This is a genomic window from Klebsiella sp. CN_Kp113 (assembly GCF_040064585.1).
Lineage (GTDB): Bacteria > Pseudomonadota > Gammaproteobacteria > Enterobacterales > Enterobacteriaceae > Klebsiella > Klebsiella michiganensis.
This window is the reverse complement of sequence record NZ_JBEAID010000008.1, coordinates 57,672-173,014: the sequence shown is the minus strand read 5'-3', so window position 1 is coordinate 173,014 and position 115,343 is coordinate 57,672. Positions and strand designations below refer to the sequence as shown.

The following is a 115,343-nucleotide window of genomic DNA, read 5'->3' as shown; positions in this document are numbered from 1 at the left end:
GCGTTTGCTCCCTCTCGCTGTATGAGAGGGCTGGGGAGAAGAGGCTCCCGGGCGCACTATCTTTAGACGCTGAACGAGGAGCCGCAGCCGCAGGTGCTTTTCGCATTCGGGTTGGTCACGATAAAACGCGAGCCTTCCAGACCTTCGGTATAATCGACGGCGCCGCCGACCAGATACTGCAGGCTCATTGGGTCAACCACCAGGCCGACGCCCTGCTTCTCGATAGTCATATCGCCTTCGTTAACCTGATCGTCGAAGGTAAAGCCGTACTGGAAACCGCTGCAGCCACCACCGGTGATGTACACGCGCAGTTTCAGGTTCGGATTGTCTTCATCCGCAATCAGGTCTTTTACTTTAATCGCCGCGGCTTCGGTAAACTCCAGCGGCAACGCTACGTCATCACTCATTTTATGCTCCCATTGATACTTCTGACCGGTTAAAGAATAACCCGACCTTTTGAGCCATTATCCAATACCCGAGTAAATCGTTCAAGTATTCTCCCCGCCGACCGGCTGCGCCTTTGCTTCCTGTTCCGCCTTTTGTTTTGCCAGGGTGCGCTGCAGAATAGTCGAGTATAAAGGCTTACCGCCGAGGAATTGTGCCAATAGTGTTGCGCCGAGACAGGTAATAATCATTGGCAAAATGAGCTGATAGTTATCGGTCATCTCCAGCACCAGCACGATGCCGGTCAACGGCGCGCGAACCGAGGCGGCGAGCAGCGCCCCCATCCCGGCGATGGCAAAGGTGCCGGCATCCAGATGATAGGCCGGAAACAGCGGCGTCGCCGCCATGCCAAACGCCGTGCCCAGCAGCGTCCCCAGCGCCAGCATCGGCGCAAAGATACCGCCGGGCGCGCCGGAAGAGAAGCAAAGCAGCGTGGTAATCACCCGCGCGATAAAAATAAACAGCAGCAGGCCGACGGAAAAATTGCCCGCCGCGGCGATGGGAATCAGGTTAAACCCGCCGCCGGACGCCGCCGGCTGAATCAGACCCAGCACGCCGCAGCTTCCGCCGATCAGGCCGCCAATCAGCACCCATTTTTTAATGTTGCCGCCGTGGAGCCGCTGGAACATATCCTGGGTGCGCAGAACCAGCGTATTAAACAGCGGGCCAACACAGCCAAAAATCATCCCGAGGATCAAATACAGCCACAGGGTGTTGACCGGCGCATTGCTGAGCTTACCGACCTCGATAACCGCTTTATCGCCGTTGAAGATACGGAAAACGATGGTGGCCATAATGACGCCGGTAAACACGGCTTTAATGGAGATCAGGTTGTAGCGAAACTGCGGGCGCATCTCTTCAATAATAAACAGAATCCCGGCCAGCGGCGCGTTAAAGGCGGCGGAGAGCCCCGCCGCGGCGCCGGTCGCCAGCAGCGTATGGCGCGCTTCCGGACTGCGCATGCGAAAAACGTCCACCACCATGCGCCCAAGATTGCCCCCAAGCTGCACCATCGGCCCTTCGCGCCCCAGCACCATGCCCGCACCCAGCGTCCCCATGCCGCCGATAAACTTCACCGGCAGTACGCGCCACCAGCGAACGGGACGCAGCTCCTCCAGCGCGCCTTCAATTTCCGGGATCCCGGATCCGCCCGCTTCCGGCGCAAAACGACGGACGAGAAAATAGCCCACCATCGCCAGCAAAGCGGAGAGGATAAAGGCCAGCGGCCAGACCAGAAACCAGTGGTCCGCCACCTCTACCAGCGCGCCTATGCGCAGGTTCTGCACCCAGTTGACGCTTTTTTCAAACGCGACGCCGATCAGCCCCGCCAGCGTGCCGACAACGGCCGCCATTAATAACACCGCCAGCGGCGTTTTATCACGCTGAATCAACCGACGCACGGCATCGCTGCGGCGAACGCGTACGAACTGATGTGCTGAAGAAGAGGGGTTTTCTGCTTTCATGCCATTATCAATAATAAGTAATACAAATAGAAAGAAGGTCATTCTAGCCAACCGGACAGGCTCCGTCGTCAAAAAAATGCGCCGTGACCCCATTGTTTCAATTGGGCAAAACTTTCATAACCTTCCTGGAATAACTTAGAATAGTCGACAAAACATTTTTCACGAACCAGGACCCTGGCAATGAGCAAATCTGAAAATCTGTATAACGCTGCGCGTGAACTTATTCCCGGCGGCGTGAACTCTCCGGTACGTGCGTTCACCGGCGTCGGCGGTACGCCGCTGTTTATCGAGCGCGCCGACGGCGCTTACCTTTACGACGTTGATGGTAAAGCGTATATCGATTATGTCGGCTCCTGGGGCCCAATGGTGCTGGGTCATAACCATCCGGCCATCCGCAACGCGGTCATTGAAGCCGCCGAACGCGGCCTGAGCTTTGGCGCGCCGACGGAGATGGAAGTTAAAATGGCGGCGCTGGTCACCGAGCTGGTCCCGACCATGGATATGGTCCGCATGGTGAACTCCGGTACCGAAGCCACCATGAGCGCCATTCGCCTGGCCCGCGGCTTTACCGGCCGCGACAAAATTATCAAGTTCGAAGGCTGCTACCACGGCCACGCCGACTGCCTGCTGGTAAAAGCCGGCTCAGGCGCGCTGACGCTCGGCCAGCCGAACTCGCCGGGCGTGCCGGCGGATTTCGCCAAACACACCCTGACCTGCACCTATAACGATCTGTCCTCGGTTCGCGCCGCGTTCGAACAGTATCCGCAGGATATCGCCTGCATCATCGTTGAGCCGGTAGCCGGTAATATGAACTGCATCCCGCCGCAGCCGGAATTTCTGCCGGGCCTGCGCGCGCTGTGCGACGAGTTCGGCGCGCTGCTGATTATTGATGAAGTCATGACCGGCTTCCGCGTGGCACTGGCCGGCGCGCAGGATTACTACGGCGTTGTGCCGGATCTGACCTGCCTTGGCAAAATCATCGGCGGCGGTATGCCGGTTGGCGCATTCGGCGGTCGTCGTGAGGTGATGGATGCCCTGGCGCCGACCGGCCCGGTTTACCAGGCAGGCACCCTCTCCGGCAACCCCATCGCGATGGCGGCAGGTTTCGCTTGCCTGAGCGAAGTGGCGCAGCCCGGCGTGCACGAGACGCTAACCGAGCTCACTAACCAGCTGGCCCAGGGCCTGCTGGACGCCGCGCGCGATGCCGGTATTCCGCTGGTGGTGAATAACGTCGGCGGCATGTTCGGCATTTTCTTTACCGATGCGCCAACCGTGACCTGCTACCAGGACGTGGTCAAATGCGATGTCGAGCGGTTTAAACGCTTCTTCCACCTGATGCTGGAAGAGGGCGTCTACCTGGCGCCGTCGGCGTTTGAAGCGGGCTTTATGTCCATCGCCCATAGCGAAGAAGATATCGACAACACCGTCGCCGCCGCGCGTAACGCCTTCGCGAAGCTGTAACCTCAACGCCGGGGCCCCCCTGCCCCGGCAATACGCATCTTGTTTAAAAGCATCATTTTGCGTCGGCCCACGCATAACAAGATGCAAACGCGATCGCCTCGAAAGATTGTCATCATCCCGCCTCGTAGAACCCAAAATCGTCGGCAGACAATGGGCAGGCAAAAGCAGATTCTCAGCGGAAACTCAGCCGCAAGGATTGCTCAGAATGACAACACAATCGTCCCCTACACCGCATGACGCCATTTTTAAACAGCTACTGGCCCATATCGATATGCAGCACCGGCGTATTGCGATCCTGGAGCTCCTGCAAAAGCATATTCGCCAGCGGGATCTCATGTTGCTGCTCGAGCAATTGGGGATTCTGCTTAACGCGGGATACACTACCGCCGAGCAGCTAAAAGTGTTATTTAGCTATATGGGGCAGCGCGGTCGTGACGGAAAACGAATTAGAGCAGTTGCAGAATTCCGCAGTTAGTCCCAACTGAATCCGGGCAAAAAAGGGGATAACATCGCGACGCCCGCCGGGCATCGCGATGGTGAAACGCTACCGGCTCTGCTTTCTCAACAGATAGATAAAGTACGGCGCGCCGATAAACGTCGACAGCAATCCTGCCGGGATTTGGTACGGGAACATCAGCATCCGGCCGCACCAGTCGGCAAACACCAGCAGCACTCCGCCAATCAGGCCGGAGATCGCCATATGCGGCATCGTACGCCGGAATCCCATCATACGCGCAATATGCGGCGCCATTAACCCCACGAAGCTGAGCGGGCCAATCGTTAGGGTTGCGGCCGCGGTCAGACATGCCGCCAGCAGCAGCAGCCCGATACGTGACGGCGTCAGCGCCATCCCGACCGCCCTCGCCGCCTCGCCGCCCAGCGGCAGAATCGTCAACCAGCGTCGGCAAAGCGGCGTCAGCGCCAGCAGAATAAGCATCACCGCGCCGCTGCGCATCACGAGCTCCGGCGTGGCGCTGTAGGTTGAGCCGGAAATCCACGTCAGGATCTGCGCCATTCGCGGATCGCCGCTGGCCTGCAGCATCATCAGCAGCATGGTAAACGCCGTGCTCAGCGCCATCCCCGCCAGCAGCATGCGATGCGGCGAGAACCCGCCGCGTCCGGCGGCAATCAGAATGACCAGCAGCGTCGCCGCCGCGCCGAGGCTACCGGCGGGCAGCAGCCAGCCAAAGGCATTTCCCGGCACGAAGAACAGCATCACCACCACGCCAAACGCCGCGCCCGAGCTGATCCCGAGCACTTCCGGACTGGCCATCGGATTACCGGTTAAGCGCTGGATAATGCAGCCCGCCACCGCCAGCATCACGCCAGCGAACAGCGCCGCCAGAATGCGCGGCCAGCGCCAGGGCATTAGCTCATCCAGTAGCGTACCGCTGGCCCAGTGCCAGCCCTGCGCGTCGCGGCCGAAAGCCAGCGCCGCGACGATGGCCAGCAGCAGAATCGCCAGCCCGCCCAGCGCGAACCACAGCACATGTTGCCGTTCAGCCAGCACGCTATCGCCACCGTTCATCACCGGCGCGCTAATGCTGCGCAGGCGCGGCAGCAGCCATAGCAGCAGCGGCGCGCCAATCAGCGCGGTCACCGAACCGGTGGAGATCTCCATCCACACCCGGGCCAGCCAGAGGATAACCTGATCGGAGAGCCACAGCAGCAGCGCGCCAATCAGGGCCGCCAGCAGCAGGCGCGAGAGGAGGCGACGCGCGCCCAGCATCTTCGCCAACAGCGGCGCGAACAGGCCGATAAAGCCAATAATCCCCACCGCATTCACCAACAGGGCGCTAATGATAATCGCCAGGGTCAACGCCCCCAGCCGCGCCAGCGAGAGCGCCAGTCCGAGGTTGCGCGCCACGCCGTCGTCCAGCCCCATCAGGGTCAGCGGACGCAGCAGCAGTAGCGTTAAAATCGCTCCGCCCAGCAGCTGCGGCCACAGCCGCTGCACCACGCTCCAGTCGGTCTGCGTCAGGGTACCTGTACTCCACAGGAACATACTTTGCAGCCGATCGTGATGGAAAATAGCCATTAGTTGATTAAGCGCGCCGCAGTACAGGCTCACCACCAGCCCTGCCAGAATCAACGTCACCGGCGAGAGGCGTTTGCCCCACGACACGCCAAACACCAGCGCGCCGACAATGCACGCCCCGGCCAGCGCGGCGAACTGCGATGCCAGCACGCCAGGGATCGCCCACAGCGTGGTGACCGTCATGCCCAACTGCGCCCCGGTCGCCACGCCGAGCGTCGTCGGCTCCGCCAGCGGGTTACGTAGTACCTGCTGGAACAGCACGCCCACCAGCCCCAGCCCGGCGCCGACCAGCAGCGATATCGCCAGCCTCGGCAGCAGGCTGTAGTGGAACAGCATCTGAGCGATATTATCGATATTCGGCTGCCAAAGCGCCTGCCCCCATTCGCTTCGCGGCAGCGCCACGTTGAGGTTGAACAGCGTCAGCGCGGCAGCGACGAGAAGGAGCGTCAACAGAAGTGATGTCGCCAAAGGCGAAATTCGCGATCTCACGCCGGGCCTCCCTGAGCGTCGGCCAGCACGCGGGCAAAATGCATCGCCGATAGCGTCGCGCCATAGAACCACACCGCCGGGACGCGCTGAAAACGCCCTGCGCGAACAAACGGCATCGCTCGCCACAGCGGCGTCGCCATAAGCTGCGCCATCTCCCGCGCATTGCCGTGGTCGAAGCAGATAACGTCGGCGTCTCTGTAGGCCGCCAGCCGGTCAATACCGACGGTGACGCTGCCCCAGAAGGTGGTTTCGCCCTGCCAGGCATTTTTGATGGCAAAGCGGTCGAGCACCTCCTGGAACAGGCAGTTTTGCGCAAAAACCAGCACGTGACGGCTATCAAGCAGAGTAATCATCAGCAGCGGACGATCGCCGCGGCGGGCAAAGCGCGGTCGCAGGCTCTCCATCAGCGCGTCAAATTCCGCCAGATGGCGCTTCGCTTCCCGCTGCCTGCCGATCAGATCAGCCATTTCGCCAAGCGACTGCTGAGCCATCATCAGCGGGCGCTTGCCGTCGCTGAAGGTGAATCCTCGTCCGGGCGCAATACGCGCCAGCTTTTCCGCCGACGGGCCGTATCCCGCCGACCAGACCAGAAACGACGGCTTCATCTGCGTCAGCAGCTCCAGATTGGGCTCGGTACGCAGCCCGACGTCAATCACCGAATCAGGCAGCGCCGGTTCATTGACCCACAGCCGGTAGTTAGGGATATCGGCAACGCCGTAGGGCGTAACGCCCAGCGCCAGCAGCAGCTCTACCGGCAGCCATTCGAGCGCGACAATACGCTGCGGATCCACTTCCGCCGCCCGCGCGCCGCGCATCTGCCACAGCAGCGGAGACAGCGCCATTGCGGTCAGCAGGCGCCGCCGCGTGATAAATGTGAGGTTTTCCATCAATAGACAAAACTTACCGGCGCTGCGCCAGCCGGATGCGGCAGGATCCCCATCGGGATGCCGTAAATTTGTTCCAGGGTTTCGCTGCGCATCAGCTCCGCGGGCGTTCCCTGAGCGATCATCTCACCGCCGCGCAGCGCAACCAGATAGTCGCAGTAGCGCGCCGCCATATTGATATCATGCAGTACGGCGATCACCGTCAGCCCGCGCTGCTGGCTGAGGCGATGGACCAGCGCCAGCACATCCACCTGGTGGGCGATATCCAGCGCCGAGGTCGGTTCATCGAGCAGCAGGCAGCGGCTATCCTGAGCCACCAGCATGGCAATCCAAGCGCGCTGGCGTTCACCGCCGGAGAGGCTGTCCACCAGCCGGTGGGCCAGCGGTTTTAGCCCGACCAGCGCAATCGCCTCTTCCACTTTCTCCCGATCCGCCGCGCCAAAACGCCCCAGCGCTCCGTGCCACGGGTAGCGGCCGATCGCCACCAGCTCACGCACCGTCATGCCTTCCGCCGGTGGCAGCTGCTGCGGCAGATAAGCCACTTTGCGGGCAAAGGCTTTACTGCCCCAGCTGTCGAGCGGCTGACCGTCGAGCAAAACCTCCCCGTCCGAGGGCGCCTGATGGCGGCCAAGCATTTTCAGCAGCGTCGATTTGCCGGAGCCGTTATGGCCAATCAGGCCCGTGACTTTTCCCGCCGGGAAGGTTAACGACAGAGGATGCAGCAGCGTTCTGCCGGGCACGCGGAAGGTCACGCGGTCCAGTGAAAACGTCGTATCGGAGTGCGGAGTGATTTCCTGCATAACGGAACCTGGTCAGAGGCGCGGCGAACCGCGCCCGTTAAGTGGTTAGAAACGGAAAGTCGCGGTCGCCACAACCTGGCGCTCAGCGCCCCAGTAGCATGCGTACTCGCTATAGCAGCTGGAAACGTATTCGCGATCGAACAGGTTGTTGACGTTGACCCCGATCGACGAACCCGGCAGACCAAAGCGCGCTAAATCATATTTCACGGTGGCATCCATTAACGCGTAGCCCGCGACGTTGAAGGCGTCATCTTTTTTCCCCGTCGAAGTATCGTTTTTGTAATAGCTTACCGTTGAACCGACATAGCGCGCCCCGGCACCCACCGTCAGGCCGCTCAGAGCGGTTTCGTGGAAGGTGTAGTCGGCCCACAGCGACGCCATGTTGCGCGGCACTTCCGCCGGACGCTTGCCGTTAAAGGTGGTGTCATGCTGGTATTGGGCGTCGGTATAGGTATAGGAAGCCGTCACGTTGACGTTGGCGTTAACCGCCGCCTTCGCCTCCAGCTCAATCCCGCGAGAGCGGATTTCGCCCGTCTGGATGCTGAACGAGGCGTTGTTCGGATCCGCCGTCAGGTTTTTATCTTTGGTCAGCTGATATACCGCGGCGGTCAGCACGACCGGCATATCCTTCGGTACGTACTTCACCCCGGCTTCATACTGTTCGCCGTGGGAAGCATCGAAGGGTTTACCATCCCGCGACGATCCGGAAACCGGCTCAAAAGACTGGCTGTAGCTGAAGTATGGCGAGATACCATTATCAAACAGATAGTTAACACCGCCGCGCCAGGTGAACTGCTGATCGTGATTTTTGGCGAGGGTATTCGCAGGGCGCGTCAGGGTTGAAGCCATCGCATAGTCGTAGCGGCCCCCCAGCGTCATCACCCACTTATCCCACGCCATCTGATCCTGAGCATAGAGACCGGTCTGCTCCATACGGTTCAGCACTGAATAGGGGAAGTTAACGCTAACGTTTGCATTGCCGTACTGCGGATTCTGCATGTCAAGCGCGGAAGCCGTCCCGTAATCGGCGGTCACATCATTGCGCATGCGCGAATAATCCACGCCGGTTAACAGAGTGTGCCCTACCGCGCCGGTAGCGAAATCAGACTGCAGCTGAGTATCAACGGTAAACGTATTAAGGTTCTCATCGGAGCGAACATACGCACGGTTGATTTTGCCTGTCGGCGTATATCCGTTGCCGTAGACCGAACGATAGAGGGTATGGACGTTGGCATAACGCAGGTTCTGACGTACGGTGAAAGTATCATCAAACTGATGCGAGAAGCTGTAGCCCACCATCTGCTGACGGCGGGACATCTTATTATCCGCCTCGCCTTCGTTAAAGTCCGTCGGCAGCTTATGCGCCTTACCGTTGGCGTCGTAATACGGCACCACCGTCCCTTCACGCGGCAGCCAGCCGTAATATCCGGCATACGGATCGCTCTGGAAATTACTCAGGAAAGTGAAGTCCGTTTTGTCATCCGGACGCCAGCTAAAGGAGGGGGCGACCGCGTAACGGGTAGACTTCGCCATTTGCTGCTGGGCGTCCTGGCTGCGGCCCAAACCGGTCAGACGATATGACCACACGCCGTCATCATCAATGGCGTCGCTGAAATCAAATCCCGTCTGCCACAGATTATCGGTGCCCATTTTAAACTGGATTTCTTTCAGCGGCTCAGTGGTCGGACGCTTGCTGACCATGCTGACGATACCGCCAGGGTTGCTGTTGCCGTACAGCACCGACGTTGGCCCGCGCATCACCTCAACACGTTCGAGGAAATAAGGGTCCATCGATACTTCGGAATAGTTATTACCCTGCAGCTTCATCCCATCCAGATACTGGTTGGTATTCACCGTTGTCGACGTGGTGAAACCACGAATCGTCACCACATCATAGGTGGTTGAGCTGCCGCGAGTCGAGAATACGCCCGGCGTATAGGCCAGCGCTTCTTTCACCGTCGTCGGCTGCTTCATCTCCATTTCCTGACGGGTCACCACGGAAATAGACTGCGGCGTTTTTTCGATGGGGGTATCGGTTTTTGTTGCGGTAGCCGAATGTTTCGCCGCGATGGTCGCTGCCGGTCCCCAGGCGCTCTCCTGCGGGGCCGGAGCGGCGGTGACGGTAATGGTTTCTTCTTTCGGTTCAACTGCCGCCTGTGCATAAACAGACATGCCGCTAACCGCCGTGGCTACTACAACTGCGATTTTACGCAGCGAGTGATTTGGCTGAGCAGTTTTAAGACGCGCCATGGGTATATCTCTAATAGAAGTGAATGATAACGTAAACGAGAATTATTATTATAACGGGTGACATAATAGGCGAAACGCGCGCGGCAAGGCAAGAAATATGCCCCCTGTGAGCGATCAAAGGATGAATAAATAACCAGACGGTAAGTGTGGGGTTAAACGGCTGTTAATTAAATGACAGAGATAAAAAGGCCCCCTACTACCGGGGTAGTAGAGGGCCTATATTTCCGCCTCCATTCCACCGACAAAGCGCCGGTTTACAGGATGCAACGGCGGGTTAATTGCTGCCGAACATATCCTTAATCCAGCCCGCTACGCCATCGCTCTTCTCCTGCTTCGGCGGTTGCTGCTGCTGATTTTGCTGCTGCGGCTGCTGCCCGGACTGATTGAACGGGTTATTCGCCTGCTGCTGCTCAAGCTGCTGCTGTTGGATCTGTTCGCCCTGGCGGCACAGCGCGTCCGGCGTGGTCGTCCATACCGGCAGCGAGCGCATGCCGCCGCTGCAGACAAAGTTACCGCTGCCATCGACGCCCATATCCACCACGTCTTCAGGCGGAGTCAGCACCAGCGGCGTCGGCGTCTGGTTAGCCAGGTAGCGCTGATAAATTGACATCGCGCCGCTGGCGCCGTACAGCTTGGTCGGCTGGTTATTATCGCGACCCACCCAGGTAATGGTCACCTGACCGCCGTCAATACCGGCAAACCAGGTATCAACGTTGTTGTTGGTGGTCCCGGTTTTACCCGCCAGATGCAGGCCCGGATACTTCGCGCCCAGTTGGCGACCGGTACCGCGCTGCACCACCTGCTGCATGGTCCATAGCGTCATATACGCCGCCTGCGCCGGCACCGCGCGTTCCGCCTGCGGATAGCTCTGATAGAGCACGGTACCATCTTCAGCGATAACGGAACGCAGCGCGGACAGCGGTGCGCGGTTACCCCCGCTGGCAATGGTCTGGAACGCCTGCGCCACTTCAATCGGCGTCAGGTTCAGCGCCCCCAGCAGCATAGACGGCACGGCGTTCAGCTGATTCTTCGGCGCGCCCAGCTTAGTCCAGGTATCGACCACCGCCGGCAGACCCAGCGCCATCCCAAGGTTCACCGTCGGCACGTTCATTGAACGCGTCAGCGCGTCAACCAGCATCACTTTACCGCTATCGCTGTAGCGACGATCGTCGTTCTGCGGCGACCACGTCTGGCCGTTAGACAGGCGAATCGAGATAGGCGCATCGGCAATCCAGGTATTGAGACGATATTGGTTCGGCTGGCTTAGCGCGGTCAGATAGGTCGCCGGTTTTGCCAGTGAACCAATTGAACGGCGCGCCTGCATCGCGCGGTTATAGCCGGCAAACTGCGGCTCCGCGCCGCCGACCATCGCCCGCACCTCGCCGGTGAAGCGGTCGACCACCACCATCGCGGTTTCCAGATCCGGCAGCTTACGCTGTTTCTTCAGCGCCGGAATACCTTCCGTCGCCGCTTTTTCCGCCGCGTCCTGCGCGACCGAGTCGAAGGTGGTAAAGATCTTCACGCCGGAGAGATCTTTCACTTTGTCGCCCAGCTTCGCCTGCAGCTCCTGGCGTACCATCTGCATAAACGCCGGCTGCGGAGAGATCACCCCGCCGCGCGGCTGTACGCCCAGCGGACGCGCACTCAGCATGTCATACAGTTCCTGATCGATAACCTGCTGCTGCTGCAGCAGACGCAGCACGAGGTTGCGTCGCTCCAGCGCCAGCTTCGGGTTACGCCACGGGTTGTAGACCGACGCGCCTTTTACCATCCCCACCAGCAGCGCCTGCTGATCGAGGCTCAGCTCTTCCACCGGACGACCAAAGTAATAGAGGCTCGCCAGCGGGAAGCCGCGGATCTCGTTATCGCCACTCTGACCGAGGTACACCTCGTTCATATACAGCTCAAGGATACGATCCTTGCTGTAGCGGGCATCGACGATCAGCGCCATATAGGCTTCATTAATCTTGCGCCAGTACGAACGTTCGCTGGAGAGGAACAGGTTCTTCACCAGCTGCTGGGTCAGCGTACTCGCCCCCTGCACCGTACGCCCGGCGGTCAGGTTCGCCAGCACCGCACGGCCAATCGAGTAGAGGCTGATGCCGTCGTGTTCGTAGAAATGACGATCTTCCGTCGCCAGCAGGGTATCGACCAGCAGATCCGGGAAGCCGTTGCGCTTAACAAACAGACGCTGTTCGCCGTTGGCCGATTGCAGCATAGTGATCAGGCGCGGATCGAGACGGAAGAAACCGAACTGGCGGTTGTTATCCATATTCTCGATAGTGTCCAGACGATCGCCATTAAAGGTCAGACGCGCGCGCACCTGCCCTTCTTTACTGTCCGGGAAATCGAACGGACGGCGGATCATCTCGATACTGTTGGCCTGTACCGTGTATTCGCCCGGGCGCGTCATCGCGCTCACCTGGCGATACTGCGTGGCGTTGAGCAGGCGCACCATTTCGTTTTTGCTGATCTGCATATCCGGCTCAAGGTTGACCATCCGGCCATAAACCGCCGCGGGCAGATCCCAGACTTTACCGTCGATGCGGCTGCGGATTTTCTGATCGAGGTAGACGCCATAGGCGGCAATCAACACCGCGCAGACGACCCCAATCTTAATCAGCAGCCATAGCCAGGCGCGTTTACGACGAGGGGGTTTACCGCCTTTGCCTTTTCCTTTCCGCGGCATCGGTTTTTCATCCTCATAGTCATCATCATCGTAATCGTCGTCGTAGTCCTCTTCCCGGACCCGACGGCGAGTTACCTTTTGTTTTGCCGGGCGCGAGGGTCTCCCCTTACGTCCGATCGGCTCGCGGTCATCTCCCGCCATGCTTTTTCTCCGCAACTTACAGGCGTAAAGGCCTGATTCTCAATGTTTCCCCGAATGGGGGAAAGAAGAAATCTCTCAAATTGACGCCCGAATATTTTGGCCTTCAGGCGACCATTTATGTACTGCGCGACGCGTTATCATGTCGCTCGTATGATTTTCACTTTAAAAATTCACCATACAAATCATCTTGTTACACGTTTCATCATCAGAATAGTTCGGGACACGGAACGAATTGTCCAGGCGATACAGGATAGCACTAAACCGCGACATTCTTAACCAGCATTTTACATCCTCATCGAATAACGAAAGGGAAATTATTATGTTTTTTAACAACATAAAAATGTGCGCCCGTATCGATCCGCAGGCCGCCCAAAGAAACCGGAACGGCGCCGGCGGGAAAGAATATTTCCGCCGTAAAAGAAAAATCATGCAGGTGAAAGAAAAAGAAATTTAAAAGACGACAATGATAAAAAAGCGAGCCGCTTAACATTGATAATTTGGCAGATTTTCTGATGACTGCGGACAAATATTTGTTAAACTGTCAGCCAATTAATTTTTCCGATTAATATATTATGCGCAACTTTATTCTATTCCCGCTTATGGCGGTCGCCCTGCTCTCAGGCTGTCAGCAAAATCGTTCGACAACCCTCAGTCCTGCCGTGAGCGGCCAGGCCCAGCTTGAGCAGCTTGCCTCCGTCGCCGCCGGGGCGCGCTATCTGAAGAATAAATGCAACCGCAGCGATCTGCCCGCCGATGAAGCGATTAATCGTGCGGCAATAAACGTGGGTAAAAAACGCGGATGGGCAAATATTGACTATAATCTGCTAAGCCAGCGCAGCGCGCAGCTATATCAACAGCTCCAGCAGGACAGTACCCCGGAAGCCACAAAATGCAGCCAGTTTAATCGCCAGCTGGCGCCATTTATTGATAGCCTGCGCGGCAATAAATAGCGCTTATTTTTATTCCGCTCGCACTATTTTATTCAGCCTGCGGACTCTCCTCAACCGCCCCGCCCGGCCAGTCATCCAGCGCCGCGAGGGTAAATGTTTTACCGTTGAAGCTAAATACGGTGAGATCCTGCTGAATCTGCTCAATAACCAGGTTCGGCAGCGGCGAGTCGCCCTCCTTCCAGGACTGTCCGTTTAATACAATGCTGCGTTTCTCCGCCAGCGAGGCGTAGACGTGCGCGCTATAGCGCAGAGGCGGCAGAGTATCTTCATCGATCGCTATTTCTGGTTCAGCCTTCATTTCTGGCTCGGCTTTAACCGCCGTCACGGCAGTTTTGACCGCCGGTTGATTCAGCGGCACTAACGCCGCATGCGCTACTGGCTGGCTCATCGGCTGCGGCTCGGGCTTATTCCGCCACTGCTCGCCGCCGAACCAGCCGAGCGCAATCAGCAGCGCGGCGTACAGCGGTACGGTCACATAGGGGATCTGCACCATTTTTCCAACTACCGTCGGGGGCGCGGACTGCGGGTACGGCTCTTGCTGACGAACAAGCACGGGCTTCTCCTTAATCAAGACACGCCATCCCGGCCCGTGGTTATGACGCCGCGGGCCGGGAGGTTCAGGTCTTACTTGCTGCTGACCGGCAGCCCGGCGCCCTGGGCATCGCCCTGCGGCATTTCCAGCACCGCCACCGACCATGCCGGCAGCGTGACCGTGCCATCAGCGGCAATCTGCACGCCGTTTGCCAGCGAATTTTCACCCGCCGCCTGCTGGATCGCGCTTAGCTGCAGCGTTTCACCGGCAAACTCATTTAGCGTACGGCTTTCCGGCGCGGCGTTAATCGCCACCACCAGGCCGTCAAGACGGCTATCCAGGCTGGCGCCCGCTTTCACTCCGTCATCCACGGTCATAACCAGCAGACCGGCCTGCTGGTCTGAACCGGTATTACGGAAATCAACGCGCTTCATCACCGCGCTGCCGTCGCCTAAGGTGAACAGCGGGGAGGATTTACGCAGCTCGGTCAGCTCCTGGTAGAACGCGGTCATCTGCTTCAGCTCCGCTTCGCCCGGAGTGGCAACCATCTCTTTGACGCGAGTAATCACGTCATAGTTGCTGCCGTCATCGCTGATGCGCGGCATCCCAACGTTGTAGTTGTTATCCTGCAGGGAATAATCCACGCGGTTGAACCAGTCGCCGGAGTCGTAGGAGTCGCGGGTAAAGGATTTCGAGCGCAGCAGTTCAGAACCCTGCTGGTCGAAAGCGATCCCCTGCCCGAGCATCACCGTCGCCAGCGAAACGGCCTGCATGCGAACGCGGGTCGCCAGGTCGGCTTCCTGGGACGCTTTATAGCTGATCATGTCCCACAGCGTCTGGTTGTCGTGCTTCGAAACATAGTTGACGACCTCCGTCGGGTCTGCGGCATAGCCGCCAGGCGCGCCGTTATAGTCAATTTCGCTGCCTTTCTTCACCGCGCCGTCTTTGTCGATCATCACAAAGTCAGCGAGGTTACCGGCCATGCCCAGACGGGTCAGATCGGCCAGATGACGCACCTGGTCATCGCTCAGGCTGGCGAGTTCGTTTGGCAACACGCCCGCGCCGCTGCCGACGCCCTGGTTCTGACGCAGAGCATCGCCGGAATCGAACGGGCCGCCGCCGCGCACGGAGTTGCGCAGGCGATCGGAGAACGTGCCGATGCCGGTACCTTTCAGGTTGATCTGCGAGGCGATTTCAAAACGGTCGCTCTGGTTAGAGTCCCAGCCTTCGCCGAAGAAGTAGATATCCGGGTTCAGGGCCTTAATGCGCTCCCACGCCGACAGAATTTGCGCTTTCGGGTGATAGCCCATCAGATCGAAGCGGAAGCCATCGATTTTATAGTCCGTGGTCCACACCGCCAGCGAGTCGGCGATCAGCTTGGCGAACATCCGATGCTCCGGCGCAGAGTCGGAACAGCAGGTGGCGGATTCAACGCTGCCGGTAATTTCATTCAGACGCTGATAGTACCATGGTACTATCTTATCCAGCACCGACGTGCGGTCGGTCGGGCCCGCGGCGTTGGTGTGGTTGTATACCACGTCCATAATGACGTTCATCCCCAGATCCTGCTTGATCGCCTGAATCATGGTGCGGAACTCTTTGATGCGCGTCGTGCCTTCCGGATCGGTCGCGTAGGAGCCTTCCGGAACCGTGTAGTGGAACGGATCGTAGCCCCAGTTGTAGGAGTCGGTCTGCGCCACCAGCGTATTCAGCGCCTGCACCTGCGGATTATCCTGGCTATCGCTCTGCTTAAGCTGATTCAGCACCTCTTCCACGGCGGAGCCGCTGTCGCAGTATCCGGCGAACTCGCTGCTTTTCACCGCGCTGTTCACTTCGCACAGGCGGCTGAACGGCTGCTGAATATCGGCGACTTTGTCGCTGAACTCGTTCACCGTCGCCAGATCGAAGACCGGCAGCAGTTCAACGTGCGTGACGCCTGAAGCGGAGAGCCTCTTCAGATGCTGCACCATATTGCTGTCGCCGGCGGTCAACGCAAGATATTTACCGCGCAGTTCGGCAGGAACGGTCTGGTCCCAGGCGGAGAGATCGCGAATATGCGATTCATGAATCGTCATCTTCGCTAAATCCGCTTTTGTCTTCTGGGCATGCGGCATCGTCAGGCTATCCCAGCCGTCAGGCTTCAGGGCGCTGTCGTTGAGATCGACCACCTGGCTGTACTCCGAGTTGGTCGACAGGCTATGCGCATACGGGTCGGTGACTTCGTACTGTTCAACCTTGCGCGACTGCGGGTGATAAACCGTCATCGCATAGCGGTAGAACGCGCCTTTCAGATCGCTACCGCCCTGCCACGACCATGCGCCGGAAGCGCTGTCGCGGGTCATCGGATGGCTGCCAATCACTTTTTTGTCCGCGCTGTAGACCACCACATCCACCTGCTGAGCGGTCGGCGCCCAGACGCGGAAGGTGACGCCGCCGTCGGCCAGCTGCGCGCCGTAGCTCAGGGCTTCCGCCGCTTCGGCATAGGTATCATCCAGCACGCCCGCCGTCTGTACCTGGGTGGCGGAAATCAGGATCCCGTCCTCTGCGGCGGCAATGGCGACCGTTTCTCCCTGCAGCAGCTCGTCAACGTTGGCGTTGTCCGGCAGCTTAAAGGCCGCATAGCTGGAAAGGTGCGGGAAGCGCATGCTGACCTGCTGGCTGACGGTAGTCGGCGTCAGTTTCAGATAGCGGTCGGTAAATTTGCCTTCGCCGTCGGCCGCCACTTTACTGCTGTGGCTGTAGTAGAGGCGCACGAGGGGCTTATCCTGCCCCCCCGGCCACAGCAGCGTATTTTTATCGACCCAGTGGGCTTCGGCCAGCGCGACGCCAAAAGCGGCGCGGAAGGCGTCGGCGCGGGAGTCATAGACCGCGCTGTTGCCGGCGATCACCGATACCGTACGATCGGTAAAGTCGCCAAACGACACCCGCAGGTCGCTATCGATCAGCTTATCGGTGCCGTCGCGAACGATAACGTTAATACAGCCGCTCTCTTTGTTGAGCGGGATCACCCAGTACGGGCCATATTTATCGCTGCCGCTCGGCGTGGTGCTGACGTCATTCCAGTCCGCTACCGGCGCGCTCAGCGCGTCGCAGGTTTCGTTGTTCCATAAGTAGAGGTTTTTACTGCTGTAGTCCGCAGCGCTACTGCTGGTGATGCCGGCGATATCCACCAGGTGAATGACCGCCTGCTTTTCTGTCGCCGTGGCCGCTTCGCCGGGTACGGCAACGTCAGGTAAACGTACAACCACATCCTGATTACCAGGAGTGTCGGGATTTCCAGAGGAAGAAGAAGAGGATCCGTTATCGCAGCCGCTAAGTAAAACCAGCGATCCCAGAACCAGGGCATTACGGGTATATCTGAGCATTCGATAGTCCCTATACATGCTGATTAAATTATATGAAGTGTTATATACGCGAAACTATTCCTGGCGCACTTAAGCACCATAAAAAAATAACGAGCATATCTTTAAAGCGCCGATAATTAGATATTCTTGCTCTCTCCGGTTCAATCATCCATTCGCTCATTACGTGGGGGCGTAGGCGGCCGGAGGAGAAAAAATAAAAAGGGAATGACGACCGCAATAGCCAAACTCTTTATGATTCGCAGCGACCTACGCAGATTCCCGCAATAAGCACGCTCACAATAAAAAAAGCCCCACCAATATCGGTAGGGCGGTACCTTTTGCTGAGGGAAATAGAATGAGCAAAGGAATAAAAATGCATAATTCCGTGATGAGATTAACAATATCAAATAAAAAAATAATTAATTACGCGCCTCATATTGTGACATCCATCATATTATTTTTTATCTGCCAGCAGCTCGCCCAATTAACCTGGAAAATAATTCTCCCGGTAAACTTTACGGATAACGCATTGAGCCCTGCCGATATGACGGCGCCCGCAACCCCCTCCCCGGAAACGGCGCTGCCGCGCTTTACGCTGTTTGGCCTTGCGGAGAAAACCTCCGCCTCCGCGCACGGCGGCAACCTCGACCAGGCGCCCGTATCGGCGCTCAAACTGCGCGTTACCGGCCTGCTCGCCAGCACCGATCCCTCTCGCGCCATTGCCATCATGATGAAAGGGAATCAACAGGTTAGCCTCGGGATTGGCGATAGCACGCCGGGCGGAGAGGCGAAAATCGTCGCTATTTTCCCCGACCGCCTGATTGTTAATTACCGCGGCAGAAATGAGGCTATCCCGCTGTTTAACGACCCGCCTGCCGCCGGCAAAAATAGCGCCGCGCCGCCAGCCCGCCAATTGGCGCAGGAGCTCCGCGCGCAGCCGCAAAATATTCTTCATTACCTCAATATTTCGCCGGTCATGGTTAACGACAAGCTCAGCGGATATCGTCTGAATTCGGGCAAAGACCCGGCGCTATTTCGCCAGGCGGGTCTCAAGGAAAACGATCTGGCGATAGCCCTGAACGGCCTGGATCTTCGCGATAAAGAACAGTCCCGCCAGGCATTAGCCCAGCTACCGGAATTAACTGAAATAACTCTTACCGTTGAACGCGACGGCCAGAAACAAGATATTTATCTAGCCCTGAGGGATGAATAATTGATCATCGCCAACGTCATTCGCCCATTTTCCCTGATGCTGCTGGTATTCGCCGCGCTGTTATTCAAACCGGCCGCGGCGGAAGAGTTTTCCGCCAGCTTTAAGGGCACCGATATTCAGGAATTTATCAATACGGTGAGTAAAAACCTGAATAAAACGGTCATTATCGATCCCAGCGTACGCGGCACCATTACCGTGCGCAGCTACGATATGCTCAACGAAGAGCAATATTATCAATTCTTCCTCAGCGTCCTCGATGTCTATGGCTTCGCGGTGATTAATATGAATAACGGCGTCCTGAAAGTCGTGCGTTCGAAGGATGCGAAAACCGCCGCGGTACCGGTGGCGAGCGATGCCGCGCCGGGCATTGGCGATGAGGTCGTCACCCGCGTCGTGCCCCTGACCAACGTCGCGGCCCGCGATCTGGCGCCGCTGCTGCGCCAGCTTAACGATAACGCCGGCGCGGGCAGCGTGGTGCACTATGAACCCTCCAACGTCCTGCTGATGACCGGCCGCGCGGCGGTCATCAAGCGCCTGCTAACCATCGTCGAACGCGTCGATAACGCCGGAGACCGCAGCGTGGTGACCGTTCCCCTCGCCTGGGCCTCCGCCGCCGATGTGGTCAAGCTGGTGACCGAACTCAACAAAGACACCAGCAAATCGGCGCTGCCCGGCTCAATGGTCGCCAACGTGGTGGCCGATGAACGCACCAACGCGGTGCTGGTCAGCGGCGAGCCGAACTCCCGCCAGCGGATCATCGCGATGATTAAGCAGCTCGACCGCCAGCAGGCGACCCAGGGCAATACCAAAGTGATCTACCTGAAATACGCCAAAGCCTCCGACCTGGTGGAAGTGCTGACCGGCATCAGCAGCACGATGCAGAGCGAAAAGCAGGCCGCGAAGCCGGTGGCGGCGCTGGATAAAAATATCATTATCAAAGCGCACGGTCAGACCAACGCCCTGATTGTCACCGCCGCCCCGGACGTAATGAACGATCTGGAGCGGGTGATCGCCCAGCTGGATATCCGCCGCCCGCAGGTGCTGGTCGAAGCGATTATCGCCGAAGTGCAGGACGCTGACGGTCTGAACCTCGGCATCCAGTGGGCCAATAAAAATGCCGGGATGACCCAGTTCACCAACAGCGGTCTGCCGATATCCACGGCCATCGCCGGGGCCAACCAGTACAACAAAGACGGCACCGTCAGCAGCTCGCTGGCGAGCGCCTTAAGCTCCTTCAACGGCATTGCCGCCGGCTTCTACCAGGGCAACTGGGCGATGCTGTTAACCGCCCTTTCCAGCAGCACCAAGAACGATATTCTCGCGACGCCGAGTATCGTCACCCTCGACAACATGGAAGCCACCTTTAACGTCGGCCAGGAGGTCCCGGTGCTGACCGGCTCGCAAACCACCTCCGGCGATAACATCTTCAATACCGTCGAGCGCAAAACCGTCGGCATCAAGCTAAAAGTGAAGCCGCAGATCAACGAAGGCGATTCGGTTCTGCTGGAGATCGAACAGGAGGTCTCCAGCGTGGCGGACGCCGCCTCCAGCACCAGCTCGGATCTCGGCGCGACCTTCAATACCCGTACGGTCAATAACGCCGTGCTGGTCGGCAGCGGCGAAACGGTGGTCGTCGGCGGACTGCTGGATAAAAGCGTCTCCGACACCGCCGACAAAGTCCCTCTGCTCGGCGATATCCCGGTGATTGGCGCGCTGTTCCGCTCCACCAGCAAAAAGGTCTCCAAGCGCAACCTGATGCTGTTTATCCGCCCGACGGTGATCCGCGACCGCGACGAGTACCGTCAGGCTTCATCCGGGCAGTACACCGCGTTTAACGACGCCCAGAGCAAACAGCGCGGCAAAGAGAACAACGACGCGATGCTGAGTAACGATCTGCTGGAGATCTACCCGCGCCAGGATACCGCCGCGTTCCGCCAGGTCAGCGCCGCCATCGACGCCTTCAATCTGGGAGGCAATCTATGACCCCCGCCGCTGAACGACGCCCGCTGCTCCCCTTCGGCTACGCCCGCGCGCACAACGTGATGCTCCTGAGCAACGGCGAAAGCTGCGAGGTTTTCTGCCTCGCCGCCACCGCGCCGCAGGCGCTGCTGGAAGCCCGCAGGGTGGCCGGGATGCCGTTCAGCCTCGAGCGACTGGAAGCGGAGGCGTTCGAAAAGCTGCTGGTGCTGAGCTATCAGCGCGACTCCGCCGAGGCCCGGCGCATGATGGCGGATATCGGCAACGAGCTGGATCTGTACACCCTTGCCGAAGAGCTGCCGGACACCGACGACCTGCTGGATAGCGAAGACGACGCGCCGATTATCCGCCTGATTAACGCCATGCTCACCGAGGCTATCAAAGAGAAAGCGTCGGATATTCATATCGAAACCTATGAACGCCACCTGCAAATTCGCTTTCGCGTCGACGGCGTACTGCGCGAAATTCTGCGCCCCCAGCGCCGCCTCGCTGCGCTGCTGATCTCGCGCATTAAGGTGATGGCGAGCCTTGATATCACCGAAAAGCGCATTCCTCAGGACGGTCGCATGGCGCTGCGCATTGGCGGACGCGCCGTCGACGTGCGCGTCTCCACCCTGCCGTCGAGCTACGGCGAACGCGTTGTGCTGCGTCTGCTCGATAAAAACAGCGTCAATCTCGACCTGCTGACCCTCGGCATGTCGCCCGCGCTGCTTCAGCAGGTGGATGGACTGATCGCCCGCCCGCACGGCATCGTGCTGGTGACCGGGCCGACCGGTTCGGGAAAAAGCACCACCCTCTACGCCGCGCTGAGCCGCCTCGATGCCCGCGAGCGCAACATCATGACCATTGAAGATCCTATCGAATATGAGCTGGAGGGCATCGGTCAGACCCAGGTTAACGCGAAAGTCGATATGACCTTTGCCCGCGGGCTGCGCGCCATTTTGCGCCAGGACCCTGACGTGGTGCTGGTGGGCGAAATTCGCGACGGCGAAACGGCGCAGATCGCCGTTCAGGCTTCGCTAACCGGTCATCTGGTGCTCTCAACGCTGCACACCAACAGCGCGCTGGGCGCCATCTCGCGCCTGCAGGATATGGGCGTGGAGCCTTTTCTGCTCTCCACCTCGCTGCTGGCGGTGATGTCGCAGCGGCTGGTGCGCCGGCTCTGCCCGCACTGTCGCCAGCAGGAACCGGCGAATGCCGACACCGCCCGCCAGATGGAGATCGCTCCCGGCACGGCGCTCTGGCAGCCCCGGGGCTGCGCCGAGTGCGGCTTTACCGGCTATCGCGGACGTACCGGCATTCACGAACTGCTGCTGGTGGACGATCGCGTGCGTATGGCAATCCACCGCGGCGAAAACGAGGTGACGCTGATCCAGCAGCTGGGGGCGGACTATATCACCCTGCGCCACGCCGGACGGGACAAGGCGCTGGCGGGGATCACCAGCTGGCAAGAGGTGCTGCGGGTTAGCGAACAGCAGATCGCGGAGGCCTCCTGACATGGCGCTTTTTCGCTATCAGGCTGTTGATGAAAACGGTAAAACCCGGCGCGGCGTCCAGCAGGCGGACTCCGCCCGCCACGCTCGCCAGCTGCTGAGGGAAAAGGGCTGGCTGGCGCTGGACATCGCCCCGGCAGCCGGCAGCGGCGGGCAACTGCGCTTTATTCGCCGCACCAACGCCCGCGATCTCGCCCTCGTTACCCGCCAGTTGGCGACGCTGGTCGCCGCCGCCATCCCGCTGGAAAAAGCGCTCGACGCGGTGGCCCAGCAGTGTGAAAAAAACCAGCTGAAAACCCTGATTGCCGGCGTGCGCGGCAAAGTGCTGGAAGGCCATTCGCTGGCGGAAGCGATGCGCGGCTACCCGGGCTGCTTCGACGCGCTCTACTGCGCGATGGTCGCCGCCGGAGAAGCCTCCGGCCACCTCGACGGCGTGCTGAACCGGCTGGCGGACTATACCGAACAGCGCCAGCAGCTGCGCGCCCGGCTGCTGCAGGCGATGATTTACCCCATCGTGCTGACCCTGGTGGCGGTCAGCGTGATCGTCATTCTGCTATCGACGGTGGTGCCGAAGGTTGTCGAGCAGTTTATCCACCTTAAGCAGGCGCTGCCGTTTTCCACCCGCCTGCTGATGGCGATGAGCGATGTGCTGCGCGCCGCCGGTCCGTGGCTGCTGCTGGCCGCCATGCTCGTCGCTCTGCTGCTGCGCTACCTGCTGCGGCAGCCGGCAAAGCGGCTGGCCTGGCACAGGCTGCTGCTGCGCCTGCCGCTGATTGGCCGGGTCGCGCGCAGCGTTAACAGCGCCCGCTACGCCCGCACCCTGAGCATTCTCAACGCCAGCGCCGTTCCGCTGCTGCTGGCGATGCGCATCAGCGCGGAAGTATTAAGCAACGCCTGGGCGAAGCGCCAGCTGGAAGCCGCCAGCGACGCGGTTCGCGAAGGCGTCAGCCTGCATCGCGCGCTCGAAATGACCAAGCTGTTCCCGCCGATGATGCGCTACATGGTCGCCAGCGGCGAACAGAGCGGCGAGCTCAACGGCATGCTGGAGCGCGCGGCGGATAACCAGGACCGGGATTTGAGCGCGCAAATTCAGCTGGCCCTCAGCCTGTTTGAACCTTTGCTAATAGTGGCGATGGCCGGCATGGTGCTGTTTATCGTCCTCGCCATCCTGCAACCGATACTGCAGCTCAATACCCTGATGAGTATGTAATTGTTCTAATGGAGAAAAATATGCAACGACAGCGCGGATTCACCTTACTGGAAATCATGGTGGTGATTGTTATCCTCGGCGTGCTCGCCAGCCTCGTGGTGCCCAACCTGATGGGCAACAAGGAAAAGGCCGACCGGCAAAAAGTGGTCAGCGATCTTGTGGCGCTCGAGGGGGCGCTGGACATGTACAAACTGGATAACAGCCGCTATCCCACCACCGAGCAGGGGCTGCAGGCGCTGGTCAGCGCGCCATCGGCCGAGCCGCACGCGCGCAACTATCCTGAAGGCGGCTATATTCGCCGTCTGCCGCAGGATCCCTGGGGCAGCGATTACCAGCTGCTGAGCCCCGGCCAGCACGGACAGGTGGATATTTTCAGCCTCGGGCCGGACGGCGTACCGGAGAGCAATGACGATATCGGTAACTGGACAATCGGGAAGAAATAGTGCGACAGCGCGGCTTTACGTTGCTGGAGATGATGCTCATTTTGCTGCTGATCGGCGTCAGCGCGGGCATGGTGATGCTGGCCTTCCCCGCCTCGCGCGACGATAGCGCGGCGCAGGCGCTGGCGCGCTTTGAGGCGCAGCTGCGCTTTGTCCAGCAACGAGGGCTGCAAACCGGCCAGTTTTTTGGCGCCTCGGTGCATCCCGATCGCTGGCAGTTTCTGGTCTTACAGCCCCGCGAAAGCAACGACCCGCCCCCGGCCGGCGACGACTGGAACGGCTATCGCTGGCTCCCCCTGCGCGCCGGACGCGTCGCCACCTCGGGCAGCATCGCCGGGAACACGCTGCATCTCACTTTTCCGCAGGGCGAGGCCTGGACGCCGGGCGACAATCCCGATGTGCTGATCTTTCCCGGCGGTGAGATGACGCCGTTCCGGCTGACCGTCGGCGAGGGACCGGGTATCGCGTTTAATGCGCGCGGCGAAAGCCTGCCCGAACCGCAGGAGGCGCCATGAAAAAGCAGGCCGGTATGACGCTGATTGAAGTGATGGTCGCCCTGGCGGTCTTCGCCCTCGCCGGGCTGGCGGTGATGCAGGCCACGCTCCAGCAAACCCGCCAGCTGGGTCGTATGGAGGAGAAAACCCTGGCCGGCTGGCTGGCGGATAATCAGCTGGTGCAGCTCCGGCTGGAAAATCGCTGGCCCGCGCTGAGCTGGTCGGAAACCACGGTGCAGGCGGCGGGCGTCAGCTGGCACATTCGCTGGCAGGGGGTGGAGACCGACCTGCCGCAGCTGCGGGCGCTGGACGTTGAAGTCCGCCGCGCCAAAAGCGATAAAATGCCCGTCTCTTCGCTGCGCACCTACGTGACGCCGCCATGATCCAGCGCGCTCGCGGATTTACCCTCGTCGAAATGCTGCTGGCGCTGGCTATCCTCGCCGCGCTCAGCGTCGCTGCGGTCACGGTGCTGCAAAACGTGATGCGCGCCGATACGCTCACCCGCGATAAGGGCGGGCGCATGCAGGCGTTACAGCTAACGTTCAGCCAGATAGCGGCGGACTTTAGCCAAATCATTCCCCGCCGCAGCCGCGACAGCGCGAGCCTCTTTTTTGCCGGACGTTTTCAGCTCGGCAGCGACGACTGGGCGATCGCCTTTAACCGCAACGGCTGGCCCAATCCTTTGGGGATCCTGCCGCGTTCGGAAATTCAGAACGTCAGCTACCGCCTGCGCGGGGATCGGCTGGAGCGTCTGAGCTACGACCAGCAGGACCCGCTGCCCGGTAGTCTGCCCACGGTGACCGTTATGCAGCGCAACGTGCAGGCGTTTCGCCTGCGCTTTTACGCCAGCGGCCGCTGGCAGGATGAATGGCAGCAGACGCAGACGCTGCCGCAGGGGCTGGAAGTCACCCTGACGCTGGAGCAGTCCGGCGAGATCCGCCGGCTGTTTCTGCTTACGCCAGGAGGCAGCCAATGAATACCCGCCAGCGCGGCGTCGCCCTGCTTATGGTGCTGCTGATCCTCGCTCTGATGATGGTGCTGGCGAGCGCCATGACCGAACGCAGCGCGCGGATGTATCAGCAAACCGCCACTACCCTCGATAACCTGCAGGCTAAATGGTACGCGCTGGGGGCGGAAACCCTGGCGGCGGCGCTGCTGCAACGCGACGCGCTCGACTCGCCGAACCAGACCCATCTGGCGCAGAACTGGGCCCAGCGGGGGCGCCGCTTTGCGGTCAATGATGGCGAGATCTACGCCACGATTACCGACGCTCAGGCCTGCTTCAACCTCAACGCCATTAACCAGCTCAGCGGCGACGAAAGCGTTGAAATCCCTTATCCCGCGCAGGTTTTTACCCGACTGCTGGAAAACCTCGGCAGCGAGCCGCTGCGCGCCTTACATCTGACCGCCGCCCTGCGCGACTGGGTGGATAGCGATCGCCAGGCGCTGCTGAACGGCGCGGAAGACGAAGTCTATATGGCGCAATCCCCCGGCTATCTGACCGGCAATCAGCCGCTGCAGGACGTCAGCGAGCTGCGTCTGCTGGCCGGGATGGACGCCGCGCTCTATCAGCGTCTGCTGCCCTACGTTTGCGCCCTGGCGGACGAGACGCTGCAGGTGAACGTCAATACCCTGCAGCCCGCTCAGGCCGCGCTGCTGGCGGCGCTCTTCCCCGCTGAACTCACCCTCGTCGAAGCCCGGCAACTGCTGCAGGCCCGCGCGGCCACCGGCTGGAGCAGCGTCGCCGCCTTCCTGTCGCAGCCGCTATTACAAAAAACCGATACCGCCGCCGCGCGTCCGTGGCTGGCGGTGCACAGCGAGCGCTTTATCGCCACCTTCAGCGTGGTGATGGGCAGCGCCCGCTATCAGCAACGCAGTCTCCTGCAAAAGCAGGGGCGAACCTTCAGCGTCGTCCAGCGGCGCTACGGAATCTATTGGGTAGCCGATGAATAACCACCATACTTTTTCCGCCGCCGTGCTGATTATTCGCCTCAATCCCGATGCCGCGACGGCGATATGGCGGCTAGCCGCGCCGGGCGACGCGGCGCAGACTGGCGAGTGGCATCCTGACGCTGGCGACCCGACGCTCAGCCTGCTGGCGCAGCGTCATCCGGCCTGGGTGCTGGTGCCCGCCAGCGACTGCGCGTTTCATCGCGTTACCCTGCCCGCCGGCGCGCGCCGAAATGCGCAGCAGGCGCTGGCGTTTTTACTCGAAGAACAGCTGGCAACGGAGATCGAAGAGAGCCATTTTGCCCTGATCCACCGGGATAAAAGCGACTGTGCCGTGGCGGTGGTCGGGCGGGAGAAGATGCGCGCATGGCAGGCCTGGTGCGAGGGGCTCGGACTGAACGTGCTGGCCCTGACGCCGGATGCCCTTGCCCTGCCGCAGAACCCGACCGGCTGGAGCGCCGTACGCTGCGGCGAACAGTGGCTGTTTCGCTGCGAGACGTGCAGCGGTATGGCGGTGGAAACCCCATGGCTCGGCGAACTGCTGGCCCACTGGCCCCATATCGCGCCCATCGCCTGCTACTCGCCGCCGCCGGATATCGCCGTGCCGTGGCAGCCTCGCCCGGCGCAGGATTTGCTGGCGCTGGCGGCGAGCAACCCGCAGGCGCGCAAAATCTGCTTACGCCAGGGCAATTTTGCCGCGAAACGCCGGCCGCCGACGCCTCGACGCTGGCGGCCGGCGATTGTCGCAACCCTGGCGCTACTGCTGCTGTGGAGCGGAAATCGCCTCCACGACCATCTCGCCCTGGCTCGTCAGGCCGACGCCGCCGTGCAGGCCAGCCGTGATTTTTACCGCCAGTGGTTCAAAGCGGAAAAAAATCTCGTCAATCCACGCCTGCAAATGCAGCAGCATCTGCGCCGTCTGGAAAGCGTGAGCGCCCGGCCGGCGCTCATCTCACGGCTCGGCGCCCTACAGCAAATCATCGCCGAAACGCCGGGCATTCGCCTGCGAACCCTGAGCTATGATGCCGGGCGCAACGCGCTGCAGCTGGAGATATCCGCCGTTTCATCGCAGGCCCTGGCGCAGTTCAGCCAGCGGGCGCGGGCGGGGTTTCGCGTGCAGACCGGCGAGATGAAGCCGCGCGCCGACGGTATTGAAGGGCGTCTGACGCTGGAGGGGAACGATGGATAACCTGCTTGCCTTATGGCAACAGCGTACGCGCCGCGAACGGCATCTGCTGCTGGGGATGGGCGTCATGCTGCTTATTGGCCTGATTTATTACGCCCTCTGGCAGCCCTGGCAAAATCGCGAGGCGCAGTGGCGGCAAACGCTGGCCAGGGAGCAGTCCAGCCTGCGGTGGATGCGCCAGCAGACCCCGCTTCTCCAGCAGCTTAACCAGCGGAAACCTTCTGCCGCGCCGGAAGAACCCTCGACGGTGATTATGCGCGAAGCCGGCCGCCACGGTATCGCTATCGTTCGCCTGCAGCCGCAGGGCTCCCGCCTGAGCCTTACCGTGCAGCCCGCCGATTTCCAGGCGCTGATGGCATGGCTGGACGCGCTGGGGCAGGCGGGGATGACCACCGCCACCCTGGCGGTGACCGCCGTGGCGCAGCAGCCCGGTTGGGTGACGATTAATACGCTGGTGCTGGAGCGCAGCGATGAAAAATAAACTCACTATCGCCCTGCTGCTGGCGGCGGTCTATCTCTTCTGGCTGCTGTTTAGCGCGCCGGCGCGGCTGCTTACTCTGGCGCTACCGGACGGCGCGCGGCTCGGCGAAACCACGGGCACCCTGTGGCAAGGAGAAGCCCGTCAGGCCAGCTGGCGCGGTTTTGACATCGCCCATTTACGCTGGGAGTTTGGCTTTTCGTCGTGGCTTCCCGGCTGGCATATCGCGTTTAACGACCCCTCCGGCCTGCGCGGCCAGGCCTGGCTGCACGGTCTGAACGACGTTGTGGTGCGCGAGGGACGACTCGCGGCGCCGGCCCGGACGATCGGCCAGCGGTTAGCATCCGGCATACCGCTGGAGGCTCGCGGTCAGGTTGTGCTGACGCTGCCCGAGGCCCGCTTTAACGCCGGCGGTTGCCGACAGATGACCGCCGGCACCGTGCAGTGGCGGGACGCGGCGCTCAGCTCCCCCGCCGGGTCGCTCGAACTGGCCCAGGTCAACGGCAAACTAAGCTGTACCCCGGCGGGCGCGCTGGCTGTCGCCCTGACCCAGGACTCCCGTCAGCTTAGTCTCGCAGGACAGGGCGTTCTGACGCCCAACGGGCGCTATACGTTTAACGGTACGCTGCAGACCCGCCAGACGGCTCCGGCGCTGCTGACGCTGCTGCTCGCGCAAAACGGCCGCAAAGATGAGCAGGGGCGCACGCCGTGGCAGTGGCAGGGGCAGTGGCGCTCCGGGGAGAAAAAATAGAGATGGAAAATATCGCGCTGTTACCCGAGTTCGCCGCGCAATTCCCGTTAATCTGGGGCGGCTTTTTATTCCTGTCCGGACTGGCGTTCGGCAGCTTTTTTAACGTCGTTATCCATCGTTTACCGCTGATGATGGAACGCGCAGAGGGGGTGAATCTCTGCCTCCCCGCGTCGTTCTGCCCGCAGTGCCGTCAGCCTATCGCCTGGCGGGACAATATCCCGCTGCTGAGCTTTTTATGGCTCAGGGGGCGCGCGCGCTGCTGCGGGCAGCCGATCTCGCGTCGCTATCCCCTGATGGAGCTGACGACCGGCGCGCTGTTTGTACTCGCGGGGTACCTGATGGCTCCGGGCATGCCGCTGCTGGGCGGGCTAACTTTCGTGTCCGTACTGCTGATCCTCGCCGCCATCGACGCGCAAACGCAGCTGCTGCCTGACAGGCTGACGCTGCCGCTGCTGTGGGCCGGTCTGCTGTTCAATCTTTCCGATACCTTCGCGCCGCTGGCGGAGGCGGTCATTGGCGCGATGGCCGGGTATTTGTCGCTGTGGTCGGTGTACTGGGTGTTCCGTCTGCTGACCGGTAAAGAGGCGCTGGGCTACGGCGATTTCAAGCTGCTGGCGGCGCTCGGCGCGTGGCTCGGCTGGCAGCCGCTGCCGCAGACGCTGCTGCTGGCTTCCGCCAGCGGTCTGGTCTGGACGCTGCTGCAGCGCCTGGTAACCCGTCGTTCGCTCGAACAACCTCTGGCCTTCGGCCCCTGGCTGGCGCTGGCGGGCGGCGGCATCTTTTTGTGGAGCCAGGTATACCCCCCCCTGCTCGCGCTGCGCTTAGCAGGGCTACGGGCGGTGCTGGTCCGGTAGCCCGGGTAAGGCGTTTATGCCGCAACCCGGGAACTCTCCGGCTACGAATACTTTTTGGTGCGCCGGGTCGGGGCGGTATTGGCCGGATCGTCGGGCCAGACGTGCTTGGGATAGCGCCCTTTCATCTCTTTTTGCACCTCGCGGTAGCTCCCCTGCCAGAAGGCGCCTAAATCGCGGGTGATCTGCAGCGGGCGCTGCGCCGGTGAAAGCAGCTCCAGCACCAGCGGCACGCGCCCCTGGGCGATAGTCGGAGTGGTCGCTTCGCCAAACATCTCCTGCATCCGCACCGCCAGCGCCGGCGGGTTTTCATCGTGATAACGAATGGCGATGCGGCTACCGGTCGGCACCGTATAGTGCGTGGGCAGCTCGCTGTCCAGCTTCTGGCGCAGCGGCCACGGCAGCCAGTTTTGCAGCGCCTGACGCACGTCCAGCGCCTTCAGGGCGCGCAGCGAATGGACGCCCGCCATCTGCGGCAGCAGCCACTGTTCAAGCGAGGCCAGCAGCGACGCCTCGTCAACGGCCGGCCACGCCTCCTCCGGCAGCCACCGCGCCGCACAGTGTAGCCGCAGACGCAGCTGCTCCGCCTCCGGCGTCCAGCTGAGCACGCTCAGTCCCTTCTCGCGGATCCCGTTGAGCATCGCCTGGTGCAGCTCCTCCTCCGACGGCTTCGCCAGCGGCTGGGTCTTAATCACCAGGCGTCCGATACAGGTGCGCCGCCAGGCCTTCAGCGTTCCTAACGCCTCATCCCACTCGACGATATCGGAACGCCGGGCCAGGGCCGGACACTGCTCAATCAACGCGTGAATATCGACCGGCAGCGCCAGCAGGATCCGCGCGTCCGGCGATGCGCTTCCCTGCAGCAGCAGCGGCGCAATCAACCATTCGTGGCGGCCCAGCGCATCGTCGGCGTCGAGCATCGCCCCCATCCCGTTAGCCAGCTGGTAGCGCCCCTCCTGGCCGCGACGATGGGCGATACGGTCGGCAAAAGCGGAGGCCAGCAGCGCCGCGATGCTGTCGGCGTCGGGCTGACCGCCGCGAACCGCCAGCCTTTTCATCAGCTGCTGCGCCCGCTGCTGCCAGTTACCCTGCTGACGGGCAAACGCCGCGCTAAGATCGCTATTGCCGCCGCGCGGCGGCTCTTCAAGGATCGCCGCCAGTTTAGCCGCCGTGGCGGCGCTATCGGCATCCTCCGCCGCGGTCAGCATCGCCGCCAGGCGCGGATCGTTGCCCAACGCCGCCATTTTGCGCCCGTGCGCCGACAGCCGCTCGCCTTCCAGCGCAGAAAGGTCGGTGAGCAGACGCCGGGCCGCCGCCAGGTTGGTCGCAGGCGGCAGATCCAGCCAGCTGAGCTGGGCCGGGTCCTGGCATCCCCACTGCAGCAGCTCCAGCAGCAGCGACGACAGATCGCTTTGCAGAATTTCCGGGTCGCCCTGCGCCGCCGCGCGCTCGGCCTGCTCTTTAGCCAGCAGATGCAGGCAGATCCCCGGTTCCAGACGCCCGGCGCGTCCGGCGCGCTGGGTCATTGAGGCCTGGCTGATGCGCTGCGTCACCAGGCGAGTGAGCCCGGTGCGGGCGTCAAAGCGGGCGACGCGCTCCTGGGCGCTATCCACCACCAGCCGAATCCCCTCGATGGTCAGACTGGTCTCGGCGATATTGGTCGCCAGCACCACTTTGCGCATCCCGGCGGGCGCGGGCAGTATCGCCTTACGCTGCTCGCTCAGCGGCAGCGCGCCGTACAGGGGGCAAAGGATCACATCGCTCGCCACCCGCTCCGCCAGCCGCTCCTGAACGCGCTGAATCTCTCCCACCCCGGGCAGAAACAGCAGCATTGAGCCATTTTCGCTGCGCAGCAGCTCCGCGGCGGCCACCGCCACCGCCTCGTCAAAGCGCTGATGGGCCGGCAGCGGCAGAAAACGCCGCTCAACCGGAAACGCGCGCCCTTCGGAAACGATAACCGGCGCCTCCGGCAGCAGCCGCTGCAGGCGTTCATTGTCCAGCGTCGCCGACATAATCAGCAGTTTGAGATCGTCGCGCAGTCCCTGCTGAACGTCGAGCAGCAGCGCCAGCGCCAGATCCGCCTGCAGGCTGCGTTCGTGGAATTCATCGAGGATCGCCAGCCCCACGCCGCTCAGCTCCGGATCGCGCTGGATCATCCGCGTTAAAATACCTTCGGTCACCACTTCGAGGCGCGTGTTCGGCCCGACGCAGGTCTCCGCGCGCATGCGATAGCCCACGGTCTCGCCGGGCTTCTCTCCCAGCAGTTCCGCCAGCCGCTGCGCCACGTTACGCGCGGCCAGCCGCCGCGGCTCCAGCAGGATTATGCGTCCGTTGATGTTACCTTCGGCGAGGATTTGCAGCGGCAGCCAGGTGGATTTCCCGGCGCCGGTTGGCGCATTAAGCAGAACCTGCGGCGCATGCTGCAGGGCAGAGAGAAGTTCAGGGAGGACGGCGGCAACCGGCAATGAGGACACGAAACGCTCCGGAGGTTAACATTTGCGGGCAAGCATTGTAGCATCCCGGTAATTCATTACCGAGTCTCTATCATGTCCGAGCCGAAAAGGCTGTTTTTCGCCATTGAACTTCCCGGGGACGTTCAGCAGCAGATCGTGCACTGGCGCGCCGCCAGCTTTCCCGGCGATGCGGGTCGACCGGTGGCGGCGGCTAACCTCCATCTGACGCTGGCGTTTCTTGGCGAGGTGAGCGCGGACAAGCAGCGGGCGCTGTCAGCGATGGCCGGACGGATCCGCCAGCCGGGCTTTACCCTGACGCTTGACGATGCCGGGCAGTGGCTGCGTTCGCGGGTAGTGTGGCTGGGCACCCGTCAGCCGCCGCGCGGGGTGCTGCAATTAGCGAATATGCTGCGCGCCCAGGCCGCCCGCAGCGGCTGCTATCAGAGCCCGCAGCCGTTTCATCCGCATATCACCCTGCTGCGCGACGCGCGCCACGCGGTGCCGATTCCGCCGCCCGGATTTAGCTGGGCGTTTGCGGTCAACGAATTTGTGCTCTACGAATCCAGCTTTAGCCGCGGGCGCACCCGCTATCAGGCGCTGGAACGTTATCCCTTCGACAAGGAAAGCTGATGCTGTTCACTCCTCCCCTGCAGTCCGCCACCCTGGTTAAACGTTACAAACGGTTTCTCGCCGACGTGGTCACCCCCGACGGCCGCGAGCTGACCCTGCACTGCCCCAACACCGGCGCCATGACCGGCTGCGCCGCGCCGGGCGATACCGTCTGGTATTCCACCTCAGATAATCCTAAGCGTAAATATGCCCACACGTGGGAATTAACTGAAACCGTAGAGGGCGCGACAATTTGTGTTAATACTCTACGTGCTAACACGTTGGCAAAAGAGGCGATTCTGGCAGGAAATATTCCCGAGCTTTTGGGCTATAACACGCTGAAAAGCGAAGTGAAGTATGGTGATGAAAGCAGCCGCATTGATATTCTGTTACAAGCAGATGACCAACAAAACTGCTATATTGAAGTGAAATCGGTTACGTTGGCGGAAAAGGAATACGGTTACTTCCCCGATGCGGTTACCGCACGCGGTCAGAAGCACCTGCGGGAGCTAATGAGCGTGGCGGCAGCGGGCGATCGGGCGGTGATTTTGTTCGCCGTGCTGCACTCGGCGATAGACCGTTTCTCACCCGCGCATCATATTGATGCCAGATACGCACAGCTATTGATTGAGGCGCAAAACAAGGGGGTGGAAATTCTCGCCTACAAGGCGGAACTTTCTACCGAGATGATGACTCTGAATAAGCCGATTACCGTGGTGTTAACCCCCGGTAAATAAACGGCTAAATAGTATTCGGGTCGCGAGCGCAAATACGCTTTTCCTCACAGGGTTGTCAAGTGTAACGTTTAGATAATTGCTATCCGGAAAAGCATCTGCTATTTATAGCGGCCTGATTTTTCCCCCAACACGGGGATCGATAGTGCGTGTTAAGGAGAAGCAACATGCAAGAAGGGCAAAACCGTAAAACATCGTCCCTGAGTATTCTCTCCATCGCTGGGGTGGAGCCGTACCAAGTGAAGCCGGGCGAAGAGTATATGAACGAAGCCCAGCTGGCGCACTTCAAGCGCATTCTTGAAGCGTGGCGTAATCAACTTAGGGATGAAGTGGATCGCACCGTAACGCATATGCAGGATGAAGCTGCTAACTTCCCGGATCCGGTAGACCGTGCCGCTCAGGAAGAAGAGTTCAGCCTGGAGCTGCGTAACCGCGACCGCGAACGTAAACTGATCAAAAAGATCGAGAAAACGCTGAAAAAAGTCGAAGACGAAGATTTCGGCTTCTGTGAATCCTGTGGCGTTGAGATTGGTATCCGTCGTCTGGAAGCGCGACCGACCGCCGACCTGTGCATTGATTGCAAAACGCTGGCGGAAATTCGCGAAAAACAGATGGCAGGCTAATCACTTCGCTGACGCATCTCTGGCGGGAGCTTTCTCCCGCCCTGATGCTTTAGTCATACGATGACAGATTCCCACTACATCGGGCGCTTTGCCCCCTCACCTTCCGGCGAACTCCACTTCGGCTCATTGATTGCCGCGCTTGGCAGCTATCTGCAGGCTCGGGCACAGAACGGTATCTGGCGTGTGCGCATTGAAGATATCGATCCGCCGCGTGAAGTCCCCGGCGCCGCCGAGACTATTCTTCGTCAGTTAGAGCACTTCGGCCTGCACTGGGACGGAGAGGTACTCTGGCAGTCAAAACGCCACGAAGCCTATCGTGAGCGCCTGGCCTGGCTACGCGAGCAGGGCCTCTGCTACTACTGCACCTGCACCCGCGCGCGTATCCACGCTATTGGCGGCCTTTACGACGGCCACTGCCGGGATTTACGCCTCGGCGCGGAAAACGCCGCTCTGCGCCTGCGGCAAACGCGTCCGGTCCTTGAATTTTATGACCAGTTGCGCGGTACGATCGTCGCCGACGAGCCTCTGGCGCGTGAAGATTTTATTATCCACCGTCGCGATGGGCTGTTCGCCTATAATCTGGCGGTGGTGGTGGACGATCATTTTCAGGGCGTCAGCGAAATCGTCCGCGGCGCCGATCTTATCGAGCCGACGGTGCGGCAAATTTCGCTCTATCAGCATTTTGGCTGGCAGGCGCCGGACTATATCCATTTGCCGCTGGCCCTCAACGCGCAGGGCAATAAACTGTCGAAGCAAAACCACGCTCCGGCGTTATCTACAGGCGATCCGCGCCCGGAAATTGTGCGGGCGCTAACGTTTCTTAATCAGGATGTCATTCAGGAATGGCAGACGCTGAGCATTGAGGATTTACTCAAGTACGCGGTAGCGAACTGGCGGCCGGAGCAAATCCAGCATTCTCAAATGCGTTCTGCTGAGCTATGATTAGCCGCTATTTTTTTGTCCTGAAGTCCGTCTGACACTACGAGGTGTACCATTTTTACCCGAGTCGCTAATTTTTGCCGTAAGGTGCTAAGCCGTGAAGAGCGCGAGGCAGAAGCCGCCGTCGAACAACTACATATGACGGTTATCCCGCGCGAGCAGCATGCAATTTCCCGCAAAGATATCAGTGAAAATGCCCTCAAGGTCATGTACAGACTCAATAAGGCGGGCTACGAATCGTGGCTGGTCGGCGGCGGCGTACGCGATCTGCTGCTGGGCAAAAAACCCAAAGATTTTGACGTCACCACCAACGCCACGCCGGAGCAGGTGCGTAAGCTGTTCCGCAACTGCCGTCTGGTCGGCCGTCGCTTCCGCCTGGCGCACGTGATGTTCGGGCCGGAAATTATCGAAGTCGCGACCTTCCGCGGCCACCATGAAGGCCACACCACCGATCGCGTCACCTCCCAGCGCGGCCAGAACGGCATGCTGCTGCGCGACAACATCTTCGGTTCGATTGAAGAAGACGCCCAGCGTCGCGACTTTACCATCAACAGCCTCTATTACAGCGTGGCGGATTTCACCGTCCGCGACTACGTCGGCGGCATGAAAGATCTGCAGGATGGCGTCATCCGGCTGATCGGCGATCCGGAAACCCGCTATCGCGAAGATCCGGTGCGCATGCTGCGCGCGGTGCGTTTTGCGGCGAAGCTCGGCATGAGCATCAGCGAAGAGACCGCCGAGCCGATCCCACGCCTGGCGACGCTGCTGCACGATGTGCCGCCGGCGCGCCTGTTTGAAGAGGTGTTAAAACTGCTGCAGGCCGGCGACGGCTATCAAACCTATATTCTGCTGCGCGAATATAATCTGTTCCAGCCGCTGTTCCCGACCATTACCCGCTACTTCACCGAGCGCGGCGATAGTCCGATGGAGCGCATCATCAGCCAGGTGCTGAAGAATACCGATAATCGTATTCGCAACGATATGCGCGTTAACCCGGCGTTCCTGTTCGCGGTAATGTTCTGGTATCCGCTGCTGGAAACGGCGCAGAAAATCGCCCAGGAAAGCGGGCTGGCCTACTACGACGCCTTCGCGCTGGCGATGAACGACGTGCTGGACGAAGCCTGCCGCACGCTGGCGATCCCGAAACGCATCACTACTCTGGTGCGCGATATCTGGCAGCTTCAGCTGCGGATGTCCCGCCGTCAGGGCAAACGCGCGTGGAAGCTGATGGAGCATCCCAAATTCCGCGCCGCCTACGATCTGCTGGAGCTGCGCGCCGGCGCCGAAAACAGCAGCGAACTGCAGCGTCTGACCAAATGGTGGGGCGAGTTCCAGGTCGCCGCGCCGCCGGATCAGAAAGATATGCTGGATGATTTAGGCGACGATCCGGCTCCGCGCCGCCGCCATCGTCGTCCGCGTAAACGCGCGCCGCGCCGCGAAGGCAGCGCATGACGCTCGCTTATATCGCTATCGGCAGTAATCTGGCCTCGCCGCTGGAGCAGGTTAACGCTGCCGTTAACGCGCTGGCGGAGATTCCTGACAGCCGGGTGATAAGCGTTTCCTCTTTCTACCGTACGCCGCCGCTGGGGCCGCAGGATCAGCCTGACTACCTCAACGCCGCCGTGGCGCTGGAGACGTCTCTCGCCCCAGAGGCGCTGCTCGACCACACTCAGCGCATTGAGCTGCAGCAGGGCCGCACGCGTAAAGCTGAACGCTGGGGACCGCGCACGCTGGACCTCGACATCATGCTGTTCGGCAATGAGGTGATTAACACCCCGCGGCTGACCGTGCCGCACTACGATATGCAAAACCGCGGCTTTATGCTGTGGCCGCTGTTTGAAATTGCGCCTGAGCTATGTTTCCCCGACGGTTTGGCATTGCGCGACGTGCTGGCCAATCTCGGCGCGGAAAAACCCGCGAGCTGGTAATACCCCTTCATTTTTTAGCAATTACGGCGATCGTGGTAATCGGTTGCCTAAAACCATTGCCCCCCTGAATGCGGCTGCTAGAATGCCGGTTAAAATGACTTTCATCATCAGGAAACGTTATGAAACCGACCACTATCGCCCTGCTGCAGAAATGCAAACAGGAGAAGAAACGCTTCGCCACTATCACCGCCTATGACTACAGCTTTGCAAAGCTGTTTGCCGATGAGGGTATCAACGTGATGCTGGTCGGCGATTCGCTGGGCATGACGGTGCAGGGCCACGACTCCACCCTGCCGGTGACCGTAGAAGACATTGCCTATCACACGCGCGCGGTGCGCCGCGGAGCGCCCAACTGTCTGCTGCTCGCCGATCTGCCGTTTATGGCTTACGCCACGCCGGAACAGACCTTCGAGAACGCCGCCATCGTGATGCGTGCGGGAGCCAATATGGTCAAAATCGAGGGCGGCGCATGGCTGGCGGATACGGTGAAAATGCTCGCCGAGCGCGCGGTGCCGGTGTGCGGGCACCTCGGTCTGACGCCCCAGTCGGTGAACGTCTTCGGCGGCTATAAAATTCAGGGCCGCGGCGATGCCGGGCAAGTTCTGCTGGATGACGCGCTGGCGCTAGAAGCGGCGGGCGCACAGCTGCTGGTGCTGGAGTGCGTACCGGTCGAGCTGGCGAAACGCGTCACCGAGGCGTTAACCATCCCGGTGATCGGCATCGGCGCGGGCAACGTCACCGACGGGCAAATCCTCGTCATGCATGACGCATTCGGCATTACCGGCGGCCATATTCCCAAATTTGCCAAAAATTTCCTGAGCACAGCGGGCGACATGCGCGCCGCGGTACGGCAATATGTTGCCGAAGTGGAGTCCGGCGTCTATCCGGGCGAAGAACACAGTTTCCATTAAGGAGTGTTGTTGTGCTGATTATTGAAACCCTGCCGCTGCTGCGCCAGCATATCCGTCGTTTACGCCAGGAAGGCAAGCGCATTGCGCTGGTTCCCACCATGGGCAACCTGCACGATGGTCATATGAAGCTGGTTGATACCGCCAAAGCCAGCGCGGATGTGGTGGTGGCCAGTATCTTCGTCAACCCCATGCAGTTCGACCGCGCCGAGGATCTGGCGCGCTACCCGCGTACCCTGCAGGACGATTGCGAAAAGCTGAACAAGCGTAAGGTCGATTTTGTCTTTGCCCCTGCCGCGGCGGAAATCTATCCGCACGGCATCGAAAATCAGACTTACGTGGATGTTCCGGGGCTGTCGACGATGCTCGAGGGCGCCAGTCGTCCGGGCCACTTCCGCGGCGTTTCCACTATCGTCAGCAAGCTGTTCAACCTGATCCAGCCGGACGTCGCCTGCTTCGGCGAAAAAGACTTCCAGCAGCTGGCGCTGATCCGCAAAATGGTGGCCGATATGGGCTACGACATCGAGATTATCGGCGTGCCGATAATGCGCGCGAAAGATGGGCTGGCACTCAGTTCGCGCAACGGCTATCTCAGCGCAGACCAGCGCAAAGTTGCGCCGGGGCTGTATAAGGTGATGAATGGCGCGGCGGAGAAGCTGGCGGCCGGCGAGCGCAATCTTGACGAGATTATCGCGATTGCCGCGCAGGAGCTGAACGAAAAAGGCTTCCGCGCCGATGATATCCAGATCCGCGATGCCGACACGCTGCTCGACCTGACGGAAAACAGCCAGCGCGCGGTGATCCTGATGGCGGCATGGCTCGGCGAAGCGCGTTTGATCGACAACCAGATAGTGGCGCTCGTTCGGTAGACACGGGTTAAAAATCGGGCAATACTGCCTGGAATTTCCTCAAGGCGGGCGTCACGTCCGCTTTGTTATCGTTAAGCTTTAAAGGTAGACGTTATGATTCGTAATATGCTGCAGGGCAAACTCCACCGCGTAAAAGTCACGCAGGCCGACCTGCACTATGAAGGCTCCTGCGCTATTGATCAGGATTTCCTGGATGCGTCCGGCATCCTTGAAAACGAGGCTATTCATATCTGGAATGTGACCAACGGTAATCGTTTCTCCACCTACGCCATCGCCGCGGAGCGCGGTTCGCGAATTATCTCCGTGAACGGCGCGGCGGCACACTGTGCGAGCGTCGGCGATATTCTGATTATCGCCAGCTTCGTCACCATGCCTGACGAAGAAGCCCGCACCTGGCAGCCGAAAGTGGCCTATTTCGAAGGCGAAAACGAAATGAAGCGCCAGGCCAAAGCTATTCCGGTGCAGGTTGCCTGATCTACCCCTGCGGCTGGTTGCTTATCAGCCGCGACATCGTCTCCAGCGAATCCGTTCTTAATATATACAGCCTTTTCAACAAGAACGGATTATCGCCCGGCTTTACCTTCCCCCTCACCGTGGTCACCGCCAGATGAAAACCGGCGTCGTTGGCGGCCTGGACCGCCTTAGCGTTATAGCCGCCAAACGGATAAGAGAGATACAGTACGTGGGGGTTAAACTGCGCCAGCGCCCGCCGCGAATGCGCAAAATCAAACAGAATATTGTGATAGCTGCGGCTGAGGAGAATCGGATGACGTTCAGCATCAACCCGATGCAGGAAATGGGTATGCGACTGCACGTCAAAGACGTCCTGGATCTGTTTTAGCTCGGAAATACTCATAAACTGCAGCGATTTCGGCGCCCATTTCTGCGGATGGCGCTTGATGCGCGACGAGATAATAAACGCCGTGGCGTGAAAGCCATACTGTTTGAGAATCGGGTAGGCATAGCGGTTGACCGACTTCAGCCCATCGTCAAAGGTGATCGCCACCGCACGCGCCGGAAGATTCACTTTATTACGCAGATAGCCTTCCAGTTGATACATGCTGAGCGTGATGTAGCCCTGGTCGCGTAGCCAGGTCATCTGATTGCTGAAGGCGCGCAAGGAAGTCGTCGTTGAGGTATGGCGAAAGCGGGTATTTTCTTCATCACGCAGGATATGGTGGTAAGTCAGTACTGGGATGCCGTTATCTTCTTGCGCATCCAGACTGCTCACCCACGCCAGGCGGTTGCCGATACGAATCTGAAACCAGGTTTGATTAAGCCGATCTTTGAGTTTGCTGATAATCGGATAACGCAAATTATTCGCCAGGGTGCCAAATGGCGCGCTGCCCACGGCGGGGGCATCATAGATTGGCGTATCTTTCCAGGTAATGAGATTTTGGTTGCTTAGAGGCTTATGCAGATCGCCAAGGCTATCCTCCACCCGCTGCTTACCCTGTACCGGCCCCAGGTGGCCTTTATCGATAAAGCCGGTCGCAAAGCCAAAATTAAACTCATAGTAATCCGCCGCCGTCGGTACTACCGCCAGAATTTGCCCTGCCCGCACGTTGCCGACGCTCACCACCTGATTGCCAACCTGCGCCCAGATATCCGCATCTTCGGTCGTTTGCATATAACGTGCCGGCACACCCTGCTGGCTTAACAGGCTGGCAGAGGCGCTTAGCGCCGTGAACAGGAGGAGTAAAGCAAGAATTCGGGCAAACATGCGCATCGAGCCGGTAGACAAGAACAGCCGTCATTGTAACAAAAGCCTCATCAATACCAACGCTTAATTCCCGTACGGCTCATGCAGTAGTCGAAACGGCGGATTTTTTTGCTGCTGATGCCAGAGGCTGCTCACCGCCGGGCCTCCGGCGCTGACAATGGCGTGCCGGAAGGCTTCGCTGCTCAGGTTCTGGCGCAGCAAATACATGCTTTCCAGTAATGGATAGTCGATCCCGGAAATCACTTCACAGTGGGTGTGCTTATGGCTCAGCAGCGCCGCCACGCGATAAGGCGCCGCGCCGGTTTTATCGGTCAGAAAAATGACCCCGTCTCCGCCGTCCGTCTCGTGCAGCGCGTCGCACATCATGCGGCTCAGCATATTGCTGCTGAGATTACGCCAGTAGTTGACCGCCCGACACTGCGTCAGCGGCCCAAACTTTTTCTCCAGACGATCCAGCATCTCCTGCGCCAGTTCGTCATGACAGGTAATCACCCAACCTAACATCGCCCACCTCCTTAGCAGGCAAACAATGTAGCAAGGGAAGAGATGAATATCGGTGATGACAATCAAAATTGTTTGCCGGCGCTTCGCTGAACGGGGCAGCGAAGCGCCGTGGTTGACTAAATTAGCTGCGAAGCCCGCGTCCGCGCTGGATCAGATACCAGCACAAGAGATAAAACGCGACGATAAACACCACCAGCACGCCGAAGGTGGTGGCGAGCGGAACATCGTTAATGCCGAGGAAACCGTAGCGGAAACCGCTGATCATGTAGACGATCGGGTTCAGATGCGACAGCCCTTGCCAGAACGGCGGCAGCAGGGTCAGCGAATAAAAAACCCCGCCGAGATAGGTCAGCGGCGTCAGCACGAAGGTCGGAATAAGGCTGATATCGTCAAAGGTTTTGGCAAACACCGCATTCAGCAGACCGGCCAGCGAAAATAGCACGGCGGTCAGCACCAGGGTCAGGGCGACGAATATCCATGAGTGAACCTGGAACGGTACGAAAAACAGCGAAATCGCCGTCACCAGAATCCCGACGCACAGACCGCGGGCAACGCCGCCGCCCACATAGCCGGCGATAACCACGTGGGTGGGAACCGGCGCGACCAGCAGTTCTTCAATATTGCGCTGAAATTTCGCGCTGAAGAAGGAGGACGCCACGTTGGCGTAGGCGTTGGTGATCACCGCCATCATAATCAGGCCCGGCACGATAAACTGCATATAGGTGAAACCGTGCATTTCACCGATGCGCGAGCCGATCAGATTGCCGAAAATAACAAAGTAGAGGGTCATGGTTATGACCGGCGGCACCAGCGTCTGGATCCAGATACGCATAAAGCGGTGGATCTCTTTGGTCCAGATGCTTTTCAGCGCGACCCAATAAAGCTGCATCATGCTGATTCTCCTTTCCGGTCATGGACCAGCGTGACAAACAGCTCTTCCAGACGGTTAGCTTTGTTACGCATACTTAATACCTGTACGCCCTGCGCGCTTAACTGAGTAAATACGCTGTTAATCCCCTGCTCACGCAGCACCTCAACCTCCAGCGTCGACGTATCAACCAGACGATACTGATAGCCTTCCAGTACCGGTAATGGACTCTTAGGTGCCAGATCGAGAATAAAGGTTTCCGATTTCAGTTTGGAAAGCAGTGACTTCATCGAGGTGTTTTCCACCAGCTCACCGTTCTGAATAATGCCAATATTGCGACACAGCATCTCGGCCTCTTCCAGATAGTGGGTAGTGAGGATAATCGTCGTGCCTTTATCGTTGAGATCTTTCAGGAAGCCCCACATCGAACGACGCAGCTCGATATCCACCCCCGCCGTGGGCTCATCAAGAATCAGCAGCTTCGGCTCGTGCATCAACGCGCGGGCAATCATCAGGCGGCGCTTCATGCCGCCGGAGAGCATCCGCGCGCGTTCGTTGCGTTTTTCCCAAAGATCGAGCTGTTTAAGGTACTTTTCGCTACGGGCGATCGCTTCTTTGCGCTCGACGCCGTAGTAGCCCGCCTGGTGAATCACAATCTGCTGCACGGTTTCGAACGGGTTAAAGTTGAACTCCTGCGGCACCAGGCCGAGCTGGCGCTTGGCGTTCACCACATCCTTTTGCAGGTCATAGCCAAACACGTTGACCTCGCCGGAGGTTTTATTCACCAGCGAACTGATAATGCCGATAGTGGTGGATTTTCCCGCGCCGTTTGGCCCCAGGAGCGCGTAAAAATCGCCCGCCTCAACCTGCAGATCGATTCCGCGCAGCGCCTGAACCCCGCCGGGGTAGGTTTTTTTAAGCTGTTTTAGTTCCAGAGCAATGGTCATTAAATGTCTCTTCTCGTGTCGTGACACGCGATGGGTTGTTTTAAAAAATGTGAGGTTAACCTATATTAGCGCAACGCACTTACTTGGTTACAGGCCCGTAAACATCCATGAACGATATAGATACACTCATCAGCAACAATGCACTATGGTCAAAAATGCTGGTGGAGGAAGACCCCGGTTTCTTTGAGAAACTGGCACAGGCGCAGAAGCCGCGCTTTCTGTGGATTGGATGTTCAGATAGCCGCGTCCCCGCTGAACGTTTGACCGGCCTGGAACCTGGCGAGCTGTTTGTACACCGTAACGTCGCCAACCTGGTGATTCATACCGATCTGAACTGTCTTTCCGTCGTGCAGTACGCAGTCGACGTACTGGAAGTTGAACACATCATCATCTGCGGCCACTACGGCTGCGGCGGCGTGCAGGCGGCGATTGAAAATACCGAGCTTGGCCTTATCGACAACTGGCTGCTGCATATTCGCGATATCTGGTTTAAGCACAGCTCGCTGCTGGGGGAAATGCCCGAAGAGCGCCGCCTTGATACGCTGTGTGAATTGAATGTGATGGAGCAGGTTTACAACCTTGGCCATTCAACGATTATGCAGTCGGCGTGGAAGCGTGGACAGAAGGTGACAATTCACGGCTGGGCCTACGGCATTCACGATGGCATGTTACGCGATCTGGACGTGACCGCCGTCAGCCGCGAAACGCTGGAGCAGCGCTATCGCCAGGGCATTTCCAACCTTAAAAGCAAGCACGTCAATCACAGATAATTCACGCGCCCCTCTTAACTATCCCGGATAAGCCGGGATAGACACTCCGCGTTACTCGTCCAGCAGCGTCACTTTGCCGATATACGGCAGGTGGCGATAGCGCTGAGCATAGTCGATACCGTACCCCACCACGAACTCGTCCGGGATCGCAAAACCGACAAACTCAACCGGCACCTTCACTTCGCGGCGGCTTGGCTTATCGAGCAGCGTACAAATCGCCAGCGATTTTGGTTCACGCAGGCTGAGGATTTCACGCACTTTTGACAGCGTATTGCCAGAGTCGATGATGTCTTCCACGATCAGCACATCTTTACCGCGGATATCTTCATCCAGGTCTTTGAGGATTTTGACGTCACGGGTGGTGGACATGCCGCTGCCGTAGCTCGAGGCGGTCATGAAATCCACTTCATGGGGTACCTGAACCTCACGGCACAGGTCGGCCATAAACATAAATGAACCGCGTAATAGCCCCACCAGCACCATTTCGCTGCCGCTATCTTTGTAATGTTCATTAATTTGACGACCGAGCTCAGCGATACGGGCTTTGATCTCAGTTTCCGGGATCATCACTTCTACAGTATGTTTCATAAAACTAACCATTTGATTCTTAATGTAAATCATCAAAGCCGCTGCGATTGCACCGACGTTGACCGGCAAGCCACGCAGTATACCAGTAAAAAGAAATATGCGATGCAGTGATTAATAAAGCCCATTTTGTGATTCCGATCACACTTGTTAAATCCTATAATTAATTGCAGTTAAAAAATTAACAAACAAACGAGTGTCCTTCTATGGCAGAAACAAAATCTCAACAATCACGGCTACTCGTGACGCTGACGGCTCTTTTTGCAGCGTTCTGTGGCCTGTATCTTTTAGCGGGCGGGGCCTGGCTGGTCGCTCTTGGCGGCTCATGGTACTACCCTGTCGCAGGCCTGGTCATGCTTGGCGTCACAGTCCTGCTGTTCCGCGGCAAGCGTTCTGCGCTTTGGCTGTACGCCGCGCTGCTGCTTGCCACTATGATCTGGGGAGTATGGGAAGTTGGTTTCGACTTCTGGGCGCTGACCCCGCGTAGCGACATTCTGGTCTTCTTCGGCATCTGGCTTATCCTGCCGTTTGTCTGGCGCCGCCTGCCGATTCCCTCCTCTGGCGCCGTTGCCGGGCTGGTTGTCGCCCTGCTGATTAGCGGCGGTATCCTGACCTGGGCCGGCTTCAACGACCCGCAGGAAGTCAACGGTACGCTGAGCGCTGATGCAACGCCAGCGGCCCCCATCTCCGACGTAGCCGATGGTGACTGGTCGGCGTATGGCCGCAATCAGGAAGGCCAGCGCTACTCGCCGCTGAAGCAGATCAACGCCGATAACGTGAAGAACCTGAAAGAAGCTTGGGTCTTCCGTACGGGCGATCTCAAGCAGCCTAACGATCCGGGTGAAATCACCAATGAAGTCACGCCGATTAAAGTGGGCGACACGCTTTATCTGTGTACCGCTCATCAGCGCCTGTTCGCGCTTGACGCGGCCACCGGTAAAGAAAAGTGGCATTTCGATCCGCAGCTCAACGCTGACCCCTCTTTCCAGCACGTGACCTGTCGCGGCGTTTCATATCATGAAGCCAAAGCGGATAACGCGCCGGCGGATGTGGTTGCCGACTGCCCGCGTCGGATCATTCTTCCGGTCAACGATGGTCGTCTGTTCGCCCTCAATGCCGAAACCGGTAAGCTGTGTGAGTCCTTTGCTAATAAAGGCATTCTCAATCTGCAAACCAACATGCCTGTCACTACGCCGGGTATGTATGAACCAACATCACCGCCGATTATTACCGACAAAACTATCGTCATTGCCGGCGCCGTGACCGATAACTTCTCCACCCGCGAGCCGTCGGGCGTTATCCGCGGCTTTGATGTGAATACCGGTAAACTGCTGTGGGCCTTTGACCCGGGCGCGAAAGATCCCAACGCGATTCCTGATGATGAACATCATTTCACGCTGAATTCACCAAACTCCTGGGCGCCTGCGGCCTATGACGCGAAGCTGGATCTGGTCTACCTGCCTATGGGCGTAACCACCCCGGATATCTGGGGCGGCAACCGTACGCCTGAACAAGAGCGCTATGCCAGCTCCATCGTGGCGCTGAACGCGACGACCGGTAAACTGGCGTGGAGCTACCAGACCGTTCACCACGATCTGTGGGATATGGATATGCCGTCGCAGCCGACGCTGGCGGATATCGACGTCAACGGTAAAACCGTGCCGGTGATTTACGCTCCGGCAAAAACCGGTAATATTTTTGTCCTCGATCGCCGCAACGGTGAACTGGTTGTCCCGGCGCCGGAAAAACCGGTTCCGCAAGGGGCGGCGAAAGGTGACTACGTCGCGAAAACTCAGCCGTTCTCCGACCTGAGCTTCCGTCCGAAGAAAGACCTGACCGGCGCGGACATGTGGGGCGCCACCATGTTCGACCAGCTGGTGTGCCGCGTTATCTTCCATCAGCTGCGCTACGAAGGGATTTTCACCCCGCCGTCAGAACAAGGCACGCTGGTATTCCCGGGTAACCTGGGGATGTTCGAATGGGGCGGCATCTCCGTCGATCCGAACCGCCAGGTGGCGATTGCTAACCCAATGGCGCTGCCGTTTGTCTCAAAACTGATCCCTCGCGGCCCAGGTAACCCGATGGAGCAGCCAAAAGACGCCAAGGGTTCCGGTACCGAAGCCGGTATTCAGCCACAGTACGGTGTCCCTTACGGCGTTACGCTTAATCCGTTCCTGTCACCGTTTGGTCTGCCCTGCAAACAGCCAGCCTGGGGCTATATCTCCGCGCTGGATCTGAAAACCAACGAAGTGGTGTGGAAAAAACGTATCGGTACGCCGCAGGATAGCCTGCCGTTCCCGATGCCGATTAAGCTCCCGTTCACAATGGGTATGCCGATGCTGGGCGGTCCAATTTCGACGGCCGGCAATGTGCTGTTTATCGGCGCGACCGCGGATAACTACCTGCGCGCGTACAATATGAGCAACGGTGAAAAATTATGGCAGGCACGTCTGCCGGCGGGCGGCCAGGCGACGCCGATGACCTATGAAGTGAATGGCAAGCAGTACGTTGTCATCTCTGCGGGCGGTCACGGTTCGTTTGGCACGAAGATGGGCGACTATATCGTCGCTTATGCTTTACCGGACGACGCGAAGTAAAAAACAGAAGGCCCGGTTTCCGGGCCTTCTCCCTATGGTACATCTCTCTCTTTTCTATCGAAGCAAGCCACACGCCTCGCCCTTAGACGGGAAGCGAATTCTACACCGTAAATCCCAGCATCATTCCCGTATCTTCATGCTCCAGCAGATGGCAGTGCGCCATATAGGCATGTTCTTTCGGCGCATCGTGATCAAATTTCACCAGTACTTCACTGACATCGCCTTCAACCCTGACGGTATCTTTCCAGCCGCTCCTGTGGGGTGCCGGCGCTTTACCGTTTTCGGACAAAATACGGAACTGAGTGCCGTGAATATGGAACGGATGCAGCATCATGTCGCCTTTGCCAGAAATCACCCACCGCTCATACTGCCCTTTCGCCGCCGCAAACAGGGGAACATTCATATCAAAGGCTTTACCGTTGATCCGATTCGCATTATGGAAATCAAACTCCTTATTACCGTGCTTCATCTGCGCCGTGCCGCCATGATTCATGCTTCCCATGTCACCGTGGTTCATATTGTTCATATTCCCCATCTCTCCGTGATTCATCATCATGCCATGGTCCATGCCGGACATGGCCTGGTCGCCATATTTTTGCATCAGCGCCTGCATGCCCATCATATCGAGCATCGGATCCATCGAGAGCTGCAAAGTACGCTGAGTCAGGCCCTGAAGCGAGGGCAGCGCTGGCATAGCGGCCAGCACATCCGGCAGCTTACCGGAAGCCTGGATAGTCAGCGGCTGCACGCGTAACACTGGCTGCGGCCGATCAAACGGAGCGATCGCCATCCCCATCTGGTTGACCGGGAGCGTAATTAAATCGAAGGGCTTCCCGTCAGTGGTATCCACCAGCACTTCGAAACGCTCGCCCATCAGCACCGGCAGCGCGTTAACTTTCACCGGCTCAGCCAAGAGACCACCATCGCTTGCCACGACGTACATGGGCCGCTTATCGCTGGTGGCGAAATTCAAAGAACGCGCATTACAGCCGTTCAGCAGACGTAAACGTAGCCAGCCGCGAGGCGCAGCGTGCTCCGGGTACAGCGCGCCGTTAGTGAGCAGCGTATCACCAAACCAGCCCACGGCTGCGCTCATAATATCGAGCTGATAATCAATCTCTCCCGCTGAGGTGAATTTTTTATCCTGCACAATCACCGGGACATCATCAATTCCCCACTGCTTTGGCAGGAGCAGCTTTTCGCTTTCTGCATCAGAAATCAGCACCAGCCCTGCCAGCCCCATCGCGACCTGTCTGCCGGTTTTACCATGCTGATGGGGATGGAACCAGCAGGTCGCCGCCCGTTGCGTTGGGGTAAAGGTCACCGTGCGGGAGCCTCCGGCGGCAATCACGCCCTGGGGACCGCCGTCCACGGCGCCGGGAACCTCCAGACCGTGCCAGTGCACGGTGGTCTCCTCCGCCAGACGGTTATGAATGTCGATGGTCGCCTCCTCACCCTGCTTAAGCTGTAGGGCCGGTCCCAGCAGATTGCCGTTATAGCCCCAGGTGGTCGCCAGATGAGGGCCGAACTGCGTTTTTCCAGCCTGGATGATTAACGAGATGCGATTGCGCGCGTCGGCGGTAAGCAGTTCGGGTACAGGCAAAGATGGGCGACTGGCGGCAAAAACCGAGCGGCTCCATAGCGGCAATGCGCTGGCCACGCTGACCGCAGCGGTTAGTTTAAGAAACTCACGACGTTGCATTTTCACATCCTTTTTATTCTGCTGGTGAATAATTGAGCTTAAACCCTCCCCCAACAGGAAGGTCAAGCAGAAGAGTAAGAATAAAGCTCGGCGCACTGTAACGAAGTGTGCTAACTTTGTTTGTCCGTGATTCAATGGTAGAAAAAATGAAGACGCTTTTCAGAACAATAGTGCTTGGCAGCCTGCTGACTCTCTCCGCCAATAGCTATGCATTAAGCGAGTCCGAAGCGGAAGATATGGCTGATTTAACGGCAGTATTCGTCTTCCTGAAGAACGACTGCGGTTATCAAAATCTGCCTAACACGCAGATTCGCCGTGCCCTGGTCTTTTTTGCTCAGCAGAATCAATGGGATTTAAGCAATTACGACAGCTTCAATATGAAAGCGCTCGGCGAAGATAGCTACCGGGACCTTAGCGGAATCCAGATTCCCACCACTAAAAAATGCAAAGCGCTGGCCCGCGATTCGCTTAGCCTGCTCGCTTACGTGAAATAACCCCCTTCATTTCATAATACGGTAGCCGTGCGAATACGGCTATGACGCCGCATAATAATAGCAATTCAATTAACAACAGCACTTAATTTATATCTCAATTCATAGAATTCAATGATAATTCATTAAGCATTCAACATATTAATATATACCCTAAATAATTAGAGTTACTTGAAGGCGGCAAGGGGTAAGCGAGCGTAGCCAACGCATAAGCAGCGTGAAATATGACGGGTATAACTAATATTAAAAGTACGCCATCAAAAATCATAAACTCTATTATTGCATTCTTCTTTTTCGCACACTATTATCGCCCGATAACACCTCTTTTTATCAATGGAATGAAACCTTGAACAGATCCTTATTTACAAGCATAGCCCCTCTGGCCCTCATTTTATTAGCGGGTTGTAATTCAATACAACCCAGGCAATCCGCCGGATTAGTGAAACCCTTATCTGAGTCGACATTAAGCCAACAGCAAACCGAACAGCAGAGAATCGCCGATGAGCAAGCGCGTTTAGACACTTGCCGTAAAGCGCTGGAGTCGCTGAAAGAAGTGAACCCCAAACAGGCGGACAAACTCGGCAATGAGTTCACTGCCCTGCTTAGCGCGGCATCACAATATAATTCTGTGCGCAGTAAAGTGGCAGAACCGACAAAACAGGGGATCGATTCGATGTACCAGTTCAAATCAATCAAGCTGTGCGCTGATATTGAAAAGGAACTGATCGATAGCCTTGTTAAACGTGGTGAAAATGTTCAGCCATGAACGGGAAAATAGCCAAAAACTTCAATCCGGTATCGCTGGCAGCAGTTTTTGTGCTGGCGCTATCGCCGGATGCCTATGCGGAAAAAGACGCCCTTATCAGCGTCACGGCGAGCTCAAATAGCGATGCCTCAGGCCCGGCATTTTTAAATTATGCTAAAGAGCATCAGGCGCAAAAAATCAGCGAGCCGGTAAAGCCCGTTGAGGAGAAAAGCAATAATACAAAAACAACGAATAAAAAAAACGTCCTGAATACCCATGAAGTTTCCCGTCAGGCTGCAATCATTGCTCAAAAAGATAAACTCATCCGCCAACTTCGGCAGCAGCTTGATGCGAAGCCGGCCACGGTGAACGCCGAAGCAGACAACCAAAAAGCGCTGAAAGATAAAATTCAGCTGCTTGAGAAAAAGTTAGCGACTGCCGTAGCCGAAAAACAACAATTAATAGATAACGCGCTATCCGCCGCGGCTGAAATAAAACAGATCGAGGGCCAGCGTAATGCCACAGAAAATAAAACGCTGCAGCAGGAAAAAAGAGTGGCATTAGTAGAATCCGCGAAACAAAAAGTTGAGCTTCAGCTGGCTGAGGCAACCGCCGAAAAGCAATCCCTGCAGCAGAAGCTCGCGGCGCTGGAAACAGAAAAGCAAGATACGCTCTTAAAGCTGGCGGCGGCCGCAGCGGAGAAACAAGCGCTCACCGGTAAGTTCACGACAGAGGCGAAAGAGAGGCAAGCTCTCGCAACAAGGCTCGCTGCTGCAGAGGCAGCTCAGCAGGAAATGCTAACAAAACTCGCCGCGGCTGACGCCGCACAGCGGGCGCTGCAAACGAAACTGGATGCGTCTCAAACCGAGCAGAAAGCAGCGATAGCGAAGCTCAACGCCAGTGAAGCGGAAAAAACAGATTTAACGACAAAGCTGGCGGCCGCGGCAGTAGAAAAACAGGCGCTCACGGCTAAACTGGACGCCGTTATCATCAGTACGCCGCAGACGTCCCTTCAGGCGGATGCTGGCCGTCAGCAGGCCGGTCAGGACAACGCCCTACAGCAGGCCAGCGCCGATGAAATTACCCGGCTAAAGGCCAGGCTTGCTGACGCCAAGGCGAAAAAGCCGCTGGCTATCGACTTTGCAAAAGAGCCTCTGCGGCAGGCTTACGCTATCGGTGTATCGATGGGCGAGGAGGTGCTGCAGCTCTTATCTACCCGGGCATCTCAGGGCGTAAAAACCAGTAAAGATACCGTTTTACAGGGGATTATGGATTCTTTTTCAGGGGATATCGCCCTTGATGAGAAAGCGCGCAATAAAGCCTTATTCGATGTGTCTAAAAAAGTCTTTCAGAACCTAAAGAAGCTCGAACAGCAAACCCTTAGCGAAGGAAAGAAATATCAACAAAACTTCGCGAAGCAAAAAGGGGTGGTATTGAAAGACGGCATTTACAGTCGCATAGATTATGCCGGCAAGGGCAAGATTCTCGACAGCGATATCGTTACCGTCACTATCAAGGAAACGCTTACCGATGGAACCGTCATTAACGATATGGAAGCGGAGGGGAAAGTCTGGTCCCAGCCTCTGAAATCTTATCCTCCCATCTTCCTTGGGCCACTCAAGCGGCTGGGAAACCACGGAGCGATAACGGTCGTGATCCCTCCCAATCTCGCCTACGGCAGCGAAGGCAAACCGCCTAAAATTCCGCCGGGAGCGACCATGGTATATACCGTCAGAATCGTTGACGCCACTGCGGCAGAACCACAGGCTAAAAAACCCTGATCCTGGCGCCTCCCATGGGGGAGGCGCTTTCCCCTCTTTGTGAACGGGTAATGCCCCACGCTTCATTTGCTGAAATATCCACCGTGCATCATCTTCTATAGTTGGCTATGATGTTGCGCTCATTTTTGATGGGTGTAACAGGTGTTAACAAAGGAGGATCTGCCCGTGGCCGATAGCAATCTGTGGCATGAAACGCTGCACGACCATTTTGGTCAGTATTTCAGCGTTGATAACGTTCTGTATCATGAGAAAACCGATCATCAGGATTTAATTATTTTCGAAAACGCAGCCTTTGGCCGCGTGATGGCGCTGGACGGCGTGGTACAAACCACCGAACGTGATGAGTTTATCTACCATGAAATGATGACCCATGTTCCTCTGATGGCCCACGGCCAGGCGAAACATGTGTTAATTATCGGCGGCGGCGATGGCGCCATGCTGCGCGAAGTCTCCCGTCACCGCAGCGTCGAAACCATCACCATGGTAGAAATTGACGCTGGCGTGGTTTCATTCTGTCGCCAGTACCTCCCCAACCATAACGCGGGTGCGTACGACGACCCGCGCTTTACCCTGGTGATTGACGATGGCGTCAATTTTGTTAACCAGACGGCGCAAACGTTTGACGTCATTATCTCCGACTGCACCGATCCTATCGGTCCCGGCGAGAGCCTGTTTACTTCCGCCTTCTATGAAGGCTGCAAGCGCTGCCTCAACCCAGGCGGGATCTTCGTCGCTCAGAACGGCGTCAGCTTCCTGCAACAGGATGAGGCCGTCGATAGCCATCGCAAGCTCAGCCATTACTTTAGCGACGTAAGCTTCTATCAGGCGGCGATTCCCACCTACTACGGCGGCATCATGACCTTCGCATGGGCCACGGACAACGAAGCGCTGCGCCATCTTTCCAGTGAAATCATCCAGGCCCGTTTTCACAAGTCGAACCTGAAGTGCCGTTATTACAATCCGGCCATTCACGCGGCGGCATTTGCTTTACCGCAGTATTTACTGGATGCGCTATCCACCGTTAAGTAAGGAGGTGATCTAAATTGAAAAAATTGAAGCTGCACGGCTTTAACAATCTGACCAAAAGCCTGAGTTTTTGCATTTACGATATCTGCTACGCAAAAACGGCAGAGGAGCGCGATGGCTACATCGCCTATATTGACGAACTCTACAACGCCAACCGCCTGACGGAAATTTTGTCAGAGACCTGTTCGATTATCGGCGCCAATATTCTTAACATTGCCCGCCAGGATTATGAACCGCAGGGCGCCAGCGTGACGATCCTGGTCAGCGAAGAGCCTGTCGATCCGCAGCTTATCGATCAGACAGAACACCCGGGTCCGCTACCGGAAACCGTGGTGGCGCATCTCGATAAAAGCCATATCTGCGTTCACACCTATCCGGAAAGCCATCCTGAAGGCGGACTGTGCACCTTCCGCGCCGATATTGAAGTCTCAACCTGCGGGGTCATTTCACCGCTGAAGGCCCTGAACTATCTGATTCACCAGCTAGAATCCGATATCGTCACGATTGATTATCGCGTTCGCGGTTTTACCCGCGATGTGAACGGCATGAAGCACTTCATCGATCATGAAATTAACTCCATTCAGAACTTCATGTCCGAGGATATTAAGTCTTTGTATGACATGGTGGACGTGAACGTTTATCAGGAAAATATTTTCCATACCAAGATGTTGCTTAAGGAGTTCGACCTTAAGCACTATATGTTCCACACGAAGCCGGAAGATTTGAGCGAAGAGGAGCGTAAGGTGATTACCGACCTGCTCTGGAAAGAGATGCGCGAAATCTACTACGGACGCAATATCCCGAGCGTGTAACACCGTATCGGCTGGCGGTATCCTTAACGTTCAGGCTGTACCAGCGTAAGGGCAACGGACTGCGCTTTCAGCTCAGCCTGAACGGGAAGAGGCAACCCCCCATCGGTAATAATGTCAGTGAAGCGGCTCAGCGGAGCGACGTTGAACAGCGAGTGGGCGCCATATTTGCTGCTGTCGGCCAGTAAGATCTTACGCTGGGCGTTGGCAATGATCTCCTGCTTCAGCCCCGCCTTTTCTTCCGTCGGCGTCGTCACGCCCTTTTCCACGCTCCAGCTGTTACAGCTCATAAAAGCGATATCGGGATAGACGCTACGTAACATCTTACGACCAAACTCGCCGATACAGGACTGGCTGCTGTCATCAATGCGGCCACCGACGATGGTCACTTCTATCTGGCGGAATTCGGATAAAAACAGAGCGATATGCAGATCGACTGTGATCACCCTGAGCGGAAGATGGGTCAGGCATTTTGCCAGCTCCAGCATGGTGGTGCCGGCGTCCAGTACCACCGCGTCGCCCGCCTGCACCATCGAGGCGGCAAAACGCGCAATCGCCCGCTTTTCCGCAGGCGATCGTAGCTGCTTTTCATTGGTGGTAGGCTGAGAAGGCTCAAAGCGCCGCAGGGCAACACCGCCGTGGCTGCGGCTGATCACGCCCTGCTCATCCAGTTTGATCAGATCGCGTCGTATCGTTGCAGGCGATGCTTCTACCGCATCCACCAGCTGTTCCACGGTCACCAGCGTATGATTTTTCAAATACGCCACAATCTTATCCAGACGGTGTTGTCCTTTCATAACAGGAAATTACGCCAGTTGCATTGCCAGTTTAATCGATACGGCCATGCTCTCAGATTTTGCTTTTCCCGTCCAGGCTATATCAAACGCGGTGCCGTGATCGGCAGAGGTGCGGATGAACGGCAGACCCGCGGTGATATTCACCCCATCGTAGAAGCCAAGCAGTTTGAGCGGAATATGTCCCTGATCGTGGTACATCGCCACCACCATGTCATATTGCCCCTCGTATGCCTGTAGAAACACGGTGTCCGGCGGGCAGGGCCCATAAACATCGATTCCCTTCGCTTTCATGTTTTCAATGGCCGGCGACACAATGCGTATTTCTTCATCGCCAAACAGACCGTTTTCGCCCGCATGGGGATTGACCCCGGCAACGGCAATGCGCGGCTGGGTGAAGCCGACGCGTTTCAGGAAGCGATCCGCGATGCCGATGACCGTCTCCACGCGCTGGCCATTAAGCGTATCGAGGAACTTACGCAACGCAATGTGGGTCGAGACATGAATGACCTTCAGCTTGTCGGTGTAGAGCACCATGGCGTAATCGCGGCTTTCAGTCAGCGTCGCCAGCAGCTCGGTATGACCAGGATAATTGTGCCCGGCCAGATGAAGCGCTTCTTTATTCAGCGGTGCGGTCGCGATGGCGTGTACGTCGCCTTTCATCGCCAGCGCCGTCGCCCGCTTCACGCAGCGGTAGGCCAGATCGCCCGCCTGGGCCTGCACTTTACCCGGCTCCAGCGCGTCCGGCTGGGCCAGCGGCTCGTCGATGACATGAATCACGCCAGGAGCAAATCGCGCCTCCGCGACCTCGGCGATCGCGCGAAAGGTAACGCCTTCCGCCAGCCCTTTGTCCTGCAGACGTTTCAGGGTTTTCAGACACCCGACCACCACCAGCGGCGCGCCGTTGAGCTCGTCTTCACAAAGCGCTTTGACAATAATTTCCGGACCGATGCCCGCCGGGTCGCCCATCGTAATCGCAATTGTTTTAGTTACCACTGTACATCTCCTCAATAAAATAAAGCGCATCACAAAGGGTGCTGTCTGAACCGAATCCGCCGGCTTTAGTGATAACCGGCAGATCGTCGATTTCACTGTTAACGAACGTCCCGCAGGGAATACAGGGTGCCACCTCACTCTGAATGCGATAGCCTTCCGCCCCGAGCGCGGCGGCGACCGCGGTGGCGATATCTCCTCCGGTCAGGAACAGCCCGCCAATACGAGCCTGTTCGATAATGCGCAGCGTAATCATCCCGAGGCGTTCGCTAAGCATCTCACCGAGCTGCTGGCGGCTCAGGCCAGCCTGAGCGCACAGGCCGTCGATCATCTGCCGATCGTCCGCACTCCGGCTGGTACGTAAAATGGTGTGCTGCTGGCGACTGAGCAGCGCACAGGCCTGTTCAACCGCCGCGGCCATTTCCTGCTCGTACTGCGCCGAGGCCAGCCGCGAGGCGTCAATATCCACGACGCTGGCGCGCGCCTGGCAGAGCGCTTTTTCAACCTGCCGCCGCGTGGCCTCGCTCATCGATCCGGCCACCACCAGTACCGGTAGTTCCTGCTTTTCCTGCATGAAGGTGCTGACCGGTAGCGCGTTCGCCAGCCCGGCAGCGCCCACCAACAGCGGCATCTCCTTTTGTTCACAAATAGCCTGGGCAATCAGCAACAGATCGCGATCTTCCACGGCATCCACCACCACCAAGCACTCACCCTCGGCGGAAAAAGCCGTCAACAGGGCGCTCAATTGCCCCCGACGAACGTCTTCGAGCGACACTTCATGAACCGGGATATCGCTTTGCAGGGCGATCAACGTCGCAATTCGCGAGGAGATAATGGGCGTTTTCGGATCGCTGGCGAATTCGGTTTCCAGCAGTGGCGTACCGTTGACCAGGCATAATCCGTCGCGGGTGGTGCGCCCGGCTGCGGGGATAGCCGCCGCAATTACGGCCAGCTTCCGGTTTGCAGCACGCATTGCCGCCGTCACTTCAGCCCCCACGTTGCCGCGGAAAGTAGAGTCGATTTTCTTGTAAACCAGCGGACGCGCATCACCATCGCACCACGGCGCTAACGCCTGCGCTACCGCTTTCCCGGCCTCAGCTGCAGGCATCGCGCGGCTTTCGGTGTTGATCACCAGCACATCAGCGCGACGCGAAGGTTTTTGATCCGGCGTTAGCATCACTTCCGTGCGCGCCCCCTTCTTTGCCAGCTGCACGCCGGTATCGTTAGAACCCGTAAAGTCGTCGGCGATAACGATCATTTTCATGCTTTTTTCTCCTCTGCAACCTGACGCGCTTGCTTCTTAGCCACCCATGAGGTGAGGACCGGCGTCAGAATCGCGGTGGTGATCACCGATGCGGCAATCAGCGGCGCGGCCGCGGCGGCAACCTCTGCCAGAGAGGGATCGGCCTGGGCAATCGCCAGCGGCGTCGCCACGGCGTTTCCGGCGGTACTGGACGCCGCCGCGCCGGCAATCCCGGTTCCGCCCACCAGACGGTCGGCACGAATGTTAAAGAAACCGCCGATAAAGGTCGTCAGCACGCCGAGCAGAATGCCCGCCAGACCGCCCTGTAGCAGCATTTCAAGGTTGATCCCTGCGCCCAACGCAAAAGCGAAGAACGGAATCAATAGCGGGCCGCCTTTGGTCAGGAAGTCGCGCATGTTGGGATCGAGGTTACCCAGGATCATTCCCACCACCAGCGGCACCAGCACGGCGACCAGCGCCATAATGGGAATGTTGGCCATCCCCGCCGCGCCCAGCGCGATCATCGTAAAGAATGGCCCGTCATTCAGTGACAGGATGGAGATCGCTCCCACATCACGCTCGTTACCAAACTCGCCAACCAGCGCGGCGTAAAGCCCGCCATTCGAGTTACTCATCGCGGCGATGATCGCCACGCCGCTTAAGCCGAAGATCCCTTCAGCGCCAAAGAGCTGTTCCACGCCGAGGCCAATCGCAATGGCGATCAGGAGTTTGGTCAGCGTAATGGTACCGCCCTGCAACAGAGCCTGTGGCGCTGCCTTGACGCTAATTCCCGCTCCCATACAGAGCAGGAAGGCGCCAATCAGCGGCGCTGCGCCGTTTTTAAACAGCGCGGTGGTGAACCCGCCGATCTCAAGCGCTTGCGGGGCAAAGGTATTGATAATGGCGCCGATCACCAGTGGCACAACCATCATGCCGCCAGGTACACGTTCTATAGCCTTTTTGATGTTCATGGTCTTCCCGCCTGTTGTTATGCTGTGATTAAATAAAATCATAAAGATTATATTCAATCAAATAAACTTCACAAACGCGCCAGATCACAGTTTTAAAATGATTAATAAAAATCAAACCAGGCCATTAAGGCTAAAAAAAAGCCGGACATAACTGTCCGGCCGTGGAAATGATTAACGTTGCTCAGGATTGACCTACAAATTTTCGATAGGCGTTGACGACCTGAAGAAAGTCTTCCACGCCGCATAGCGAGAGGCTTTCTTCGTCATAGTAGCTCATCCCCTCTTCTATCTCATCGCCGGAAAAATCCAGTTGGTTAGCGCGGATCATCACTTCTTCGCCGTCCAGCCATAGCGTGTATTCATGGCCGACGCGTTGCCAGGAACGTTCACTGCCTTTAACGGTGCGCGCGGCCTGCTCGACTTCGTCCAGCAGGGCAAGGTTATCTTTAACCTCTTCGTTGAACCAGTGGCCGATCGCCTCATGATCCATCGACATTCGCACCTTTACCACTCCGGTAATATCGCGCAGAAATTCGTAATCCATAGTCTTTTCCTCTGCAAGGGCAGTGCGTCACCGCTGCACTGTACCCATACAGTCATTATCGCAGCAGTGGAAGAGAAAAAAAGCGTGGTAGACGGAGGGACGGGAAATAAAAATGCCCGGTGACGCAAAGTTCACCGGGCATTGGCGGGATTATGTACAGCGCTGAGTTAGCGCATTACACCGCGGTCTGGAAAATAACCCCGTCGGCCTTCTCGGTGTACTGACCCAGCTGATCGAAGTTCAGATAGCGATAGGTATCCGCTGCGGTTTTATCCACCTGAGCAACATAGGTCTGATACTCTTCCGGCGTCGGCAGTTTACCGATAAGCGCGGCCACGGCCGCCAGCTCCGCAGAGGCCAGGAAGACGTTAGCGCCGGTACCTAAACGGTTCGGGAAGTTACGGGTTGAGGTAGAGACCACCGTCGCACCGTCGGCAACGCGCGCCTGGTTACCCATACACAGGGAACAGCCAGGGATTTCAATACGCGCACCGCTCTTACCAAACACGCTGTAGTAGCCCTCTTCAGTCAGCTGCGCGGCGTCCATACGGGTTGGCGGCGCCACCCACAGACGAGTCGGCAGCTGGCCTTTGTGGTTGTCCAGCAGCTTACCGGCCGCGCGGAAGTGGCCGATGTTGGTCATGCAGGAACCGATAAACACTTCATCGATCTTCTCGCCCTGCACGTCGGACAGCAAACGCGCATCGTCCGGATCGTTCGGCGCGCAGAGGATGGGCTCTTTGATATCGGCCAGATCGATATCGATCACCGCCGCATATTCCGCATCCGCGTCGCCTTCCAGCAGCTGCGGATCCGCCAGCCATTTTTCCATGCCCTGAACGCGACGCTCCAGCGTACGACGATCGCCGTAACCTTCGGCGATCATCCACTTCAGCAGGACGATGTTGGAGGTCAGATACTCAACGATCGGCTCTTTGTTCAGCTTAATGGTGCAGCCCGCAGCGGAACGCTCGGCGGAGGCATCGGTCAGCTCAAACGCCTGCTCAACTTTCAGATCCGGCAGACCTTCAATTTCCAGAATGCGGCCGGAGAAGATGTTTTTCTTACCTTTCTTCTCCACGGTCAGCAGACCCTGTTTGATCGCATACAGCGGGATGGCGTGTACCAGATCGCGCAGGGTGATGCCCGGCTGCATTTTGCCTTTAAAACGTACCAGTACCGATTCCGGCATATCCAGCGGCATGACGCCAGTTGCGGCGGCAAACGCCACCAGGCCTGAGCCTGCCGGGAAGGAGATACCGATCGGGAAACGGGTATGCGAATCACCACCGGTACCCACGGTATCAGGCAGCAGCATACGGTTCAGCCAGGAGTGGATAACGCCATCGCCCGGACGCAGCGATACGCCGCCGCGGTTCATGATGAAGTCCGGCAGCGTGTGGTGCGTGGTGACGTCCACCGGCTTCGGATAGGCGGCGGTATGGCAGAAGGACTGCATCACGAGGTCGGAAGAGAAGCCCAGGCACGCCAGGTCTTTCAGCTCATCACGGGTCATCGGGCCGGTGGTGTCCTGAGAGCCTACGGAGGTCATCTTCGGTTCGCAGTAAGCGCCCGGACGAACCCCGGCCACGCCGCAGGCGCGACCCACCATTTTCTGCGCCAGAGAGTATCCGCGGCTGCTTTCCGCCACGTCTTTCGCCTGACGGAACACATCGCTGTGCGGCAGGCCCAGCGCTTCACGCGCTTTGGTGGTCAGGCCACGGCCGATGATTAGCGGGATACGGCCGCCGGCGCGCACTTCGTCGATCAGCACGTCGGTTTTCAGCTCGAAGGTCGCCAGCAGTTCGCCGGTTTCGTGGTTACGGACTTCACCTTTGAACGGATAAACGTCGATCACGTCGCCCATGTTCAGGTTGTTTACGTCCACTTCAATCGGCAGCGCGCCGGCATCTTCCATGGTATTAAAGAAGATAGGCGCAATTTTGCCGCCGAGAACCAGACCGCCGCCGCGCTTGTTCGGCACGTTCGGAATATCGTCGCCCATAAACCACAGCACCGAGTTGGTGGCGGATTTACGCGATGAGCCGGTACCCACGACATCGCCGACGTACGCCAGCGGGAAACCTTTTTGCTGCAGTGCTTCAATTTGTTTAATCGGGCCAACGGCGCCGGGCTGATCCGGGTCGATGCCTTCGCGGGCGTTTTTCAGCATTGCCAGCGCGTGCAGCGGAATGTCCGGGCGGGACCAGGCGTCAGGGGCCGGAGACAGGTCATCGGTGTTGGTTTCGCCGGTGACTTTAAAAACGGTCACGGTGATTTTGTCAGCCAGTTGAGGACGGCTCAGGAACCACTCAGCGTCGGCCCAGGATTGCATAACCTGTTTGGCGTAGGCATTGCCCGCCTTGGCTTTCTCTTCTACATCGTAGAAGTTGTCGAACATCAGCAGGGTGTGGGACAGCGCTTTCGCGGCGATCGGCGCCAGTTTTGCGTCGTCCAGCGCGTCAATCAGGGGATGGATGTTGTAACCGCCCTGCATGGTGCCCAGCAGTTCGACAGCTTTTTCACGGGTAACCAGTGGAGAAGTCGCTTCGCCTTTGGCGATCGCGGCAAGGAATCCGGCTTTAACATAGGCGGCTTCGTCGACGCCCGGCGGTACGCGGTTAATTAACAGGTCTAACAAGAATTCTTCTTCACCCGCTGGCGGGTTTTTCAGCAGTTCTACCAGCGCGGCCATTTGGGTTGCATCTAAGGGTTTCGGTACAATCCCCTCGGCGGCACGCTCAGCTACGTGCTTACGGTATTCTTCTAGCACGACGGTTCTCCTCGCTCTCATTGTAAAATGCGGTAGGCGATTCTCTTCACGCTCCTGTGAGACAGCAGTTTGTAGGGTAAATGCCCGATACCGCGTCGGCAGCATAGCAGGATTTTGGCGGGGTGTTAATCTGTTTACAAAAAAGCAACATTAAAAATTAGCTGAATCGTTAAGGGCAGAATAATGCAGGTTTTCTGTCAATTTAGCGGTATATAAAATTAATTCTGTTACACATAATTGAGCGAAATCCCAACTAAAATCAAAAACGCAAATACGCGCTCTCTATACTCAGGCAATCCCCCGCTTTTCGACAATACTCTGTCAAAACGGGCCAATTATTGTGCCGGGAGTTCTCATGACACTGCCTTTCAAACCCCATCTGCTCGCGCTGCTCTGTAGCGCCGGGCTATTAGCCGCCGCGGGTACGCTCTACGTCAAAAGCCGGGAGCCGCAAACGGTTCCCGAGCCCCCCGCCGTTGCGCAAACGGCGCAGGCAACCGCCGCCGCCCAGCCGGTGACCACGACCTATACACCCGCGCAGATAGACCAGTGGGTCGCGCCAATCGCGCTCTATCCGGACAATCTGCTGTCGCAGGTGCTGATGGCTTCGACCTACCCGAGTAACGTTGTCCAGGCGGTAGAGTGGTCGCAGGATAACCCCACAATGAAGGGCGATGCGGCGGTGCAAGCGGTGGCAAATCAGCCCTGGGATCCCAGCGTAAAATCGCTGGTCGCCTTCCCTTCCCTGCTCGCGTTAATGGGAGAAAATGCGCCGTGGGTGGAAAACCTGGGTAATGCATTTCTCGCCCAGCCGCAGGACGTCATGGATTCGGTGCAGCGCTTACGCGCCATCGCCCAGCAGACCGGAACGTTAAAATCCACGCCGCAGCAGAAAGTCATCACCGCCACCCGCTCCGCGGCACCGGCACCGGCTCCGGCAACGTCCACGGCCACCGCTTCCCGCAGCAGCAGCGCCGTGACATCCTCCGCCCCGGCGCAGGTGATTAAAATCGAATCAACCAATCCAAATGTGGTGTACGTGCCGGCCTATAACCCTTCAGTTGTTTACGGCGCCTGGCCTGACACCGCCTATCCGCCGGTCTACCTGCCGCCGCCTCCGGGGGAGCAGTTTACCGACAGCTTCGTCAAGGGGTTTGGCTATAGCCTCGGCGTCGCCACAACCTACGCTCTGTTCAGCAGCATCGACTGGGATGATGACGATCATCACCACCATGACGATGACGATCACCATCACGATGATGATCATCACGGCGGCTACGCGCACAACGGCGATAACATCAACATCAACGTCAATAATTTCAACCATATTACCGGGCAGAACCTGCCGGGAAACCACGCCAGCTGGCAGCATAATCCGGCCTACCGCGGCAATATTCCCTATCCGAACAATACGATTGCGCAGCATTACCATCAGACCAATGTTCCCGGCGGGCTTAGCGCGACCCAACATCAGCCCGCCGATCGCAACGCGCAGCGTCAGGCGGCCATGACGCAGCTACAGCAGCGTACCGGGCCTGCGGATAACGCGCTTAATCACGCGCCTTCCCGCGATGCCCAGCGCCAGGCCGCGTCGCAGCAGCTCCATCAGGTGACCCAGCGCAATAACTATCGCGGCTATGACGCCACGCCGGCGGTAAAAAATAGCGCCGTACAACAGCAGCATCGGGAAGCGGTCAAAACGCAAATTCAGCATCCGACGGCGCAGCAGCAACAGCGCCGTGAACAGTTCCGGGCCGCAACGCCCGAACAACGTCAGCAGAAGCTGAATAATCTGCACGCCAATGCCCTGAGCGGTAACGATATCCGCTCTCCCTCCTGGCAGTCTCAGCAGGAGCGCGGCCTGCAGAGCCGCCATATCTCGGGTTTAAGCAGCGAGCAGCGCAGCGCGGCCAGAGAACATCTTTCCGAACACCGTGAACTGCGCCGCCGCTGAGGATAATCAGATGAAAAAATTTTTAAAAATGACGCTGCTGGCGCTAGCCATGACGCCCGCCATGGCGCTGGCTCAGCAGCAGTTTTCCTCTCCGGAACAGGCCGCAAGCGCGCTGGCTGAGGCAATCGGCAGGCATGATGAATCTGCCCTCAACGGGCTGCTCGGCGATAGCTGGCAGCAATTTTTACCGCCGGAGGGCATCGACCCAGATGCCGTCGCTCGCTTTCAGCGCGACTGGAAAGTCAGCCATCGTATCGTTCAGCAGCAGAATAGCGCCTGGCTGGAGGTGGGACAGGAAGCATGGCGGCTACCGATCCCCATCATTAAGGATAAGAGCGGCTGGCGTTTTGATATGGCCGCTGCTGAAGATGAGATCCTGACTCGCGCGATTGGCCGCAATGAGCTGTCAGCCATTCAGGCGATGCACGCTTACGTTGATGCCCAGCAGGATTTTTATCGGCTAAACCACACCTGGGCGCAGAGGATTATCAGCAGCGATGGTAAGAAAGACGGCCTCTACTGGCCTGCCGCTCCCGGCGAAGCGCCCAGCCCGCTAGGGCCCGCGTTTAGCCCCGTCGAACCCGGCGAAGGCTATCACGGCTACCGTTTTCGCATCATTCAAGATGGCGAGGGTCAGGGCTTCGCCCTGCTGGCGTGGCCTGTGGAATGGGGAAAAACCGGCATCATGAGCTTTATGGTCAACCAGAATGATGAGGTTTATCAGGCTAATTTAGGGGATGAGACGCAGAGCAAAGCGCGCGCCATTTCGCAGTTTTCGCCGGATTCAGCCTGGCAGGCCATCAATCAATAGAAAAAAAGCCCGGCGTGCGATAACGCCGCCGGGCCATATCTGTGTGCTGATTTAGCCCTGATGGGGCATCAGAGACGGGTCACCCGCAAAAGCCGGTTTAGTGCTGGTCAACGCCGCTTCATCAGAGCTGATGCTGCCGGAATTCGCCGCCCATACCCCTTCGCTGGTCTTTGTGATCTGCTGATGCTGCATATTCAAATCCTGGCCCATCGCCGCAATATGGGTGCTTTCGGTCCCGCCGCTGTTATCAGCCCAGGGAATAGCGGCATCGGCCGCGCAGGCCATACCCGAGACCAGCGTTGCTGCCAGCAGCGTCGTCGTTAAAACTTTTTTCATCACACACCTCACATATAGTTAACTACCTATAAGTTTACTGAGTAACTATTTTTCAAGTATTAATAAGATATGCAATTTTATTAACGGCGACACAGTTCTAAACATCACCGATAAAAAAAGCGGCTCACTGAGCCGCTTTTTGGATTTTGCCTGAAAGAAAAATTTACTTTTTCTTCGCTTTCGCGTTTGGCAGGTCGGTGATGCTGCCTTCGAAGACTTCTGCTGCCAGGCCAACGGACTCGTGCAGAGTCGGGTGAGCGTGGATGGTCAGCGCGATGTCTTCAGCGTCACAGCCCATTTCGATCGCCAGACCGATTTCACCCAGCAGCTCGCCGCCGTTGGTGCCGACAATCGCCCCGCCGATAACGCGGTGAGATTCTTTGTCGAAAATCAGTTTGGTCATACCGTCAGCGCAGTCGGAAGCGATGGCGCGGCCAGAAGCAGCCCACGGGAAGGTGGCGGTTTCGTAGCTGATGCCTTTCTCTTTCGCTTCTTTCTCAGTCAGACCAACCCACGCAACTTCCGGCTCGGTATAGGCGATGGACGGGATAACTTTCGGGTCGAAGTAGTGCTTCATGCCGGCAATAACTTCGGCAGCAACGTGGCCTTCGTGAACGCCTTTGTGCGCCAGCATCGGCTGACCGACGATATCGCCGATAGCGAAGATGTGCGGCACGTTGGTACGCAGCTGTTTATCAACGCGGATAAAGCCACGCTCGTCAACTTCAACGCCTGCTTTACCGGCATCGAGGTTTTTACCGTTCGGTACGCGGCCGATAGCTACCAGCACGGCGTCGTAGCGCTGCGCTTCAGCCGGGGCTTTTTTGCCTTCCATGGAAACGTAGATACCGTCTTCTTTCGCTTCAACGGCGGTCACTTTGGTTTCCAGCATCAGGTTGAATTTCTTACTGATGCGCTTGGTGAAGACTTTCACCACGTCTTTATCGGCAGCCGGGATAACCTGGTCGAACATTTCAACCACGTCAATCTCTGAACCCAGCGCATGGTATACGGTACCCATTTCCAGACCGATGATACCGCCGCCCATAACCAGCAGGCGTTTTGGTACGGTTTTCAGCTCCAGCGCATCGGTGGAGTCCCATACGCGCGGATCTTCATGCGGAATGAACGGCAGTTCGATCGGACGGGAGCCCGCCGCGATGATAGCGTTGTCGAAGTTGATGACGGTTTTACCGTTTTCGCCTTCCACTTCCAGGGTGTTAGCGCCGGTAAATTTACCCAGACCGTTAACCACCTTCACTTTACGCCCTTTGGCCATGCCAGCCAGACCGCCGGTCAGCTGAGTGATGACTTTTTCTTTCCAGGTGCGAATCTTGTCAATGTCAGTTTTCGGTTCACCGAAAACGATGCCGTGTTCGGCCAGCGCTTTCGCTTCTTCGATAACTTTAGCAACGTGCAGCAGTGCTTTAGAAGGGATACAGCCGACGTTCAGGCAAACACCGCCGAGGGTGCTGTAACGTTCTACGATGACGGTTTCCAGACCTAAATCAGCGCAACGGAAGGCAGCAGAATAACCTGCGGGGCCTGCCCCAAGTACCACGACCTGAGTTTTGATTTCAGTACTCATCATGACCTCTGTTATTTGTATCCGGCGGGTCTGACGCTATTGTTTTTACGCCCATGTCCACCGGGACGTTCTATCCGCAAGCATTTTACAAAATTGTTAACAATTTTGAAACAACAAACGGCAAACGATTTTGTCCTTTATTGCTGGTAACTTCAAAACGCAGAAGAGATTACCAGAAAAAAGCCGGCCGTCAGGCCGGCTTTTTGCTTACATCACCAGGCGGCGAATGTCGCTCAGCATATTGTTGATGATGGTGATAAAGCGCGCACCATCAGCACCGTCGATCACGCGGTGGTCGAAGGACAGAGAGATCGGCATCATCAGACGCGGCACGAACTCTTTGCCATTCCATACCGGCTCCATCGCGGACTTGGACACGCCGAGGATAGCCACTTCCGGCGCGTTCACAATCGGTGCGAAGTGGGTGGTACCCAGGCCGCCGATGCTGGAGATAGTGAAGCAACCACCCTGCATTTCGCCAGCGGTCAGCTTACCATCACGCGCTTTCTTGGAAATCACGGTCAGTTCACGAGACAGCTCGGTAATGCTCTTCTTGTTCACGTCTTTGAAGACCGGAACAACCAGACCATTCGGGGTATCAACCGCCACACCGATATTGATGTATTTCTTCAGCGTCAGACGCTGTGCATCTTCAGACAGGGAGCTGTTGAAGCGCGGCATCTGCTCAAGCGCCGCGGCAACGGCTTTCATGATGAAGACCACCGGAGTGAATTTCACGTCCAGCTTACGCTTCTCAGCTTCGGCGTTCTGCTGTTTACGGAACGCTTCCAGATCGGTGATATCGGTTTTGTCGAAGTGCGTAACGTGCGGGATCATCACCCAGTTACGGCTCAGGTTAGCACCAGAGATCTTCTGGATACGGCCCAGTTCAACTTCTTCCACTTCACCAAACTTGCTGAAGTCCACTTTCGGCCACGGCAGCATGCCCGGGATACCGCCACCGGTAGCAGCAGGCGCGGCTTCAGCGCGTTTAACCGCTTCTTTCACGTAGGCCTGAACGTCTTCGCGCAGGATACGGCCTTTACGACCAGTTCCTTTCACTTTCGCCAGGTTTACACCGAACTCGCGCGCCAGGCGACGAATCAGCGGGGTGGCGTGAACGTAAGCGTCGTTTTCAGCGAACTCAGATTTGCCTTCTGCTTTTGCAGCAGGTGCAGCTGGTTTAGCAGCCTGAGCCGGTGCAGCAGCTGGTGCTGGAGCAGCCGGAGCTGCGGCAGGCGCAGCGCCTTCCACTTCGAAGACCATAATCAGGGAGCCGGTGGAAACTTTGTCGCCGGTGCTGATTTTGATCTCTTTCACGGTACCCGCGAACGGCGCAGGCACTTCCATGGAAGCTTTGTCGCCTTCAACGGTGATCAGTGACTGTTCAGCGGCAATTTTATCGCCCACTTTCACCATCACTTCAGTCACTTCAACTTCATCGCCGCCGATATCCGGCACGTGAACTTCTTTAGAACCTGAAGCTGCCGGTGCAGCAGCAGCCGGAGCGGCTTCCGCTTTCGCCGGCGCCGCGGCAGGCGCTGCGCCCGCCACTTCGAAGATCATGATCAGGGAACCCGTGGACACTTTGTCGCCGGTGTTAATCTTGATCTCTTTCACGGTACCGGCGAACGGCGCCGGCACTTCCATAGAGGCTTTATCGCCTTCTACGGTGATCAGGGATTGTTCAGCGGCGATGGTGTCACCCACTTTTACCATGATTTCCGTGACTTCAACTTCATCACCGCCGATATCCGGTACATGAACTTCTTTCGCGCTGGCGGCTGCCGGTGCTGCGGCGGCCGGAGCCGCTTCTTTCTTCTCTTCCTGCGCAGGTGCAGCTGCTGCTGCACCATCGGCGGAATCGAAAATCATGATCAGTTTACCGGTCTCGGTTTTGTCGCCGACGGAGACTTTGATCTCTTTAACGACGCCAGCCTGCGGAGACGGGACTTCCATAGAGGCTTTGTCGCCTTCTACGGTGATCAGCGACTGTTCAGCTTCAACTTTGTCGCCCACTTTGACCAGAATCTCGGTGATTTCAACTTCATCAGCCCCGATGTCCGGTACTTTGATTTCGATAGCCATTATTCTTTTACCTCTTACGCCAGACGCGGGTTAACTTTATCTGCATCGATGTTGAATTTAGTGATGGCTTCCGCAACCACTTTCTTATCGATTTCGCCACGTTTAGCCAGTTCGCCCAGCGCTGCTACCACCACGTAGGAAGCGTCAACTTCGAAGTGGTGACGCAGGTTTTCACGGCTGTCAGAGCGACCGAAGCCGTCGGTACCCAGTACGCGGTAATCATCGGCCGGTACGTAAGTACGAACCTGCTCAGCGAACAGTTTCATATAGTCAGTAGATGCGACTGCCGGAGCGTCGTTCATCACCTGAGCGATGTACGGAACGCGCGGCGTTTCCAGCGGATGCAGCATGTTCCAGCGTTCACAATCCTGGCCATCGCGCGCCAGTTCGGTGAAGGAGGTGACGCTATAAACGTCAGAGCCTACGCCGTAGTCTTTGGCCAGGATGTGCGCTGCTTCACGGACGTGACGCAGGATAGAACCGGAGCCCAGCAGCTGAACTTTACCTTTGCTACCTTCAACGGTTTCGAGTTTGTAGATACCTTTACGGATACCTTCCTCGGCGCCTGCTGGCATTGCCGGCATGTGGTAGTTTTCGTTCAGCGTGGTGATGTAGTAGTAAACGTTCTCTTGTTTCTCACCGTACATACGCTCCAGACCATCGTGCATGATGACCGCAACTTCGTACGCGTAAGACGGATCGTAAGAGATACAGTTCGGGATAGTCAGAGACTGAATGTGGCTGTGGCCATCTTCGTGCTGCAGACCTTCGCCGTTCAGCGTGGTACGACCGGAAGTCCCGCCGATCAGGAAGCCGCGAGCCTGCTGGTCGCCGGCCTGCCAGCAAAGGTCACCGATACGCTGGAACCCGAACATGGAGTAGTAGATGTAGAACGGGATCATCGGCAGGTTGTTGGTGCTGTAGGAGGTCGCAGCAGCCAGCCAGGATGCACCGGCACCCAGTTCGTTGATACCTTCCTGCAGAATCTGGCCTTTCTCGTCTTCTTTGTAGTAAGCAACCTGCTCACGGTCCTGCGGAGTGTACTGCTGACCGTTCGGGCTGTAGATACCAATCTGACGGAACAGGCCTTCCATACCAAAGGTACGCGCTTCATCGGCGATGATCGGCACGAGGCGGTCTTTGATGGATTTGTTCTTCAGCATCACGTTCAGGGCACGAACGAACGCGATAGTGGTAGAGATCTCTTTATTCTGCTCTTCCAGCAGCGGACCGAAATCTTCCAGGGTCGGCAGCTCCAGCTTCTCATCGAAGTTTGGCTGACGGCTCGGCAGATAGCCATGCAGTTTCTGACGCTGGGCGTGCAGATAGGTGTGCTCTTCAGAACCTTCCGGGAAGGTCACGTACGGCAGTTTTTCGATATCAGCATCGGCAACCGGCACGTTGAAACGATCGCGGACGTAGCGAACGCCGTCCATGTTCATTTTCTTAACCTGGTGAGCGATGTTTTTACCTTCAGCGGTGTCACCCATGCCGTAACCTTTAATGGTATGGGCGAGGATTACGGTGGCTTTGCCTTTGGTTTCCTGTGCTTTTTTCAGCGCAGCGTAGACTTTCTTCGGATCGTGACCGCCGCGGTTCAGGGCCCAGATCTGCTCGTCAGTCCAGTCGGCAACCAGCGCTGCGGTTTCCGGATATTTACCGAAGAAGTGCTCACGCACGTAAGCGCCATCTTTGGATTTGAAGGTCTGGTAGTCACCGTCAACGGTCTCTTCCATCAGCTGGATCAGTTTACCGCTGGTATCTTTACGCAGCAGCTCATCCCAGCGTCCGCCCCAGATAACCTTGATAACGTTCCAGCCAGCACCGCCAAAGATGCCTTCCAGTTCGTTAATGATCTTGCCATTACCGGTAACCGGGCCGTCAAGGCGCTGCAGGTTACAGTTGATAACGAAGACCAGGTTGTCCAGCTTCTCACGGGTCGCGATGGTGATCGCGCCTTTGGATTCCGGCTCGTCCATCTCGCCGTCGCCGAGGAAAGCGTAAACGGTTTGTTTGGAAGTGTCTTTCAGGCCGCGGTGTTCCAGATACTTCAGGAACTTAGCCTGATAAATCGCACCGATTGGACCCAGCCCCATAGAGACAGTCGGGAACTGCCAGAATTCCGGCATCAGTTTCGGGTGCGGATAAGAGGACAGACCTTTACCGTGAACTTCCTGACGGAAGTTGTTCATCTGCTCTTCAGTCAGACGACCTTCCAGGAAAGCACGCGCGTAGACGCCCGGAGAGATGTGGCCCTGGAAGTAAACCAGGTCGCCGCCGTCCTGCTCGTTGCGTGCGCGGAAGAAGTGGTTAAAGCACACTTCATAGAAGGTTGCGGAAGACTGGAAGGAAGCCATGTGGCCGCCCAGTTCGAGATCTTTTTTCGATGCGCGCAGAACGGTCATAATCGCGTTCCAGCGGATCGCAGAACGGATACGACGTTCCAGATCCAGATTACCCGGGTATTCCGGCTCATCTTCAACGGCAATAGTGTTCACGTAACCGCCGGTCGATGCGCCAGCAGCCACTTTCACCCCGCCTTTGCGGGCTTCAGAAAGGAGTTGGTCAATAAGATACTGAGCGCGCTCAACACCTTCTTCACGGATGACCGATTCGATCGCCTGTAGCCAGTCGCGAGTTTCGATCGGATCCACGTCATTTGGTAAACGTTCTGACATGGGGGGTATTCCTTATCTATCTAATCGTTGATTAATCTGGAACCTGTCCCATTGAATTCTCGTCAGAGAATGCAATAAGACAGGTTCTGCGTTTAGTTGCCGCGCTCTAAAAATGGCGCTTAAGAACCGGAGTTCTCATCTTTTCGTTGCTGTAAACGACGCAGTGAGCGTTCACGACGGCTCTGCTCACGGCTACGATCCAGCAAAATTTCCTCAATGAACGCCAGGTGACGATGCGACGCTTCACGCGCCTGCTCCGGTTCCCCGGCGATTATCGCCTCAAAAATGCGAGTACGATGATTGCTGACCTGCGGGAGCATCTCCCGACGGGCGTACAACAATTCAAAATTCTGGCGAACGTTCTGGGCCAGCATCGGCTCCATACAGCGTAGTAGATGGAGCAGCACCACATTGTGCGCCGCTTCGGTGACGGCGATTTGATACTGGACGACGGCATCGGATTCGGCGTCGAGATCGCCGGACTGCTGAGCCCGCTCAATGGCCTGATGCAGCTCGCGAATGCGTTCGCGGTCTTCATCATTGCTGCGCAGCGCCGCGTAATAAGCCGCGATGCCTTCAAGCGCGTGACGGGTTTCCAGCAGATCAAATTGGGATTCAGGGTGGTCGGACAGTAGCTCTACCAGCGGGTCGCTGAAGCTCTGCCACAGGCGGCTTTGTACAAACGTTCCGCCCCCCTGGCGACGAAGCAACAAGCCCTTAGCTTCGAGGCGTTGAATAGCCTCACGGAGCGAGGGACGGGAAACGTCGAACTGTTTTGCCAGTTCACGTTCTGGCGGGAGTTTTTCACCGGGGCGCAACGTCCCCTCAAGGATTAAAAACTCCAGCTGCTGCTCTATCACATCGGATAGTTTTGGTTGGCGGATCTTGCTGTAGGCCATATTCCCTGTCTCTGCCATTAGCCCGGAGTCAATTGGTCTTACCAATTCATAGTTCGTATCGCTAAAGTAACAAAGTATTCACCTTCTGTCCATACAGGTTTTGATTGAAATCATTAAACCCGGCACGTTTTAACAACCTTACAGAAATAACATTTCAAAAATGTAACCTTGCACAAATGTTGTGTTTACTCACAAAGAGGTAGTGTTAACGTAATAGAAACGAAAAATTACGCTATCTGAACCGATTCAACGCCTTATGAAGTGAATATAAATTCAATAAATTTGCATGGATGACAAATAATGGGTAGGCACTGGCGCATGGGGGTGGGATTTACAAATGGCGTCTTTTTGCTCGCTTCGTCATCATCCCTTCATAAAGCAGGTGCATTCAGCGGCGCTTATCACTATTCTCCATGATACGAAAGGCCTTTTCATGAATTCCCTCTCCGCCTTGCGTAAAGAAATAAGTACATCTACGGAATTTGATAATTACACAAACACAACAATATGTGCGCTACATCACTCGGGGCAAAACGGGCCGCAGGCTCAGTGAAATTTCGCTGACTATGCTATCAGGCAGGGATGGACAGCGAAGAAGTCACCTGATGGATGACGCGGACAAACATAATAACCATAACCACACACGAGGTTTCATGATGGAAGGTCAACAGCATGGCGATCGGCTAAAGCGCGGCCTTAAAAACCGCCATATTCAGCTTATTGCGCTGGGAGGCGCTATCGGTACCGGTTTGTTTCTGGGTAGCGCATCCGTCATCCAAAACGCGGGTCCCGGTATTATTCTGGGCTACGCAATTGCCGGTTTTATTGCTTTCCTGATTATGCGTCAGCTGGGCGAGATGGTCGTCGAAGAGCCGGTAGCCGGCTCATTTAGTCATTTTGCCTACAAATACTGGGGCGGCTTTGCAGGCTTCGCTTCCGGCTGGAACTACTGGGTGCTTTACGTGCTGGTCGCGATGGCCGAGCTGACCGCGGTCGGGAAATACGTCCAGTTCTGGTGGCCGGAAATCCCTACCTGGGTTTCTGCGGCCGTTTTCTTTATCGCTATCAACGCCATCAACCTGACGAACGTCAAGGTGTTCGGCGAGATGGAGTTCTGGTTCGCGATCATCAAAGTCGTCGCCGTCGTGGCGATGATCCTGTTCGGCGGCTGGCTGCTGTTCAGCGGCAACGGCGGCCCGCAGGCCACCGTACGCAACCTGTGGGAGCAGGGCGGTTTCCTGCCGCACGGCTTCACCGGGCTGGTAATGATGATGGCGATTATTATGTTCTCTTTCGGCGGGCTGGAGCTGGTCGGTATTACCGCAGCCGAAGCGGATAACCCGGAGCAGAGCATTCCGAAGGCCACCAACCAGGTCATCTACCGCATCCTGATTTTCTATGTGGGCTCGCTGGCCGTTCTGCTTTCGCTGCTGCCGTGGAGCCGCGTAACCGCCGATACCAGCCCGTTCGTCCTGATTTTCCACGAACTGGGCGATACCTTCGTCGCGAATGCGCTGAATATTGTGGTATTAACCGCGGCGCTCTCCGTTTACAACAGCTGCGTATACTGCAACAGTCGGATGCTGTTCGGTCTGGCCCAGCAGGGTAACGCGCCAAAAGCGCTGATGAGCGTCGATAAACGCGGCGTGCCGGTTAACACCATCCTCGTCTCCGCGGTGGTCACCGCGCTGTGCGTACTGATTAACTACTTCGCGCCGGAATCCGCGTTTGGTCTGCTGATGGCGCTGGTGGTTTCAGCCCTGGTGATCAACTGGGCGATGATTAGCCTGGCGCACATGAAGTTCCGTCGCGCTAAGCAGCAGCAGGGCGTGGTCACCCGCTTCCCGGCGCTGCTTTATCCGCTGGGCAACTGGATCTGCCTGCTGTTTATGGCGGGAGTGCTGGTGATCATGCTGATGACCCCTGGCATGGCGATTTCCGTCTACCTTATCCCGGTATGGATTGCCGTTCTCGGCGTCGGCTACCTGTTTAAACAGAAAACCGCCAGCGCCATTAAAGCATAATCCTGTATCTCCACAAGCTGTGTCCGCCCGCCGCTGGGCGGACACGGCGCATTGTTATCTGCTTCACACTTTCCCCCTGATAACCGATTTATCCATATCGTTAACCCTATCCTGCAACGCATTAGTCCATTACCCGGCTAATAATTCTCTCCATACCGCCACGGGGAGATCGCTGCGATGAATGGCAATAAGCTTTCAGTTAAAGAAAAAATAGGCTACGGGATGGGTGATGCCGGATGCAATATCATATTCGGCGCCATCATGTTGTTTGTTAACTATTTTTATACGGATATTTTTGGTCTCGCGCCGGCGCTGGTGGGCGTTTTGCTGCTTTCCGTACGCGTTATTGATGCCGTCACCGATCCGATCATGGGGGCGATGGCCGACCGTACCCGCAGTAAATACGGGCGCTTTCGCCCATGGCTACTGTGGATTGCCTTCCCGTACGCGCTGTTCAGCGTGCTGATGTTTACCACCCCGGAGTGGTCGTACAATAGCAAGGTTATCTATGCTTTCGTCACCTACTTCCTGCTCTCGCTGACCTACACCGCGATCAACATCCCCTACTGCTCCTTGGGTAGCGTGATTACGAATGACCCGAAGGAACGCGTGGCCTGCCAGTCCTATCGCTTCGTGATGGTCGGTATCGCCACGCTCCTGCTCTCCCTGACGCTGCTGCCGATGGCGGACTGGTTCGGCGGTGAGGATAAAGCCAAAGGCTATCAGATGGCGATGACCGTGCTGGCGATTATCGGTATGTGCATGTTCCTGTTCTGCTTTGCCACCGTTCGTGAGCGCGTAAAACCCGCCGTCCAGACCAACGACGAGCTGAAAAAAGATCTGAAAGACGTCTGGAAAAACGACCAGTGGGTTCGCATCCTGCTGCTAACGCTGTGCAACGTTTGTCCGGGCTTTATTCGCATGGCCGCCACCATGTACTACGTCACCTGGGTGATGCAGCAAAGCACCCACTTCGCCACGCTGTTTATCAGCCTCGGGGTAGTCGGCATGATGATCGGCAGTATGCTGGCTAAAGTCCTGACCGACCGCTGGTGCAAACTGCAGGTGTTTTTCTGGACCAACATCGTGCTGGCGATTTTCTCCTGCGCCTTCTACTTCTTCGACCCGCACGCCACCATGATGATTATGGTGCTCTATTTCCTGCTGAACATTCTGCATCAGATCCCCTCGCCGCTGCACTGGTCGCTGATGGCCGACGTGGATGACTACGGCGAATGGAAGACCGGCAAACGCATCACCGGCATCAGCTTCTCAGGCAACCTGTTCTTCCTGAAGGTCGGTCTGGCCATCGCCGGCGCGATGGTTGGCTTCCTGCTCTCCTGGTACGGTTACGATGCCGGTGCGAAGCAGCAAAGCGCCTCCGCGATTAACGGTATCGTATTGTTATTCAGCGTTATCCCCGGCATCGGCTATCTGATTACCGCGGGGGTGGTGCGTATGCTGAAGGTAAACCGCGAATTTATGCGGCTAATTCAGTCCGACCTCGAGAAACGCCGGGTCAACTACAGCGAACTCAACGACTATCAGGAACTGAAAACCGGCGAACAGGTAAGGAAAGCGTAATGAAAAACTGGCCGAATCCATTTATTGAACAACGCGCGGACCCGTATATTCTGCGCCATCAGGAGAGCTACTACTTTATTGCCTCGGTGCCGGAGTATGACCGTCTGGAAATCCGCCGCTCAGCAACCCTTGAAGGTTTACGCCACGCGCAGCCGGTGGTCGTCTGGCGTAAACCGGACAGCGGCCCGATGAGCCAGCTCATATGGGCCCCGGAGCTGCATGAGATTGACGGCAAATGGTATATCTACTTTGCCGCCAGCCACACCCACGATCTGGATGCGCAGGGCATGTTCCAGCACCGCATGTTCGCGCTCGAATGCGCGGACAGCGACCCGTTAACCGGTAAATGGCAGGAAAAAGGCCAGATTAAAACGCCGCTTGATACCTTTGCGCTGGATGCCACCACCTTCCGCCATCAGGGTAAACGGTGGTACCTGTGGGCGCAAAAAGATCCGGAAATTAAGGGCAATACCAACCTCTATCTGGCTGAACTGGCAAATCCGTGGACGCTAAAAGGTCAGCCGGTCAGGCTGAGTCAACCCGAGTTTGACTGGGAGTGCCGGGATTTTCTGGTGAATGAAGGCCCGGCGGTCCTGTTCCACGGCGACAAGCTGTTCGTCAGCTATTCCGCCAGCGCCACCGACGAAAACTACTGCATGGGATTATTGTGGATAGACGTTAACGCCGACCCGCTGCGGCCGGAAAACTGGCATAAAGCGCCGCAGCCGGTGTTTCGTACCAGCTATGAGAATCGTCAGTATGGGCCCGGACACAATAGCTTTACGCAAACGCCGGAGGGAGAAGATGTGCTGGTGTACCACGCGCGCAACTACACCGAAATTGAAGGCGACCCGCTGTACGATCCGAATCGCCATACCCGCCTGAAGCTTGTCCGCTGGGACGAAAACGGGATGCCTGATTTTGGCATCCCGGCAGCAGATACGGATTAAAAGCGGAACCTGCCCCCAGCGGGCAGGTGCTTAAATCAGCGTACCGTAAATCGTCAGCAGCGCCATAATCACCACCACCACCAGCGATGTTTTTTTCGCCATGGAGACCGCCGCCTTCGGCGTCGCCACTTTATCCACGTGCGGCTCGCGCGCCAGCGAATACTGCGCCAGGCGCGTCAGCACCTGATACTGCGAAGAGTGGCGGTCGCCCAGCGAGGCAAACCACGCAGGCAAAGCCTTTTCCCCGTGCCCAACCAGCGCGTACACCACGCCGACCAGACGTACCGGAACCCAGTCGACAACGTGCAGAATGCCGTCAATACCCGACTGTAAGCGATGACGCGGCGTCTGATAACGCGCCAGCCAGGTCTGCCAGGCCCGCAGCGTACAGTAGGCAATCAGGGTTAACGGTCCCCACGGCCCGCCGACAACGAACCAGAACAGCGGAGCGAGATAGTAGCGGTAGTTAATCCACAGCAGCGCGTTTTGCAGCTCGCTCAGATATTCACGCTGGTCGCAGCCGGGCGGCACGCCGTGGATCAGGGTGAGCTCGCTGGCCATGGCGTCGCAGGCGCGGCTATCATCGCGCGCCGCCGCCTTCAGGTAGGCGTGATAGTGCAGACGGACTTTGCCCGCGCCGATGCACAGCAGGCCCAGCAGGATCCAGAACACCAGCAGAGGAATGTTAAACAGCTGCCCCTGCAGCAGGCGCTGAATAATAAACACGACCGCCGCCGCCGCGACCGTCATCAGTAGGGTAGTGAGCAGGGAATAATGCTTTACCCGGCGAAACAGCACTTCCAGCCGGTGATCGAGCTGCCAGTGCTCGCCCAGCTTAAACAAACGCTCGGCAATGAGGACCAACAGCGTAGTGAACAACGTCATGGCATCTCCTTATTCTGACGACGGGGTTAACAGACCGCGAAATTTGACCCAGTCAAAAGCCGGGCCGGGATCCGTTTTACGCACTGGCGCAATATCGCTATGGCCGGTGATATTGTCAGCTATCGCCGGATAGCGCGAGATAAGCTGACGGGTAACGGCAACCAGCTGCTGATACTGCGCGTCGGTATAAGCCAGCTCGTCGGTCCCTTCCAGCTCAATGCCTATCGAAAAATCATTACAGCGCTCGCGCCCGTGATAGCTGGAAACCCCCGCGTGCCAGGCGCGCTGGTCGAAAGGCACATACTGCACGATTTCACCATCGCGGCGAATCAGACAGTGTGCCGAAACGCGAAGATGCGCGATTTCAGCAAAGAAAGGATGGGCATGGGGATCGAGCGTACCGCTGAACAGGGCATCAATCCATGGCCCGCCAAATTCGCCGGGCGGCAGGCTTATATTATGCACCACCAGCAAAGAGGGGGTTTCATTATCCGGGCGGCTATCGTGGTGCGGCGAAGGAACCCGACGCGCCTCTTCCAGCCATCCCCCGTTCAACTGCATGTTGAGTCTCCTTTTACTAGCTTATGCATTCGCGGCACCGTGACCAAACAATCCCCGGCATCATACCCACGCTCGCTCGGCTGGCTAACGCCAAAACTTCACGCTGGCGCCGCCGACGAAAGGACGCGGATGTGGTACAGAAACGTCGTTCAGGTTAGCATGTTTCCCACTTCTGAATCTTATCTATCTGGAGCTTTATCATGACGCCTCGTCGCTACAATCCCGACCGCCGCCGTGACGCGCTGCTGGAGCGTATTAATCTTGATATTACCGATGCCGTCTCTCAATCCCTGCGGGAAGATTTAGGCGGTGAAGTGGATGCGAACAACGATATTAGCGCGCAATTATTGCCGCAGGATGCGCGCTCGCATGCCGTCGTCATCACCCGTGAAGACGGCGTGTTTTGCGGTAAACGTTGGGTAGAAGAAGTCTTTATTCAGCTTGCGGGCGACGACGTTAACTTCACCTGGCACGTTGCCGATGGCGACGCGGTAAAAGCCAATCAGCCGCTATTCGAGCTGGAAGGCCCTTCGCGGATCCTGCTCACCGGCGAACGTACCGCACTCAATTTCGTGCAGACGCTCTCCGGGGTGGCCAGCGAAGTCCGCCGCTATGTCGACCTGCTGGCAGGCACCAAAACTCAACTGCTCGATACGCGCAAAACGCTGCCGGGCCTGCGCACGGCGCTGAAATATGCGGTCCTGTGCGGCGGCGGGGCCAATCATCGCCTGGGCCTCTCCGATGCCTTTCTGATTAAAGAGAACCATATTATCGCTTCCGGCTCGGTACGGCAGGCGGTTGAAAAAGCGTTCTGGCTGCACCCGGATGTGCCGGTTGAGGTGGAAGTCGAAACCCTTGAAGAGCTGGATGAAGCGCTGAAAGCCGGCGCTGACATCATTATGCTCGACAACTTCACTACCGACCTGATGCGCGAAGCGGTCAAACACACCAACGGCCAGGCGGCGCTGGAAGTCTCCGGCAACGTCACATTCGAGACTATTCGTGAATTTGCTGAAACCGGCGTCGATTACATCTCCGTTGGCGCGTTGACCAAGCACGTCCGCGCTCTCGATCTCTCTATGCGCTTCCGCTAATCCCCCTGCCCCGGTTCGTCGTTGATGCCGGGGCGCACTTTTGCGAGCCGGCTCGCACGCCAATAATCCCTCAATGCAACCCGCAAAAAAAGCCTGGAAGCGTGCTTCTCCAGGCGCGATCTGCCGCTCGTATCGCTAAACAAACCCCGGCAAAGTGCTCCCGAAGATAACAAGGAGCAACTTATGGACAAACAACGCGGCTTTACCCTCATCGAACTTATGGTGGTCATTGGGATCATCGCCATTCTCAGCGCAATCGGCATTCCGGCTTATCAGAACTATCTGCGAAAAGCGGCGCTTACCGATATGCTGCAAACCTTCGTCCCGTTCCGCACCGCCATTGAGCTGTGCGCGCTGGAGCACGGCGGATTAACCACCTGCGATGGCGGCAGCAACGGTATTCCCTCGCCCGCCACAACCCGCTACGTCTCGGCTATGACCGTCGCCACAGGCGTTGTCACGCTCACCGGGCAGGAAAGCCTTAATGGCTTAAGCGTCACGCTGACGCCGACCTGGGATAACGCTAACGGCATCACCGGCTGGCAGCGAGTGTGCAACATTACCGGCGATAGCGCACTCAAGCAGGCCTGTGAAGACGTGTTCCGTTTTAACTGAGGGCGCGGCAATGAAAACTGAACAATTGATACCTCTTTGCCAGCGCTATCAGGCCTTACTGCTCGATAGTAATGAACACACCATCGCTATCGCCGTGGTTGACGCCCCCGCCCCGGAGCTGCTGGAAGCGTTACGTTTCGCGACGCAGAAAAGGATTGATATCGAGTGCTGGAGCCAGGACCAGATGGACAAGCGGCTGCAGACGCCGGGAATATCAACCCTCACCCCGCCTGTTGAAGCCTCGGCCAGCATCGTTGAACAGGTAAATAGCCTTCTGGAACAGGCCCTGCGCCAGCGCGCATCGGATATTCATATTGAACCCGGTGACGATCGCCTGAGAATTCGCCTGAGGGTAGATGGCGTTCTCCATTCTCTTGCGCCGCTTGCGCCGGAACTCGCCGCCCCCATCACCGCCCGACTTAAAGTGCTCAGCAATCTGGATATCGCTGAACACCGGGTACCGCAGGACGGTCAGTTTACCCTCACGCTCGCAGACCGCCCGATCTCGTTTCGGATCGCCACGCTTCCCTGCCGCGGCGGGGAAAAAATCGTCCTTCGCTTATTACACCAGGTCGAACAAGCGCTGGACCTCGAAGCGCTGGGGCTATCGTCTCAGCAGCTTGCCGCCTTTCGCTCGGCGCTTAACCAACCTCAGGGGCTGATGCTGGTCACCGGCCCGACGGGAAGTGGGAAAACCGTCACTTTGTATAGTGCGCTGCAGGCGCGGAATCGCGACGAGGTCAATATATGCAGCGTTGAAGATCCGCTGGAGATCCCCATCGTGGGGATGAATCAGACGCAGATTAATCCGCGGGCGGGCTTAACCTTTCACAGCGTACTGCGCGCCCTGCTACGCCAGGATCCCGATATCGTGATGGTCGGAGAGATACGCGATGCAGAAACCGCTGAAATTGCGATAAAAGCAGCGCAAACCGGGCACCTGGTTCTCTCAACGCTGCACACCAATTCAACCAGTGAAACGCTGGTTCGCCTGCAGCAGATGGGCGTTGCGCGCTGGATGATCTCATCCGCGCTTTCTCTGGTGGTTGCTCAACGCCTGGTACGCAAACTGTGCCCGCACTGCCGCCGGGAAACCGGCAGTTCGGCCGATGTTCCACACAGCCTGTGGCCACGGGCGCTTCCTCGCTGGCAGGCTCCGGGCTGTCAGCACTGCTATCACGGCTACTACGGTCGCCTGGCGCTATTTGAGCTGCTCCCCGTCACCACCGCGTTACGGCAGGCGATTACTCAGGGTCTTAGCGCCGGAGAGATCGAGTCCCTGGCGCGCGAATCCGGCATGATGACGCTGTTTGAGAGCGGCTGTCTGGCCGTCGAACGTGGGATGACAAGTCTGGAAGAGGTCGTTCGCGTGTTGGGAATACCGCATGGCGACTAAACGACTGTGGCGCTGGCGCGGTCTCTCTCTCCAGGGCATTCCCTGCCAGGGAACGCTCTGGCAGGATAATCGCCCTGAGGCATTGCAGGCTCTGCAGCGGCAGCGAATTATCCCGCTGACGCTGCGCCGCTGTAGCGTGCAAAGCGCCCTCTGGCATCCGCGCTACAGTGGCGAAATCATCCGCCAGCTGGCCGCGCTTCTTCAGGCCGGTCTCCCCCTGGCCGAGGGGCTGGAACTGCTGGCGCAGCAGCAGCCCAATGCGCAATGGCAGGCGCTGCTGCAAACCCTGGCGGAGGATCTGGCGCAGGGCATTTCGCTTTCAGGCTCCCTGGAAAAATGGCCTGAGGCGTTCCCTCCGCTCTATCTGGCCATGATTCGCACCGGTGAACTTACCGGTAAACTGGAACTTTGCTGCGCTCAGTTGGCCAGGCAGCAGCGAGAGCAGCTGCTCCTCACCGAAAAAGTGAAAAAAGCGCTGCGCTACCCGTTGATTATCTTATCCCTGGCGCTGCTGGTGGTTATGGGAATGCTGTGCTTTGTCTTACCGGAATTCGCTGCTATATATCAAACCTTCAACACCCCGCTGCCGTGGCTGACCCGCGCGGTAATAAGCATTGGCGAAGGGTTAACTCGCTGTTGGCCACTGCTCGCTGCCCTGGGTATTTTACCTGCAATACTCAACCGGCTGATTTGCCAGCGGCCAGGCTGGCTGCTGTACCGTCAGAAGCTGCTCCATACGCTGCCGGTGTTTGGCAAACTGCTATGCGGCCAGCGGCTTAGCCAGATTTTTACCGTACTCGCATTGACGCAAAGCGCCGGAATCAGCTTTCTGCAAGGTCTGCAAAGCGTGGAGGAAACCCTGAGCTGCCCGCTATGGCGGCAGAGGCTCCAGCAGGTTTGCCGGCAAATTACCCACGGCGATCCCATCTGGCAGGCGCTCGCCAACGGCGGAGGCTTTACGCCGCTTTGCCTACAACTGATCCGTACCGGTGAAGCCTCGGGTTCGCTGGATACCATGCTGGAAAATCTGGCTCGTCACCATAGTGAGCTGACGCATCAGCAGGCAGATAATCTGGCGACCTTGCTGGAACCGATGATGTTGGTAGTGACCGGAACGATTGTCGGCGTGCTGGTGGTGGCGATGTATTTACCCATTTTTCATCTGGGCGACGCCATTAGCGGGATGGGGGGATAACGCTGGCGCAAACGCGCCAGCGAACGGCATTACAGGCTGTTGAACACGCGGTTCTCTTGTTCCTGTACGCGAATAAAAGTCGTGCGTTTAGTCAGTTCTTTCAGCCGCGAAGCACCTACGTAGGTGCATGCGGAACGCAGGCCGCCAAGAATATCGCGCGCGGTGTTTTCAACCGGGCCGCGCAGAGGCAGCTTAACGGTTTTGCCTTCAGCCGCACGGTACTGGGCTACGCCGCCAACGTGACGGGTCATCGCCGACTCCGAGCTCATGCCGTAGAACAGCATGAATTTTTCGCCGTTTTCTTCAACCACGGTACCGCCGCTCTCTTCGTGACCGGCCAGCATACCGCCAAGCATCACGAAATCCGCGCCGCCGCCGAAGGCTTTAGCCACATCGCCCGGCATAGTACATCCGCCGTCGCTGATAATCTGCCCGCCCAGGCCGTGCGCCGCATCGGCACACTCAATCACTGCGGAAAGCTGCGGATAGCCGACGCCGGTTTTCACGCGGGTTGTACATACGGAGCCCGGACCGATACCCACCTTAACGATATCAGCCCCCGAAAGAATCAGCTCTTCGCACATTTCGCCGGTCACAACGTTGCCCGCAATAATGGTTTTCTGCGGCCAGGCTTCGCGGGCTTTCGCGACAAACTGCACGAAGTGCTCTGAATAGCCATTCGCCACGTCAATGCACACAAAGCTAAGCTGCGGATTTTGGCTCAGAATCTGTTTTGTTTTTTCAAAATCCGCATCGGAGGTGCCGGTAGAGACCATGACGTGCTGCACGACATCTGCCGATACGCTCTGAACAAACGCCTGCCACTGTTCCACGCTGTAATGCTTATGTACGGCGGTCAAAACGCCAAATGAAGCCAGGGCTTTAGCCATGGCAAACGTGCCAACGGTGTCCATGTTAGCAGCAATGATCGGCACACCAGACCAGGTCTGGCCAGAATGTTTGAAAGTGAATTCACGTTCCAGCTGTACGTCAGAACGGCTTTTGAGGGTAGAACGTTTCGGGCGGATAAGAACGTCTTTAAAACCAAGCTTCAAATCTTCTTCAATACGCATGTGCGAATTCCTGGGGTTAATTGCATTATTGTGAGAGCACAACTCCAGTGACGTTATCATACGCACGAATCATGGCCGCGCAAGACTGCGATTTTCACTTTTTTTACGCTACAATCGTATAAATTTACCTGGTGAACAGCCAAAAGCGAATTTGCGATATCCCATCGCAGGCGTATCATTTTTAACCATTTGATTTACATGCGCAAAAAGAACCAGGGTACGTGGTGACAGCCATTTATTGGTTGATATCACGTCGATAAAACCACTGTCGCAGTGGCGTCGTCGCGTCGTAAATCACGGCTCTGTTATTGAAAAATGTGCATGTAGTCAGTTTCAGGATTGAGGTGTATGACATACACGGTAGCGTTAACAGGCGGCATCGGTAGCGGTAAAAGTACCGTAGCCGACGCATTCTCACACCTCGGGGTTAACGTTATTGATGCTGACATTATCGCGCGCCAGGTGGTCGAGCCCGGTACTCCGGGGCTAAACGCGATTGCTCAACGCTTCGGTCCGCAGATCCTGAATAAAGATGGCACCCTTAACCGTCGCGCTCTGCGTGAACATATTTTCGCTCATGCAGAGGATAAGAACTGGCTAAACGCGCTGCTGCACCCGCAAATTCAGCAGGAAACGCGTCGCCAGATGCAGCTTGCCACCTCGTCTTATATTCTCTGGGTTGTACCTTTACTGGTCGAAAACCGTTTGTCCGCCAAAGCCGATCGGGTCCTTGTTGTCGATGTGCCGAAAGAGACGCAGATAGCGCGCACGATGCTTCGCGATCGGGTCAGTCGGCAACATGCGGAACATATTCTTGCCGCTCAGGCAACGCGCGAACAGCGCCTTGCCGTTGCGGATGATGTTATTGAAAATATGGGTTCACCTGATGCCATCGCATCAGCTGTCGCCCGCCTGCATGCAAAGTATCAACAGCTGGCAGCGCAGGCCGCCTCACAGGAAAAACCGTAATGTCTACCCCTGTTCTATTTGAACATCCGCTTAATGAAAAAATGCGCACCTGGCTGCGTATTGAGTTTTTGCTCCAGCAGCTGACCGTACATCCCGCCATTACCAGCCATGCGGATGCGCTGCATTTTTTCCGCAATATCGGCGATCTTTTAGATGTTTTTGAACGCGGTGAAGTACGTACCGATCTGATGAAAGAGCTGGATCGCCAACAGAGGAAGCTGCAATCCTGGGCGGAAGTCCCTGGGGTTGATCAGGATCGTATCAACGAACTGCGTCAGCAGCTGAAGCAATCAGGCAGTACGTTAATGTCGGCGCCGCGTATCGGCCAGTACCTGCGAGAGGATCGCCTGATCGCCCTGGTACGCCAACGCCTGAGTATCCCGGGCGGCTGCTGTAGCTTCGATCTTCCGACGCTGCACATCTGGCTGCATATGCCGCAGGAATATCGCGATGAGCAGGTCGGTAAGTGGCTGGCCAGCCTGGAACCGCTGACGCAATCGCTGATGCTCATTCTCGATCTCATCCGTAACTCGGCCCCCTTCCGTAAGCAGACCAGCCTGAACGGTTTTTATCAGGACAACGGCGAAGATGCCGATCTGCTGCGTCTGCGGTTGGATCTTGCCAGCCAGCTCTACCCCCAAATATCAGGCCACAAGAGCCGCTTTGCCATCCGCTTTATGCCGCTGGACAGCGAGCACGGCATCGTGCCGGAGCGTTTTGATTTTGAACTGGCCTGCTGTTAAGGAGTCAATATGTCAGAAGAGATAACCGTCAACTGCCCAACCTGCGGCAAAATTGTAGTCTGGAATGAGCAGAGCCCGCATCGCCCGTTCTGCTCCAAACGCTGTCAGCTTATCGATTTAGGCGAATGGGCAGCGGAAGAGAAACGTATCCCAAGCAGCAGCGATCTGTCAGATAGCGACGGCTGGAGCGAAGAAAAAGAGTAACGGATTTCGGGCGGGCATGTACAGGCCCGCCCTGATTTGCCGGATGCAGGCGCCCCCTACCCGATCAGAGAACCTTGAATTAACTTCGTAATGACGGGTTCGTTTGCCGGCGGAAAATCCTCAGCAACGAGCGCGCTCTGCGCAATCCAGCGGCCCGGCTGCCCTTCTTTCCCCCACGGCTCGCCTTCCCAGCTGTTCACCAGCCAGAACCATAGCGTGATATGGCGATCGGGAAACTGGTACTCCAGCTTATCAAACAGGCTGTAAGCTTTGGCTGTAATGCCGACCTCTTCCTGCAGCTCGCGTACTAAGGCCTGTTCGGACGACTCGCTCTCTTCAATTTTACCGCCCGGGAATTCAAGCTTGTTCGCCATATGCGCATCGGCGGCCCGCTGAGTGATAAAAATCTCCCCTTGCGAATTACGGATAATACCCACTGAAATTTGCAGCGTTTTCATTGTCTTCATTCCATAAAAAAGGCGCAGATATCTGCGCCCTGGTATTCAATATTGTAAAAGCTTAGCTCAGGCGACCGTGGCACTGCTTGTATTTTTTGCCAGAACCGCACGGGCAAGGATCGTTACGACCCACTTTACGCTCGCCGGTTTGTTCAGCCAGCGCGGCCGCGGCTGCGCTATCATCGTCCTGATGGCTCAGCTGCTGCATCTGCGCCAGACGCTCAGCTTCTTCACGACGCTGCTGCTCCATCGCCTCAACCTCTTCCGGCATCCGCACCTGAACTTTGCTCAGGGTACTGATCACTTCATATTTCAGGGATTCCAGCATTGAAGCGAACATGGAGAAAGATTCACGCTTATATTCCTGCTTCGGATCTTTCTGCGCATAGCCGCGCAGGTGGATCCCCTGACGCAGGTAGTCCATCGCCGCCAGGTGCTCTTTCCACAGGGAGTCCAGCGTTTGCAGCATGACGCCTTTTTCAAAGTGACGCATCATCTCAGCGCCAACCACTTCTTCCTTACGCTGATAGGTTTCAATGGCGCTCTGCAGAATGCGCTCACGCAGCGTTTCTTCATGAAGCTCCGGCTCTTTATCCAGCCACTCTTTGAGCGGCAGCTCGAGGTCGAAGTCATTTTTCAGACGCTCCTGCAGGCCTTCAATATCCCACATCTCTTCCAGAGACTGCGGAGGAATATGGGCATCGATGGTCGCTTTAAATACGTCTTCACGAATGCTGTTAATCGTCTCGCTCACGTCGGTCACGTCGAGCAGCTCATTACGCTGGGTGTAAATAGCGCGACGCTGATCGTTAGCCACATCGTCATATTCCAGCAGCTGCTTACGAATATCGAAGTTGCGGCTCTCGACTTTACGCTGCGCGTTGGCAATCGCTTTGGTCACCCACGGATGCTCGATAGCCTCACCCGGCTTCATACCCAGTTTACGCATCATGCCGGACACGCGGTCAGACGCGAAGATACGCATCAGGGCATCTTCCATCGACAGATAGAAACGGGAAGAACCGGCGTCCCCCTGACGGCCTGAACGACCGCGGAGCTGGTTATCAATACGGCGGGATTCATGGCGTTCGGTGCCGATGATATGCAAACCGCCCGCAGCCAGTACCGCATCGTGACGAACCTGCCAGTCGGCTTTGATCTGCGCAATCTGTTCTGGAGTCGGGTCTTCCAGCTGGGCGACCTCGGCCTGCCAGCTACCGCCAAGCATAATGTCGGTACCACGGCCGGCCATGTTGGTCGCAATGGTTACCGCAGACGGATAGCCCGCCTGCGCAACGATGTCCGCTTCGCTGGCGTGGAATTTCGCGTTCAGCACGTTGTGCTTGATGCCCGCCTTCGTTAATTCATTAGAGACCACTTCTGATTTTTCGATAGAAATGGTACCCACCAGCACCGGCTGACCCGCGGCGGTACGCTGCTTAATATCTTCGATAATGGCCTGAATTTTTTCCGCTTCGGTCATATAGACCAGGTCCGCCATGTCTTTACGAATCATCGGACGGTTGGTCGGAACCACAACGGTATCCAGCTTATAGATTGAGCTAAATTCAAACGCTTCGGTATCGGCGGTACCGGTCATCCCTGCCAGCTTCTCGTACAGGCGGAAATAGTTCTGGAAGGTAATTGAAGCCAGCGTCTGGTTCTCGTTCTGAATATCAACGCCTTCTTTCGCTTCAACGGCCTGGTGCAGGCCATCGGACCAGCGGCGCCCCTGCATCGTACGGCCGGTGTGTTCGTCGACGATGATCACTTCGCCATCTTTCACGATGTAATCAACATCGCGGGTGAACAGCACATGCGCGCGCAGCGCGGCGGTCACGTGGTGCATCAGCATGATATTGGTCGGTGAGTACAGCGACTCGCCTTCTTCCATAATACCTTCATTCACCAGCAGCTCTTCAATCAACACCAGGCCGCGTTCGGTCAGGTTTACCTGACGCGCTTTCTCATCGACGGAGAAGTGCCCTTCGCCGGTAAAGGTCTCGGAGTCTTCTTTATCCTGACGCACCAGGTGCGGAATGATCTTGTTCACCTTCTTATACATTTCCGAGCTGTCTTCAGCCGGGCCGGAAATAATAAGCGGGGTACGCGCTTCATCGATCAGAATGGAGTCGACTTCATCCACCAGCGCATAGTGCAGTTTGCGCTGTACGCGCTCTTCAGGACTGAAGGCCATATTGTCGCGCAGATAGTCAAAGCCGTATTCGTTGTTGGTACCGTAAGTAATATCGGCTGCGTAGGCTTCACGCTTGGCCGGCGCAGGCAGGCCGGACATGTTAATGCCAACGGTCATCCCCAGGAATTCAAACAGCGGGCGGTTGTTCTCGGCATCACGCTGCGCCAGATAGTCGTTGACGGTCACCACGTGAACGCCTTTACCGGTCAGCGCATTCAGATAGGCAGGCAGAGTTGCGGTCAGCGTTTTACCTTCACCGGTACGCATTTCTGCAATACAGCGGTCGTTGAGAACCATGCCGCCCAGCAGCTGAACGTCAAAGTGACGCATGCCGAAGACGCGTTTACTGGCTTCACGCACGACGGCAAAGGCTTCCGGGATCAGGCTCTCCAGGGCTTCGCCTTTTTCCAGGCGAGCGCGGAACTCAGCGGTTTTCCCTTTCAGTTCGTCGTCGGACAGTTTTTCCATGGACGGTTCCATGGCGTTGATCACGTTGACGGCTTTGCGCATACGACGCAGCGTACGGTCGTTACGACTACCGAATACTTTAGTTAATAATTTGATTAGCATAATAAAATCTCAAACGCCCCGCGGTGCGGAGTCACAAAAAAATAGAATGGTCCGTTTTTGGTTTAGCTGAGACGTTGAGGCCCTGCGCGTATGCCGGCCACCTGGCTAATCCAGGTACAGACGCGAAACGCGCAGTGGGAAATAGAGGGGTTATATGCCGCCAGATGAACAATGGCCGGAGGTTTACTCTCCTGCGTCAACAGCGCGCTAAGCGTGTCGAGAAGGGCCAGATGCTGCGCCTGAAGCGGTGAAGACTCTTCCGCTACCGGCAGCGCCTGCGGGGCCATCGCAAAAGAGAGGTGGCGAATGACCGTACGAATGGCGTGCTGATGCCAGTAATCAACCGTGAAATTGGGCCGACGACTGGAAGATTCCAGCAGCGCTAGCTGAGAAAAATTAACTTTAGCAGGATTATGGTTGCTGGACGTCGTTTTAGTGGGTGACGCGGTCTCATGCTCATGACCATTGCTAAGCGCAGGCAGGCCGAGGCTAGCCGCGACCATCCCCAACAGGAGATGCGGCCAGAAATACCGTCTGCCAAACTGTCGCCAGCGCGTCAGCAATCCACTCACTTACGTTACCTTTTGTTGGTAGCAACCCTAAGAAATATTTTGCGTCCAAATACTAACATTAATACGCCGTCACGGCAGCAGGAATGAGGTCTCAGGCGGGGGAAAAACGTTTAAAAAAGGAACGAACGCGCAAAAAATGCAGTTAAAAATCAAAGCAGGACTCAGCGGGAATATAAAAAAGAAAACGACTGGCTCCCTGGCCGGAGAGAGTACCAGGTTACCAGTCGAATTTACTGCCGGGTCTGACTTATGCCAGAACCAGCGTCGGGGCGCGGAACGCCAGCGGCATTTCTGCGTCGTCCTCGAAGGTCACATACTCCCAGGCTTCCTGTTTTGCCAGAACAGCCTGCAGCAGTTTGTTATTCAACGCGTGACCGGATTTGTACGCCGTAAATGCGCCGATAATGTTGTGACCACACATAAAGAGGTCGCCAATGGCATCCAGCATTTTGTGACGGACAAACTCATCTTCAAAGCGCAAACCGTCTTCGTTCAGTACGCGATAATCGTCAACAACGATGGCACAATCGAAGCTGCCGCCCAGGCACAGGCCGCGGGACTGCAGATATTCGATATCACGCATAAAACCGAAGGTACGCGCGCGGCTAATCTGGCGCATAAACGCATCAGCCGAGAAGTTCATTGCGTAGCGCTGGCTGCTGGAGTCAATCGCCGGATGGTTAAAATCAATGGTGAAGTCCAGTGAAAAACCATTATACGGTTTGAATTCGGCCCATTTATCGCCATCTTCAACGCGAACTGTCTCTTTGATACGCACAAATTTCTTAGCGCAGTTCAGTTCATCGATGCCGGCATCCAGCAACAGATAAACGAACGGAGCCGCACTACCGTCCATAATTGGGACTTCCGGCGCATCGACTTCAATAATAATGTTGTCGATACCCAAGCCAGCCAGCGCGGCATTGAGGTGCTCAACCGTCGATATCCGCACGTCATGCTCATTGACCAGGCAAGTACAGAGCATGGTATCACGCACAGATTTGGCATCAGCCGGAAAATCAACCGGTGGATTCAAGTCGGTGCGACGATAGATGACCCCGGTATTTGCCGGCGCAGGGCGTAACGTCAGGGTGACTTTCTTGCCGGTATGCAAACCGACGCCAGTCGCCTGAACGATACGTTTAAGAGTCCTTTGTTTGATCATCGTATAATCTCGCCAAGTTACCTATCCAACCGAAGTGTACTATACATTCGGCAGGCCAGTTTAGCACAAAGAGCGCAGATGCCCAACTTCCAGCCAATTCTTAATCGGCCTGCTTACGCAGGAAGGCTGGAATATCCAGATAATCTGGCTCTTTCGCGGCCTGCGGCGTATTGTCGTTGACCACTTTTGCGGCCGGTTTCTGCTCTTGCGTCAGTGGAGACATACCGTGCTGCTGGTAACGATCCATCACCGGCTGCTGCACCTGTTTGTTGGTGACCAGGGTGATTTCCGGACGTTTGTCCATACCGATACCGGTAGCAACGACGGTGACGCGCAGCTCGTCGTTCATATCCGGGTCCAGAGAGGTACCGATAACCACGGTGGCGTTATCCGAAGCAAATGCGCGGATAGTGTTACCTACGGTCTCGAACTCATCCAGACGCAGGTCGAAGCCCGCAGTGATGTTGACCAGAACGCCACGCGCGCCGGACAGATCGATATCTTCCAGCAGCGGAGAAGAGATCGCCATTTCAGCCGCTTCTTCCGCACGGTCTTCACCGCTCGCCACGCCGGAGCCCATCATGGCGTAGCCCATTTCAGACATCACTGTACGCACGTCCGCAAAGTCGACGTTCATCAGGCCTGGGCGGGTGATCAGCTCAGCGATACCCTGCACCGCGCCTTTCAGCACGTCGTTGGCCGCACCGAAAGCGTCGAGCAGAGAAATGCCGCGGCCGAGAACCTTCAGCAGCTTGTCGTTCGGGATGGTGATCAGCGAATCCACATGCTTGGACAGCTCGGTGATGCCCTGCTCAGCGAACGCCATGCGCTTCTTGCCTTCAAAATTGAACGGCTTAGTCACCACGGCAACGGTGAGGATACCTAAATCTTTTGCAACTTCAGCCACCACTGGCGCAGCACCGGTTCCGGTACCGCCGCCCATGCCGGCTGCGATAAACACCATATCGGCGCCGTCAAGGGCGGCACGCAGCGCTTCACGGTCTTCATCCGCCGCGTTACGGCCGACTTCCGGGTTTGCGCCTGCGCCCAGACCTTTGGTAATACCGCTACCGATCTGGATAGTCTGGCCAACAGCCGTTTTGCGCAGAGCCTGCGCGTCGGTGTTCACCGCGAAAAATTCAACACCCTCAATGCGCTCGCGCACCATGTGCTCAACGGCGTTACCGCCGCCGCCGCCGACGCCGATGACTTTAATCACCGCGTCGTTGGTCAGTTCCATAGGTTCAAACATAATTTCTCTCTCCGTTGTGCCTGTCGCCTGAGAACGCTAATTTTCTGCGTTCTCTTAAAAAATTAAAACTCTTTTCGCAACCAACTGTTGAGTCGTTTGATCCACGACCCGACCGTTACGCGTTTTTCCACCTCTGCTTCACCACTGAGATGAGATTCCTTCCCGTAGTGCAGCAGCCCAACCGCCGTCGAGTAATACGGCTCCTGGGCATAATCCGTTAATCCGGTAATATTCAGCGGCGCGCCAATTCTCACCTGCGTATGGAATACGCGCTGCGCACAGGCGGCAAGTCCTTCAATTTGCGCCGCACCGCCGGTTAATACAATGCCAGCCGCCAGGTGGTGCTTCACACCTTGTTGACGGAGCTGTTCCTGCAGCTGCAGGATCTCTTCATTCACCAGGTTGAGCAATTCGGTATAACGTGGCTCAATCACCTCGGCCAGCGTCTGACGCTGCAGACTACGAGGCGGACGCCCGCCCACGCTGGGGACTTCCACGTTCTCGTCTTTACCAACGATGGAACCCAGCGCACAGCCGTGACGCACTTTAATGGCTTCTGCGTCGCTCGGCGGCGTACCGAAAGCGTAGGCAATATCGCTGGTCACCACGTTGCCCGCGTACGGGATCACTTTGGTATGACGCAGCGCGCCGCCGGTATAGACCGCAATATCCATTGTACCACCGCCGATATCCACCACGCAGACACCCAGTTCACGTTCGTCTTCCGTTAATACGGAATAGCTGGCGGCTAAACCGGCGAAAATAAGCTGGTCGACTTTCAGACCGCAACGTTCCACCGCTTTGACAATATTTTTTGCCATATCGTTATGGCAGGTAATCAAATGCACTTTCGCCTGCATGCGTACGCCAGACAGTCCTACGGGGTTTTTAATCCCCTCCTGGTAGTCGATGGCGTACTCCTGCGGGATAACGTGCAGAACGCGATGCTCGTCGCGCACGCGAACCGATTTCGCGGTATGTACCACGTTCTCTACGTCGTCCTGCGTCACTTCTTCTTCAGAAATCGGCACCATACCGATTTCATTTTGACAGCTGATATGTTTGCCTGAAAGCGCCAGATAGACTGACGAGATCTGGCAATCCGCCATCAGTTCGGCCTGGTCAATGGCGCGCTGCACGCATTTCACCACGGATTCCAGGTCGTTCACTCCGCCTTTATCCATACCACGCGATGGGCAACTGCCCACGCCAATGATATTAATCATACCGTCGGGCAGAACTTCCCCTACTAAAGCGGCAACCTTAGCGGTGCCAATCTCCAGTCCAACTACCAGTTTTCTGTCCGTCGCCTTGATCATTGTTGTTCTGCCTGTGCCTGATTCTGTTGTTGTTGAGTTTCCTCTACAGGAGCCGGTACCCAACCGACTGCCGCTCCCGAGTCATAACGCAAATCAACGTAGCTTATCCGTTTGCCGTCGGTCTGCGCCTGCTGCTGAAGAACCGGGTAGAGTTCCATAAAGCGCTGAAGCCGTTTCATGGTGTCACCCCGGCCAAGGTTGAGCTTAATGTCGTTATTAAGCGTCAACTGCCAGGAGCGACGCGCGGTCATTGCCGCTACTTTCAACGTGAATTTATCCTTTGCCAGCACCTGCCCCATGTCGCGGTATCCCTGAAGGACTTCGTTCTCACTGCCTTCCGGGCCGTACAACATCGGTAAATTCTGTTTACTGGTGCGATCTGACGGCACGCTGAAAGAATTTCCGTCCACGTCTACCATATGCTGATCATTCCAGCGCGCTATCGGCACATATTCAACCAGATGAATCTTCAATTCGTCCGGCCACTGCTTTCTGACGCTCGCCTGCTTAATCCACGGCAGACGTTCAATCTGGCTTTGAATAATGTTGACGTCCTGCGTCATAAAGGTGCCCGGCGACCCTAATGCCAGAATCGCCTGACGGATATCATCGTTGCGCGTGTAGTGACGCTCACCGGTGACCACCATCTTTGACAGCGGTAACCGCTGTGCATCTTCCATCCAGCCCAGAACCATCCATCCGCTGACCAGCACGGTACAGAGCACCGCCAGCAGGAAGAAGATACCCGCCAGACGAGAGCCATTACTTCGACGCGAAGAGGTTTCGTCTTCCTCTTCGTGGTTCCGCGTATTCAGCGCAGCCTGCGACATATCACCCCGCCAGGTCCAGAATTCGTACAACAAGCTGCGAGAAGCTCATCCCTGCCTGACGCGCCGCCATGGGCACCAGGCTATGGCTGGTCATGCCAGGAGAGGTGTTTGCTTCCAGCAGATAAAACTGGCCATCGCTGTCCAGCATCACATCAATTCGCCCCCAGCCGTAACAGCCAAGACTATCCCAGGCTTTTTGCACCAGAGCCTGGATTTCTGCCTCGCGCGCGGAATCTTCCAGGCCAGGGCAGAAATATTGCGTTTCATCAGAGAGATACTTTGCTTCATAATCATAGAAGGTTCCAGCCGCCTGGATACGTATTGACGGTAAAATTTCTTCTCCGACGATAGCGACGGTAAATTCCGGCCCACTGAGCCATTTTTCAATCAGAACTTCGTCATCATGCTGAAAAGCCAGCGCCAATGCATTTTGTAATGCACAACTTTCGCTGACTTTGGACATACCGACGCTGGATCCTTCGCGACTGGGTTTAACAATCAACGGCAGTCCGAGGGCGGAAATCTGCTGTTCTACCTCAGCGGAAAGCCCCGCGGTAAACTGTTTACGCGTTAGCGCAACCCACGGCGCAACCGGCAGCCCGGCGCCCTGCCACAGCAGTTTGCTGCGCAGCTTATCCATTGAGATAGCGGAAGCCATCACGCCGCTGCCGGTATAGGGGAGTTGAATCAGCTCCAGCAGACCCTGCAACGTACCATCTTCACCGCCGCGACCGTGCAAGGCAATAAACGCTTTCTGAAAACCCATATTTTTCAATTGGGTAATATCCACGTCGCGCGGGTCGACCGGGTGCGCATCGACCCCGGCTTCGCGCAGGCCGGCGATCACCGCCGAACCTGAATTGAGAGAGACTTCACGTTCAGCGGAGGTTCCGCCAAAGAGGACCGCGATTTTATCAGCCATGGCGCTCCTCCTGCGATTTTTGCGGCTGCAATTTGATTTCCGCCAGGTGACGGGCGATTTTACCGATATTTCCCGCCCCCTGAACCAGCACCAGATCGTTGCCGGTCAATACTGAAGCCAGCATCTCTGCCGCCTGCGCCGGGTCGGAAACCAGAATCGGGTCGACTTTACCGCGGCCGCGAATCGTACGGCACAGCGAGCGGCTGTCGGCGCCAGGAATAGCGGCTTCGCCCGCGGAATAAACGTCCAGCATCAGCAGCGCGTCAACCTGGGTCAGCACGTTGGCGAAATCATCGTACAGATCGCGCGTACGGGTAAAACGGTGCGGCTGAAACAGCATCACCAGGTTTTTATCCGGCCAGCCCGCTCGCGCCGCTTTGATGGTGGCATCCACTTCCGTAGGATGATGACCATAATCATCGATCAGCATCGCGGTACCCTCTTTACCGTTAACTTCAGCTAAGGGGTATTCGCCAAGGAAATCAAAGCGACGGCCGGTGCCCTGGAAGCTTTCCAGCGCGCGCAAAATAGCGTCATCATCAATGCCCTCTTCCGTGGCAACGGCCACCGCCGCCGCCGCGTTCAGCGCGTTGTGGCGACCCGGTGCGTTCAGCGTCACCTGAATGACCTCTTTATCCTGGCGAACCAGACGGAAATGGCCCTGAGCGCCAACCTGACGATACTCTTCCACGCGAACGTCGGCATCATCGCTAAATCCGTAGGTGGTGAGCTGGCGGCCAACGCGCGGCAGCAGTTCACGAATCACCGGATCGTCCACGCACATCACCGCGCGTCCGTAGAACGGCAGATTGTGCAGGAAGTTAATAAACGTCTGCTTCAGGTTTTCGAAGTCGCCGTGGTAGGTATCCATATGATCGGCTTCGATATTGGTCACGATAGCGACCATCGGCTGTAAATGCAGGAACGAGGCGTCGCTTTCGTCCGCTTCGGCAATCAGGTAACGACTATGGCCAAGGCGCGCGTGCACGCCAGCGGCTTTGACCAGACCACCGTTCACGAAGGTAGGATCCAGCCCGGCTTCAGCGTAAATGCTCGAGACCATCGCCGTGGTTGTGGTCTTTCCGTGCGTGCCGGCAATGGCAATACCGTGGCGAAAACGCATCAGCTCCGCCAGCATCTCGGCGCGGCGAATAACCGGAATACGCGCTTCGTGGGCGGCGACGATTTCCGGGTTATCCGCAGAAATCGCGCTGGAAACCACGACAACGCTCGCATCGCGCACGTTTTCAGGGCGATGGTTGAAATAAATAGTGGCGCCAAGCTGAGTCAACTGCTGGGTCACCGGATTCGGCGCCAGGTCGGAGCCGCTAATCTGATAACCTTCGTTGGCCAGAACTTCGGCAATACCGCCCATGCCGGCACCGCCAATGCCAACAAAGTGAATGTGCCGGACGCGACGCATCTCGGGCACTATGGAACGCAGTTTTGCCAGATCTTGTGTATTCATTCTTTACGCCATCAACTTCTTTATTCGGACGGTGATCATCACCGCGATTAACGCGCCAGTGCTGCGGCGCTCACTTCTTCTGCTACCCGTTCGGTCGCGTCCGGAATCGAGGCTCTGCGCGCTCGCTCCGCCATATCCAGCAGCGTCTCGCGATCCCAACCCGCCAAGGTTTGCGCGACGGCCTCCACGGTAAACTGCGGCTGCTCAAGGATCTTCGCTGCCCCTGCCTTCTCTAACGGCAGCGCATTCCAGTACTGCTGACGATCTTTGTGCTGAAAAGGCACAAACAGCGCCGGTAAACCCGCGGCGGCAATTTCGCTCACCGTCAGCGCCCCGGAACGACATACGACAACATCGGCCCAGGCATAAGCCGCCGCCATGTCGTCAATAAATTCGGTGACTTTGTGCTGCGGCTGGCCGGCGTCGGAATAAGCCTGCTGTACGCTCTCCTGGCCCCCTTTACCGCTCTGGTGCCAGATGGTGACAGCAGAACCCAGCTTCGCCGCCACCTGCGGCATCGTCTGATTGAGCACGCGCGCGCCCTGCGAGCCGCCGACGACCAATACGCGAATCGGCCCCTGACGCCCGACTAACCGCTGTTCCGGCAGCGGCAGCGCCAGCACATCGGTACGAACCGGGTTGCCAACAACGTCGGCATGCGGGAAAGCGCCGGGAAATGCCTGCATGACCTTTTTGGCAATTTTCGCCAGCCATTTATTCGTCAGGCCGGCAATCCCGTTCTGTTCATGCAGGACAACCGGGATCCCCAGCGACCATGCCGCCAGACCGCCGGGTCCGGAAACATAGCCGCCCATGCCCAGCACCACGTCCGGCTGAAAACGCTGCATAATCGCTCGCGCCTGACGCCAGGCGTTGAAAATACGCACCGGCGCCAGCATCTGCGCCTTCAGGCCCTTGCCGCGCAGGCCGGATATCTGAATGAAATCAATTTCAATGCCGTGCTTCGGCACTAAATCCGCTTCCATACGATCCGCGGTACCCAGCCAGCGGACCTGCCAGCCCTGGTCCATTAAATGGTGCGCAACCGCCAGTCCCGGGAACACGTGTCCGCCGGTACCGCCTGCCATCACCATTAAGCGCTTTTCCTGACCGCTCATCGAACACCCCGTGTAAACGCCTGGGCTTTTTCCAGACGCGTTTCATAATCAATTCGTAACAGCAACATGATCGCCGTCGACATAATCAGCAGGCTCGAACCGCCGTAACTGATCAGCGGCAGCGTCAGGCCTTTGGTTGGCAGCATCCCCGCCGCCGCGCCGACGTTAACCAGCGCCTGAAAGCTAAACCAGATCCCAATGGCGCAGGCCAGAAATCCGGAGAAACGGTGGTCAATCTCCAGCGCTTTGCGGCCAATGGACATGGCGCGAAAAGCGACGAAGAATACCATTAAAAGTGCGAGTACCACACCGATATAACCGAGCTCTTCACCGATAATGGCGAAGATGAAATCGGTGTGCGCCTCGGGCAAATACTCCAGCTTCTGGACCGAATTGCCCAGGCCCTGCCCCCACATTTCGCCGCGACCAAAGGCCATCAGCGACTGGGTTAGCTGGTAGCCGCTGCCGAACGGATCTTCCCACGGGTTCCAGAAAGAGGTCACGCGGCGGATACGGTACGGTTCAGCCAGAATCAGCAGTACGACCGCCGAAAGCCCCATCCCGATAATGGCGATGAACTGCCACAGCTTGGCTCCCGCCAGGAACAGCATGGCCAGGGTGGTCACAAACAGCACGACGACGGTACCGAGGTCAGGCTGCGCCAGCAGTAAAATCGCCAGTACGAAAATCACGCCCATCGGCTTTAAGAAGCCGCGCAGGTTGTTACGCACTTCGTCGCCTTTACGCACGAGGTAGTTGGCGATGTAGCAGAACAGCGACAGCTTGGTAAACTCCGCAGGCTGGATACGCAGCGGCCCCAGCGCAATCCAGCGCGACGCCCCGTTAACCGAGCTGCCGACCACCAGAACAATCAGCAGCATGACGATAGAGGCGATCAGCATCGCGGTACTGTGGCGCTGCCAGAACTCCATCGGCAGGCGCAGCGTCACCATCGCCAGCCCTAGCGCCAGCAGAATGTATAAGCCATCGCGCTTGGCAAACAGAAACGGATCGTTCGCCAGACGCTGGCCTACCGGCATCGACGCCGAGGTCACCATAATGAAGCCGATTGCGGCCAGGCCAAAGGTCAGCCACAGCAGCATCCGGTCATACATCACCAGGCTATCAGTATCTTTTTGCCGCGAGCCCATCACCCAGCCTTTCAGCGCGGCGAACAGCCATGCGAAAATAAACATTCCCGGCAGACGCGGCAGTCTCAGCCGTGGCATTTTCAGGCGCGGGAGTGATAAACGCATCAACCTAACTCCTTCGCCAGGCGAGCAAAGATGTCGCCGCGTTGTTCAAAGTTTTTAAACTGATCGAGGCTGGCGCACGCGGGAGACAGCAGCACCATATCACCCGCGACAACCTGCGGCGCAATCTGGCGCATCGCCTGCTCCATGGTTTCCGTTTGCACGGCGACGTCCGGGCGAAGGGCCGCCAGCTGCGCGCCGTCGCGGCCGAAGCAGTACAGGCGAACGTTGTCGCCGGTCAGGTAACGGCTTAACGGCGTGAAATCAGCGGATTTCCCATCGCCGCCCAGCAGCAGATAGAGCGTTCCATCAAGATGCAGTCCATTGAGCGCCGCTTCAGTACTGCCGACGTTGGTGGCTTTAGAATCGTTGATCCAGCGCACGCCGTTGTGCTCCAGCACCAGTTGGAAACGATGCGCCAGCCCGGTGAATGTGGTCAGCGCTTTCAGGCTACTGGCGCGCGGCAGACCCGCCGCGTCCGCCAGAGCCAGGGCCGCAAGCGCGTTACTGTAGTTATGCTGGCCGCTAATCTTCATCTCTTTGACGTTGAGCACTTTCTCGCCTTTGACGCGCAGCCAGGTTTCTCCCTGCTGGCGGTTCAGGTGATAGTCACCAACGTCAACGCCGAAGCTGATGCAGCGATCGTCAGCGCCGCGTACCGGCATGGTTAACGCATCGTCGGCATTAACGATACAGGCCCGGGCGTTCTCATAAACGCGCAGTTTGGCGGCGCGGTACTGCTGAAGCCCCAGCGGATAGCGGTCCATATGATCTTCGGTGACGTTAAGGATCGTCGCCGCGGCCGCCCGCAGGCTGGAGGTGGTTTCCAGCTGGAAGCTGGAAAGCTCCAGGACATAGAGTTCGCGCTCAGCATCCAGCAGCATCAGCGCCGGCAGGCCAATATTGCCCCCGACGCCAACGTTCAACCCCGCCGCTTTCGCCATTTCTCCCACAAGGGAAGTCACGGTGCTTTTACCGTTGGAACCGGTGATCGCAATAATCGGCGCCTGCGCCTCGCGGCAGAACAGTTCGATATCGCCGACAATTTCTACTCCCGCATCCGCCGCGGCGCTCAGGGAAGGATGCGCCAGCGCGATGCCAGGGCTGGCAACAATCAGGTCCGCCGTCAACAGCCAGTCTTCGTTCAGACCGCCGACATAGCGCTCAACGGCTTCCGGCAGCTTATCCAGCCCCGCCGGCGCAACGCGGGTATCCATCACCCGCGGCGTCACGCCGCGAGCCATGAAAAAGTCCACGCATGACAGGCCGGTCATACCCAGCCCAATAATGACGACTTTTTTACCCTGATAATCTGCCATGATTAACGTACCTTCAGCGTCGCCAGGCCAATCAGCACCAGCATCAGCGAAATAATCCAGAAACGCACGATAACGCGCGGTTCCGGCCAGCCTTTCAGTTCATAGTGATGGTGAATCGGCGCCATGCGGAAGATGCGCTGACCGCGCAGCTTGAAGGAGCCGACCTGCAGAATCACCGAGAGCGTTTCCACCACAAATACACCGCCCATAATCACCAGCAGGAATTCCTGGCGCAGCAGCACGGCGATAATCCCCAGCGCGCCGCCGAGTGCCAGCGAACCCACATCGCCCATAAAGACCTGTGCCGGATAGGTGTTAAACCACAGGAAGCCCAGGCCCGCGCCGACAATCGCTGTACAGACGATCACCAGTTCACCGGCGTGACGCAAATAAGGGATATGCAGGTAGTTGGCGAAATTCATGTTCCCGGTCGCCCAGGCAACCAGCGCGAAGCCGGCGGCAACGAATACGGTTGGCATAATCGCCAGCCCATCAAGTCCGTCGGTCAGGTTGACCGCATTACCGGTCCCGACGATAACGAAATAGGCCAGCAGGACGTAGAACAGGCCCAGCTGCGGCATCACGTCTTTAAAGAACGGCACCACCAGCTGAGTCGCCGGCGTATCTTTACCCGCCATATACAGCGCAAAGGCGACGCCCAGCGCAATCACCGACATCCAGAAGTATTTCCAGCGGGCAATCAGACCCTTGGTATCTTTACGAACCACTTTACGGTAGTCATCAACGAAGCCGATGATGCCGTAGCCCACCAGTACCGTCAGCACGCACCAGACGTAGGGGTTAGATGGATAGGCCCACAGCAGAACGGAGACAACAATGGCGGTCAGGATCATGATCCCGCCCATGGTCGGCGTACCGCGCTTACTAAAGTGAGATTCCGGGCCATCGTTACGTACAACCTGGCCAAAGGAGAGTTTTTGCAGACGGGCGATCATGCGCGGGCCCATCCACAGAGAGATGAACAGCGCGGTCAGCAGGCTGACAATGGCGCGAAACGTCAGGTAGGAAAAGACGTTAAAGCCTGAATAATATTTGACCAAATGTTCGGCCAGCCATACTAACATGTTCCGTTCTCCTGTAATGCGCGTACTACCACTTCCATGGCGGCACTACGTGAACCCTTCACTAAAATGGTCATAATTTTATGTTCTGCGGTGAGCTCGCGCAGGCGGGTCACCAGCGTGGCCTTCTCGCTAAAATGTTCGCCAACGCCGCTGGCGCCGCTGATCTCTGCGCTCAACGTACCGACGCTCAGTACGCGATCGAGCCCGGCCGCTTTTGCCGCTTCGCCCACCTGACGATGGCACGCCTGGCTTTCCGCGCCGAGTTCGGCCATATCGCCGACGACCAGTACCCGGTAGCCCGGCATCTCAGACAGCACCTGTACCGCGGCGGTCAGCGAGCCGACGTTGGCGTTATAGGAATCATCCAGCAGCAGCTGGCTGTCGGTCAGCTGAATCGGGAATAACCGCCCCGGTACCGCTTTCAGATCTTTCAGACCCGCTTTGATCGCCTCATGCGTCGCCCCCACCGCCATTGACAGCGCCGCGGCAGCCAGCGCGTTGGCGATGTTATGGCGCCCCGGCAGCGGTAGCAGTACATCAACGCTGCCCGTTGGGGTCTGCAGAGTAAATTCAGTCCCGTGCGAGGTCACATGAACGTTGGTTGCCGTGAAATCACTGTGGGCGGCGTTCGGCGAAAAACGCCAGGTTTTACGCTCGCCAATCACGCTTTGCCAGTTCAGCCAGTCATTATTGTCGGCGTTCATAATCGCGATGCCGTTGAGCGGTAGACCGGTGTAAATTTCGCCCTTGGCTTTCGCCACGCCTTCCAGAGAGCCAAAGCCTTCCAGGTGCGCGGCGGCCAGGTTATTCACTAACGCGGCTTCGGGACGGGTCAGACTAACGGTCCAGGCAATTTCCCCCTGGTGATTAGCGCCTAACTCGATGACCGCGTAGTCATGTTCTTTGGTGAGACGCAGCAGCGTCATCGGCACGCCGATATCGTTGTTCAGGTTACCTGCGGTATACAGCGTATTGCCGCACTGGCTCAGAATCGCCGCGGTCATCTCTTTAACCGAGGTTTTTCCGGAAGATCCGGTCAGCGCGACCACGCGCGCCGGCACCTGCTGACGCACCCACGCGGCCAGTTCGCCAAACGCCAGACGCGTATCCTTCACCACCACCTGCGGTAGATCGCAGGCCAGCTGACGGCTGACCAACAGTGCGCCCGCGCCGGCAGCTTTCGCCTGTTCGGCAAAGTCATGCGCATCAAAGCGCTCGCCTTTTAGCGCCACGAACAGGCAGCCCGCCGTGATTTTTCGGGTATCGGAGGTGACGTCATCAATCGCCACATCGCGGCCGTGCAGCTCGCCATGCGTGATGCCGGCGAGCTGGCTGAGAGTCAAGCGAATCATGCTACCGCCCCCAGCAGACGCGCTACGGTGACGCGGTCAGAGTAATCGAGTCGGCGATTGCCGACGATTTGATAGTCCTCGTGGCCTTTGCCCGCCACCAGAACGACGTCGTTTTCTTTCGCCTGCATCACCGCATTAGTGACCGCTTCCGCACGACCTTCCACCGCCCTGGCATGGCCCGCGTCCAGCATGCCGGCCAGAATGTCATTGATAATCGCCCGCGGCTCTTCGGTGCGCGGGTTGTCGTCGGTGACAACCACGATATCGGCAAACTCTTCGGCGATAGCGCCCATCAGCGGGCGCTTGCCTTTGTCGCGATCCCCGCCGCAGCCAAATACGCACCACAGTTTACCGCGACAGTGCAGACGCGCCGCCTGCAGCGCTTTTTCCAGCGCATCAGGCGTGTGGGCGTAATCAACGACCACGGTCGGTTTACCCGGCGCGGCGAACACTTCCATACGCCCGCATACCGGCTGCAGGCGCGCGGCGGTTTTCAGCAGATCGGCAAGCGGATAGCCCAGCGCCAGCAGGGTGGCTAAGGCCAGCAGCAGATTGCTGACGTTAAAGGCGCCCATCAGGCGGCTTTCGATCTCGCCGTTCCCCCAGCTGGAGGCAAACTGAATGGTGGCGCCGCTATCGTGATAGCTCACGGCGGTCGCTTTGAGCCAGCGGCCCCGGCAGTTCGGGTTAATGTGATCTTCCATCGATACGGCAACCGCATCCGGCAGCTTCGCCAGCCAGCGGCGACCGACTTCATCGTCCGCATTAACAATCGCCTGCCCGCAATGGTGGGTTGAGTAGAGCAGCCATTTCGCCGCTTCGTAATGTTCCATATCACCGTGGTAATCGAGGTGATCGCGGCTCAGGTTGGTGAAGACCGAGGCGGCAAACTGCAGCGCGGCTACGCGATGCTGCACCAGCCCGTGGGAAGAGACTTCCATCGCGGCGAACGTCGCCCCCTGCCCTGCCAGGCCAGAGAGTACGTGTTGAACATCAACGGCCGAACCGGTGGTGTTTTCCGTTGGGATAACTTTCTCCAGCAGGCCATTGCCTACGGTTCCCATTACCGCGCTGGTTTCCCCCAGCAGCTGCGCCCACTGCGCCAGCAGCTGTGTCGTGGTGGTCTTGCCGTTAGTCCCGGTGACGCCCACCAGGCGCAGTTGTTCCGAAGGCTGATGGTAAAAACGCCCGGCCAGCGCGGATAAGCGCTCGTTGAGTTGGCTCAGATAGATAACCGGCACACCGTGCATTTCACGGATTTCGCCGTCATGGGCCTCATCTTTGGCCTCAGCAATAATGGCAGCAACACCTTGCGCTATCGCCTGCGGGATATAACGACGCCCGTCCGCCTGATGACCTAAAACCGCGATAAAAAGATCGCCAGAAGCAGCCACCCGGCTGTCCAGCGTCATTTCTCGCAGAATTCGCTCCGGCGCATTTGGCACCCACGGAGCGAGAAGGTCGCGCAAATTACGATCTGCCACCTGTTCCCTCGCCTTGATTAATCACTAATTCACTTTTTTCAGCCGTTGCCAGCGCATCCGGTTCAATGTTCATGGTGCGCAGTACGCCGCCCATGATGGCACCGAAGACCGGCGCGGAAACGGCGCCGCCGTAGTATTTACCCGCCTGCGGATCGTTGATCACCACCACCAGCGCAAAGCGCGGATGGCTGGCGGGCGCAACGCCTGCGGTGTAAGCAATGTATTTGTTGATGTAGCGGCCGTCGGGCCCTACTTTTTTCGCCGTACCGGTTTTAATGGCGATGCGATAGCCTTTGATCGCCGCCTTCACGCCGCCGCCGCCGGGCAGCGCCACGCTTTCCATCATATGAACAACGGTACGAACGAGTGATTCCGGGAAGACGCGCTCGCCCGGAACCGGTGGATCAACTTTGGTAATCGACAGCGGGCGATAGATGCCGTAGCTGCCGATCGTTGCGTAGACTCGCGCTAACTGTAACGGGGTTACCATTAGCCCATAGCCGAAAGAAAAGGTGGCCCTCTCTATGTCAGACCACCGTTGTTTTTGAGGGTATAAGCCACTGCGTTCTCCGACCAACCCCAAATTGGTCGCTTTTCCGAGTCCAAAACGTGAGTAAGTATCTACTAACGCTGAGGACGGCATCGCTAACGCCAGCTTAGAAACACCGACGTTACTCGACTTCTGTAGTACCCCGGTCAGGGTCAATTCGCTGTAGCGCGCCACGTCTTTGATTTCGTGGCCGTTAATTCGATAGGGAATGGTGTTCAGTACGGTATTTTCGTTAACAATGCCGCGCTGAAGCGCCGTCATCACCACCATCGGCTTCACCGTTGAACCCGGCTCAAACACGTCGGTAATGGCGCGGTTACGCATCGTATCTTTGGAGGTACCCGCGAAATTATTCGGGTTGTACGACGGGCTGTTGGCCATCGCCAGCACTTCGCCGGTGTTAACGTCGACCAGAACCGCGGTACCTGACTCCGCTTTGTTGAACGCCACCGCATTATTCAGCTCGCGATACACCAGCGCCTGCAGGCGTTCGTCAATGCTCAGCGCCAGGTTATGCGCGGCCTGGCTATCGGTGGACGAAATATCTTCGATTACCCGACCATAGCGGTCTTTACGCACGATACGCTCGCCGGGCTGGCCGGTAAGCCACTTATCAAAGCTCTTCTCTACGCCCTCAATCCCCTGGCTATCGACGTTAGTGAAGCCAATGAGGTGAGCGGTTACTTCGCCAGACGGATAGTAGCGGCGGGACTCTTCCCGCAGATGAATCCCCGGCAGCTTCAATTTACGGATGTAGTCGGCCATATCAGGGTTCACCTGACGCGCCAGATAGATAAAACGCATCCGTGGATTGGTATTGATGCGCGATGCCAGCTGATCCAGCGGCATATTCAGCGCATCGGCCAGCGCCTTCCAGCGGTTGTCCAGGGTCACGCCCCCGGCTTCATGCAGCTCTTTCGGGTCAGCCCAGATAGCTTTTACCGGCACGCTCACCGCCAGCGGGCGGCCGGAACGATCGGTTATCATTCCGCGCGCGGTAGAGACTTCCTGCACGCGCAGAGAACGCATATCGCCCTGGCGTACCAGCATGTCCGGGCTAATCACCTGTAGCCAGGCCACGCGGCCCAGCAGGAAGCCCAGCGCCAGCAGAATACAGCCGCACAGCAACGCAAAACGCCAACTGATAAAGTTGGCCTGTTCTTCCTGACGTTTTGCTTTTGGCGTTTTCGGCGCTGCTTTCATGCGTCGCAATAATCCTTATTTCTGTACAACGATATTTTCTTGTGATGGATCGACGTGCTGCATCTGCAGCTTCTCGGTCGCGATCCGCTCAACCCGACTGTGATCGCCGAGAGCATTTTCTTCGAGGATCAGGTTGCGCCATTCAATATCCAGCGCGTCGCGTTCCAGCACCAGCTGTTCGCGCTGCGCGGTTAAGAGGCGAGTATGGTGCGCCGTTGTCACCACCGTAATCGCCGTAATAATGATGCAAATGAACAGGCAGAGTGGCAGCTTCCCAAACCGCAGAAGGTCGTCTCCGATCACGCCAGGCAAAGCATGGCGCTCGTTGCTTCCTATCGACCCTTTCACCTTGCTTAGGGCTTCTGTCACTCTGCCGATCATGCGTTCGTCCTCTCTGCAATACGCAGAACTGAACTACGGGCACGAGGATTTTCAGCTACCTCTTTTTCGCCCGGCATCAACTTGCCTAATGCTCTTAGCTCACGGCCGCCCAGTTTTTTAAGCTGCTCTTCGGTCATCGGTAACCCTGCCGGAACCTGCGGACCACGGCTTTGCTCGCGCATAAAGCGTTTCACAATACGGTCTTCCAGCGAGTGGAAACTGATGATTGAGAGCCGCCCGCCCGGGGCCAGCACGCTGAGCGAGCTTTTTAGCGCCTGCTCTATCTCCTCCAGTTCACTGTTCACCCAAATGCGCACCGCCTGGAAGGTACGGGTCGCGGGATGTTTGAATTTATCTTTCACCGGCGTCGCCGCCGCAACGACCTCCGCCAGCTCTTTGGTACGCGTCATCGGTTCCACGCGGTTGCGTTCGACGATGGCGCGGGCAATGCGTTTACCAAAGCGCTCTTCGCCGAAGGTTTTGATGACCCAGGCAATATCGGCTTCGTCGGCGGTTTGTAGCCATTCAGCGGCTGACTGGCCGCGCGTCGGATCCATGCGCATATCCAGCGGACCATCGCGCATAAAAGAGAAGCCACGTTCAGCGTCATCCAGCTGCGGTGAGGAGACGCCAAGATCGAGCAGAATACCGTCGATCTTGCCGGTTAGATTGCGCTCGCCAACATAGTCGGCCAGCTGAGAAAAAGGACCATGAACGATGGAAAAGCGGGGATCATCGATAGTTTTCGCGACGGCGATAGCCTGCGGGTCGCGATCGATCGCCAGCAGGCGTCCCTCCGCTCCCAGCTGGGAGAGAATCAGGCGCGAGTGGCCGCCGCGGCCAAAGGTACCATCAATGTAGATACCGTCAGGACGAATATTCAGGCCGTTAACGGCTTCATCCAGAAGTACCGTAGTGTGTTTATAATTTTCCATCATTTTACAAAGACAAATCCTGCAGGCGCTCCGACAGTTCCCCGGAAGCGGACTGCTCAGCGTCGATATCTTCCTTGACCCGTTGATACCAGGTCGTTTCGTCCCACAGCTCAAACTTATTGAACTGCCCGACCAGCATCACTTCTTTTGTCAGCCCGGCGTGTTGCCGCAGCACCGGGGCGATTAATAGCCTCCCGGCGCTATCCATCTGACATTCGCTGGCATGTCCCAGAAGCAAACGCTGTACGCGCCGCTCGGTGGGGTTCATGCTCGATAAACGCGATAATTTTTGCTCGATGATTTCCCATTCAGGCAAAGGGTAAAGCAGCAGGCACGGGTGATGGATGTCAATGGTGCATACCAATTGACCGGAAGCGTTCTCGATCAGCCCGTCGCGGTAGCGCGTCGGTACGGCCAGACGGCCTTTACTGTCGAGATTGACTAACGTTGCCCCACGGAACATGCCAGCCTCACCCCTTTTCGCCACTTTACCCCACAAATTCCCACAAGAAGGAGTTTACGGAGCGGAGGAAAAGCTTGTCAAGCCAGCACGGATGCCAACAGAGCTCAAAAACCCATTATTTACAGCCGATATTCGCCCTGAGGAAAAATCAACCAACAAACGAGGCAAATTAACGTTATGAATATCGGTAAGAAAACAACCAACAAACTTGTAACAGTTAAAGCAGCAAAATATCTTCGAAGGGAAAATATAAAGTGTCAGTTTGCGACGCGAGCGGCATTTTAGGCCATTCTGATGACCGTTAACAGCACCAGTTTTCACAGGAGAGGCACTCTTACTGCGGGGTACAGCGCTTATCGCTACCATAATAGCGAGGAAATGAGTGTTAATTCAGCAACTCACCCGCTGAATGTAACAAAATAATACAAATAAATACGCTAATCCTTTTATGGGCTAATTAAACCGTGGAATAAATGGCACGAAGAATAAAATTAAAAGAGATGTCAGGAAGATTAAGGATTTGTCTGAAAGATCCTTAACCCTGCAATTTTTACGTCATCTCAGCGGATTATCGCCAGACGCGTCTCCGTCTGGCGAATGCTCTACGAATAATCCTGGTCACGCGCTTAGCGGCGATTCAGGCTGCCGCGACGATAAAGATTGCGCCGGATACGGCTTAACCCTGGTTTCGGCTTACGCGGTTCATCAAGGCTGGCGAGCACGATCTCCAGCACGCGCTCCGCCACGTCGCGGTGGCGCTGGGCCACGGCTAAAACGGGACACTGGAGGAAATCCAGCAGTTCATTATCGCCAAAAGTGGCAATAGCCAGCTCGGAAGGCAGCTTCCCTTCCCGGCGCAGCGTGACGTCCATCACGCCCTGCAGCAGCGGAAACGAAGTCGTAAACAGCGCCTGAGGCATTGGATGCGTTTCCAGCCACTTTTCAAAGAGCTGCGCCGCGGCTTCGCGCTCGTAGCTGTTTGCATAGAGGAAATGCACCTCTCGCGGATCGTCCTTCCATGCCGTACGGAATCCCTGCTCGCGCAGGAAGCTCACCGAAAGCTCCGGCAGCGCGCCAAGGTACAGCACCGTTTCAGCCGGAAACTTACGCAATTCCGCACCGAGCATTTCAGCATCGTCCTGATCGGCGCCCACCACGCTGGTGAAGTGCTCTCGATCGAGCGCGCGGTCGAGCGCGACAATCGGGAACGGATCGTTAGCCCAGCGCTGATAGAACGGATGTTCAGGCGGTAATGAGGTGGAAACGATTATCGCGTCGACCTGACGCTGCAGCAGATGCTCAATGCAGCGCATTTCGTTATCCGGCTGATCCTCGGAGCAGGCGATCAATAGCTGATAGCCGCGCTGGCGCGCCTGACGCTCCAGGTAATTAGCGATGCGCGTATAGCTGGTGTTTTCCAGGTCCGGGATAACCAGACCAATGGACCGCGTACGTCCTGCACGCAAGCCTGCAGCAACCGCATTCGGATGATAGTTGTGCTCACGAACCACCGCCATCACCTTTTCAACAGTTTTATCGCTAACGCGATACTGCTTCGCTTTCCCATTAATCACATAGCTAGCGGTCGTTCGCGAGACACCGGCCAGCCGGGCGATTTCATCCAGTTTCACAATTGCCCCTTGGGTAATAAGTACAGAACATAACCATTCTTCAGGTATGGATTCGTTTTTATAACATCTAAGCGCAGAAAAGTAAGCGCAGCAACCGCTTTAGTCCACAGTTCCCACCGATTTCGCAAAAAAATAGCCCGACAGGCTGTGTCGGGCTATTTTTACGTCGGTTTAAGCGGCTCAGCGCATGATTTTGTCGCCGCGCGACAATCCGACTACGCCCGAGCGGGCGACTTCAACAATTCGCGCCACGTCGCGCAGCGAAGCCAAAAACGCATCCAGCTTATCGCTGGTTCCCGCCAGCTGAACGGTATAGATAGACGGCGTGACGTCGATAATTTGCCCACGGAAGATTTCCGTATTGCGCTTGACCTCATCGCGTCCATAGCCGCTGGCCTGGACCTTCACCAGCATAATTTCACGCTCAACGTGCGCGCCTTGTCCGAGCTCGTTAACGCGCAGCACGTCTACCAGCTTGTGCAGCTGCTTTTCTATCTGCTCAATCGCTTTCTCATCGCCAACGGTTTGAATCGTCATTCTGGATAACGTCGGATCGTCCGTCGGCGCAACCGTCAGGCTTTCAATATTATAACCGCGCTGTGAAAAGAGGCCGATCACGCGGGATAGCGCGCCCGATTCGTTCTCCAGTAATACTGATAATATCCGGCGCATAATCAGGTCCTCTCCGTTTTGCTCAGCCACATCTCGTCCATACCGCCGCCGCGAATCTGCATGGGGTATACATGCTCACTGCCGTCAACCGTTACATCAACGAAAACCAGTCGATTATTACGCACCTGCTCCAGCGCCTCAGCGAGCTTCGCTTCCAGCTCCTGCGGGTCGCTGATACGAATCCCCACGTGGCCGTAGGCTTCCGCGACGCGAGCAAAATCAGGCAATGACTCCATATAGGATTGTGAATGACGGCCAGAGTAAAGCATATCCTGCCACTGCTTCACCATCCCGAGGTAGCGGTTATTGAGGTTCAGCACCAGCACCGGCAGCTCGTACTGCAGCGCGGTGGAGAGCTCCTGAATATTCATCTGGATGCTGCCATCGCCGGTCACGCAAATCACCGTTTCTTCCGGCAGCGCCATCTTCACGCCCAGCGCGGCGGGAAGGCCAAATCCCATCGTTCCCAGACCACCTGAGTTGATCCAGCGCCGCGGTTTGTCGAAAGGATAATAAAGCGCCGCGAACATCTGATGCTGACCCACATCGGACGTCACGTACGCATCGCCGTGCGTCAGCCGCCAGATGGTCTCAATTACCGCCTGCGGTTTAATCTTGCCGCTTTGCGTGTCGTACTGCAGGCAATGACGCGCGCGCCACTGCTCAATCTGCTGCCACCAGTCGCGGATTTCATCCAGCGGCTGCTGAGTCTCTTCATGGTCGAGCAGTTCCAGCATCTGTTCCAGTACCAGGCGGGCGTCGCCAACGATAGGCACGTCGGCAGGAACGGTCTTGGATATCGAAGTGGGATCGATATCAATATGCAGCACCGTCGCGTTCGGACAGTACCTGGCCAGATTATTCGTTGTACGATCGTCGAAGCGCACGCCAACGGCGAAAATCACGTCGGAATGGTGCATGGTCATATTGGCTTCATAGGTCCCATGCATGCCCAGCATCCCTAACGCCTGCTGATGCGAGGCAGGGAAGGCGCCCAGCCCCATCAGCGAAGACGCCACCGGCAGCTTCAGTTTCTCAACCAGCGCAAATAGCTGCGGTTCACACTGCGCGTTTATTGCCCCGCCACCGACGTAAACCACCGGTTTTTTGGCCGCCACCAGCGTCTGCAGCGCACGTTTAATCTGCCCTTTATGACCCGACGTCGTCGGATTATAAGAGCGCATGCTGACCGTATCTGGCCAGGCGTACGGCAGTTTTTTCGCCGGATTGAGAATATCTTTCGGTAGATCCACGACGACCGGGCCGGGACGCCCGCTGGCCGCCAGCCAGAACGCTTTTTTCAGCACGCCGGGAATATCTTCGGTTTGCTTAACCAGAAAGCTGTGTTTTACCACCGGTCGGGAGATCCCCACCATGTCGCACTCCTGGAAAGCATCGTAGCCAATTAAGGACGTCGCGACCTGACCGGAAAGAATCACCAGCGGAATGGAATCCATATAAGCCGTCGCAATGCCGGTAATCGCGTTAGTCGCCCCCGGACCCGAGGTCACCAGGACTACCCCGACCTCGCCCGTTGCGCGCGCAAGGCCATCCGCCATATGCACGGCAGCTTGCTCATGGCGGACCAGTACGTGATCGATTCCGCCAAGGGTATGTAACGCATCATAGATATCGAGGACCGCGCCCCCGGGATAACCGAACACCTGCTTGACGCCCTGATCGACCAGCGACTGGACGACCATTTCGGCTCCTGACAACATCTCCATGGTTTGCCTCCCGGCTTATAGTTTTTAACGACAGCGGAATCCGATTTCCGCGCGCTCGCACAAGACGAAGCGCAAAAGCTTCGTCCTGAGGTGAATAGACTGCATGCCGTTACCATAACTGCTCGCTAACGGGCAGGCAATTGGCGACCGTCGGCACCTAAGAGGCATTAAAAGGATAAAAGAAAGGTTCGCAGCTAAAACACGGTGAAAAACTTCGGAGATAAGAAAATATGATAGTCAATGCTCGGGGAAAATAACCAACTACAGCAAATCATCCATTTTTTAACGGGCAGCGCCGGGGGCGGACAAGCGCAAACAGAATAAAATTCTACGTTTAGTGATTTTTGTCACACAAAGCAGGAGCCGAAGCCCCCGTTTGTATCGCGACCGTTTAGCGCTGGCAGATATTGACCAGCAATTCTTCCATCCACTGATGCCCTTTATCACGGCCCGCCGCTTCATGCCATGAAAGATAGCAGGTACGGCTATTCACTTTCAGCGGCAACGGTAATATTTGCAGATCCAGCTTATCGGCAAACTCGCTGGCTAACCAGCGCGGTGCGATAGCAACCATATTGGTCTGGGAAACCACATTTAATACGCTGACCATCGCGTTACCTTGATAAGCAATACGCGATTGTTTATCCGCGGTGTCATACCACGGCTGGCTAAATGAAGCGTAGCGATCGAGCGCGACAACCGCGTGCTCCTCCTGATAAATATCATTTTCCATCATTGGGCCAGAAATACGCGGATGTTTCCGGCTCGCCACCAGCACCATTTCATCTTTAAATAAAGGCACGCAGGCAAACTCAGGGCGACGAAACTCTTCATAACCAATAACGAATTCAATTTCCTGATAACGTAATTGATGTTCCGTGTTTTGATTCAATGCCGATTTAAAGACCAAATGAATGTTGGGCGCAATCTCGCCAACTTTATTGAAAATAACCGAAGTCAATGCATTATCCAGCGGGCTGCAAACGCATAAATTAAAGACCCGCTCGCTGCTGAGCGGCTCGAAGCCCGAGCCCGGCAACTCGTTCTGCACTAATTGTAATGCCTGTCGTACAGAACCAAATAGCTGATAAGCACGCGCCGTTGGCTGGATGCCGCGCCCATAACGAACAAACAGCTCATCATTAAACATCACTTTCAGTCTTGATACGGCATTGCTGACCGCCGGCTGCGACATCCCCAGGGAATGTGCCGCACGGGTGATATTTTGTTCCTGCATTACCGCATCAAATACGGTTAACAGATTCAGGTCGACCATTCTCAGCTGAGGTTTTGCGTTTTCCACCTCTGAGTCCGGCTTATATTCAGTATTTTCTTTTAACATATTTAACTCCACTGTCACGCTAAATTCCCTTTGCCAAAGTGCAGTAATTAATTCTGAAAATATCATTTACCATGCATATGACATTTACAAAAGGGCAAAGATGAATTTTAGGAATATATTAAGGTTATGAGTGGCGACGAAAATTCTGCGGTTGAACGTACTCGCAACCCCCTAACCATATTGTTTACTTGATAAAACCAAGTGTACCCATAAATATCAAAAATAAACAATAACAGCAGCGGTTAACTATAATTTAAGCACTATTACAATATCGGTTTAAGCTGCCCTTAACATTCACATTTTATTATCATTGATAATTCCCCCTTACAAACATGGACACATTCAGCAAACAAATAAATTCAGCTATTTCATTAAGATATGATTCTGGCCAGGCGCGCTATCCTTGCGGCTCTCAGCGAAAATCAAAATTATCAAATAGTGAAAATATCTCAACATGCGCTGATGTCCTAAAAAGGATCATCGGCAAAAAAGCGCGATCGTCAGCACAATTAGCTAATTCTTCTCGCGGGTAAAAAGACCTTTTCTTCACCCAAGGGTTGACATCAAACCCCATATCCAGTAACTCTAAATGCATAACGATTTCATCTGGAGCATGACGCAATGATTCGCAGCATTCGCTTTCTCAGCCTACTACTACTAAACGCATCCATTTTGCGCGGTAGGCTGTTGGGCGACGTTCATCGTTAAGTCATCTTCCAGCAAGACTATAAAACCCGCGCCAATGCGCGGGTTTTTTTATGCTCGTAAGCAAGGCGCCAGGACACAGACCAAGGATCTAAACCATGAGCCAGCAAGTCATTATTTTCGATACGACCTTACGCGACGGTGAACAAGCGTTACAAGCCAGCCTGAGTGTGAAAGAGAAACTGCAGATTGCTATGGCCCTGGAGCGGATGGGCGTTGACGTCATGGAAGTGGGCTTCCCAGTCTCGTCTCCAGGCGACTTTGAATCTGTGCAAACCATCGCGCGCACGATCAAAAACAGCCGCGTTTGCGCCCTGGCCCGCTGCGTAGAAAAAGATATCGATGTTGCAGCAGAATCATTAAAAGTGGCGGAAGCGTTCCGTATTCACACTTTTATCGCCACCTCGCCGATGCATATCGCCACCAAGCTGCGCAGTAACCTGGATGAGGTTATTGAACGTGCCATCTATATGGTGAAGCGCGCACGCAACTACACTGACGATGTCGAGTTTTCCTGTGAAGACGCTGGCCGTACGCCGATTGCCGATCTGGCTCGCGTCGTTGAAGCCGCGATTAATGCAGGCGCAACGACCATCAATATTCCGGATACCGTCGGCTACACCATGCCGTTCGAATTCGCCAACATCATCACCGGTTTGTACGAACGCGTGCCTAACATCGACAAGGCCATTATCTCCGTCCATACCCATGACGACTTAGGCATCGCGGTCGGTAACGCCCTCGCAGCGGTCCACGCCGGCGCTCGCCAGGTCGAAGGCGCGATGAACGGTATCGGCGAACGCGCCGGCAACTGCTCGCTGGAAGAAGTGATCATGGCGATTAAAGTGCGCAAAGACATTATGAATGTGCACACCCGCATTAATCACCAGGAAATATGGCGTACCAGCCAGACCGTCAGCCAGATTTGTAATATGCCGATTCCTGCCAACAAAGCTATCGTCGGAACCGGCGCCTTTGCCCACTCTTCCGGTATTCACCAGGACGGCGTGCTGAAGAATCGCGAAAACTACGAAATCATGACGCCGGAATCTATCGGTCTGAACCAGGTGCAGCTGAACCTGACCTCACGCTCCGGCCGCGCGGCGGTGAAACACCGTATGGAAGAGATGGGCTATAAAGACACCGACTACAACATGGACCATCTGTATGACGCGTTCCTCAAGCTGGCGGATAAAAAGGGCCAGGTATTTGACTATGACCTGGAAGCGTTAGCCTTCATTAATAAACAGCAGGAAGAACCGGAGCATTTCCGCCTGGATTACTTCAGCGTGCAGTCCGGCTCCAGCGATATCGCAACCGCCTCCGTGAAGCTGGCATGCGGTGATGAAACAAAAGCTGAGGCCGCCAACGGTAACGGCCCGGTGGACGCCATTTATCAGGCCATTAACCGCATCACCGGCTATGAGATTGAGCTGGTCAAATATGATCTCAACGCCAAGGGTCAGGGTAAGGATGCGCTGGGCCAGGTGGACATCGTGGCGAACTACAACGGCCGCCGCTTCCACGGCGTGGGTCTGGCGACGGATATCGTGGAATCTTCCGCGAAAGCCATGGTTCACGTCCTGAACAATATCTGGCGCGCCGCTGAAGTCGAAAAAGAATTGCAACGCAAAGCTCAGAATAAAGAGAACAATAAGGAAACCGTGTAATGTCGAAGAATTACCATATTGCTGTTTTACCAGGTGATGGTATTGGCCCGGAAGTCATGAACCAGGCGATGAAAGTACTGGAAGCCGTTCGCCACCGTTTTGATATGCGCATTACCACCAGCCAGCACGACGTCGGCGGTGTCGCCATCGATCGTCAGGGCACTCCCCTGCCGCAGACTACCGTCGAAGGCTGCGAACAGGCCGACGCGATCCTGTTTGGCTCCGTTGGCGGACCGAAATGGGAGCATCTGCCGCCCGCGGAGCAGCCGGAGCGCGGCGCGCTGCTGCCCCTGCGTAAGCATTTCAAATTATTCAGCAACCTGCGCCCGGCTAAGCTGTACCAGGGCCTGGAAGAGTTTTGCCCGCTGCGCGCCGATATCGCCGCTAACGGCTTCGACATTTTATGCGTCCGCGAACTGACCGGCGGCATTTACTTCGGCCAGCCGAAAGGCCGTGAAGGCAGCGGCCAGCATGAGAAAGCGTTCGATACCGAGGTGTATCATCGCTTTGAGATTGAGCGTATCGCCCATATTGCGTTCGAGTCCGCCCGCAAGCGTCGCCACAAAGTGACCTCGATTGATAAAGCGAACGTGCTGCAGTCTTCTATTTTGTGGCGTGAAATCGTTAGTGAAGTCAGTAAGCAGTATCCTGACGTTGAGCTGTCGCATATGTATATCGACAACGCCACCATGCAGCTGATCAAAGATCCGTCCCAGTTTGACGTCCTGCTGTGCTCCAATCTTTTCGGCGACATCCTGTCTGACGAATGCGCCATGATTACCGGTTCAATGGGCATGCTGCCGTCCGCCAGCCTCAACGAGCAAGGCTTTGGTTTATATGAACCCGCAGGCGGCTCCGCGCCGGATATCGCCGGTAAAAACATCGCTAACCCCATCGCGCAGATCCTCTCCCTGGCGCTGCTGCTGCGCTATAGCCTGGATGCCGATAACGCGGCAACCGCGATTGAAAATGCGATCAACCGCGCATTAGAAGAAGGCGTACGCACCGGCGATTTAGCGCGCGGCGCGGCGGCGGTCAGTACCGATGAAATGGGCGATATCATTGCCCGCTATGTCGCTGAAGGGGTGTAATCATGGCGAAGACGTTATACGAAAAGTTGTTTGATGCTCACGTGGTTTATGAAGCGCAAAACGAAACCCCGCTGCTGTACATTGACCGTCATCTGGTTCACGAAGTGACCTCGCCGCAGGCGTTTGACGGTCTGCGCGCCCACAAACGCCCGGTACGTCAGCCGGGCAAAACCTTCGCCACGATGGATCACAACGTTTCAACGCAGACGAAAGACATTAACGCGTCCGGCGAAATGGCGCGTATCCAGATGCAGGAGTTAATTAAAAACTGCAAAGAGTTCGGCGTGGAACTGTACGATCTGAACCACCCTTTCCAGGGCATCGTCCACGTGATGGGGCCGGAACAGGGCGTCACCCTGCCGGGTATGACCATCGTCTGCGGCGACTCACACACGGCAACCCATGGCGCATTCGGCGCGCTGGCCTTCGGTATCGGCACCTCTGAAGTCGAGCACGTCCTGGCTACGCAAACGCTGAAGCAGGGCCGCGCTAAAACCATGAAGAT

At 57.1% G+C, this 115,343-nt stretch carries 100 protein-coding genes and 1 pseudogene (1 of these 101 only partly in view); 48 read left to right on the top strand and 53 right to left on the bottom strand.

All coding sequences use genetic code 11. The annotated features are described in order from the left end of the window. Nucleotides 1-62: 62 nt before the first annotated feature. Nucleotides 63-407, bottom strand: coding sequence for an iron-sulfur cluster insertion protein ErpA (erpA, locus tag ABLV30_RS03030; RefSeq protein WP_004098733.1), 345 nt, complete (start codon nt 405-407; stop codon nt 63-65). A gap of 81 nt (nt 408-488) precedes the next feature. Then, entirely contained in the window at nt 489-1,907 is a 1,419-nt protein-coding gene (clcA, locus tag ABLV30_RS03025) for a H(+)/Cl(-) exchange transporter ClcA (RefSeq protein WP_032694441.1), read from the bottom strand. A 180-nt stretch (nt 1,908-2,087) separates the two neighbouring features. On the opposite strand from clcA, the gene hemL reads away from it, so the two are divergent. Next, complete coding sequence (gene hemL, locus ABLV30_RS03020) at nt 2,088-3,368, top strand: glutamate-1-semialdehyde 2,1-aminomutase (RefSeq protein ID WP_046877771.1); 1,281 nt, start codon at nt 2,088-2,090, stop codon at nt 3,366-3,368. A gap of 271 nt (nt 3,369-3,639) precedes the next feature. Continuing rightward, nucleotides 3,640-3,735: pseudogene (locus ABLV30_RS03015) on the top strand (Rpn family recombination-promoting nuclease/putative transposase); the annotation flags it as partial. 177 nt (nt 3,736-3,912) lie between these two features. Here the strand turns inward: ABLV30_RS03015 and fhuB are convergent. The 5 genes from fhuB to mrcB form a co-directional block, all read right to left on the bottom strand. Continuing rightward, nucleotides 3,913-5,895 carry a Fe(3+)-hydroxamate ABC transporter permease FhuB gene (fhuB, locus tag ABLV30_RS03010; RefSeq protein WP_038424086.1) on the bottom strand — a complete coding sequence of 661 codons (1,983 nt, stop codon included), beginning with the start codon at nt 5,893-5,895 and terminating at the stop codon, nt 3,913-3,915. Then, nucleotides 5,892-6,782 (bottom strand): Fe(3+)-hydroxamate ABC transporter substrate-binding protein FhuD, encoded by an 891-nt coding sequence (fhuD, locus tag ABLV30_RS03005; protein WP_014227987.1) that lies wholly within the window; start codon nt 6,780-6,782, stop codon nt 5,892-5,894. Before fhuD ends, fhuB begins: the two co-directional genes overlap by 4 nt. Next, nucleotides 6,782-7,579, bottom strand: a complete 798-nt coding sequence (gene fhuC, locus ABLV30_RS03000; RefSeq protein ID WP_004098728.1) for a Fe3+-hydroxamate ABC transporter ATP-binding protein FhuC — start codon at nt 7,577-7,579, stop codon at nt 6,782-6,784. Before fhuC ends, fhuD begins: the two co-directional genes overlap by 1 nt. Before the next feature lie 45 nt (nt 7,580-7,624). Beyond that, on the bottom strand, nt 7,625-9,829 hold the full coding sequence (gene fhuA / locus ABLV30_RS02995) for a ferrichrome porin FhuA (protein WP_219677606.1): 2,205 nt from the start codon (nt 9,827-9,829) through the stop codon (nt 7,625-7,627). A 274-nt stretch (nt 9,830-10,103) separates the two neighbouring features. Further along, the gene (gene mrcB / locus ABLV30_RS02990; protein WP_025107374.1) at nt 10,104-12,659 is read right to left on the bottom strand and encodes a bifunctional glycosyl transferase/transpeptidase; all 2,556 of its coding nucleotides are present in this window, start codon (nt 12,657-12,659) and stop codon (nt 10,104-10,106) included. 319 nt (nt 12,660-12,978) lie between these two features. Here mrcB and ABLV30_RS02985 point away from each other — a divergent pair, with 319 nt between their 5' ends. Both ABLV30_RS02985 and pulS read left to right on the top strand, forming a co-directional pair. Beyond that, nucleotides 12,979-13,113 carry a hypothetical protein gene (locus tag ABLV30_RS02985; RefSeq protein WP_254903915.1) on the top strand — a complete coding sequence of 45 codons (135 nt, stop codon included), beginning with the start codon at nt 12,979-12,981 and terminating at the stop codon, nt 13,111-13,113. A 118-nt stretch (nt 13,114-13,231) separates the two neighbouring features. Then, nucleotides 13,232-13,609, top strand: coding sequence for a type II secretion system pilot lipoprotein GspS (pulS, locus tag ABLV30_RS02980; RefSeq protein ID WP_219677607.1), 378 nt, complete (start codon nt 13,232-13,234; stop codon nt 13,607-13,609). Between the two features lie 28 nt (nt 13,610-13,637). Here the strand turns inward: pulS and gspB are convergent, their stop codons facing one another. Further along, entirely contained in the window at nt 13,638-14,162 is a 525-nt protein-coding gene (gene gspB, locus ABLV30_RS02975) for a type II secretion system assembly factor GspB (RefSeq protein ID WP_116280289.1), read from the bottom strand. Between the two features lie 71 nt (nt 14,163-14,233). Then, a complete protein-coding gene (gene pulA / locus ABLV30_RS02970) occupies nt 14,234-17,506 on the bottom strand; it encodes a pullulanase-type alpha-1,6-glucosidase (RefSeq protein ID WP_348865519.1) in 3,273 nt (1,090 codons plus the stop codon). 352 nt (nt 17,507-17,858) lie between these two features. Between pulA and gspC the strand changes: the two genes are divergently transcribed. The 13 genes from gspC to ABLV30_RS02905 are packed head-to-tail and all read left to right on the top strand — an operon-like array spanning nt 17,859 to nt 29,531. Beyond that, nucleotides 17,859-18,698, top strand: coding sequence for a type II secretion system protein GspC (gspC, locus tag ABLV30_RS02965; RefSeq protein ID WP_143440002.1), 840 nt, complete (start codon nt 17,859-17,861; stop codon nt 18,696-18,698). Nucleotides 18,699-18,734: 36 nt separating this feature from the next. Then, a complete protein-coding gene (gene pulD / locus ABLV30_RS02960) occupies nt 18,735-20,681 on the top strand; it encodes a GspD family T2SS secretin variant PulD (RefSeq protein ID WP_029946937.1) in 1,947 nt (648 codons plus the stop codon). Beyond that, a complete protein-coding gene (gene gspE / locus ABLV30_RS02955; protein WP_064405733.1) occupies nt 20,678-22,171 on the top strand; it encodes a type II secretion system ATPase GspE in 1,494 nt (497 codons plus the stop codon). Before pulD ends, gspE (ABLV30_RS02955) begins: the two co-directional genes overlap by 4 nt. A gap of 1 nt (nt 22,172) precedes the next feature. Next, entirely contained in the window at nt 22,173-23,378 is a 1,206-nt protein-coding gene (gene gspF / locus ABLV30_RS02950) for a type II secretion system inner membrane protein GspF (RefSeq protein WP_064405735.1), read from the top strand. Between the two features lie 20 nt (nt 23,379-23,398). After that, complete coding sequence (gspG, locus tag ABLV30_RS02945; RefSeq protein ID WP_004098709.1) at nt 23,399-23,821, top strand: type II secretion system major pseudopilin GspG; 423 nt, start codon at nt 23,399-23,401, stop codon at nt 23,819-23,821. Further along, nucleotides 23,821-24,333, top strand: a complete 513-nt coding sequence (gene gspH / locus ABLV30_RS02940) for a type II secretion system minor pseudopilin GspH (protein ID WP_064405737.1) — start codon at nt 23,821-23,823, stop codon at nt 24,331-24,333. Before gspG ends, gspH begins: the two co-directional genes overlap by 1 nt. Further along, nucleotides 24,330-24,695 carry a type II secretion system minor pseudopilin GspI gene (gspI, locus tag ABLV30_RS02935; protein ID WP_009654631.1) on the top strand — a complete coding sequence of 122 codons (366 nt, stop codon included), beginning with the start codon at nt 24,330-24,332 and terminating at the stop codon, nt 24,693-24,695. The genes gspH and gspI overlap by 4 nt, the downstream gene beginning before the upstream one ends. After that, nucleotides 24,692-25,288, top strand: coding sequence for a type II secretion system minor pseudopilin GspJ (gspJ, locus tag ABLV30_RS02930; RefSeq protein ID WP_064405739.1), 597 nt, complete (start codon nt 24,692-24,694; stop codon nt 25,286-25,288). Before gspI ends, gspJ begins: the two co-directional genes overlap by 4 nt. Beyond that, nucleotides 25,285-26,265 carry a type II secretion system minor pseudopilin GspK gene (gspK, locus tag ABLV30_RS02925; RefSeq protein ID WP_064405740.1) on the top strand — a complete coding sequence of 327 codons (981 nt, stop codon included), beginning with the start codon at nt 25,285-25,287 and terminating at the stop codon, nt 26,263-26,265. Before gspJ ends, gspK begins: the two co-directional genes overlap by 4 nt. Further along, entirely contained in the window at nt 26,258-27,451 is a 1,194-nt protein-coding gene (gene gspL, locus ABLV30_RS02920) for a type II secretion system protein GspL (RefSeq protein WP_265801412.1), read from the top strand. Before gspK ends, gspL begins: the two co-directional genes overlap by 8 nt. Further along, on the top strand, nt 27,444-27,929 hold the full coding sequence (locus ABLV30_RS02915; protein WP_032748031.1) for a type II secretion system protein M: 486 nt from the start codon (nt 27,444-27,446) through the stop codon (nt 27,927-27,929). Before gspL ends, ABLV30_RS02915 begins: the two co-directional genes overlap by 8 nt. Beyond that, nucleotides 27,919-28,677, top strand: a complete 759-nt coding sequence (locus ABLV30_RS02910; RefSeq protein WP_064405742.1) for a type II secretion system protein N — start codon at nt 27,919-27,921, stop codon at nt 28,675-28,677. The genes ABLV30_RS02915 and ABLV30_RS02910 overlap by 11 nt, the downstream gene beginning before the upstream one ends. A gap of 2 nt (nt 28,678-28,679) precedes the next feature. Then, on the top strand, nt 28,680-29,531 hold the full coding sequence (locus ABLV30_RS02905; protein WP_265801410.1) for an A24 family peptidase: 852 nt from the start codon (nt 28,680-28,682) through the stop codon (nt 29,529-29,531). Nucleotides 29,532-29,572: 41 nt separating this feature from the next. Here the strand turns inward: ABLV30_RS02905 and hrpB are convergent, their stop codons facing one another. After that, nucleotides 29,573-32,002, bottom strand: a complete 2,430-nt coding sequence (gene hrpB, locus ABLV30_RS02900) for an ATP-dependent helicase HrpB (RefSeq protein WP_064358587.1) — start codon at nt 32,000-32,002, stop codon at nt 29,573-29,575. A 72-nt stretch (nt 32,003-32,074) separates the two neighbouring features. Here hrpB and thpR point away from each other — a divergent pair, with 72 nt between their 5' ends. From thpR to panD, 9 genes are all read left to right on the top strand, one after another. Then, on the top strand, nt 32,075-32,611 hold the full coding sequence (gene thpR, locus ABLV30_RS02895; RefSeq protein WP_014837425.1) for an RNA 2',3'-cyclic phosphodiesterase: 537 nt from the start codon (nt 32,075-32,077) through the stop codon (nt 32,609-32,611). After that, the gene (sfsA, locus tag ABLV30_RS02890; RefSeq protein WP_004098690.1) at nt 32,611-33,327 is read left to right on the top strand and encodes a DNA/RNA nuclease SfsA; all 717 of its coding nucleotides are present in this window, start codon (nt 32,611-32,613) and stop codon (nt 33,325-33,327) included. The genes thpR and sfsA overlap by 1 nt, the downstream gene beginning before the upstream one ends. Before the next feature lie 164 nt (nt 33,328-33,491). After that, nucleotides 33,492-33,947: an RNA polymerase-binding protein DksA gene (dksA, locus tag ABLV30_RS02885; protein ID WP_004098689.1), complete on the top strand. Its 456-nt coding sequence runs from the start codon at nt 33,492-33,494 to the stop codon at nt 33,945-33,947. A 60-nt stretch (nt 33,948-34,007) separates the two neighbouring features. Next, complete coding sequence (gene gluQRS, locus ABLV30_RS02880; RefSeq protein WP_014837424.1) at nt 34,008-34,889, top strand: tRNA glutamyl-Q(34) synthetase GluQRS; 882 nt, start codon at nt 34,008-34,010, stop codon at nt 34,887-34,889. Nucleotides 34,890-34,940: 51 nt separating this feature from the next. Then, complete coding sequence (pcnB, locus tag ABLV30_RS02875) at nt 34,941-36,338, top strand: polynucleotide adenylyltransferase PcnB (protein ID WP_139529300.1); 1,398 nt, start codon at nt 34,941-34,943, stop codon at nt 36,336-36,338. After that, nucleotides 36,335-36,814: a 2-amino-4-hydroxy-6-hydroxymethyldihydropteridine diphosphokinase gene (gene folK / locus ABLV30_RS02870; RefSeq protein WP_025106514.1), complete on the top strand. Its 480-nt coding sequence runs from the start codon at nt 36,335-36,337 to the stop codon at nt 36,812-36,814. The genes pcnB and folK overlap by 4 nt, the downstream gene beginning before the upstream one ends. Before the next feature lie 119 nt (nt 36,815-36,933). Then, on the top strand, nt 36,934-37,725 hold the full coding sequence (gene panB / locus ABLV30_RS02865; protein WP_004098680.1) for a 3-methyl-2-oxobutanoate hydroxymethyltransferase: 792 nt from the start codon (nt 36,934-36,936) through the stop codon (nt 37,723-37,725). Nucleotides 37,726-37,736: 11 nt separating this feature from the next. Then, complete coding sequence (gene panC, locus ABLV30_RS02860; protein ID WP_032748013.1) at nt 37,737-38,591, top strand: pantoate--beta-alanine ligase; 855 nt, start codon at nt 37,737-37,739, stop codon at nt 38,589-38,591. Between the two features lie 93 nt (nt 38,592-38,684). Further along, nucleotides 38,685-39,065, top strand: coding sequence for an aspartate 1-decarboxylase (gene panD / locus ABLV30_RS02855; protein WP_004098675.1), 381 nt, complete (start codon nt 38,685-38,687; stop codon nt 39,063-39,065). A gap of 1 nt (nt 39,066) precedes the next feature. Here the strand turns inward: panD and ABLV30_RS02850 are convergent, their stop codons facing one another. The 4 genes from ABLV30_RS02850 to ABLV30_RS02835 all read right to left on the bottom strand — a co-directional run bounded on the left by ABLV30_RS02850 (nt 39,067) and on the right by ABLV30_RS02835 (nt 42,633). Next, nucleotides 39,067-40,320, bottom strand: a complete 1,254-nt coding sequence (locus ABLV30_RS02850; protein ID WP_254540084.1) for a polysaccharide deacetylase family protein — start codon at nt 40,318-40,320, stop codon at nt 39,067-39,069. A gap of 57 nt (nt 40,321-40,377) precedes the next feature. Continuing rightward, nucleotides 40,378-40,818 carry a PTS sugar transporter subunit IIA gene (locus ABLV30_RS02845; protein ID WP_025106511.1) on the bottom strand — a complete coding sequence of 147 codons (441 nt, stop codon included), beginning with the start codon at nt 40,816-40,818 and terminating at the stop codon, nt 40,378-40,380. A 121-nt stretch (nt 40,819-40,939) separates the two neighbouring features. Next, the gene (locus ABLV30_RS02840) at nt 40,940-41,710 is read right to left on the bottom strand and encodes an ABC transporter permease (RefSeq protein ID WP_004098668.1); all 771 of its coding nucleotides are present in this window, start codon (nt 41,708-41,710) and stop codon (nt 40,940-40,942) included. Further along, the gene (locus ABLV30_RS02835) at nt 41,707-42,633 is read right to left on the bottom strand and encodes an ABC transporter ATP-binding protein (RefSeq protein ID WP_004098667.1); all 927 of its coding nucleotides are present in this window, start codon (nt 42,631-42,633) and stop codon (nt 41,707-41,709) included. The genes ABLV30_RS02840 and ABLV30_RS02835 overlap by 4 nt, the downstream gene beginning before the upstream one ends. A gap of 107 nt (nt 42,634-42,740) precedes the next feature. On the opposite strand from ABLV30_RS02835, the gene can reads away from it, so the two are divergent. Continuing rightward, entirely contained in the window at nt 42,741-43,403 is a 663-nt protein-coding gene (gene can, locus ABLV30_RS02830) for a carbonate dehydratase (protein WP_004098666.1), read from the top strand. Between the two features lie 51 nt (nt 43,404-43,454). On the opposite strand, the gene hpt is transcribed toward can, so the two are convergent. Beyond that, a complete protein-coding gene (gene hpt, locus ABLV30_RS02825; RefSeq protein WP_014227950.1) occupies nt 43,455-43,991 on the bottom strand; it encodes a hypoxanthine phosphoribosyltransferase in 537 nt (178 codons plus the stop codon). 203 nt (nt 43,992-44,194) lie between these two features. Here hpt and ABLV30_RS02820 point away from each other — a divergent pair, with 203 nt between their 5' ends. Then, complete coding sequence (locus ABLV30_RS02820; RefSeq protein WP_202019293.1) at nt 44,195-46,585, top strand: glucose/quinate/shikimate family membrane-bound PQQ-dependent dehydrogenase; 2,391 nt, start codon at nt 44,195-44,197, stop codon at nt 46,583-46,585. Between the two features lie 100 nt (nt 46,586-46,685). Here the strand turns inward: ABLV30_RS02820 and cueO are convergent, their stop codons facing one another. Beyond that, complete coding sequence (gene cueO / locus ABLV30_RS02815) at nt 46,686-48,287, bottom strand: multicopper oxidase CueO (protein ID WP_014227948.1); 1,602 nt, start codon at nt 48,285-48,287, stop codon at nt 46,686-46,688. Nucleotides 48,288-48,433: 146 nt separating this feature from the next. Between cueO and ABLV30_RS02810 the strand changes: the two genes are divergently transcribed. From ABLV30_RS02810 to speD, 5 genes are all read left to right on the top strand, one after another. Beyond that, on the top strand, nt 48,434-48,781 hold the full coding sequence (locus ABLV30_RS02810) for a YacC family pilotin-like protein (protein WP_014227947.1): 348 nt from the start codon (nt 48,434-48,436) through the stop codon (nt 48,779-48,781). A gap of 343 nt (nt 48,782-49,124) precedes the next feature. Beyond that, entirely contained in the window at nt 49,125-49,544 is a 420-nt protein-coding gene (locus ABLV30_RS02805) for a hypothetical protein (RefSeq protein ID WP_025106509.1), read from the top strand. Further along, entirely contained in the window at nt 49,541-51,304 is a 1,764-nt protein-coding gene (locus tag ABLV30_RS02800) for an FKBP-type peptidyl-prolyl cis-trans isomerase N-terminal domain-containing protein (RefSeq protein ID WP_224261890.1), read from the top strand. Before ABLV30_RS02805 ends, ABLV30_RS02800 begins: the two co-directional genes overlap by 4 nt. A 165-nt stretch (nt 51,305-51,469) precedes the next feature. Continuing rightward, nucleotides 51,470-52,333, top strand: coding sequence for a polyamine aminopropyltransferase (gene speE / locus ABLV30_RS02795; RefSeq protein ID WP_004098658.1), 864 nt, complete (start codon nt 51,470-51,472; stop codon nt 52,331-52,333). A gap of 14 nt (nt 52,334-52,347) precedes the next feature. Next, nucleotides 52,348-53,142: an adenosylmethionine decarboxylase gene (speD, locus tag ABLV30_RS02790; RefSeq protein WP_004098656.1), complete on the top strand. Its 795-nt coding sequence runs from the start codon at nt 52,348-52,350 to the stop codon at nt 53,140-53,142. A 23-nt stretch (nt 53,143-53,165) separates the two neighbouring features. Here the strand turns inward: speD and ABLV30_RS02785 are convergent, their stop codons facing one another. The 6 genes from ABLV30_RS02785 to acnB all read right to left on the bottom strand — a co-directional run bounded on the left by ABLV30_RS02785 (nt 53,166) and on the right by acnB (nt 60,457). Next, complete coding sequence (locus tag ABLV30_RS02785; RefSeq protein ID WP_032748007.1) at nt 53,166-53,936, bottom strand: DeoR/GlpR family DNA-binding transcription regulator; 771 nt, start codon at nt 53,934-53,936, stop codon at nt 53,166-53,168. Nucleotides 53,937-53,945: 9 nt separating this feature from the next. After that, on the bottom strand, nt 53,946-54,929 hold the full coding sequence (locus ABLV30_RS02780) for a D-threonate 4-phosphate dehydrogenase (protein ID WP_014227943.1): 984 nt from the start codon (nt 54,927-54,929) through the stop codon (nt 53,946-53,948). Next, complete coding sequence (locus ABLV30_RS02775; RefSeq protein WP_348865518.1) at nt 54,919-56,190, bottom strand: D-threonate kinase; 1,272 nt, start codon at nt 56,188-56,190, stop codon at nt 54,919-54,921. Before ABLV30_RS02775 ends, ABLV30_RS02780 begins: the two co-directional genes overlap by 11 nt. After that, entirely contained in the window at nt 56,187-57,140 is a 954-nt protein-coding gene (locus ABLV30_RS02770) for a 2-keto-3-deoxygluconate permease 1 (RefSeq protein ID WP_025106505.1), read from the bottom strand. The genes ABLV30_RS02775 and ABLV30_RS02770 overlap by 4 nt, the downstream gene beginning before the upstream one ends. A gap of 181 nt (nt 57,141-57,321) precedes the next feature. Next, the gene (yacL, locus tag ABLV30_RS02765) at nt 57,322-57,684 is read right to left on the bottom strand and encodes a protein YacL (protein ID WP_004098646.1); all 363 of its coding nucleotides are present in this window, start codon (nt 57,682-57,684) and stop codon (nt 57,322-57,324) included. Nucleotides 57,685-57,859: 175 nt separating this feature from the next. Then, a complete protein-coding gene (acnB, locus tag ABLV30_RS02760) occupies nt 57,860-60,457 on the bottom strand; it encodes a bifunctional aconitate hydratase 2/2-methylisocitrate dehydratase (RefSeq protein ID WP_025106504.1) in 2,598 nt (865 codons plus the stop codon). A 355-nt stretch (nt 60,458-60,812) separates the two neighbouring features. Here acnB and ABLV30_RS02755 point away from each other — a divergent pair, with 355 nt between their 5' ends. Together ABLV30_RS02755 and ABLV30_RS02750 are read left to right on the top strand one after the other, a co-directional pair. Next, the gene (locus ABLV30_RS02755) at nt 60,813-62,411 is read left to right on the top strand and encodes a DUF3300 domain-containing protein (RefSeq protein ID WP_047724456.1); all 1,599 of its coding nucleotides are present in this window, start codon (nt 60,813-60,815) and stop codon (nt 62,409-62,411) included. A gap of 10 nt (nt 62,412-62,421) precedes the next feature. Beyond that, on the top strand, nt 62,422-63,222 hold the full coding sequence (locus tag ABLV30_RS02750) for a DUF2950 family protein (protein ID WP_148851028.1): 801 nt from the start codon (nt 62,422-62,424) through the stop codon (nt 63,220-63,222). A 51-nt stretch (nt 63,223-63,273) separates the two neighbouring features. Here ABLV30_RS02750 and ABLV30_RS02745 read toward each other — a convergent pair whose 3' ends face one another. From ABLV30_RS02745 to pdhR, 5 genes are all read right to left on the bottom strand, one after another. Continuing rightward, on the bottom strand, nt 63,274-63,558 hold the full coding sequence (locus ABLV30_RS02745) for a hypothetical protein (RefSeq protein ID WP_014227938.1): 285 nt from the start codon (nt 63,556-63,558) through the stop codon (nt 63,274-63,276). 163 nt (nt 63,559-63,721) lie between these two features. Next, entirely contained in the window at nt 63,722-65,146 is a 1,425-nt protein-coding gene (gene lpdA / locus ABLV30_RS02740; RefSeq protein WP_004098637.1) for a dihydrolipoyl dehydrogenase, read from the bottom strand. A gap of 207 nt (nt 65,147-65,353) precedes the next feature. Next, complete coding sequence (gene aceF / locus ABLV30_RS02735; RefSeq protein ID WP_057173064.1) at nt 65,354-67,234, bottom strand: pyruvate dehydrogenase complex dihydrolipoyllysine-residue acetyltransferase; 1,881 nt, start codon at nt 67,232-67,234, stop codon at nt 65,354-65,356. Between the two features lie 14 nt (nt 67,235-67,248). Next, on the bottom strand, nt 67,249-69,912 hold the full coding sequence (gene aceE / locus ABLV30_RS02730) for a pyruvate dehydrogenase (acetyl-transferring), homodimeric type (RefSeq protein WP_265801401.1): 2,664 nt from the start codon (nt 69,910-69,912) through the stop codon (nt 67,249-67,251). Nucleotides 69,913-70,031: 119 nt separating this feature from the next. Next, complete coding sequence (gene pdhR / locus ABLV30_RS02725; RefSeq protein ID WP_004098632.1) at nt 70,032-70,811, bottom strand: pyruvate dehydrogenase complex transcriptional repressor PdhR; 780 nt, start codon at nt 70,809-70,811, stop codon at nt 70,032-70,034. Nucleotides 70,812-71,464: 653 nt separating this feature from the next. On the opposite strand from pdhR, the gene aroP reads away from it, so the two are divergent. The 3 genes from aroP to ABLV30_RS02710 all read left to right on the top strand — a co-directional run bounded on the left by aroP (nt 71,465) and on the right by ABLV30_RS02710 (nt 75,369). Further along, entirely contained in the window at nt 71,465-72,835 is a 1,371-nt protein-coding gene (gene aroP / locus ABLV30_RS02720) for an aromatic amino acid transporter AroP (RefSeq protein WP_086544283.1), read from the top strand. A 177-nt stretch (nt 72,836-73,012) separates the two neighbouring features. Beyond that, a complete protein-coding gene (locus tag ABLV30_RS02715) occupies nt 73,013-74,419 on the top strand; it encodes an MFS transporter (protein WP_014227935.1) in 1,407 nt (468 codons plus the stop codon). Beyond that, a complete protein-coding gene (locus ABLV30_RS02710) occupies nt 74,419-75,369 on the top strand; it encodes a family 43 glycosylhydrolase (protein WP_348865517.1) in 951 nt (316 codons plus the stop codon). Before ABLV30_RS02715 ends, ABLV30_RS02710 begins: the two co-directional genes overlap by 1 nt. Before the next feature lie 30 nt (nt 75,370-75,399). Here ABLV30_RS02710 and ampE read toward each other — a convergent pair whose 3' ends face one another. After that, nucleotides 75,400-76,254 carry a beta-lactamase regulator AmpE gene (ampE, locus tag ABLV30_RS02705; RefSeq protein WP_004098628.1) on the bottom strand — a complete coding sequence of 285 codons (855 nt, stop codon included), beginning with the start codon at nt 76,252-76,254 and terminating at the stop codon, nt 75,400-75,402. 9 nt (nt 76,255-76,263) lie between these two features. Beyond that, a complete protein-coding gene (gene ampD / locus ABLV30_RS02700; protein ID WP_009654552.1) occupies nt 76,264-76,815 on the bottom strand; it encodes a 1,6-anhydro-N-acetylmuramyl-L-alanine amidase AmpD in 552 nt (183 codons plus the stop codon). A gap of 200 nt (nt 76,816-77,015) precedes the next feature. Between ampD and nadC the strand changes: the two genes are divergently transcribed. The 4 genes from nadC (at nt 77,016) to hofC (ending at nt 81,115) form a co-directional block, all read left to right on the top strand. Then, the gene (gene nadC, locus ABLV30_RS02695; protein WP_025106498.1) at nt 77,016-77,909 is read left to right on the top strand and encodes a carboxylating nicotinate-nucleotide diphosphorylase; all 894 of its coding nucleotides are present in this window, start codon (nt 77,016-77,018) and stop codon (nt 77,907-77,909) included. 183 nt (nt 77,910-78,092) lie between these two features. Further along, nucleotides 78,093-78,524 carry a prepilin peptidase-dependent pilin gene (gene ppdD / locus ABLV30_RS02690; RefSeq protein ID WP_014227930.1) on the top strand — a complete coding sequence of 144 codons (432 nt, stop codon included), beginning with the start codon at nt 78,093-78,095 and terminating at the stop codon, nt 78,522-78,524. A gap of 10 nt (nt 78,525-78,534) precedes the next feature. Then, nucleotides 78,535-79,920: a type II secretion system protein GspE gene (gspE, locus tag ABLV30_RS02685; RefSeq protein ID WP_014227929.1), complete on the top strand. Its 1,386-nt coding sequence runs from the start codon at nt 78,535-78,537 to the stop codon at nt 79,918-79,920. Beyond that, nucleotides 79,910-81,115, top strand: coding sequence for a protein transport protein HofC (hofC, locus tag ABLV30_RS02680; RefSeq protein WP_057173065.1), 1,206 nt, complete (start codon nt 79,910-79,912; stop codon nt 81,113-81,115). Before gspE (ABLV30_RS02685) ends, hofC begins: the two co-directional genes overlap by 11 nt. Nucleotides 81,116-81,144: 29 nt before the next feature. Here hofC and ABLV30_RS02675 read toward each other — a convergent pair whose 3' ends face one another. After that, the gene (locus ABLV30_RS02675) at nt 81,145-82,188 is read right to left on the bottom strand and encodes a GMP reductase (protein WP_032747983.1); all 1,044 of its coding nucleotides are present in this window, start codon (nt 82,186-82,188) and stop codon (nt 81,145-81,147) included. A gap of 348 nt (nt 82,189-82,536) precedes the next feature. Between ABLV30_RS02675 and coaE the strand changes: the two genes are divergently transcribed. From coaE to yacG, 3 genes are read left to right on the top strand one after another with little or no spacing between them, the layout of a single operon-like run. Next, on the top strand, nt 82,537-83,157 hold the full coding sequence (coaE, locus tag ABLV30_RS02670; protein WP_004098610.1) for a dephospho-CoA kinase: 621 nt from the start codon (nt 82,537-82,539) through the stop codon (nt 83,155-83,157). Then, nucleotides 83,157-83,900 (top strand): cell division protein ZapD, encoded by a 744-nt coding sequence (gene zapD, locus ABLV30_RS02665; protein ID WP_014227927.1) that lies wholly within the window; start codon nt 83,157-83,159, stop codon nt 83,898-83,900. Before coaE ends, zapD begins: the two co-directional genes overlap by 1 nt. Before the next feature lie 9 nt (nt 83,901-83,909). Then, a complete protein-coding gene (gene yacG, locus ABLV30_RS02660; protein ID WP_004098607.1) occupies nt 83,910-84,104 on the top strand; it encodes a DNA gyrase inhibitor YacG in 195 nt (64 codons plus the stop codon). A gap of 56 nt (nt 84,105-84,160) precedes the next feature. On the opposite strand, the gene mutT is transcribed toward yacG, so the two are convergent. From mutT to leuO, 23 genes are all read right to left on the bottom strand, one after another. Continuing rightward, nucleotides 84,161-84,562: an 8-oxo-dGTP diphosphatase MutT gene (gene mutT / locus ABLV30_RS02655; protein WP_025106494.1), complete on the bottom strand. Its 402-nt coding sequence runs from the start codon at nt 84,560-84,562 to the stop codon at nt 84,161-84,163. 61 nt (nt 84,563-84,623) lie between these two features. Continuing rightward, nucleotides 84,624-87,329, bottom strand: a complete 2,706-nt coding sequence (gene secA, locus ABLV30_RS02650; protein ID WP_004098603.1) for a preprotein translocase subunit SecA — start codon at nt 87,327-87,329, stop codon at nt 84,624-84,626. A 62-nt stretch (nt 87,330-87,391) separates the two neighbouring features. Beyond that, nucleotides 87,392-87,901, bottom strand: a complete 510-nt coding sequence (secM, locus tag ABLV30_RS02645; RefSeq protein ID WP_265801394.1) for a secA translation cis-regulator SecM — start codon at nt 87,899-87,901, stop codon at nt 87,392-87,394. A 247-nt stretch (nt 87,902-88,148) separates the two neighbouring features. Beyond that, complete coding sequence (gene lpxC, locus ABLV30_RS02640; protein ID WP_004098599.1) at nt 88,149-89,066, bottom strand: UDP-3-O-acyl-N-acetylglucosamine deacetylase; 918 nt, start codon at nt 89,064-89,066, stop codon at nt 88,149-88,151. Between the two features lie 100 nt (nt 89,067-89,166). Beyond that, complete coding sequence (gene ftsZ / locus ABLV30_RS02635) at nt 89,167-90,318, bottom strand: cell division protein FtsZ (RefSeq protein ID WP_004098597.1); 1,152 nt, start codon at nt 90,316-90,318, stop codon at nt 89,167-89,169. A gap of 62 nt (nt 90,319-90,380) precedes the next feature. Continuing rightward, nucleotides 90,381-91,637, bottom strand: a complete 1,257-nt coding sequence (gene ftsA, locus ABLV30_RS02630; RefSeq protein WP_004098594.1) for a cell division protein FtsA — start codon at nt 91,635-91,637, stop codon at nt 90,381-90,383. Next, entirely contained in the window at nt 91,634-92,467 is an 834-nt protein-coding gene (ftsQ, locus tag ABLV30_RS02625; RefSeq protein ID WP_014227923.1) for a cell division protein FtsQ, read from the bottom strand. Before ftsQ ends, ftsA begins: the two co-directional genes overlap by 4 nt. Nucleotide 92,468: 1 nt before the next feature. Continuing rightward, nucleotides 92,469-93,389, bottom strand: coding sequence for a D-alanine--D-alanine ligase (locus ABLV30_RS02620; RefSeq protein WP_046877801.1), 921 nt, complete (start codon nt 93,387-93,389; stop codon nt 92,469-92,471). Continuing rightward, nucleotides 93,382-94,857, bottom strand: coding sequence for a UDP-N-acetylmuramate--L-alanine ligase (gene murC, locus ABLV30_RS02615; RefSeq protein WP_014227921.1), 1,476 nt, complete (start codon nt 94,855-94,857; stop codon nt 93,382-93,384). The genes ABLV30_RS02620 and murC overlap by 8 nt, the downstream gene beginning before the upstream one ends. A gap of 47 nt (nt 94,858-94,904) precedes the next feature. Continuing rightward, on the bottom strand, nt 94,905-95,975 hold the full coding sequence (gene murG / locus ABLV30_RS02610; RefSeq protein WP_014837405.1) for an undecaprenyldiphospho-muramoylpentapeptide beta-N-acetylglucosaminyltransferase: 1,071 nt from the start codon (nt 95,973-95,975) through the stop codon (nt 94,905-94,907). Then, complete coding sequence (gene ftsW / locus ABLV30_RS02605; RefSeq protein ID WP_004098587.1) at nt 95,972-97,231, bottom strand: cell division protein FtsW; 1,260 nt, start codon at nt 97,229-97,231, stop codon at nt 95,972-95,974. The genes murG and ftsW overlap by 4 nt, the downstream gene beginning before the upstream one ends. After that, nucleotides 97,231-98,547 carry a UDP-N-acetylmuramoyl-L-alanine--D-glutamate ligase gene (murD, locus tag ABLV30_RS02600; protein ID WP_025106491.1) on the bottom strand — a complete coding sequence of 439 codons (1,317 nt, stop codon included), beginning with the start codon at nt 98,545-98,547 and terminating at the stop codon, nt 97,231-97,233. The genes ftsW and murD overlap by 1 nt, the downstream gene beginning before the upstream one ends. Nucleotides 98,548-98,549: 2 nt before the next feature. Beyond that, nucleotides 98,550-99,632 carry a phospho-N-acetylmuramoyl-pentapeptide-transferase gene (mraY, locus tag ABLV30_RS02595; RefSeq protein WP_004098585.1) on the bottom strand — a complete coding sequence of 361 codons (1,083 nt, stop codon included), beginning with the start codon at nt 99,630-99,632 and terminating at the stop codon, nt 98,550-98,552. Beyond that, entirely contained in the window at nt 99,626-100,984 is a 1,359-nt protein-coding gene (gene murF / locus ABLV30_RS02590; protein WP_163586168.1) for a UDP-N-acetylmuramoyl-tripeptide--D-alanyl-D-alanine ligase, read from the bottom strand. Before murF ends, mraY begins: the two co-directional genes overlap by 7 nt. After that, the gene (gene murE, locus ABLV30_RS02585; protein WP_004098583.1) at nt 100,981-102,468 is read right to left on the bottom strand and encodes a UDP-N-acetylmuramoyl-L-alanyl-D-glutamate--2,6-diaminopimelate ligase; all 1,488 of its coding nucleotides are present in this window, start codon (nt 102,466-102,468) and stop codon (nt 100,981-100,983) included. Before murE ends, murF begins: the two co-directional genes overlap by 4 nt. After that, complete coding sequence (locus tag ABLV30_RS02580) at nt 102,455-104,221, bottom strand: peptidoglycan glycosyltransferase FtsI (protein ID WP_004098582.1); 1,767 nt, start codon at nt 104,219-104,221, stop codon at nt 102,455-102,457. Before ABLV30_RS02580 ends, murE begins: the two co-directional genes overlap by 14 nt. Before the next feature lie 15 nt (nt 104,222-104,236). Next, nucleotides 104,237-104,602: a cell division protein FtsL gene (gene ftsL / locus ABLV30_RS02575; RefSeq protein WP_002888550.1), complete on the bottom strand. Its 366-nt coding sequence runs from the start codon at nt 104,600-104,602 to the stop codon at nt 104,237-104,239. Next, a complete protein-coding gene (rsmH, locus tag ABLV30_RS02570) occupies nt 104,599-105,540 on the bottom strand; it encodes a 16S rRNA (cytosine(1402)-N(4))-methyltransferase RsmH (RefSeq protein ID WP_004098579.1) in 942 nt (313 codons plus the stop codon). The genes ftsL and rsmH overlap by 4 nt, the downstream gene beginning before the upstream one ends. A gap of 1 nt (nt 105,541) precedes the next feature. Further along, a complete protein-coding gene (gene mraZ / locus ABLV30_RS02565) occupies nt 105,542-106,000 on the bottom strand; it encodes a division/cell wall cluster transcriptional repressor MraZ (protein ID WP_009654608.1) in 459 nt (152 codons plus the stop codon). A 626-nt stretch (nt 106,001-106,626) separates the two neighbouring features. Beyond that, on the bottom strand, nt 106,627-107,631 hold the full coding sequence (cra, locus tag ABLV30_RS02560) for a catabolite repressor/activator (protein WP_004098577.1): 1,005 nt from the start codon (nt 107,629-107,631) through the stop codon (nt 106,627-106,629). Between the two features lie 180 nt (nt 107,632-107,811). After that, on the bottom strand, nt 107,812-108,303 hold the full coding sequence (ilvN, locus tag ABLV30_RS02555) for an acetolactate synthase small subunit (RefSeq protein ID WP_004098573.1): 492 nt from the start codon (nt 108,301-108,303) through the stop codon (nt 107,812-107,814). 2 nt (nt 108,304-108,305) lie between these two features. Then, a complete protein-coding gene (ilvI, locus tag ABLV30_RS02550; protein ID WP_025106489.1) occupies nt 108,306-110,030 on the bottom strand; it encodes an acetolactate synthase 3 large subunit in 1,725 nt (574 codons plus the stop codon). A gap of 391 nt (nt 110,031-110,421) precedes the next feature. Then, a complete protein-coding gene (gene leuO / locus ABLV30_RS02545) occupies nt 110,422-111,390 on the bottom strand; it encodes a transcriptional regulator LeuO (protein ID WP_086073947.1) in 969 nt (322 codons plus the stop codon). Nucleotides 111,391-112,175: 785 nt separating this feature from the next. Between leuO and leuA the strand changes: the two genes are divergently transcribed. The 3 genes in view from leuA to leuC are tightly spaced (at most 2 nt apart) and all read left to right on the top strand, a layout consistent with a single transcriptional unit that may run on beyond the window. Next, nucleotides 112,176-113,747, top strand: a complete 1,572-nt coding sequence (gene leuA, locus ABLV30_RS02540; protein ID WP_004098567.1) for a 2-isopropylmalate synthase — start codon at nt 112,176-112,178, stop codon at nt 113,745-113,747. Beyond that, the gene (gene leuB, locus ABLV30_RS02535) at nt 113,747-114,838 is read left to right on the top strand and encodes a 3-isopropylmalate dehydrogenase (protein WP_004098566.1); all 1,092 of its coding nucleotides are present in this window, start codon (nt 113,747-113,749) and stop codon (nt 114,836-114,838) included. Before leuA ends, leuB begins: the two co-directional genes overlap by 1 nt. Before the next feature lie 2 nt (nt 114,839-114,840). Beyond that, nucleotides 114,841-115,343, top strand: the 5' end (the start) of a protein-coding gene (gene leuC, locus ABLV30_RS02530) for a 3-isopropylmalate dehydratase large subunit (RefSeq protein ID WP_046877804.1). It continues 898 nt past the right edge of the window; only the first 503 of its 1,401 coding nucleotides appear in the window; the start codon lies at nt 114,841-114,843; its stop codon lies beyond the right edge, outside the window.

What these genes read in the sequence shown, in the direction of transcription:
- mraY (WP_004098585.1), bottom strand. Translation starts at nt 99,632, where the DNA reads ATGTTAGTATGGCTGGCCGAACATTTGGTCAAATATTATTCAGGCTTT.
- leuB (WP_004098566.1), top strand. Translation starts at nt 113,747, where the DNA reads ATGTCGAAGAATTACCATATTGCTGTTTTACCAGGTGATGGTATTGGC.
- can (WP_004098666.1), top strand. Translation starts at nt 42,741, where the DNA reads ATGAACGATATAGATACACTCATCAGCAACAATGCACTATGGTCAAAA.
- cueO (WP_014227948.1), bottom strand. Translation starts at nt 48,287, where the DNA reads ATGCAACGTCGTGAGTTTCTTAAACTAACCGCTGCGGTCAGCGTGGCC.
- panB (WP_004098680.1), top strand. Translation starts at nt 36,934, where the DNA reads ATGAAACCGACCACTATCGCCCTGCTGCAGAAATGCAAACAGGAGAAG.
- ABLV30_RS02770 (WP_025106505.1), bottom strand. Translation starts at nt 57,140, where the DNA reads ATGAACATCAAAAAGGCTATAGAACGTGTACCTGGCGGCATGATGGTT.
- gspE (WP_014227929.1), top strand. Translation starts at nt 78,535, where the DNA reads ATGAAAACTGAACAATTGATACCTCTTTGCCAGCGCTATCAGGCCTTA.
- mraZ (WP_009654608.1), bottom strand. Translation starts at nt 106,000, where the DNA reads ATGTTCCGTGGGGCAACGTTAGTCAATCTCGACAGTAAAGGCCGTCTG.
- hofC (WP_057173065.1), top strand. Translation starts at nt 79,910, where the DNA reads ATGGCGACTAAACGACTGTGGCGCTGGCGCGGTCTCTCTCTCCAGGGC.
- aceE (WP_265801401.1), bottom strand. Translation starts at nt 69,912, where the DNA reads ATGTCAGAACGTTTACCAAATGACGTGGATCCGATCGAAACTCGCGAC.
- ampE (WP_004098628.1), bottom strand. Translation starts at nt 76,254, where the DNA reads ATGACGTTGTTCACTACGCTGTTGGTCCTCATTGCCGAGCGTTTGTTT.
- yacL (WP_004098646.1), bottom strand. Translation starts at nt 57,684, where the DNA reads ATGGATTACGAATTTCTGCGCGATATTACCGGAGTGGTAAAGGTGCGA.
- fhuA (WP_219677606.1), bottom strand. Translation starts at nt 9,829, where the DNA reads ATGGCGCGTCTTAAAACTGCTCAGCCAAATCACTCGCTGCGTAAAATC.
- gspK (WP_064405740.1), top strand. Translation starts at nt 25,285, where the DNA reads ATGAATACCCGCCAGCGCGGCGTCGCCCTGCTTATGGTGCTGCTGATC.
- ABLV30_RS02810 (WP_014227947.1), top strand. Translation starts at nt 48,434, where the DNA reads ATGAAGACGCTTTTCAGAACAATAGTGCTTGGCAGCCTGCTGACTCTC.
- pulS (WP_219677607.1), top strand. Translation starts at nt 13,232, where the DNA reads ATGCGCAACTTTATTCTATTCCCGCTTATGGCGGTCGCCCTGCTCTCA.
- ABLV30_RS02840 (WP_004098668.1), bottom strand. Translation starts at nt 41,710, where the DNA reads ATGATGCAGCTTTATTGGGTCGCGCTGAAAAGCATCTGGACCAAAGAG.
- pulA (WP_348865519.1), bottom strand. Translation starts at nt 17,506, where the DNA reads ATGCTCAGATATACCCGTAATGCCCTGGTTCTGGGATCGCTGGTTTTA.
- secA (WP_004098603.1), bottom strand. Translation starts at nt 87,329, where the DNA reads ATGCTAATCAAATTATTAACTAAAGTATTCGGTAGTCGTAACGACCGT.
- aroP (WP_086544283.1), top strand. Translation starts at nt 71,465, where the DNA reads ATGATGGAAGGTCAACAGCATGGCGATCGGCTAAAGCGCGGCCTTAAA.
- pdhR (WP_004098632.1), bottom strand. Translation starts at nt 70,811, where the DNA reads ATGGCCTACAGCAAGATCCGCCAACCAAAACTATCCGATGTGATAGAG.
- ilvI (WP_025106489.1), bottom strand. Translation starts at nt 110,030, where the DNA reads ATGGAGATGTTGTCAGGAGCCGAAATGGTCGTCCAGTCGCTGGTCGAT.
- ABLV30_RS02785 (WP_032748007.1), bottom strand. Translation starts at nt 53,936, where the DNA reads ATGAAAGGACAACACCGTCTGGATAAGATTGTGGCGTATTTGAAAAAT.
- mutT (WP_025106494.1), bottom strand. Translation starts at nt 84,562, where the DNA reads ATGAAAACGCTGCAAATTTCAGTGGGTATTATCCGTAATTCGCAAGGG.
- murG (WP_014837405.1), bottom strand. Translation starts at nt 95,975, where the DNA reads ATGAGCGGTCAGGAAAAGCGCTTAATGGTGATGGCAGGCGGTACCGGC.
- ABLV30_RS02675 (WP_032747983.1), bottom strand. Translation starts at nt 82,188, where the DNA reads ATGCGTATTGAAGAAGATTTGAAGCTTGGTTTTAAAGACGTTCTTATC.
- ABLV30_RS02845 (WP_025106511.1), bottom strand. Translation starts at nt 40,818, where the DNA reads ATGTTAGGTTGGGTGATTACCTGTCATGACGAACTGGCGCAGGAGATG.
- coaE (WP_004098610.1), top strand. Translation starts at nt 82,537, where the DNA reads ATGACATACACGGTAGCGTTAACAGGCGGCATCGGTAGCGGTAAAAGT.
- ftsW (WP_004098587.1), bottom strand. Translation starts at nt 97,231, where the DNA reads ATGCGTTTATCACTCCCGCGCCTGAAAATGCCACGGCTGAGACTGCCG.
- clcA (WP_032694441.1), bottom strand. Translation starts at nt 1,907, where the DNA reads ATGAAAGCAGAAAACCCCTCTTCTTCAGCACATCAGTTCGTACGCGTT.
- nadC (WP_025106498.1), top strand. Translation starts at nt 77,016, where the DNA reads ATGACGCCTCGTCGCTACAATCCCGACCGCCGCCGTGACGCGCTGCTG.
- hpt (WP_014227950.1), bottom strand. Translation starts at nt 43,991, where the DNA reads ATGAAACATACTGTAGAAGTGATGATCCCGGAAACTGAGATCAAAGCC.
- ABLV30_RS02820 (WP_202019293.1), top strand. Translation starts at nt 44,195, where the DNA reads ATGGCAGAAACAAAATCTCAACAATCACGGCTACTCGTGACGCTGACG.
- folK (WP_025106514.1), top strand. Translation starts at nt 36,335, where the DNA reads ATGACGCTCGCTTATATCGCTATCGGCAGTAATCTGGCCTCGCCGCTG.
- leuA (WP_004098567.1), top strand. Translation starts at nt 112,176, where the DNA reads ATGAGCCAGCAAGTCATTATTTTCGATACGACCTTACGCGACGGTGAA.
- thpR (WP_014837425.1), top strand. Translation starts at nt 32,075, where the DNA reads ATGTCCGAGCCGAAAAGGCTGTTTTTCGCCATTGAACTTCCCGGGGAC.
- ABLV30_RS02710 (WP_348865517.1), top strand. Translation starts at nt 74,419, where the DNA reads ATGAAAAACTGGCCGAATCCATTTATTGAACAACGCGCGGACCCGTAT.
- murF (WP_163586168.1), bottom strand. Translation starts at nt 100,984, where the DNA reads ATGATTCGCTTGACTCTCAGCCAGCTCGCCGGCATCACGCATGGCGAG.
- erpA (WP_004098733.1), bottom strand. Translation starts at nt 407, where the DNA reads ATGAGTGATGACGTAGCGTTGCCGCTGGAGTTTACCGAAGCCGCGGCG.
- gspL (WP_265801412.1), top strand. Translation starts at nt 26,258, where the DNA reads ATGAATAACCACCATACTTTTTCCGCCGCCGTGCTGATTATTCGCCTC.
- ABLV30_RS02905 (WP_265801410.1), top strand. Translation starts at nt 28,680, where the DNA reads ATGGAAAATATCGCGCTGTTACCCGAGTTCGCCGCGCAATTCCCGTTA.
- ABLV30_RS02800 (WP_224261890.1), top strand. Translation starts at nt 49,541, where the DNA reads ATGAACGGGAAAATAGCCAAAAACTTCAATCCGGTATCGCTGGCAGCA.
- ilvN (WP_004098573.1), bottom strand. Translation starts at nt 108,303, where the DNA reads ATGCGCCGGATATTATCAGTATTACTGGAGAACGAATCGGGCGCGCTA.
- ABLV30_RS02850 (WP_254540084.1), bottom strand. Translation starts at nt 40,320, where the DNA reads ATGCGCATGTTTGCCCGAATTCTTGCTTTACTCCTCCTGTTCACGGCG.
- ABLV30_RS02910 (WP_064405742.1), top strand. Translation starts at nt 27,919, where the DNA reads ATGAAAAATAAACTCACTATCGCCCTGCTGCTGGCGGCGGTCTATCTC.
- lpxC (WP_004098599.1), bottom strand. Translation starts at nt 89,066, where the DNA reads ATGATCAAACAAAGGACTCTTAAACGTATCGTTCAGGCGACTGGCGTC.
- gspC (WP_143440002.1), top strand. Translation starts at nt 17,859, where the DNA reads ATGCATAATTCCGTGATGAGATTAACAATATCAAATAAAAAAATAATT.
- dksA (WP_004098689.1), top strand. Translation starts at nt 33,492, where the DNA reads ATGCAAGAAGGGCAAAACCGTAAAACATCGTCCCTGAGTATTCTCTCC.
- gspF (WP_064405735.1), top strand. Translation starts at nt 22,173, where the DNA reads ATGGCGCTTTTTCGCTATCAGGCTGTTGATGAAAACGGTAAAACCCGG.
- pulD (WP_029946937.1), top strand. Translation starts at nt 18,735, where the DNA reads ATGCTGCTGGTATTCGCCGCGCTGTTATTCAAACCGGCCGCGGCGGAA.
- rsmH (WP_004098579.1), bottom strand. Translation starts at nt 105,540, where the DNA reads ATGATGGAAAATTATAAACACACTACGGTACTTCTGGATGAAGCCGTT.
- gluQRS (WP_014837424.1), top strand. Translation starts at nt 34,008, where the DNA reads ATGACAGATTCCCACTACATCGGGCGCTTTGCCCCCTCACCTTCCGGC.
- ABLV30_RS02745 (WP_014227938.1), bottom strand. Translation starts at nt 63,558, where the DNA reads ATGAAAAAAGTTTTAACGACGACGCTGCTGGCAGCAACGCTGGTCTCG.
- sfsA (WP_004098690.1), top strand. Translation starts at nt 32,611, where the DNA reads ATGCTGTTCACTCCTCCCCTGCAGTCCGCCACCCTGGTTAAACGTTAC.
- ftsZ (WP_004098597.1), bottom strand. Translation starts at nt 90,318, where the DNA reads ATGTTTGAACCTATGGAACTGACCAACGACGCGGTGATTAAAGTCATC.
- murC (WP_014227921.1), bottom strand. Translation starts at nt 94,857, where the DNA reads ATGAATACACAAGATCTGGCAAAACTGCGTTCCATAGTGCCCGAGATG.
- ABLV30_RS02750 (WP_148851028.1), top strand. Translation starts at nt 62,422, where the DNA reads ATGAAAAAATTTTTAAAAATGACGCTGCTGGCGCTAGCCATGACGCCC.
- fhuD (WP_014227987.1), bottom strand. Translation starts at nt 6,782, where the DNA reads ATGGAAAACCTCACATTTATCACGCGGCGGCGCCTGCTGACCGCAATG.
- ftsQ (WP_014227923.1), bottom strand. Translation starts at nt 92,467, where the DNA reads ATGTCGCAGGCTGCGCTGAATACGCGGAACCACGAAGAGGAAGACGAA.
- gspJ (WP_064405739.1), top strand. Translation starts at nt 24,692, where the DNA reads ATGATCCAGCGCGCTCGCGGATTTACCCTCGTCGAAATGCTGCTGGCG.
- hemL (WP_046877771.1), top strand. Translation starts at nt 2,088, where the DNA reads ATGAGCAAATCTGAAAATCTGTATAACGCTGCGCGTGAACTTATTCCC.
- ABLV30_RS02620 (WP_046877801.1), bottom strand. Translation starts at nt 93,389, where the DNA reads ATGGCTGATAAAATCGCGGTCCTCTTTGGCGGAACCTCCGCTGAACGT.
- murD (WP_025106491.1), bottom strand. Translation starts at nt 98,547, where the DNA reads ATGGCAGATTATCAGGGTAAAAAAGTCGTCATTATTGGGCTGGGTATG.
- ftsL (WP_002888550.1), bottom strand. Translation starts at nt 104,602, where the DNA reads ATGATCGGCAGAGTGACAGAAGCCCTAAGCAAGGTGAAAGGGTCGATA.
- ABLV30_RS02755 (WP_047724456.1), top strand. Translation starts at nt 60,813, where the DNA reads ATGACACTGCCTTTCAAACCCCATCTGCTCGCGCTGCTCTGTAGCGCC.
- ABLV30_RS02775 (WP_348865518.1), bottom strand. Translation starts at nt 56,190, where the DNA reads ATGAAAATGATCGTTATCGCCGACGACTTTACGGGTTCTAACGATACC.
- aceF (WP_057173064.1), bottom strand. Translation starts at nt 67,234, where the DNA reads ATGGCTATCGAAATCAAAGTACCGGACATCGGGGCTGATGAAGTTGAA.
- mrcB (WP_025107374.1), bottom strand. Translation starts at nt 12,659, where the DNA reads ATGGCGGGAGATGACCGCGAGCCGATCGGACGTAAGGGGAGACCCTCG.
- ppdD (WP_014227930.1), top strand. Translation starts at nt 78,093, where the DNA reads ATGGACAAACAACGCGGCTTTACCCTCATCGAACTTATGGTGGTCATT.
- gspI (WP_009654631.1), top strand. Translation starts at nt 24,330, where the DNA reads ATGAAAAAGCAGGCCGGTATGACGCTGATTGAAGTGATGGTCGCCCTG.
- lpdA (WP_004098637.1), bottom strand. Translation starts at nt 65,146, where the DNA reads ATGAGTACTGAAATCAAAACTCAGGTCGTGGTACTTGGGGCAGGCCCC.
- ABLV30_RS02715 (WP_014227935.1), top strand. Translation starts at nt 73,013, where the DNA reads ATGAATGGCAATAAGCTTTCAGTTAAAGAAAAAATAGGCTACGGGATG.
- gspE (WP_064405733.1), top strand. Translation starts at nt 20,678, where the DNA reads ATGACCCCCGCCGCTGAACGACGCCCGCTGCTCCCCTTCGGCTACGCC.
- ABLV30_RS02580 (WP_004098582.1), bottom strand. Translation starts at nt 104,221, where the DNA reads ATGAAAGCAGCGCCGAAAACGCCAAAAGCAAAACGTCAGGAAGAACAG.
- yacG (WP_004098607.1), top strand. Translation starts at nt 83,910, where the DNA reads ATGTCAGAAGAGATAACCGTCAACTGCCCAACCTGCGGCAAAATTGTA.
- ABLV30_RS02985 (WP_254903915.1), top strand. Translation starts at nt 12,979, where the DNA reads ATGTTTTTTAACAACATAAAAATGTGCGCCCGTATCGATCCGCAGGCC.
- zapD (WP_014227927.1), top strand. Translation starts at nt 83,157, where the DNA reads ATGTCTACCCCTGTTCTATTTGAACATCCGCTTAATGAAAAAATGCGC.
- ABLV30_RS02835 (WP_004098667.1), bottom strand. Translation starts at nt 42,633, where the DNA reads ATGACCATTGCTCTGGAACTAAAACAGCTTAAAAAAACCTACCCCGGC.
- ABLV30_RS02915 (WP_032748031.1), top strand. Translation starts at nt 27,444, where the DNA reads ATGGATAACCTGCTTGCCTTATGGCAACAGCGTACGCGCCGCGAACGG.
- ftsA (WP_004098594.1), bottom strand. Translation starts at nt 91,637, where the DNA reads ATGATCAAGGCGACGGACAGAAAACTGGTAGTTGGACTGGAGATTGGC.
- panD (WP_004098675.1), top strand. Translation starts at nt 38,685, where the DNA reads ATGATTCGTAATATGCTGCAGGGCAAACTCCACCGCGTAAAAGTCACG.
- fhuC (WP_004098728.1), bottom strand. Translation starts at nt 7,579, where the DNA reads ATGCAGGAAATCACTCCGCACTCCGATACGACGTTTTCACTGGACCGC.
- ampD (WP_009654552.1), bottom strand. Translation starts at nt 76,815, where the DNA reads ATGCAGTTGAACGGGGGATGGCTGGAAGAGGCGCGTCGGGTTCCTTCG.
- gspG (WP_004098709.1), top strand. Translation starts at nt 23,399, where the DNA reads ATGCAACGACAGCGCGGATTCACCTTACTGGAAATCATGGTGGTGATT.